110 protein-coding genes and 1 riboswitch (1 of these 111 only partly in view) are annotated in these 111856 nt (G+C 58.9%); of the genes, 61 read left to right on the forward strand and 49 right to left on the reverse strand.

All coding sequences use genetic code 11. The annotated features are described in order from the left end of the window. The 4 genes from B0E33_RS23270 to B0E33_RS23285 all read left to right on the forward strand — a co-directional run. On the forward strand, positions 1–599 hold the 3' portion of the coding sequence (locus tag B0E33_RS23270) for an EF-hand domain-containing protein (RefSeq protein WP_077292567.1). It extends 553 nt beyond the left edge of the window; only the last 599 of its 1152 coding nucleotides appear in the window; the start codon falls outside the window, past its left edge; the stop codon is at positions 597–599. 195 nt (positions 600–794) lie between these two features. Beyond that, positions 795–1793 (forward strand): hypothetical protein, encoded by a 999-nt coding sequence (locus B0E33_RS23275; RefSeq protein WP_077292568.1) that lies wholly within the window; start codon positions 795–797, stop codon positions 1791–1793. Positions 1794–2057: 264 nt separating this feature from the next. Beyond that, complete coding sequence (locus B0E33_RS23280) at positions 2058–2501, forward strand: winged helix DNA-binding protein (RefSeq protein WP_077292569.1); 444 nt, start codon at positions 2058–2060, stop codon at positions 2499–2501. 72 nt (positions 2502–2573) lie between these two features. After that, positions 2574–3041, forward strand: coding sequence for a GFA family protein (locus B0E33_RS23285; protein WP_031269258.1), 468 nt, complete (start codon positions 2574–2576; stop codon positions 3039–3041). 13 nt (positions 3042–3054) lie between these two features. On the opposite strand, the gene B0E33_RS23290 is transcribed toward B0E33_RS23285, so the two are convergent. Together B0E33_RS23290 and B0E33_RS23295 are read right to left on the reverse strand one after the other, a co-directional pair. Further along, on the reverse strand, positions 3055–3432 hold the full coding sequence (locus B0E33_RS23290; RefSeq protein WP_023000925.1) for a VOC family protein: 378 nt from the start codon (positions 3430–3432) through the stop codon (positions 3055–3057). Positions 3433–3565: 133 nt separating this feature from the next. After that, the gene (locus B0E33_RS23295) at positions 3566–4474 is read right to left on the reverse strand and encodes an ABC transporter substrate-binding protein (protein ID WP_077292570.1); all 909 of its coding nucleotides are present in this window, start codon (positions 4472–4474) and stop codon (positions 3566–3568) included. 92 nt (positions 4475–4566) lie between these two features. Between B0E33_RS23295 and B0E33_RS23300 the strand changes: the two genes are divergently transcribed. The 7 genes from B0E33_RS23300 (at position 4567) to B0E33_RS23330 (ending at position 13680) form a co-directional block, all read left to right on the forward strand. Continuing rightward, positions 4567–5556, forward strand: coding sequence for a FecCD family ABC transporter permease (locus B0E33_RS23300; RefSeq protein ID WP_077292571.1), 990 nt, complete (start codon positions 4567–4569; stop codon positions 5554–5556). Continuing rightward, complete coding sequence (locus B0E33_RS23305; RefSeq protein ID WP_208997690.1) at positions 5556–6575, forward strand: FecCD family ABC transporter permease; 1020 nt, start codon at positions 5556–5558, stop codon at positions 6573–6575. Before B0E33_RS23300 ends, B0E33_RS23305 begins: the two co-directional genes overlap by 1 nt. Next, the gene (locus B0E33_RS23310; RefSeq protein WP_077292573.1) at positions 6568–7410 is read left to right on the forward strand and encodes an ABC transporter ATP-binding protein; all 843 of its coding nucleotides are present in this window, start codon (positions 6568–6570) and stop codon (positions 7408–7410) included. Before B0E33_RS23305 ends, B0E33_RS23310 begins: the two co-directional genes overlap by 8 nt. Positions 7411–7451: 41 nt before the next feature. Next, the gene (gene xrtT, locus B0E33_RS23315) at positions 7452–8948 is read left to right on the forward strand and encodes an exosortase T (protein WP_077292574.1); all 1497 of its coding nucleotides are present in this window, start codon (positions 7452–7454) and stop codon (positions 8946–8948) included. After that, positions 8945–11263: a VIT and vWA domain-containing protein gene (locus B0E33_RS23320; RefSeq protein WP_077292575.1), complete on the forward strand. Its 2319-nt coding sequence runs from the start codon at positions 8945–8947 to the stop codon at positions 11261–11263. Before xrtT ends, B0E33_RS23320 begins: the two co-directional genes overlap by 4 nt. A gap of 66 nt (positions 11264–11329) precedes the next feature. Beyond that, positions 11330–12052, forward strand: coding sequence for a response regulator transcription factor (locus B0E33_RS23325; RefSeq protein WP_077292576.1), 723 nt, complete (start codon positions 11330–11332; stop codon positions 12050–12052). Beyond that, positions 12049–13680: a sensor histidine kinase gene (locus B0E33_RS23330; protein ID WP_077292577.1), complete on the forward strand. Its 1632-nt coding sequence runs from the start codon at positions 12049–12051 to the stop codon at positions 13678–13680. Before B0E33_RS23325 ends, B0E33_RS23330 begins: the two co-directional genes overlap by 4 nt. On the opposite strand, the gene B0E33_RS23335 is transcribed toward B0E33_RS23330, so the two are convergent. Continuing rightward, positions 13658–14554 (reverse strand): LysR family transcriptional regulator, encoded by an 897-nt coding sequence (locus B0E33_RS23335; RefSeq protein ID WP_077292578.1) that lies wholly within the window; start codon positions 14552–14554, stop codon positions 13658–13660. The two genes, B0E33_RS23330 and B0E33_RS23335, sit on opposite strands and share 23 nt — an antisense overlap. A gap of 176 nt (positions 14555–14730) precedes the next feature. Here B0E33_RS23335 and B0E33_RS23340 point away from each other — a divergent pair, with 176 nt between their 5' ends. Both B0E33_RS23340 and B0E33_RS23345 read left to right on the forward strand, forming a co-directional pair. Beyond that, positions 14731–15351, forward strand: a complete 621-nt coding sequence (locus tag B0E33_RS23340) for a glutathione S-transferase family protein (RefSeq protein WP_077292579.1) — start codon at positions 14731–14733, stop codon at positions 15349–15351. 76 nt (positions 15352–15427) lie between these two features. After that, on the forward strand, positions 15428–17080 hold the full coding sequence (locus B0E33_RS23345; RefSeq protein ID WP_077292580.1) for a pyridoxamine 5'-phosphate oxidase family protein: 1653 nt from the start codon (positions 15428–15430) through the stop codon (positions 17078–17080). Positions 17081–17108: 28 nt separating this feature from the next. On the opposite strand, the gene B0E33_RS23350 is transcribed toward B0E33_RS23345, so the two are convergent. Continuing rightward, positions 17109–17489 (reverse strand): VOC family protein, encoded by a 381-nt coding sequence (locus B0E33_RS23350; protein WP_077292581.1) that lies wholly within the window; start codon positions 17487–17489, stop codon positions 17109–17111. 705 nt (positions 17490–18194) lie between these two features. On the opposite strand from B0E33_RS23350, the gene B0E33_RS23355 reads away from it, so the two are divergent. Both B0E33_RS23355 and B0E33_RS23360 read left to right on the forward strand, forming a co-directional pair. Next, the gene (locus tag B0E33_RS23355; RefSeq protein ID WP_023000938.1) at positions 18195–19325 is read left to right on the forward strand and encodes a type III PLP-dependent enzyme; all 1131 of its coding nucleotides are present in this window, start codon (positions 18195–18197) and stop codon (positions 19323–19325) included. A 10-nt stretch (positions 19326–19335) separates the two neighbouring features. Further along, entirely contained in the window at positions 19336–19887 is a 552-nt protein-coding gene (locus tag B0E33_RS23360; protein WP_023000939.1) for a GNAT family N-acetyltransferase, read from the forward strand. 96 nt (positions 19888–19983) lie between these two features. Here B0E33_RS23360 and B0E33_RS23365 read toward each other — a convergent pair whose 3' ends face one another. After that, entirely contained in the window at positions 19984–20745 is a 762-nt protein-coding gene (locus tag B0E33_RS23365; protein WP_077292582.1) for a hypothetical protein, read from the reverse strand. A gap of 46 nt (positions 20746–20791) precedes the next feature. Here B0E33_RS23365 and B0E33_RS23370 point away from each other — a divergent pair, with 46 nt between their 5' ends. The 3 genes from B0E33_RS23370 (at position 20792) to B0E33_RS23380 (ending at position 24351) form a co-directional block, all read left to right on the forward strand. Beyond that, entirely contained in the window at positions 20792–22177 is a 1386-nt protein-coding gene (locus B0E33_RS23370) for a homospermidine synthase (RefSeq protein WP_077292583.1), read from the forward strand. Between the two features lie 175 nt (positions 22178–22352). Next, positions 22353–23468 carry a helix-turn-helix transcriptional regulator gene (locus B0E33_RS23375; RefSeq protein ID WP_156912471.1) on the forward strand — a complete coding sequence of 372 codons (1116 nt, stop codon included), beginning with the start codon at positions 22353–22355 and terminating at the stop codon, positions 23466–23468. Positions 23469–23781: 313 nt separating this feature from the next. Continuing rightward, positions 23782–24351, forward strand: a complete 570-nt coding sequence (locus B0E33_RS23380) for a cytochrome b (protein WP_023000943.1) — start codon at positions 23782–23784, stop codon at positions 24349–24351. Between the two features lie 51 nt (positions 24352–24402). On the opposite strand, the gene B0E33_RS23385 is transcribed toward B0E33_RS23380, so the two are convergent. The 4 genes from B0E33_RS23385 to B0E33_RS31010 all read right to left on the reverse strand — a co-directional run bounded on the left by B0E33_RS23385 (position 24403) and on the right by B0E33_RS31010 (position 30350). Further along, complete coding sequence (locus tag B0E33_RS23385) at positions 24403–26229, reverse strand: adenylate/guanylate cyclase domain-containing protein (protein ID WP_208997691.1); 1827 nt, start codon at positions 26227–26229, stop codon at positions 24403–24405. 116 nt (positions 26230–26345) lie between these two features. Then, entirely contained in the window at positions 26346–28160 is a 1815-nt protein-coding gene (locus B0E33_RS23390; protein ID WP_077292586.1) for an adenylate/guanylate cyclase domain-containing protein, read from the reverse strand. Positions 28161–28332: 172 nt separating this feature from the next. Beyond that, positions 28333–29871, reverse strand: coding sequence for a SulP family inorganic anion transporter (locus tag B0E33_RS23395; protein WP_077293569.1), 1539 nt, complete (start codon positions 29869–29871; stop codon positions 28333–28335). A gap of 74 nt (positions 29872–29945) precedes the next feature. After that, positions 29946–30350 carry a hypothetical protein gene (locus B0E33_RS31010; RefSeq protein ID WP_156912472.1) on the reverse strand — a complete coding sequence of 135 codons (405 nt, stop codon included), beginning with the start codon at positions 30348–30350 and terminating at the stop codon, positions 29946–29948. On the opposite strand from B0E33_RS31010, the gene B0E33_RS23400 reads away from it, so the two are divergent. The 3 genes from B0E33_RS23400 to B0E33_RS23410 all read left to right on the forward strand — a co-directional run bounded on the left by B0E33_RS23400 (position 30343) and on the right by B0E33_RS23410 (position 32732). After that, positions 30343–31011 (forward strand): substrate-binding periplasmic protein, encoded by a 669-nt coding sequence (locus B0E33_RS23400; protein WP_208997692.1) that lies wholly within the window; start codon positions 30343–30345, stop codon positions 31009–31011. The genes B0E33_RS31010 and B0E33_RS23400 overlap by 8 nt on opposite strands. A gap of 237 nt (positions 31012–31248) precedes the next feature. Then, positions 31249–31992 carry a substrate-binding periplasmic protein gene (locus B0E33_RS23405; RefSeq protein ID WP_077292588.1) on the forward strand — a complete coding sequence of 248 codons (744 nt, stop codon included), beginning with the start codon at positions 31249–31251 and terminating at the stop codon, positions 31990–31992. 47 nt (positions 31993–32039) lie between these two features. Next, positions 32040–32732, forward strand: a complete 693-nt coding sequence (locus B0E33_RS23410; RefSeq protein WP_077292589.1) for a transporter substrate-binding domain-containing protein — start codon at positions 32040–32042, stop codon at positions 32730–32732. A 23-nt stretch (positions 32733–32755) separates the two neighbouring features. Here B0E33_RS23410 and B0E33_RS23415 read toward each other — a convergent pair whose 3' ends face one another. Further along, a complete protein-coding gene (locus B0E33_RS23415) occupies positions 32756–34540 on the reverse strand; it encodes an SPFH domain-containing protein (protein ID WP_077292590.1) in 1785 nt (594 codons plus the stop codon). Positions 34541–34719: 179 nt separating this feature from the next. Here B0E33_RS23415 and B0E33_RS23420 point away from each other — a divergent pair, with 179 nt between their 5' ends. Then, positions 34720–35898, forward strand: a complete 1179-nt coding sequence (locus B0E33_RS23420; protein ID WP_077292591.1) for an aminotransferase — start codon at positions 34720–34722, stop codon at positions 35896–35898. Between the two features lie 35 nt (positions 35899–35933). After that, positions 35934–36962, forward strand: coding sequence for an asparaginase (locus B0E33_RS23425; protein WP_077292592.1), 1029 nt, complete (start codon positions 35934–35936; stop codon positions 36960–36962). 115 nt (positions 36963–37077) lie between these two features. On the opposite strand, the gene B0E33_RS23430 is transcribed toward B0E33_RS23425, so the two are convergent. Further along, positions 37078–37494, reverse strand: coding sequence for a GNAT family N-acetyltransferase (locus tag B0E33_RS23430; RefSeq protein ID WP_208997693.1), 417 nt, complete (start codon positions 37492–37494; stop codon positions 37078–37080). Positions 37495–37539: 45 nt separating this feature from the next. Between B0E33_RS23430 and B0E33_RS23435 the strand changes: the two genes are divergently transcribed. Then, on the forward strand, positions 37540–38340 hold the full coding sequence (locus B0E33_RS23435) for a dimethylarginine dimethylaminohydrolase family protein (protein WP_023000954.1): 801 nt from the start codon (positions 37540–37542) through the stop codon (positions 38338–38340). 222 nt (positions 38341–38562) lie between these two features. Here the strand turns inward: B0E33_RS23435 and B0E33_RS23440 are convergent, their stop codons facing one another. Further along, on the reverse strand, positions 38563–39933 hold the full coding sequence (locus tag B0E33_RS23440) for a TIGR03808 family TAT-translocated repetitive protein (RefSeq protein WP_077292593.1): 1371 nt from the start codon (positions 39931–39933) through the stop codon (positions 38563–38565). A 199-nt stretch (positions 39934–40132) separates the two neighbouring features. Further along, positions 40133–40606 (reverse strand): YHS domain-containing (seleno)protein, encoded by a 474-nt coding sequence (locus B0E33_RS23445; RefSeq protein ID WP_023000956.1) that lies wholly within the window; start codon positions 40604–40606, stop codon positions 40133–40135. Positions 40607–40809: 203 nt separating this feature from the next. Here B0E33_RS23445 and B0E33_RS23450 point away from each other — a divergent pair, with 203 nt between their 5' ends. Further along, positions 40810–41388, forward strand: coding sequence for a TetR/AcrR family transcriptional regulator (locus B0E33_RS23450; RefSeq protein ID WP_077292594.1), 579 nt, complete (start codon positions 40810–40812; stop codon positions 41386–41388). 159 nt (positions 41389–41547) lie between these two features. On the opposite strand, the gene B0E33_RS23455 is transcribed toward B0E33_RS23450, so the two are convergent. Next, on the reverse strand, positions 41548–42159 hold the full coding sequence (locus B0E33_RS23455) for a pyroglutamyl-peptidase I (RefSeq protein WP_023000958.1): 612 nt from the start codon (positions 42157–42159) through the stop codon (positions 41548–41550). Beyond that, on the reverse strand, positions 42156–43154 hold the full coding sequence (gene meaB / locus B0E33_RS23460; RefSeq protein ID WP_145903473.1) for a methylmalonyl Co-A mutase-associated GTPase MeaB: 999 nt from the start codon (positions 43152–43154) through the stop codon (positions 42156–42158). Before meaB ends, B0E33_RS23455 begins: the two co-directional genes overlap by 4 nt. 176 nt (positions 43155–43330) lie before the next feature. Here meaB and B0E33_RS23465 point away from each other — a divergent pair, with 176 nt between their 5' ends. Then, positions 43331–44368 (forward strand): phytanoyl-CoA dioxygenase family protein, encoded by a 1038-nt coding sequence (locus tag B0E33_RS23465; protein WP_055654961.1) that lies wholly within the window; start codon positions 43331–43333, stop codon positions 44366–44368. A 125-nt stretch (positions 44369–44493) separates the two neighbouring features. Here the strand turns inward: B0E33_RS23465 and B0E33_RS23470 are convergent, their stop codons facing one another. From B0E33_RS23470 to B0E33_RS23495, 6 genes are all read right to left on the reverse strand, one after another. Then, the gene (locus B0E33_RS23470) at positions 44494–45084 is read right to left on the reverse strand and encodes a DUF1131 family protein (RefSeq protein WP_023000961.1); all 591 of its coding nucleotides are present in this window, start codon (positions 45082–45084) and stop codon (positions 44494–44496) included. 164 nt (positions 45085–45248) lie between these two features. After that, positions 45249–45830 carry an LOG family protein gene (locus tag B0E33_RS23475; protein ID WP_023000962.1) on the reverse strand — a complete coding sequence of 194 codons (582 nt, stop codon included), beginning with the start codon at positions 45828–45830 and terminating at the stop codon, positions 45249–45251. Positions 45831–45933: 103 nt separating this feature from the next. Beyond that, positions 45934–47322 (reverse strand): dipeptidase, encoded by a 1389-nt coding sequence (locus B0E33_RS23480; RefSeq protein ID WP_077292595.1) that lies wholly within the window; start codon positions 47320–47322, stop codon positions 45934–45936. Between the two features lie 149 nt (positions 47323–47471). Then, positions 47472–49364, reverse strand: a complete 1893-nt coding sequence (locus B0E33_RS23485; protein WP_208997694.1) for a mechanosensitive ion channel family protein — start codon at positions 49362–49364, stop codon at positions 47472–47474. Between the two features lie 133 nt (positions 49365–49497). Beyond that, on the reverse strand, positions 49498–50445 hold the full coding sequence (locus tag B0E33_RS23490; RefSeq protein ID WP_062488432.1) for a cation diffusion facilitator family transporter: 948 nt from the start codon (positions 50443–50445) through the stop codon (positions 49498–49500). A gap of 8 nt (positions 50446–50453) precedes the next feature. Then, entirely contained in the window at positions 50454–52013 is a 1560-nt protein-coding gene (locus tag B0E33_RS23495; protein WP_023000966.1) for a helicase HerA-like domain-containing protein, read from the reverse strand. Between the two features lie 220 nt (positions 52014–52233). Between B0E33_RS23495 and B0E33_RS23500 the strand changes: the two genes are divergently transcribed. After that, positions 52234–52626, forward strand: a complete 393-nt coding sequence (locus tag B0E33_RS23500) for a DUF2780 domain-containing protein (protein WP_055656631.1) — start codon at positions 52234–52236, stop codon at positions 52624–52626. A 44-nt stretch (positions 52627–52670) separates the two neighbouring features. Beyond that, the gene (locus tag B0E33_RS23505) at positions 52671–53078 is read left to right on the forward strand and encodes a DUF4332 domain-containing protein (protein ID WP_023000968.1); all 408 of its coding nucleotides are present in this window, start codon (positions 52671–52673) and stop codon (positions 53076–53078) included. A 213-nt stretch (positions 53079–53291) separates the two neighbouring features. Here B0E33_RS23505 and B0E33_RS31430 read toward each other — a convergent pair whose 3' ends face one another. Further along, positions 53292–53993, reverse strand: a complete 702-nt coding sequence (locus B0E33_RS31430; protein WP_006939443.1) for a helix-turn-helix domain-containing protein — start codon at positions 53991–53993, stop codon at positions 53292–53294. A 509-nt stretch (positions 53994–54502) separates the two neighbouring features. Between B0E33_RS31430 and B0E33_RS23515 the strand changes: the two genes are divergently transcribed. After that, entirely contained in the window at positions 54503–56515 is a 2013-nt protein-coding gene (locus B0E33_RS23515) for a methylmalonyl-CoA mutase family protein (protein WP_077292597.1), read from the forward strand. Next, entirely contained in the window at positions 56512–58677 is a 2166-nt protein-coding gene (gene scpA, locus B0E33_RS23520; protein ID WP_077292598.1) for a methylmalonyl-CoA mutase, read from the forward strand. Before B0E33_RS23515 ends, scpA begins: the two co-directional genes overlap by 4 nt. A gap of 18 nt (positions 58678–58695) precedes the next feature. Here the strand turns inward: scpA and B0E33_RS23525 are convergent, their stop codons facing one another. Further along, positions 58696–58965 carry a hypothetical protein gene (locus B0E33_RS23525; protein WP_077292599.1) on the reverse strand — a complete coding sequence of 90 codons (270 nt, stop codon included), beginning with the start codon at positions 58963–58965 and terminating at the stop codon, positions 58696–58698. Positions 58966–59167: 202 nt separating this feature from the next. Between B0E33_RS23525 and B0E33_RS23530 the strand changes: the two genes are divergently transcribed. Next, entirely contained in the window at positions 59168–59554 is a 387-nt protein-coding gene (locus B0E33_RS23530) for a YkvA family protein (protein ID WP_077292600.1), read from the forward strand. Here the strand turns inward: B0E33_RS23530 and B0E33_RS23535 are convergent. Both B0E33_RS23535 and B0E33_RS23540 read right to left on the reverse strand, forming a co-directional pair. Then, positions 59551–59772: a helix-turn-helix domain-containing protein gene (locus B0E33_RS23535; RefSeq protein WP_023000973.1), complete on the reverse strand. Its 222-nt coding sequence runs from the start codon at positions 59770–59772 to the stop codon at positions 59551–59553. The genes B0E33_RS23530 and B0E33_RS23535 overlap by 4 nt on opposite strands. Before the next feature lie 346 nt (positions 59773–60118). Continuing rightward, positions 60119–60700 carry a hypothetical protein gene (locus tag B0E33_RS23540; protein WP_023000974.1) on the reverse strand — a complete coding sequence of 194 codons (582 nt, stop codon included), beginning with the start codon at positions 60698–60700 and terminating at the stop codon, positions 60119–60121. 180 nt (positions 60701–60880) lie between these two features. Here B0E33_RS23540 and B0E33_RS23545 point away from each other — a divergent pair, with 180 nt between their 5' ends. Then, a complete protein-coding gene (locus tag B0E33_RS23545; RefSeq protein WP_077292601.1) occupies positions 60881–61636 on the forward strand; it encodes an outer membrane protein in 756 nt (251 codons plus the stop codon). 107 nt (positions 61637–61743) lie between these two features. Here the strand turns inward: B0E33_RS23545 and B0E33_RS23550 are convergent, their stop codons facing one another. The 5 genes from B0E33_RS23550 to B0E33_RS23570 all read right to left on the reverse strand — a co-directional run bounded on the left by B0E33_RS23550 (position 61744) and on the right by B0E33_RS23570 (position 67181). Beyond that, the gene (locus B0E33_RS23550; RefSeq protein WP_077292602.1) at positions 61744–63099 is read right to left on the reverse strand and encodes a TRAP transporter large permease; all 1356 of its coding nucleotides are present in this window, start codon (positions 63097–63099) and stop codon (positions 61744–61746) included. Positions 63100–63102: 3 nt separating this feature from the next. Next, the gene (locus B0E33_RS23555) at positions 63103–64437 is read right to left on the reverse strand and encodes a TRAP transporter small permease subunit (RefSeq protein ID WP_023000977.1); all 1335 of its coding nucleotides are present in this window, start codon (positions 64435–64437) and stop codon (positions 63103–63105) included. Positions 64438–64533: 96 nt separating this feature from the next. Beyond that, complete coding sequence (gene dctP, locus B0E33_RS23560; RefSeq protein ID WP_023000978.1) at positions 64534–65640, reverse strand: TRAP transporter substrate-binding protein DctP; 1107 nt, start codon at positions 65638–65640, stop codon at positions 64534–64536. Between the two features lie 322 nt (positions 65641–65962). Beyond that, complete coding sequence (locus B0E33_RS23565; protein ID WP_077293573.1) at positions 65963–66625, reverse strand: haloacid dehalogenase type II; 663 nt, start codon at positions 66623–66625, stop codon at positions 65963–65965. Between the two features lie 121 nt (positions 66626–66746). Then, positions 66747–67181 carry a VOC family protein gene (locus B0E33_RS23570; RefSeq protein WP_055654941.1) on the reverse strand — a complete coding sequence of 145 codons (435 nt, stop codon included), beginning with the start codon at positions 67179–67181 and terminating at the stop codon, positions 66747–66749. 314 nt (positions 67182–67495) lie between these two features. Here B0E33_RS23570 and B0E33_RS23575 point away from each other — a divergent pair, with 314 nt between their 5' ends. Further along, positions 67496–68353 carry a branched-chain amino acid aminotransferase gene (locus tag B0E33_RS23575; RefSeq protein WP_062491547.1) on the forward strand — a complete coding sequence of 286 codons (858 nt, stop codon included), beginning with the start codon at positions 67496–67498 and terminating at the stop codon, positions 68351–68353. 10 nt (positions 68354–68363) lie between these two features. Here B0E33_RS23575 and B0E33_RS23580 read toward each other — a convergent pair whose 3' ends face one another. Then, positions 68364–69542: a YbfB/YjiJ family MFS transporter gene (locus B0E33_RS23580; protein ID WP_062488441.1), complete on the reverse strand. Its 1179-nt coding sequence runs from the start codon at positions 69540–69542 to the stop codon at positions 68364–68366. Positions 69543–70330: 788 nt separating this feature from the next. On the opposite strand from B0E33_RS23580, the gene B0E33_RS23585 reads away from it, so the two are divergent. From B0E33_RS23585 to B0E33_RS23600, 4 genes are all read left to right on the forward strand, one after another. Continuing rightward, a complete protein-coding gene (locus B0E33_RS23585; protein ID WP_023000984.1) occupies positions 70331–70933 on the forward strand; it encodes a superoxide dismutase in 603 nt (200 codons plus the stop codon). 200 nt (positions 70934–71133) lie between these two features. Beyond that, entirely contained in the window at positions 71134–71595 is a 462-nt protein-coding gene (locus B0E33_RS23590) for a c-type cytochrome (protein WP_416384424.1), read from the forward strand. Positions 71596–71738: 143 nt separating this feature from the next. Beyond that, entirely contained in the window at positions 71739–72671 is a 933-nt protein-coding gene (locus B0E33_RS23595; protein WP_077292604.1) for a cytochrome c, read from the forward strand. A 28-nt stretch (positions 72672–72699) separates the two neighbouring features. Further along, on the forward strand, positions 72700–73191 hold the full coding sequence (locus B0E33_RS23600) for a GNAT family N-acetyltransferase (RefSeq protein ID WP_077292605.1): 492 nt from the start codon (positions 72700–72702) through the stop codon (positions 73189–73191). A gap of 195 nt (positions 73192–73386) precedes the next feature. Here the strand turns inward: B0E33_RS23600 and B0E33_RS23605 are convergent, their stop codons facing one another. The 3 genes from B0E33_RS23605 to B0E33_RS23615 are packed head-to-tail and all read right to left on the reverse strand — an operon-like array spanning position 73387 to position 74312. Next, complete coding sequence (locus B0E33_RS23605) at positions 73387–73761, reverse strand: RidA family protein (RefSeq protein WP_023000988.1); 375 nt, start codon at positions 73759–73761, stop codon at positions 73387–73389. A gap of 17 nt (positions 73762–73778) precedes the next feature. Next, positions 73779–73997 carry a DUF2798 domain-containing protein gene (locus tag B0E33_RS23610; RefSeq protein WP_077293575.1) on the reverse strand — a complete coding sequence of 73 codons (219 nt, stop codon included), beginning with the start codon at positions 73995–73997 and terminating at the stop codon, positions 73779–73781. Between the two features lie 6 nt (positions 73998–74003). Then, on the reverse strand, positions 74004–74312 hold the full coding sequence (locus B0E33_RS23615; RefSeq protein WP_077292606.1) for a putative quinol monooxygenase: 309 nt from the start codon (positions 74310–74312) through the stop codon (positions 74004–74006). A gap of 99 nt (positions 74313–74411) precedes the next feature. Here B0E33_RS23615 and B0E33_RS23620 point away from each other — a divergent pair, with 99 nt between their 5' ends. Continuing rightward, a complete protein-coding gene (locus tag B0E33_RS23620; protein ID WP_077292607.1) occupies positions 74412–75338 on the forward strand; it encodes a LysR family transcriptional regulator in 927 nt (308 codons plus the stop codon). Between the two features lie 4 nt (positions 75339–75342). Here the strand turns inward: B0E33_RS23620 and B0E33_RS23625 are convergent, their stop codons facing one another. Both B0E33_RS23625 and B0E33_RS23630 read right to left on the reverse strand, forming a co-directional pair. Beyond that, on the reverse strand, positions 75343–75741 hold the full coding sequence (locus tag B0E33_RS23625; protein WP_077292608.1) for a hypothetical protein: 399 nt from the start codon (positions 75739–75741) through the stop codon (positions 75343–75345). 204 nt (positions 75742–75945) lie between these two features. After that, positions 75946–78030 carry a S9 family peptidase gene (locus B0E33_RS23630; protein WP_077292609.1) on the reverse strand — a complete coding sequence of 695 codons (2085 nt, stop codon included), beginning with the start codon at positions 78028–78030 and terminating at the stop codon, positions 75946–75948. 143 nt (positions 78031–78173) lie between these two features. Next, positions 78174–78386: riboswitch (cobalamin riboswitch) on the forward strand. Between the two features lie 107 nt (positions 78387–78493). Here B0E33_RS23630 and B0E33_RS31015 point away from each other — a divergent pair. The 6 genes from B0E33_RS31015 (at position 78494) to B0E33_RS23655 (ending at position 82748) form a co-directional block, all read left to right on the forward strand. Further along, positions 78494–78772, forward strand: coding sequence for a hypothetical protein (locus B0E33_RS31015; protein WP_156912473.1), 279 nt, complete (start codon positions 78494–78496; stop codon positions 78770–78772). Continuing rightward, complete coding sequence (locus B0E33_RS23635) at positions 78762–79166, forward strand: DUF1636 family protein (RefSeq protein WP_077293577.1); 405 nt, start codon at positions 78762–78764, stop codon at positions 79164–79166. The genes B0E33_RS31015 and B0E33_RS23635 overlap by 11 nt, the downstream gene beginning before the upstream one ends. Next, on the forward strand, positions 79163–79936 hold the full coding sequence (locus tag B0E33_RS23640; RefSeq protein ID WP_055654925.1) for an ABC transporter ATP-binding protein: 774 nt from the start codon (positions 79163–79165) through the stop codon (positions 79934–79936). The genes B0E33_RS23635 and B0E33_RS23640 overlap by 4 nt, the downstream gene beginning before the upstream one ends. A gap of 17 nt (positions 79937–79953) precedes the next feature. Continuing rightward, the gene (locus B0E33_RS23645; protein ID WP_077292610.1) at positions 79954–80889 is read left to right on the forward strand and encodes an ABC transporter substrate-binding protein; all 936 of its coding nucleotides are present in this window, start codon (positions 79954–79956) and stop codon (positions 80887–80889) included. Between the two features lie 53 nt (positions 80890–80942). Continuing rightward, positions 80943–82004 carry a FecCD family ABC transporter permease gene (locus B0E33_RS23650; protein ID WP_062488452.1) on the forward strand — a complete coding sequence of 354 codons (1062 nt, stop codon included), beginning with the start codon at positions 80943–80945 and terminating at the stop codon, positions 82002–82004. A 153-nt stretch (positions 82005–82157) separates the two neighbouring features. After that, positions 82158–82748 carry a hypothetical protein gene (locus tag B0E33_RS23655; protein WP_023000998.1) on the forward strand — a complete coding sequence of 197 codons (591 nt, stop codon included), beginning with the start codon at positions 82158–82160 and terminating at the stop codon, positions 82746–82748. Between the two features lie 35 nt (positions 82749–82783). Here B0E33_RS23655 and B0E33_RS23660 read toward each other — a convergent pair whose 3' ends face one another. After that, complete coding sequence (locus B0E33_RS23660) at positions 82784–84019, reverse strand: MFS transporter (RefSeq protein ID WP_077292611.1); 1236 nt, start codon at positions 84017–84019, stop codon at positions 82784–82786. A 151-nt stretch (positions 84020–84170) separates the two neighbouring features. Next, positions 84171–85028 (reverse strand): SDR family oxidoreductase, encoded by an 858-nt coding sequence (locus B0E33_RS23665; RefSeq protein ID WP_077292612.1) that lies wholly within the window; start codon positions 85026–85028, stop codon positions 84171–84173. A 140-nt stretch (positions 85029–85168) separates the two neighbouring features. Between B0E33_RS23665 and B0E33_RS23670 the strand changes: the two genes are divergently transcribed. Further along, positions 85169–85603, forward strand: a complete 435-nt coding sequence (locus B0E33_RS23670; RefSeq protein ID WP_077292613.1) for a winged helix-turn-helix transcriptional regulator — start codon at positions 85169–85171, stop codon at positions 85601–85603. Between the two features lie 43 nt (positions 85604–85646). Here the strand turns inward: B0E33_RS23670 and B0E33_RS23675 are convergent, their stop codons facing one another. The 3 genes from B0E33_RS23675 to B0E33_RS23685 form a co-directional block, all read right to left on the reverse strand. Next, a complete protein-coding gene (locus B0E33_RS23675) occupies positions 85647–86405 on the reverse strand; it encodes a substrate-binding periplasmic protein (protein ID WP_208984195.1) in 759 nt (252 codons plus the stop codon). Between the two features lie 156 nt (positions 86406–86561). Next, a complete protein-coding gene (gene msrB, locus B0E33_RS23680) occupies positions 86562–87011 on the reverse strand; it encodes a peptide-methionine (R)-S-oxide reductase MsrB (RefSeq protein ID WP_077292614.1) in 450 nt (149 codons plus the stop codon). Between the two features lie 166 nt (positions 87012–87177). Further along, positions 87178–88155, reverse strand: a complete 978-nt coding sequence (locus tag B0E33_RS23685; RefSeq protein ID WP_077292615.1) for a GGDEF domain-containing protein — start codon at positions 88153–88155, stop codon at positions 87178–87180. Positions 88156–88572: 417 nt separating this feature from the next. On the opposite strand from B0E33_RS23685, the gene B0E33_RS23690 reads away from it, so the two are divergent. From B0E33_RS23690 to B0E33_RS23725, 8 genes are all read left to right on the forward strand, one after another. Beyond that, positions 88573–90963: a putative monovalent cation/H+ antiporter subunit A gene (locus tag B0E33_RS23690; RefSeq protein WP_077292616.1), complete on the forward strand. Its 2391-nt coding sequence runs from the start codon at positions 88573–88575 to the stop codon at positions 90961–90963. Further along, positions 90963–91382 carry a Na(+)/H(+) antiporter subunit B gene (locus tag B0E33_RS23695; RefSeq protein ID WP_023001006.1) on the forward strand — a complete coding sequence of 140 codons (420 nt, stop codon included), beginning with the start codon at positions 90963–90965 and terminating at the stop codon, positions 91380–91382. Before B0E33_RS23690 ends, B0E33_RS23695 begins: the two co-directional genes overlap by 1 nt. Continuing rightward, positions 91382–91759 (forward strand): Na+/H+ antiporter subunit C, encoded by a 378-nt coding sequence (locus tag B0E33_RS23700; RefSeq protein WP_023001007.1) that lies wholly within the window; start codon positions 91382–91384, stop codon positions 91757–91759. The genes B0E33_RS23695 and B0E33_RS23700 overlap by 1 nt, the downstream gene beginning before the upstream one ends. 5 nt (positions 91760–91764) lie before the next feature. Beyond that, positions 91765–93354 (forward strand): Na+/H+ antiporter subunit D, encoded by a 1590-nt coding sequence (locus tag B0E33_RS23705; protein ID WP_023001008.1) that lies wholly within the window; start codon positions 91765–91767, stop codon positions 93352–93354. Then, on the forward strand, positions 93351–93827 hold the full coding sequence (locus tag B0E33_RS23710) for a Na+/H+ antiporter subunit E (protein WP_023001009.1): 477 nt from the start codon (positions 93351–93353) through the stop codon (positions 93825–93827). Before B0E33_RS23705 ends, B0E33_RS23710 begins: the two co-directional genes overlap by 4 nt. Next, positions 93824–94180: a cation:proton antiporter gene (locus B0E33_RS23715; protein ID WP_023001010.1), complete on the forward strand. Its 357-nt coding sequence runs from the start codon at positions 93824–93826 to the stop codon at positions 94178–94180. Before B0E33_RS23710 ends, B0E33_RS23715 begins: the two co-directional genes overlap by 4 nt. Next, positions 94177–94521: a monovalent cation/H(+) antiporter subunit G gene (gene mnhG / locus B0E33_RS23720; protein ID WP_023001011.1), complete on the forward strand. Its 345-nt coding sequence runs from the start codon at positions 94177–94179 to the stop codon at positions 94519–94521. The genes B0E33_RS23715 and mnhG overlap by 4 nt, the downstream gene beginning before the upstream one ends. 316 nt (positions 94522–94837) lie before the next feature. After that, a complete protein-coding gene (locus B0E33_RS23725; RefSeq protein WP_006939826.1) occupies positions 94838–95254 on the forward strand; it encodes a Ros/MucR family transcriptional regulator in 417 nt (138 codons plus the stop codon). Positions 95255–95407: 153 nt separating this feature from the next. Here B0E33_RS23725 and B0E33_RS23730 read toward each other — a convergent pair whose 3' ends face one another. Further along, a complete protein-coding gene (locus tag B0E33_RS23730; protein WP_023001012.1) occupies positions 95408–95839 on the reverse strand; it encodes a SufE family protein in 432 nt (143 codons plus the stop codon). A 258-nt stretch (positions 95840–96097) separates the two neighbouring features. After that, positions 96098–96649, reverse strand: coding sequence for a DUF5330 domain-containing protein (locus B0E33_RS23735; protein ID WP_077292617.1), 552 nt, complete (start codon positions 96647–96649; stop codon positions 96098–96100). 297 nt (positions 96650–96946) lie between these two features. On the opposite strand from B0E33_RS23735, the gene B0E33_RS23740 reads away from it, so the two are divergent. From B0E33_RS23740 to B0E33_RS23750, 3 genes are all read left to right on the forward strand, one after another. Next, entirely contained in the window at positions 96947–98647 is a 1701-nt protein-coding gene (locus B0E33_RS23740) for a sensor histidine kinase (protein ID WP_156912474.1), read from the forward strand. 71 nt (positions 98648–98718) lie between these two features. Continuing rightward, entirely contained in the window at positions 98719–99444 is a 726-nt protein-coding gene (locus B0E33_RS23745) for a peptidoglycan-binding domain-containing protein (protein ID WP_208997696.1), read from the forward strand. Positions 99445–99545: 101 nt separating this feature from the next. Further along, positions 99546–99917, forward strand: coding sequence for a DUF1491 family protein (locus tag B0E33_RS23750; RefSeq protein ID WP_031285039.1), 372 nt, complete (start codon positions 99546–99548; stop codon positions 99915–99917). A gap of 58 nt (positions 99918–99975) precedes the next feature. On the opposite strand, the gene B0E33_RS23755 is transcribed toward B0E33_RS23750, so the two are convergent. Beyond that, positions 99976–101133, reverse strand: coding sequence for a DUF2336 domain-containing protein (locus B0E33_RS23755; protein WP_077292620.1), 1158 nt, complete (start codon positions 101131–101133; stop codon positions 99976–99978). A 192-nt stretch (positions 101134–101325) separates the two neighbouring features. Here B0E33_RS23755 and B0E33_RS23760 point away from each other — a divergent pair, with 192 nt between their 5' ends. The 3 genes from B0E33_RS23760 (at position 101326) to B0E33_RS23770 (ending at position 104693) form a co-directional block, all read left to right on the forward strand. Next, positions 101326–101535: a hypothetical protein gene (locus tag B0E33_RS23760; protein ID WP_031269292.1), complete on the forward strand. Its 210-nt coding sequence runs from the start codon at positions 101326–101328 to the stop codon at positions 101533–101535. A gap of 62 nt (positions 101536–101597) precedes the next feature. Next, positions 101598–102461, forward strand: coding sequence for a hypothetical protein (locus B0E33_RS23765; protein WP_077292621.1), 864 nt, complete (start codon positions 101598–101600; stop codon positions 102459–102461). 549 nt (positions 102462–103010) lie between these two features. Beyond that, on the forward strand, positions 103011–104693 hold the full coding sequence (locus tag B0E33_RS23770) for a tetratricopeptide repeat-containing sulfotransferase family protein (RefSeq protein WP_167579592.1): 1683 nt from the start codon (positions 103011–103013) through the stop codon (positions 104691–104693). Positions 104694–104756: 63 nt separating this feature from the next. On the opposite strand, the gene B0E33_RS23775 is transcribed toward B0E33_RS23770, so the two are convergent. The 3 genes from B0E33_RS23775 to B0E33_RS23785 are packed head-to-tail and all read right to left on the reverse strand — an operon-like array spanning position 104757 to position 108207. Beyond that, positions 104757–105320 (reverse strand): DUF1254 domain-containing protein, encoded by a 564-nt coding sequence (locus B0E33_RS23775; protein WP_077292623.1) that lies wholly within the window; start codon positions 105318–105320, stop codon positions 104757–104759. Further along, complete coding sequence (locus B0E33_RS23780; RefSeq protein ID WP_023001022.1) at positions 105317–105997, reverse strand: DUF1214 domain-containing protein; 681 nt, start codon at positions 105995–105997, stop codon at positions 105317–105319. Before B0E33_RS23780 ends, B0E33_RS23775 begins: the two co-directional genes overlap by 4 nt. Beyond that, a complete protein-coding gene (locus tag B0E33_RS23785; protein WP_077292624.1) occupies positions 105994–108207 on the reverse strand; it encodes a transglycosylase domain-containing protein in 2214 nt (737 codons plus the stop codon). The genes B0E33_RS23780 and B0E33_RS23785 overlap by 4 nt, the downstream gene beginning before the upstream one ends. A 220-nt stretch (positions 108208–108427) precedes the next feature. Between B0E33_RS23785 and B0E33_RS23790 the strand changes: the two genes are divergently transcribed. After that, the gene (locus B0E33_RS23790; RefSeq protein ID WP_077292625.1) at positions 108428–108913 is read left to right on the forward strand and encodes a YcgN family cysteine cluster protein; all 486 of its coding nucleotides are present in this window, start codon (positions 108428–108430) and stop codon (positions 108911–108913) included. Positions 108914–108968: 55 nt separating this feature from the next. On the opposite strand, the gene B0E33_RS23795 is transcribed toward B0E33_RS23790, so the two are convergent. Then, positions 108969–109586, reverse strand: coding sequence for a TetR/AcrR family transcriptional regulator (locus B0E33_RS23795; RefSeq protein ID WP_023001025.1), 618 nt, complete (start codon positions 109584–109586; stop codon positions 108969–108971). Between the two features lie 117 nt (positions 109587–109703). On the opposite strand from B0E33_RS23795, the gene B0E33_RS23800 reads away from it, so the two are divergent. Then, positions 109704–110285, forward strand: coding sequence for an NAD(P)H-dependent oxidoreductase (locus B0E33_RS23800; RefSeq protein WP_077293579.1), 582 nt, complete (start codon positions 109704–109706; stop codon positions 110283–110285). 73 nt (positions 110286–110358) lie between these two features. On the opposite strand, the gene B0E33_RS23805 is transcribed toward B0E33_RS23800, so the two are convergent. Further along, the gene (locus tag B0E33_RS23805) at positions 110359–111846 is read right to left on the reverse strand and encodes an MltF family protein (protein WP_077292626.1); all 1488 of its coding nucleotides are present in this window, start codon (positions 111844–111846) and stop codon (positions 110359–110361) included. Between the last annotated feature and the right edge of the window lie 10 nt (positions 111847–111856).

Raw genomic sequence — 111856 nt, forward strand, 5'->3', positions numbered from 1 at the left:
ACGACGATGATCGTGGCCCGCGCGGCGAAAGAGCAGAGCGGGGTGAGCGTGGAGAGCGAGCAGAGCGTGGCGGCCGTGGTGAGCACGGCTGGCGCGGTGGTCCGCAAATGAGACAAGGCGGACACCACATGGGTCGTGGTGGTCACGGCGGCCCGGGAGGCATGTTCCTGGGCATGTTCGACACCGATGCGGACGGCAAGGTGAGCCGCGAGGAATTCGATGCAAGGCGCGGTGAATTGTTTGCTCTGGCCGACACCAACGGCAACGGCTCGTTCACGCTTCAGGATTTCGGTCCGCTGTGGCTTTCGATCAACGAGAACCGGGTGGTCGACATGTTCCAGCGTGCCGATGCCGACGGCAGCCTCGGGATTACCGCGGAAGAACAGAGCAAACACCAGGACCGCATGCTGGAGCGCGCCGACCGCAACAACGACGGCGTGATCACCAAGGCGGACTTCAAGGGTGGCCGGAAAGGTGGCCATGGTCCGGACAAGGGCCACGGCTGGAAGAAAGGTCACGGCCATGGTGATGGCGAAGGTCGTGGTCAGGGGCAAGGTCAGGGCCAAGGTCAGGGATGGGGTAAACACCACCGCGGCTGATCTGGCGCAGAACACCTGAAAAACTCCGGCCGATCACACCGGCCGGAGCCGTTTCCCACCCCCGGCGGCCCCACCCCGCGCACGGGAAACGGATAAGGGAGCCGTCCCTCGCGGCTCCCTTTTTTTGTCGGTTCGGTTTTAGGGTAACTTCAAGAAATTTCGGCAATAGTCGTTCCGGTTTTCAAGGGGGACAGCATGGCCAAACCGACGTTGAATGAATTCGTGACTGCCAGAATAGCAGCGGGAAATCTCAGTGAGGATGATGTCATCAACGTGCGCCGCTACGTTTACGGCGACATGGCTGTGTCCGTTGAAGAAGGCGAGGCTCTTTTTCGGCTGAACAATGCCGACATCACCTATCACGACACCTGGTACGAACTCTTTCCCGAAGCCATCCTCGATATCCTGGTGCACCAGGCAAAACCAGAGGGCTATGTTTCCGAGGACAAGGCAGCCTGGCTGGTCAACCAGATCATGGCGGATGGTCATATCTGTGGCAAAACCGAGCTGGACGCCGTGCTGCATGTGCTGGAAAAAGCCCGCGAAGCACCGGAAAGTCTCGAACAGTTTGCACTACGGGCTGTGGCAGACAGCGTGATTTCGGGGAAAGGTCCGACGCGCTCGGGCCTGGACCTCAAGCCCGGCGTCATTGCCGAGGCTGAAGTGGAGCTACTGCGCCGGGTGCTCTATGCCGGTGCCGGCAGTCGCGGCGTTGCCATTTCGAAGGCTGAAGCCGAGGTACTGTTCGATCTCAACGACGCGACAATAGAGGCGGAAAATGCTCCCGGCTGGTCGGAGCTCTTTGCCAAGGCGGTCGCCAATTACATGATGGCGATGTCCGGTTTCACGCCACCCTCCCGCAAGATTGCCCTCGAGCGTGAAAACTGGCTGGAACAGCCCGGCGGATTTGAAGGTGGGCTCGGCGGTTTTTTCAAGAAGATGTTCAGCGGTGGTGTCGGTGGCATTCGTGACGCCTATGGCGACACACCTGACCCGTTCACCGCCCGCGGAAACGAGATGCTTGCGGAGATTGCTGCCAATGAGGTGGTGACGGAAGACGAAGCCAGCTGGCTGGTGGAGCGCATTGGCCGCGACGGTATCCTGCATGAAAACGAGAAGGCCCTGCTGCGGTTCATCCGGGAAGAAAGCCCGAACATTCATCCCTCCCTCCGGCCATTGCTGGAAAAAGTTTGACCGGGTACCAGGCCAGCCAACGTTTTTTGTTCCATCCCGGCTTCTTGGCACGTCGTCAATATTGCAAGGATGCCGCGGTCCGGTTACCTGAAGGTTGTCGAAAAAGGCGTGACCGGTTGGGCCTGTCGCCCGGGTAAGCCCCGGTCCCTTCACACGTGAAGGCTTTGTTCGGTCAGGCGGCATAAACGCCGTCCGGCAAGAATCCCCGACTGTGGCGGCGGAGATGCCGCGCCCTTCGCGTTTGCGAAGTCGAGGGAGCATGTCATGACGATCCCATTTGAAACGCAGGGTTCCACGCGCCCGATCGGGTACTGGATCCGCTCTGCCGATAGATGTCTTACCAAGGCAATCGAGGCCATCCAGTCTGACCTGGGGCTTGAGCGAGCCGACTGGCAGGTGCTCAATACGCTTGCCGAAAGTGCAGCAGGAATGCCGTTTGGCCGGCTGAGAGAGATCTTTGATCCCATGCTGGAGGTAAGGGACCTGCACAAGGTTCTGATCAGTCTTGCAGACCGGCGGCTTCTTCGGTCCGAGGAAGATTTCTGGCGGCTTACGGACAAGGGCAGGGACGTCCACAGAAGCGCGATGGAACGCCAAACCGCCTTGCGGAGAAAGGCGATGCAGGGAATCTCCGAGGTTGATTACAGCCTTGTGGTGAATGTTCTGGCCAGGCTCGTCAGCAATTGCCACAGGCCAGAAGACACTTGAAAGGAGACGCGAACCTCTGCAAGTTGCCGTCGCCAATGGCCAAACGGCCAGCCGAACCAGATGGAGCCGGACATGACGCAAGAGACTTTTTCACTCAAGGGGACATGCCGTTGTGGTCACACGAGCTTCGAGGTATCCGCGCCGCCGCTGATCACCTGTGCCTGCCATTGCAGAGGGTGCCAGCAAATGAGTTCCAGCGCCTATTCCCTGACGGCGATCATGCCGGCACCCGCGTTCAAGGTGACCGAAGGTACGCCGGTCAAAGGGGGATTGCAGGGACCTGAGGCGGATCATTACTTCTGCCCAGACTGCAAAACCTGGATGTTCACGCGTATTCCCGGGTACGACGAAATCGTCAATGTCCGCTCGGTCCTGCTCGACGACCTCCACTGGACAGAACCCTTCATGGAAACAATGACTGCCAGCAAGTTGCCTTGGGCGGAAACGCCTGCCAGGCACCGTTATGAAGGCTTTCCGCCGCCGGAAGACTTCATGAAGCTGATGGGCGAATTCGCCGCCCACCAGCTGGCAACCAGATAGCAGGTCGGCCAGGTCAGATTTCCTCGGCAACGTCGATCCGGTTGCCGTCCGGATCGGCGAAGACGAAGGCTCTGAGGCCGTAGTCCTTGTTCTGGAGGCGCTTGACGATGCGCAAACCATGGCGCTCGCAGGCCCGGCAGGCGGCGTCAGCGTCGGACACCATGATGTGGGCCTGATTGAATGGCGGAGCCCGGTAGCCTTTCTGGAGTGTCAGGTGCAATTCGGCCTCGTCCTTCTTCAGGATCATGAAGCCAACCGGACTGCCGTTTTCGAACACTTTTTCCAGGCCGAAGATTTCCCGGTAGAGTGTACGGGAACGTTCAATATCGCTGACGCCCAGTGTTGCGGCGATGCGGCCGAGCCGCAGCTGCGAGGAAGTGTCGGTGGTCATTGGCTTACCCTTCTGTTTTCAATGACGGACAGCAAGGCAACCGGTCGGTGCCGGTGAGAACCCGCTTATCCGCAATCTCAGGGCGGTGCCTGTGGGGGAACGGCTTCCGTTCAAGCGGAAGCCGAACGTTTTTCTAGTCGAGGCCGTAAATGCCGGCAATGTCGTGAAGCATCAGCTTTGCGGCCAGAATGCCACCGGCGGTGTTCCAGATCGCATCGCTGACCTGATGCACCTTGCCCGCCTTGACGGCGGACAGGGACTGCCACAACGGATCGGCAAGCACTTCTTCTTCCAGAGACGTGCCTTTGCCATCGCCAGAGTCATAGGTGAAATAGAAGATCCGGTCGCCGTCCATATCCGGAATGCTCTCCTTGCCGGTGCGGATGGCAAATTCTTCCACATTCTGGTTTGCCGGCCGGTGGAAGCCGATGTCTTTCAAAAGCACACCGGAGAAACTGTCGAGCTGATAGATGCGGATCTGGCCGGGCACGAAACGGATCACGGAAACTTCCTCGTTGAGGTGGTCACCAAGTTTCTCGCGAAGGTCTGCGACTGAAGCATCGTAATCGTCGATGGCTGCATCCGCTTCCTGCTCCTTACCGAGCGCTTCGGCATAGAGGCGGAAGTTGATTTTCCAGTCACCACGAAGCTCCTTGGACATGACGGTCGGGGCGATTGCAGTCAGCTGCGGATAGATTTCCTCGTGCCGCTGCTTGTTTGCCAGGATCAGGTCGGGCTCCAGAGCCGCGATCAGTTCCAGGTTCACCGCGCTTTCCTTGCCGACAGGTTCTGCTCCGTCCATTGCATCGGAAATATGGTCCCACCAGGGATCGCCATTCCAGGAATTGGCCGCGCCCACCGGCGTCACTCCCAGTGCCAGCAGCGCTTCCGTGCCTTCATTGGTAAGGACGACAATCCGTTTCGGGGCGTCCGGAACCGTGACGGTGCCCATGCTGTCGGTGACATCGCGGGCAATCGCAGGGGCTGATGCCAGCATTGCAAACAGCGGCAGGGCGCACAGCAGGCGTGACCAGATCTTCATTAGAATGACTCCAAAAAGTTGAATATTTGCCTCCAGTATTAAACCCGTGTATGGACGGGCCGTTGATTTGTCAATCGGAGGGGAGAGGGCGCATGAGGCGGCCGGCGATTGCATTGTGTCTGGCGCTGTGCGCGGCTGTCATTTTCAGCCTGCATGCCGGATTGACCTTCTATGCGCCTCATACGGTCCTTTCCGCGCTCTTGGGGGGGGAGGGCGCAGATGCGCTGATCGTGACGACGTTGCGTCTTCCAAGAACCGCGATCGGGGTGGTTGGCGGGGCCTCCCTCGGCCTTTCCGGCCTGTTGATGCAATCGGTTACGCGCAATCCGCTGGCAGAGCCGGGACTGCTCGGGGTCAATGCAGGCGGTGCGCTGTTCGTGACCTTCGGGGTGACGGTCTTCGGCGTGGCAAGCCTTGCCGGTATCGGCATGGCAGCAGTGATGGGCGCGCTGGCGGCAACGGCCCTGGTGTTTTCGATTTCAGCGTCCACTGGCGGTGCAGGCAATCCGGCAACCACGTTGCTGGCCGGATTTACCGTCGCCGCGCTGCTGGCGTCGTTCACGCAGGCCTTGCTGCTGATCGACGAAAGCGCTCTTGAGACACTGCTGTTCTGGCTGTCGGGCAGTTTTTCCGACAGGCCGATCGGGTTGTTGCAACTCGGGTTGCCGTTGCTTGCCATCGGGGTCGCAGGCAGCCTTCTTCTGGCAACACCGCTGGATGTGCTGCGCCTCGACGATGCCAGTGCCCGGTCTGTGGGTGTCAATGTTGGCGCAGTCCGATTGACGGCGCTCGGTCTTGCAGCCCTGCTTGCGGCGGGGGCGGTGGCGATGGCGGGGCCGGTGCTGTTTCTGGGGCTGGTTGCGCCGCATCTTGCCCGGCGTCTGACTGACGGCGCCCTGCCGTCGACACGGCAGTTGATCGTGCTTTCCCTTCTGACCGGTGCCCTGATCGCAGTCCTTGCCGATATTCTTGCGCGTATTGTCGTTGCGCCCGGTGAAGCGCCGATGAGTGCCGTTCTTGCGCTTGTCGGTGTGCCGATGCTGGTACATCTGCTTCACAGGCGGAAAGGGCTGGCAGCGTGATGGCAGGCGCATTTCCACTTTTCAGGCTGCTGCCGGTCATGCTGCTCGTTTTTGCGTTGACGCTGGCAGCAACGGGTATCGGGTCCAGCTTCATGCCGCCGGAACGTGTTGTCGCGGCTCTGGCCGGGCAAGGCAGCCGCATGGATGAAGTAATCGTCTGGACCCTCCGCTTGCCCCGTGTTGCCCTTGCCATACTGGCCGGAGCGGCGCTTGCCCTTGCGGGTGCCTTGCTGCAGCGGGTCGTGCGCAATCCCATGGCGTCGCCCTCGGTTCTGGGCATTACTGACGGCGCTGCGGTTGGCGTCGTGCTGTTCTTGTGGCTGTTTTCCGATCAGGCGAACAATCTGACAGTCTCCATTCACTGGCAGCCTCTGGCTGCCATCGCCGGGGCGGCCGTCTTCGGTGCCCTGGTGATCGCATTGGCATCGCTCGATCGGGCAGGCAGCAAGCCGCTGAAGATCATCTTGTACGGTATTGCCCTGGCAGCACTCGCAAAGGCCGCGGTCACGCTGTTGATTATTCTCGGGCCTGTCTACAGGGCAAGTCAGGCACTGACCTGGCTGACCGGCTCGGTTGGTGCAGCCCACTGGCAGGACGTTCTGGCGGTCGGTCTCGGCCTTGTCGCAATCATCCCGGTGTTGTTGTGGCAACGGCTCACACTGCGGCAACTCGTACTTGATCCTCAAAGCGCTGCCGTGACCGGTCTGTCGCTGGACAAGGCCCAGTTCTGCCTGCTGGCAGTTGCCGTTTTCCTGACGGCCATCGCAACGGCCCATGTCGGTGCCATCGGTTTTGTCGGTCTGGTCGCGCCGCACGTCGCGCGGATCTTCCACGGTCAGTTCCGGTCCGGATATCTGGTTTCCGTGGCTCTGACCGGGAGCTTCCTGGTGCTGGCGGCCGACACGCTGGCCCGGATTATCGCGCCGCCGCTGGAATTGCCCGCAGGCGCGTTGACTGCGCTCGTCGGTGCGCCGCTGTTTCTCTATCTGCTTGTAAAAGGACGGCAATCCCATGCCTGACACTCTGGCCAGTCTCGATCGTGTCAGTGCCGCATATGACGGCGCCCTTGCGCTAAACGAGGTCTGTCTCGACCTGCCCGACGGCAGGATCATTGCCTTTTGCGGACCGAACGGCAGTGGCAAATCGACTGCCCTGAAAGTGATGCGCGGTCTGCACCGGCCGGATGCCGGCAATGTGGAAATCGCAGGCAGGGCGATTGGCGACTGGTCGCAGAAGGATCTTGCGCGCCAGGTCGCCATGTTGTCCCAGTCGCCCGATGCACCGTCGGACCTATCGGTTGAGGATCTGGTGCTGATGGGGCGGTTTGCGCATCGAAGCCGGTTCGGCGGACCATCGGCAGCGGACAGGGCCGCCTGCGACCGTGCGCTTGAAATCACCGAAATGGCCGAGCTGAAAACCCGGGCTCTCGCCCAGCTTTCCGGCGGGCAGCTGCAACGTGCCTGGGTTGCCATGACGCTGGCGCAGGATGCGCCCCGGATCTTTCTGGACGAGCCGACCAACCATCTGGACATTGCCCATGCGTTTGAGTTGCTGGACCTCGTCAAGCACCTGAGCCGCTCCGAGGACCGAAGCTTCGTCATTGTCCTGCATGATCTCAACATGGCCATGCGCTACGCTGATCACGTTGTGCTGTTCGAAAAGGGACGGATCGCCGCCAATGGGCCGACAACGGAAGTGCTGACGGAAGCGACCGTCTCTTCCGTATTTGGCATCGCCTGCAGGATTATGCCCCTGGACGGGTTGGAACGACCGGTCATCGTTTCCTGGGGCAAGGCCACCGGGGCGGGCGTTTCCGGCCTGTCGTCCGGCAAAATGCGCAAAATCTGCACATAGGCTGACAAAGGCCTGCAAGCGGGCTTGGCACAACAGGTGCCATGACCCGCCTGGCAACCTCTTCCCCGACCTCACTGGCCTTCCTCCTGGCCTCGCTGATCCTTGCCTACGAGCCGCTGTGTTGGCTGGTCGGCACATGGACTGACCCGTCCTACCCATCGACCGGCGCGCTCTATCTGATCGCGGTGGCAGCCCTGGTGCTCTGGTCGATGACGAGCCCGGTTCGGCAGAATTCGATCGGGCACCGGCAAATGGCAGTGCTGCTCCTGTTGGGGGCGGCGTTGATCCGGCTGGCAAGCCAGGTTCTGGCGATCAACGTGGTCGGCGGGTTGGCGCTGGCAATTGATGTCTTCGCGCTGGCGACCCTTTTGCGGACAGGGGAGAGGCAGCGTGCCGTTTCCCCCTTCTGGCTGTCCGTCCTGTTTCTGTTCACTCTGCCGGTCGAGCGCATTCTGCAACGGCTGCTCGGCTATCCGCTGCAGGAACTGTCGGCGAAGCTTTCCTGCAGCGGTCTCGGCCTCTTCTTTTCGGACCTCTCGTGCTCAGGCATCCGGATCGGCCTTGCCGGCAAGGACGTTCTGGTGGACCTGCCTTGCTCGGGCACATCCGGGCTGATGCTCGCCATGGCCTTCCTGGTCATCCTGACTGCGCTTTACCGGCCGAACCTGCTGACTGCCGTGCTCTGGATTGGCATCACGCTTGGCCTGGCTCTGATCGGCAATTCTCTGCGCATCGCTTTGCTTGCCGTCGGTATTGCCTATCCGGAAAGTGTCCTTGAGGCTGATGTCATGGCGCAGCCGCTCCACGACATTATCGGTTATCTGACGCTTCTTCTGTCGATGGCACCGGTGCTGGCGTTTTACAAGCCAGGTCCCGCTGAGTGGCGAGCTGCCCAGGCTGTCTTCAGCTTGCCGGTGATGTCGCGGCCCTTGCAGAAGATGTCTGCACTGGTGTTCCTGAGCCTTGCCTTGTTCATCGTCAGCCTGCCGCGGCACGCGCTTGATGTTTCTTCTTCGACCAGGCCGCAGCCATTGCCTTTGACACTGGCAGGTGAGGTCGGTGTCGACGACGCGCTGTTGCCGATCGAGGAGCAATATTTCCTGCAATATGGTGGCCACGCCCAGAAACGGCGCTACGGGCCGATGGCACTGACGCTGGTGCACACCTCTTCGCCGCTGCGCCATCTGCACGCCCCGGACGATTGCCTGCGCGGACTCGGCTTCGACGTGGCCTTTCTCGGCAGCCGTTTCGAACCGGTTCCGACAGCGCTCTACCGTGCCCGGTCGAAAACCGGAGGTGACTGGCGCGTTGCCGTCACCTTTACCTCCAGCACCGGCGAGACGACCCACAACATCGCCGAGGCGATCTGGCTGTGGCTGAAACGGCCCGGCACCACCTGGACCAGCATTCAGCGAATTACCCCGTGGACACTAGACGAGCCGCAACGCGCCGCCTTTGAGGCCGCCGCAGGGTCTGCGCTCGATCTCAACACCCGCACTTCCGGTATTTTCCCTGCCCAAAAGGAGAAACGCATATGACGTTCCTGTCCCCATTGGCGTCTGCCAGTTCTCTGAAAGCCACTCTGGCAGCCTCGCTGGCTATCGTCTTTGGCACCCTTTCAGCGCTGCTGGCTTCAGCCGAGCCAGACCTCGACGATCTGTCCGGCACCGTGGTTGCCACAGCCGATGGCAAGGAGATCCATCTGCCGCTTCTGAAGGCCGATTACAGGGTCGAGGTTGACGGCGATGTTGCCCATGTGGAACTGACGCAGACCTTCCTGAACCCGACCAAGTTGCCACTTAACGCGACCTACCTGTTTCCGCTGAACCAGAAGGCGGCCATTCACGCCATGCGGATGGATCTCGATGGCGAGACTATCGTGGCCCGGATGAAGAAGAAGGAAGATGCCAGGGCAACCTTCGAGAAGGCGAAACGGGAAGGCAAGGCCGCCGCCCTTCTGACGCAGCACCGGCCCAATATGTTCACCCAGGATATTGCGCATCTGATGCCCGGTCGCCCGGTGAAGGTGACACTGGAATACGCCCAGACCGTCCCCAAGATCGACGGCGCCTATGAGCTGGTGATGCCGATGGTGGTGGGGCCGCGTTACGAAGGACTGGGCGCGCAAGCCGCCCTGAAGCCTTCGCAAAACATCGCGGACAAGCGAGTGCCGGAGGACGACAGTCCCGGATACGGCGATACTGAATATGCGAGCGATGTGCCCGTCTTTGCGAAACCTGCTGCCTTCAAGCACAGTGAAACAGTCTCCGGCTGGCAGATCGACAAGCTTCCGGCCTATCCGGAGGTCATCGGGCAGAATGCTCCGAAGGAAATCGATCCGAGGCGGGTGTCGCTGGAACTTGCTCTCAAGGCACCGATGCCTGTCTCGCGGCTGTCGAGCGATACCCATGCACTGGAGGTTTCAAGCCAGGGCGAAATGCGGACAGTTCGCTTCAAGTCCGGCAGGGCCATCGACAATCGGGATTTCGTTTTGCGTTACGAGCTTGCCGCACAGAGCGATGTTGCTGCCGGTGTCTCGTCCCGGTACGAAGCCGATGGCGGGGGCTATTTTTCGCTGCTGATCGAGCCGCCGAAACTGCCGGCTGAAGACATGATTGGCCAGCGCGAGCTTGTCTTCGTGCTGGATACATCCGGGTCCATGAGCGGGCAGCCGATCGAAGCGAGCAAGACCTTCATGACGTCAGCGATCAAGTCTCTGCGCTCTGATGACTATTTCCGCATCCTCCGCTTTTCCAATAACACCTCCCAATTTGCCGGAAATGCCGTTCTGGCAACGGAGCGAAACAAGCGGCAGGCCTTGAAGTTCGTGGCTGGCCTTTCGACCGGTGGCGGGACAGAAATCAACCAGGCCGTAAACACCGCCTTCGATCAGGCGCAACCGGAAAACACCACACGCATCGTTGTCTTTCTGACCGACGGTTATATCGGCGACGAGGCGACCGTGATCTCGAGTGTCGCGAGCCGCATCGGCAAGGCGCGTATCTATGCCTTCGGCGTCGGCAACTCGGTCAATCGGTTCCTGCTGGATGCGATGGCCACGGAGGGCAGGGGCTATGCCCGCTATGTGGCTTTGGGAGAAGACGCGGGCGAAGCGGCGGAAAGCCTTGCCGCAAACCTGAAAACACCGCTCCTGACAGACATCGCCATCGATTGGAACGGTCTCAAGGTCGAGGGACAGAGCCCGGCCAGGATACCCGATCTGTTCGAAGGCGGCTCGGTGCGCGTGATGGGGCGATACGCTGCCGGCGGCAAGCATACGATTTTCATCAACGGTCTGGTCAACGGATATGCTGCCAGACTGCCGCTTGAAATCGACCTGAAGTCTTCTGTCGACGGCAGTGCGGTTTCCAGTCGGGCCCTGCCGCTGATCTGGGCGCGCGAGCAGATTTTCGACAAGGAGCGCGCCTATACAATCGGCGGCAGCACCGACACGCAACTGAAGCAGGAAATCGTCGATCTGGGCCTGACCTATTCGCTTCAGACCCGGTTCACGTCCTTTGTCGCCGTCTCGGAAAAGGTGGTGAATGGCGCACCGTTGACAGCCTCTCACCAAAACGTGCCCCTGCCGCAGGTTGCAGGCGTTTCGACCAACGCCTATCCGTCCTTGAACCTTTCCGGCAGTTCCGCGCCGGAACCGGAAGGCATCTTGGGAGTGATGCTGGTCCTCCTGGCTGTGGCTGCCCGGTTCCGGCTTCAACTGGCAAATAGCTTCCGCAAGTTGCGGGAAAGGGTTCGGGGAGGCCGGTCACGCGATGAGGAAGCTGTGTCTGACGAGCTGGATCTTGCCTTGCCCCGTACGTTGCGCCGGGATGGTTGGTGGCTGGAAACCTGATCCGTGCTTCGCTATTGGTAACGCTCCCGCAGGCAACTGCGGGGGCCATTTTTCGGGAAGAGACATTTGCCAGGTCAAACCATTCTTGTTGTCGATGACGACCCGCATATCCGAGACGTCATCTGTTTCGCGCTTCAAAAAGCGTCCTATGTGTTCGAAGTTGCCGCTGACGGGAAGGAAGCGCTCGACAAGGCGCTTTTATGCAATCCGTCCCTGATCGTTCTGGACATCGGCCTGCCGGAAATGGACGGGCTGGACGTCTGCCGGCACCTGCGCCGCACGTCGGAGGTACCCATCCTGTTTCTGTCGGCACGCGATGACGAGATCGACAGGATCGTCGGCCTGGAGCTGGGCGCCGATGACTATGTGACCAAACCCTTCAGCCCGCGCGAACTGATCGCCCGCGTCGGCGCGATCCTGAAGCGCTACGGCGCCCCCTCGGCTGCCGAAACGGTCGAAGACTTGCCTGCGCTGCGTTTCGGTGCAGTCGAACTTGACCGGTCGCAGCGCCATGTGACAGTCGATGGAACGCCTGTCACGCTCACGGCCATCGAGTTCGATATCCTGGCTACCCTGCTGGCCCGGCCGAAGATCGTCTTTACCCGCGAGCAGATCCTCCAAAATGCCTACCGGGACAATATTCACGTCTCCGATCGCACCATCGACAGCCACATCCGCAACATCCGCGCCAAGCTTGGAACCGTTGGATGCGGCGATGCCATAGAGACCGTGCACGGCGTCGGATTCCGACTTGGGCCCTGCCGCGTCGAGAATGGAAACGGCGTATGATCCTGTCGCGCACCTTCCGAGACAAATGGCGTCCGCCACTGTCGCTCGTGGTGGCGGGTGTTCTTGGCATCATGCTGCTGGTGCCTCTCGCAGGTGTCGCCTTCTTTCGCGTCTATGAAAACCAGCTCATCGAGACGACAGAAGCGGAGCTGATCGGGCAATCGGCGGCAATTGCCGCGGCAATGGCGCAGCGCCTTGAGGAGATCGGTGGCGCCGACCTGCCTTTGGGGCCGGAGGTTGCGAAGGCTACGGAGGTGCCCGGCAGTCGCAGCATCTATCTGCGGAACCCGGGCGGAAGCTGGACGCCGCAACTTCCGGAACTCGATCTGACGCGCACAAATGTCTTGCCCGGAAGAGGGGCGCCACGGCCGGCTGCCGAACCACCGCTTCTCGAATATCTGAGTGCCGGACAAGCCGTGGACCGCATCCTGCAGGAAACTCAGAAGAAGACCCTGGCCGGATTCCGGGTGCTGGATTTCAATGGTGTGATCATCGCCGGACGTGAGGATATCGGCCTGTCGCTTGCCCATGTGGAGGAGATCAAAAGAGCGCTTTCCGGACATTATGCCAGTGCGCTGCGCGAGCGCATCGTCGACAATCCGCAGCCGATCTATTCCATCAGCCGGGGAACCAGCGTTCGCGTTTTTGTCGCGATGCCGATTATCGTGAGCGATCGGGTCGCGGGCGTTGTCTATGCCTCGCGCACACCCAGCAACATCCTCAAGGAAATGTTCGTTAAGCGCGAGGCCGTCTTCTGGGTCGTGGTCTTTGTGCTGGCTGCGACTTTTGTCGTCGGTTTCATTTTCGCACGCGCCATCACCGGACCAATCAAGGCACTGACACGGCGTTCTCTGGCGATCGGTAATGGCGAGCGGGAGGCATTGGTGCCGCTTGCCATTCACGGCAACCGCGAGATCCATGCGCTTTCAGAAAGCATGCTGGACATGTCGCGCAAACTGTTCGATCGGAATGACTATATCTCCACCTTCGCCAACCACGTGACTCACGAGTTGAAGACGCCGCTGACCTCTATCCAGGGTGCCGCGGAGCTGTTGAAGGACGAAGGGGCAGAGCTGAGCGAAGCGGACAGGGAGAAGTTCCTGAGCAATATTCTGCACGATACCGAACGTGCCTCGAAGCTCTTGAACCGACTTCGAGATCTCGCCCGGGCCGACAGCGTCGAGATCGGCGGGAGTTGTCGGCTGAGCGAAGTTGCCACCGCGCTCAGGAGACGCTTCGAAGGGCTGGAAATTGACCTGTCCGGCGATGCGGATCTGCCGATGTCGGCGGAAAACGCCCGGATCGTTTTTGAAAACCTGATCGACAACTCCCGCCGCCACGCCGCGTCCAGGGTATCGATTGTTGCTGTGCCCGACGAGAAAGGCCTGACAGTTCAGGTGCAAGACGATGGCGAGGGCATTTCCGAAGGCAATCAGGACCAGGTCTTCGAACTCTTCTTCACCACCCGGCGGCAAAGCGGGGGCACCGGCATGGGGCTTGGCATCGTCCAGGCGCTCTTGAAGGCCCATGGTGCAGCGATCCGACTGCTGCCGGGTGCCGGTGGCGCAACCTTCGAGCTCTCCTTTCCGGTGAGGCCGCCTGCCGTCAGTCCGGCCAGCGGGAGCTGAACACTGCGGCCAGATGATCGAGCAGTGCACGCACACGGCGGGTCAGGTGCCTGTTGGGTGGGTAGAGTGCATAGAGGCCGAACGTGTCGGTCTTGTATTCCGGCAGCACGTGCTCAAGTCGTCCGTCTGCCAGGGCGTCCTCGATGGCATAGAGCGGCGCGATGGTGAGGCCGAGACCTCCCATTGCCATACGGGCCAGGGCTCCGGGCGAGTTGGAGCGGACGGCACCATGCAGCCGGATGACCTGCTCTTCGTCCCCGGAATGAAACCGCCAGGTGTTGAGTTCGGTCTGATTGCTGTCGACAAGGCAGACATGGGTTGAAAGGGCTCTTGGGTCCTGCGGTCTGCCGTGCCGCTTCAGATAATCCGGTGAGGCACAAAGAACCAGCGGCATGCCGGCAAGCTTTCGAGCGATCAGGGTGGAATCCCGCAAGGCTCCGATGCGGATCGCCAGATCGAGACCTTCCTCCACCAGGGCAAGCCGGTGATCGGTCAGGCGCATATCCACCTCGACATCCGGATGCTTGCGCAGGAAAGGGACGAGCGCCTCGCTCAGCCTCGTGCTGCCGAAGCCGGTCGGGGCCGTCAGTCTGATCTGGCCGGCCAAGGCGCCCTGGCGTTCACGCACAAGCGAATCCAGATCATCGATCTGCTCCAGGATCGGTCGGCAATGTTCCAGATAGGCAACGCCGACATCTGTCAGGGACACACTGCGCGTGGTCCGGTTGAAAAGCTGGGTCTTCAACTGGCCTTCCAGATGCTGGACATATTTGCTGACAAGCTTGGTCGACAGGCCCAGCCGTCGCCCCGCGCTTGTGAAGGATCCTTCCTGCGCGACGGCGATGAAGGCTCGCATGGTTTCGATCTTGTCCATCACTATTGTCCTCGGCGGATCCTGCGCTCGTCAGCTCTTTATCCCCTATTCGTACATAATCATTGAATGAATTCGAAGATTATTTCCATTCAAGTCAGGAGGCATATTGCAGGCAGCGGACCGGACCAAGACGCTTCGGCCGCAGGAAGATCCTTCAAGGCAAGAGGAAGCTGGCGATGTCCAACGCAATCAAGATCCACCGTTTTCCGCTCTCCGGTCACTGCCACCGGGTGGAACTCTTTTCCAGCCTCACCGGCATCAATTACGAGCTGGTTGAGGTCGACCTGGCCAATGGCGAGCACAAACGCGATCCGTTTCTGAAACTCAATCCTGTGGGCCTGGTTCCGGTCATCGAAGATGGTTCGACCGTGCTTTCTGACTCCAACGCGATCCTCGTCTACCTGGCACGCAAATATGCGCCGGACTGGCTGCCGACAGATCCGTATCTGGAAGCGGAAGTTCATCGCTTCCTCGCCTTTGCCGCCGGTGAACTTGCAAGCGGCCCGGGTGCGGCGCGGTTGATCACGGTCTTCGGACGGCCGCTTGATCCGGAACGCGCGAAGTCTGTCGCCAAGGTGGCTTTCGATAATCTGGAAGCCCATCTCGATGGCCGCGAGTGGCTCGTTGGCGATCGGCCGACGATCGCCGACATCGCCATCTACAGCTACACGGCGCATGCGCCGGAAGGCAACGTTTCGCTGGAGCCCTATCCGCGCATCCGCGGTCTTTTGAAGCGCATCGAGGCCTTGCCGGGCTTTGTGGCCATGCCGGCAACCAAGGCAGGCCTTGCCGCGTAACGTTTCCCCGAACTGCAGGTCCTTGCGAGCAAGGGCCTGCGTCTGGCGTTCTCGAAGGTACCGAAAGGATTTGACGATGGCTGAGATCGATGAGACTGCAAACCGGACGGTCATTCCTTCTCCGTTTCATGACGGCGAACGCCAGGTGCAGGAACGACTTGGCGACAGGGACGTGGAGCGATGGGCACGTGGTGCCATCCGCGGCTTCATGCCGGATCAGCATCGGGCCTTCTTCGAGGACCAGCCATTCATGATCGCCTCGGCACGCGATACTGCCGGTCGCCCCTGGGCGACAGTGCTGGAGGGCTGGCCCGGATTTGTACGCTCACCCGATCCCGGGTCGTTGACGATTTCAGCGCGTCCTGTCGCAGGAGACGCCCTGGAAGAGGCATTTGTCGAAGGCGCGGATGTCGGGTTTATCGGGATCGAACTCGCGACGCGGCGGCGCAACCGCGTAAACGGGACAGTCGCCTCCGCAGGGTCCGACGGGTTCCGGTTTGCTGTCGGGCAGTCGTTCGGAAATTGCCCGCAATATATCCGGGCACGGGATGTGCGCTGGAGCACGGAAGCTGCCTCGGGAGAAGCTGTTCGTGGATCGCGTCTGAGCGCGAGGCAAACGGCGTGGATCAGGTCTGCCGATACGTTCTTCATCGCAACCGGCTACCGGGGAGAGGGAGATGACGAGGCCTACGGCATGGACGTGTCTCACCGGGGTGGTGAACGCGGCTTCGTGCATGTTCTGGATGATCGCCGGCTGATCTTCCCCGACTATGCGGGCAACAGGTTCTACAACACGCTCGGCAACATTCTGGCGGATGCGCGAACAGGGCTGTTGTTCCTGGATTTTGCAAGCGGCAGCCTGTTGCAGGTGACCGGCCGGGCAACGATCGTTTGGGATGCGGAAGAAGTGGCGAAAGTGCCTGGTGCACGTCAACTCGTGTCCTTCGAGGTCGATGAGATCGTTGAACTGACGTCGGTCTTGCATTTGCGCTGGCAGAAAGAAGCATCGGCAATCCGGTCGTTGAGGCTCGCCGAGAAAATCCGGGAAAGTTCCGACGTGACGTCGTTTGTGTTCGAGGCTCGCGACGAGGGAGCTTTGCCTTCGTTCAAGGCCGGTCAGCATTTGCCGATCGAACTCAGCCTTCCTGCCGGCCATGGCAAGATCCAGCGAAGCTATTCGCTTTCCGGCGATCCGTCCGAAGGCCGCTATCGAATATCCGTGAAGCGCGAGCCGAACGGACTTGTCTCGCGTCTCCTGCATGACGTGCTTCAGGTTGGCGGATACATAGACGCTGGAAGGCCGGCTGGCGATTTTGCGCTGCCGGAGACGAAGGGCCCGGTGGTGCTGGCAAGTGCGGGCATCGGTATCACGCCGCTCCTGAGCATGCTGCATCATCTGGCTGGTGAGGACGGGAGCCGTCCCGTGTGGTTTGTCCAGAGTGTCAGGGATGGCGATCATCATCCCTTCCGGCAGGAAGTCGAAAGCCTGACGGCGGGGAGGCCGAACATTCGGCACGAGATCCGTTATAGCCGCCCACAGACTTCGGACGTTTCAGGTCAGGATTATGATGCGGTCGGCCGGATAACGGCACAAGAGTTGCTGGACTTGTCACCCAAACTGCAGACGCAATATTTCCTGTGCGGTCCGTCTGCCTTCCTGGCTGATCTGAAGTCCGGGCTGGAACAGCTCGGTGTTTCGCAGGAGCGGATCCACTTCGAAGCTTTCTGAGGGCGATCCGGGCGTATCAGTCCGGTCGTCAACCTTCCGGGGTGAAGTCGACATGGATATGGTTGCCGTCCGGGTCCCAGACATTGATGGCAACGGTCCCCGTGCCGGGCTGAACGGAGCGGCGATAACGTTCGCCGCGCTCGTTAAGTCTTGCTTCGAAAGCCTCCAGACCGGAAGCGGTAAAGGCGAAATGTTCCAGTTTCAGCTTGGCTTCGGATCCGGTCGCTTCCGGCCCCTCAACACCGACCAGATGAATGGCTGCATCGTTACCCGCGTAGAGCCAGGCACCTGGAAAGGGAAATTCGGGACGCGGTCCGGGTTCCATCCCGAGAATGTCGCCATACCAGGCGATCAGTTCGTCGAGCCGCGTGGTGCGAAGATTGACGTGGTCTAGCTTTCCGATCTTCATGCGCTGGCCTTTCCCGAGCGGTCCGTTTGGTCCGGTAAGTGGTGATTTGTTGTCTGACCCTCGAGGGCTGGCAAGTCAATGCCAGTCGGCATCCAAGAGACCGGGCAAGGCACCGCGAAACGCCTGCCGGGACTGTCACAATTTTTAGCAAATAGTTAAGGTCGGGCAAGGCTTTCGGCTCTGAAGACCACTCGTCCGGTTCAGCGTGAAAAAAACCTTCTGCAACTGAAAATTTCCTATTGCATCGGGGGGCGAACGGGCGCATATACGCCTTGCCCAAATTCGCACGTGCCCGTGGTCGTCCATGGGATGTTCAACAAGACATCTCTTAAGGGGCCGCTGCCAGACAATCCGCCAAGGGGCGGGGCAGTTGAGATCCGGACGGCTTAAAGCAACGACGTAAGAGGGCTTTTTTGGTCTCTGCCGGGGTTTCCAACCTCCGGCGTCACTGAAGAGGCACTTGTTACATCATTGCCCGACGTGCGGTTCGGTTCTCCCGATCCAATCAACGGCATTTCCCGACGCGGGAAAGCTTTGTGCTGCTTGGCAGTCGCATAGCCCAACCGTCGCTGCAGTCAACCCGGCCTCCGGTTCCATCCCGGGGGAGGCCCGGTGCGCATTGCAGCACCCTGCGACGTGAACGCAGCGCGCACGCCAAGGATTAGCGCGCCTGCGGCTGAGATTGAGAAAGAGGGGAGCCCCCCAATGAGCGACCGTATCCGCGATTTCCTCCGCCGACGTGACGAAGATGGCCCGTGCGTTGTTGTCGATCTCGACATCGTGCGCGACAACTTTGAAGCTTTTGCCAAGTCCCTGCCGGACACCTCCGTCTACTACGCAGTGAAAGCCAACCCGGCACCTGAAATCCTGTCGCTCCTGGAAAGCCTCGGCTCCTCCTTCGATTGCGCCTCCGTCGGCGAAATCGAAATGGTGCTGGCAACCGGCGCATCCGCCGACCGCATTTCCTACGGCAACACGATCAAGAAGGAGAAGGATATTGCGCGTGCCTATCAGTATGGCGTCCGCCTCTTCGCCGTCGACTGCGTCGAAGAAGTTGAAAAAATCGCCCGCGTTGCCCCTGGCTCCAAAATCTTCTGCCGCGTCCTGTGCGACGGTGTCGGCGCCGAGTGGCCGCTCTCCCGCAAATTCGGCTGCGACCCCGAAATGGCGCCCGACGTCCTCGAACACGGGCACCGGCTCGGCCTTGTCGCCCATGGCGTTTCCTTCCATGTCGGCTCCCAGCAAGCCAACCTCACGGCGTGGGATCTCGCTCTCGCCATGGCAGCAGGCGTTTTCCAGGAAATGGCGCTCCGCGGCATCGAACTGAAAATGGTCAACATGGGTGGGGGCTTCCCGACCCGTTACCTGAAGGACGTCCCGGGCGTTTCGACGTACGGCGAAGCGATCTTCCAGGCGCTGTGCAAGCACTTCGGCAACCGTCTGCCGTCCACCATCATCGAGCCGGGCCGCGGCATGGTCGGCAATGCCGGCATGATCGAAGCTGAAGTCGTTCTGATTTCCCGCAAATCCGCAAACGACGAAGTGCGCTGGGTCTATCTCGATATCGGCAAGTTCCACGGCCTGGCCGAAACCATGGACGAGGCGATCCGTTATCCGATCCGCACCCCGCGCGACGGCGACACCACCGCACCTTGCGTGCTGGCCGGCCCGACCTGCGACAGCGTCGACGTTCTTTACGAAAAGACGCCGTACGAACTGCCGGTGAGCCTGTCCATTGGCGACAAGGTGCTGATCGAGGCCTGTGGTGCCTACACCACGACCTATTCCACGGTCGGCTTCAACGGCTTCGCGCCGCTGGCGTCCTTCGTCATCTGAGGCAAGTGCCATGATTGATATTGTGGACGAGGCGCCGGATCACACCGGCGCCCGCGAGGGTCTGCTTGACCTTTGTTTCGGCGAGGACCGCTTCAGGAAAACCTCCGAGCGTCTGCGTGAAGGCCGGCTTCCGGTCTTCGCATTTTCTGCTATCGACGAATCTGGCAAGCTCGTTGGCACGGTAAGGCTCTGGTCTGTGGCGGACCGCAACGGCTCGCAAAGCCTGTTGCTCGGACCCCTTGCCGTCGATCCGGGTTGCCGGGGACTGAAGGTCGGAGATCGCCTGATGCGGCACGCCCTCAACCAGGCTGCCGTGCTTGGCCATGGATCCGTGATCCTGGTTGGCGATCAGCCGTATTATACCCGCTTCGGTTTTGCTGCGGGCCTTCTCGACAAGGTCGGGATGCCGGGACCGGTGGACTATCACCGTTTCCTCGCACTGGAGTTCACTCCAGGGCACATTGACGGCCTGGAGGGTGTGCTTTCGGCATCCGGTGTACTGGATCCGATGGCAGTGCCGGCTGCCCGGGAAGACGTCTTCTCGGTTTCGCAAGCAATTTGAAGCTTTAGACTTGGAGACGGCGGCGAAGTTTTTCGCCGCCGTCTCTTGTTTTTTAAGCACAGGCTTGTTTGTTTAAAAATAACAGGGTTGAGACGGTCATTTGTCTTTCCTTGAACGGGCTTTCATCGAGAAGACTTGAAATTCCTGCAGAAACCAGCCACACCTAACCAAGGCGCAATAAGTGCGCTTTGTTGTTTGAAGGATTTCCCAACGGGCCGGACCCTCTGGAAGCGATGTGGGCGGCATATCGGATAGGATTGGAGTTACGCATATGACCGACGACACCAACGACGGTGCGCCGAAGAAGCCGGCGGTAAAAGCTGCCGCAAAGCCAACAACACGGCGCAAGACCACATCGCGTACGCCTGCTTCCAGAGCCGCATCGGCAAAGCCTGCAAGCTCCAATTCGACACCTGCCAAATCATCGTCGGCGAAGCCAGCAGCAGCCAAGGCTGCGCCCGCCAAACCGGCTGCTGCCAAGGCTGCACCAGCCAAACCCGCTGTTGCGAAATCGGCGACTGCGAAACCGGCTGCTGCAAAATCTCCGGCCAAAACAGCCTCTGCAAAACCTGCTGCTGCGAAACCCGCAACCAAAAAGCCGACAACCTCCGCTACCAAGGCAGCTGACGCGAAAGCGCCCGCAAAGTCTGTGGCGACCACAAAACCTTCGACAAGCAGGACACCGAAACCTGCTGCTGCAAAAACGCAGACCAAGACTGCGGCCAAGCCGGCTGCCAAAAAAGCGGCTCCGGTGAAACCGGAAGCAGCGAATGCTTCTAAGGCGAAGACAGCCGCTCCTAAAGCTTCTGCACCGAAGGCAGCAGCTTCGAAGGCCGCTGAGCCGAAAGCAGGTTCCACAGCATCAGCAGGGGCAGTTCACGGAACGATCACCGGTCCTCTTGTAATGATCGGTCTCGGTTCCATCGGCAAGGGAACGCTGCCGCTGATCGAGCGTCATTTCAAATTCGACAAGAGCCGGTTTACCGTCATCGACCCGGTTGATGGTGATGCCAAGCTGGTGACCGACCGGGGATACCGGTTCGAAAAAGTCGCCCTGACGCCTGAAAACTACAAGGACATACTCACGCCTTTGCTCACGGAGGGCGAGGGGCAGGGTTTTGTCGTTAATCTGTCTGTCGACACGTCATCGCTGGACCTGATGAAATTCTGCCGCAAGCTTGGCGTGCTCTATATCGACACTGTGGTCGAACCCTGGCCGGGGTTCTACTTCGACGACACCGCAACGGCAGCCGACCGGACCAATTATGCGCTGCGTGAGGCCGTACGACGCGAAAAGAAGAAACATCCTGGCGGGACTACGGCAGTTTGCTGCTGCGGCGCCAATCCCGGCATGGTCTCCTGGTTCGTGAAGAAGGCGCTGGTGGATATCGCGACCGATACCGGCGTCAAGTTCAAGGAACCGTCCAGCCAGAAGGGCTGGGCCAAGCTGATGAAAAAGGTGGGTGTCAAGGGCATCCATATTGCCGAGCGTGACACTCAGCGAGCCAAGGAACCGAAACCATTCGGCGAGTTCTGGAACACCTGGTCGGTGGAAGGTTTCCTTTCCGAAGGTTTCCAGCCTGCGGAACTCGGCTGGGGCACGCATGAAACCTGGAAGCCTGCGAATGCCAAGAAGCACAAGAAAGGCTGCAAGGCGGCGATCTATCTGGAACAGCCGGGCGCCAACACCCGTGTGCGGACCTGGTGCCCGACGCCAGGCGCGCAATATGGCTTCCTTGTCACGCACAATGAAGCGATCTCCATCGCCGACTACTTCTCCGTGAGCGACGGCAAGAAGGTCAGCTACCGCCCGACATGCCACTATGCCTATCATCCGGCGAACGTGGCCGTGCTCTCGCTGCATGAACTGTTCGGCTCCGCAGGAAAGGTTCAGGAGACGCTGCACGTTCTCGACGAAAGTGAACTGCAGGACGGCATCGATGAACTCGGCGTTCTGCTCTACGGTCACAAGAAAAACGCCTATTGGTATGGCTCCCAGCTGTCTGTCGAGGAGGCCCGGGACCTTGCGCCGTATCAGAACGCGACCGGTCTGCAGGTGACTTCGGCCGTTCTGGCCGGCATGGTCTGGGCGTTGGAGAACCCGGAAGCCGGCATCGTCGAGACGGACGAGATGGACTACAAGCGCTGCCTCGAAATCCAGCTACCGTATCTTGGGCCGGTCAAAGGCTATTATACGGACTGGACTCCTCTGGAGGGGCGGCCGGGCTTCTACAAGGAAGATATCGACACCAAGGATCCTTGGCAGTTCCGTAACATTCTGGTGCGATAGCGAAAAAGAGCAACCTTTGGTGAATATAGCCGCCGGGTAACTCCGGCGGCTTTTTTGTTGTTTGTTGAAATTCGGAAAGTCGCTGAACGCGAAAACTTTGTGATCTACATAACATTCTTGAAATAGATCTTGGCAGAATATACGTCATAGGGTGCAACCATTCGGCGAGGGTAAGGTGAAAGTCGATCAGGCAAGACTGAACGCTGCCATCCGGGGCCTTTATGAGGCCGCGGTTACGGCGGAGCTCTGGAAGCCGGCCATGGAAGAGGTGACTGACGCCCTCCAGGCAAAGAGTTGTCACTTTTTCTCCAACAACCTGACAGATGCGGGGGACGACCTCTTCGTCACGGTTCGCATGGATCCTGATTTTCACAAGGATTACATGAGCACTTACGCAGAGCTCGATGTCAGGTATCCGCGCATCCTTGATGCACCGGTCGGAAGAGTTCTGCACGGAGATCTTCTGTGGACCGACGAAGAGCGGATGGCCAGCCCCGTCTATCACGAGAACCTGCTTCCTTTCGAACTCTACGAGGTAACTGGCGCCCAGCTCGCTATGCCCGATCGGTTGAGCTGGCTTGGGTTTTCTCTCTATGACGAGGAGCCTTGGGAAAAAGACCAGCTTGAAGCACAGCAGCTGATCCTCGGCCACACCCGGCAGGCCTTGCGGATCCATCTGACACTGGCTGAAGCAAAAGCGAATACGGAAACGCTCGGCAATCTCCTGACAGCACGCGGGCAAGGGGTAATCCTGGTGACCGCAGGGGGCAGGATCGTCTTCGCGAACGATCAGGCCGAAGCCTTGCAGCAAGAACAGGTTCTGAAAATGAGCAGTCGGGGACTTGTCTTCAGGGACAGGGCCTTGAACCAGCGTCTCGCGATTGCACTGGATGCCCTTCACTTCCGTTCGAGCGTTCCTTCCGGCGAGACCGTTACGCTCACCGATACAACGGATCATCAGATCGGCGTCCGCTTCCTGCCCGTTCCCGGAGGGATCGGTGGTGGCGGCTCGATGCTGGCTGTCCTGTGTATTCCACTCCACATGCAGCATGGGCCGGACCCATCTGAGATCAGGCAATTTGCCGGATTGTTCCGCCTGACACCTTCCGAGGAGCTTGTGGTTGGCGCAATCGCGTCCGGGCAGGATCTGTCGCAACATTGCGTTGAGCGCGGCATCTCACTCGATACCGCAAGAAAACACCTTAAGAATACAATGGCCAAGGCCAACTGCCGCTCGCAGAAAGACCTTTTGCGGCTGGTCGAGCGGTTCTGCTTCTTCCGTCTTCGCTGACCTGCGAAGCTCTTGCCATCCGGAATGCCTGACAGATTTATACTGGATCCGTTGTCGCTGATCTTGCCGGACCCGGGCCGCCTTGCGTAGTTTCCCCCGGTTCATGTCAAGACCGTTTGCGCCTGCTGTTCAGGCAGTGTCGCTGGTCACAGGAGGCCGGGAAGGGGATGAGCTAACAAGAGACGGTGACAGGGCTCGTGTCAGGTTCAAACGCTGGTGACAACGGTTGCCATCTACCCGAACCTGACGGGCAGCCGACCGTGAAAGAACCGGGCGCAAAACGAACCCGGGCTGTTGAGGCATAAAAAGGACAATGACAGTGCTGAATTCCATGGAAACGACTTCGCGAACCGATGCGCATCCCCTTGGACCGGAAAGCCGTCATGCCGGAACCACCAGGATCCTGCACTGGATGATTGCCGCTTTGGTTCTGGCGACATGGCCACTGGGTTACGTGATCAAGTTCGTGAAAAGCGATGTGTCCCTGGATTTCTACCTGCTGCACGAAAGTTTCGGCTTTCTGGTGCTCTGGCTGATGCTGGTTCGTGTCGGCAACAAGCTTGTTGCTCGAAAGCCGGCGGAAGAGGGCCCGGCTCTGGAACGACTGGCGGCCAGCGTCGTTCACGGGCTTCTCTATCTGTTCCTGATCGTCATGCCGGTCAGCGGGTTTCTGGCAACAAACGCCCACGGATTTCCGTTGAGCTGGTTCGGACTGGTTCCGGTCTGGAGCCCGATCGGCAAGTCACCAGACATTGCGGGGACACTGTCGGCCATTCATTCCTGGAGCGCATGGGCCTTGCTGGCACTGTTTGCCCTTCACATTGGCGCGGTACTGTTCCACCACGTTCTGAGGCGTGACCGGACACTCTACCGGATCCTGTGAACCGAACAGCCAGTGCTCGGTAGCGCTGGCCGCTTCCTCGTGTGGTAAGCGTCAATCGATCAGCCGCACCACCTCCAGGGGCTCAACTCTGCCTTTTACCTGATGCTGGCCGATGGACCGGTACTCAACGGTGTTGCCAAGTCGCTTGGCGATCTCGCTGGAGACGAGGATCACCACATCGGAGCTGCCGTCGATCTCCTTGCCGAGGCTCTCCAGCCGGGAAGCGGCGTTCACCGTGTCGCCGATGACCGTGTAGTTGACCCGCTCCGGTGCACCGATATCGCCGACCACGAGCGGGCCCATGTGAAGGCCGATGCGAATTCGCACAGGCGCTTCACCGCGGGCAACGCGTGCCGTGTTGTCCGCCCGGATGGCACGGGCCATGCCGATTGCCGCACGGGCCGCAGGCTCTGCTGGATTTTCCAGCCGTTCCGGAGCGCCCCAGAATGCCATGACACTGTCACCGATGTATTTGTCGATGGTGCCGCCTTCCTTTGTGATTTCGGCGCCGAGCAGGGACAGGTGATGATTGACGAAGGCAGCGGTTTCGGTTGCCGTCATGCCTTCGGAGGCCGAGGTGAAGCCGGCAATGTCGGTGAACATAACCGCGACTTCACGTTCTTCCGGCGGCGCATATGCTCGGCCTTCACGCAGGAGTTTCCTGACCAGTGTTTTGGGGACGTACCGGCTGAAAGCGGTCAGGCCGCTGACCATGGAATTGAACCCGTTGGCCAGGTCGTCCAATTCGCGCACGAAGCTGCCTGGCAGGTGCTCGGCAGAGTCCAGTTCAAGATCCGCGACGGCCCTTGCCCCAAGCGCTGCCCGGCGGATCGGCTGGCCGATGCGGTGGGCAAGAAAGCCGGCGCCGATCAGCGACAGTCCGAGAAGGGCGATGCCGATCAGTATCGCATCGCTCAATTGCTCAAGCGGCTGCTCAAGAACCTCCGCCGGAAAATGGGCGCCGATTGAAATCGGCAACCCTGTCGGGCCGAGATCCGGGCTTTGGAGGACGACAAACCGCTTGTTGCCAAGGGCGTCATAGCCGGCACGCATTTCGTGTCCCGGGCGTATCCCGTAGCCTGATGCATCGACTGTTTCGGTCGATTTGAGGGTTTGCAAAAAAGTGTCCGGGACGTTCTCGAGTTCAATCAACGGGCTTGTCGGCGACAGAAGATTGAAGACCTCCGACAACGCAGGATGAGCAATCAGACCGTAGGTCTGCGGGTTGATCATGAACACCTGAACCAGGCCGGTGGAGATGTCGCTTGTGACTTCCGACAAGCGCTCCATGGACATGGCCATCAGGACGAGGCCTTCGTAATCACTGCCGTCAGGGCCGTCGGACAGGATCGGTTGAACGTGAGCGATATAGGTGTGCTGACGCTGAGGATAAAAGGCCGGGCCAGACCAGAAGGGGGCTGTCTTTTCCCTTGAAGACGAGATCAAACCCGCAAGGGCATGCGTTTCGTCAGTCTTCGGCACGAATTGCGGTACCAGAATTCCGTCAGCACGGCCCCGGTCGACCTGGATGAAATTGCCGTTCCTGTCGGCGACGATGACAAAGGAGACATGCTCCATGGCCGATAGCGCACCGAACATGTAGTCGGCGACTTCCTGAGGACGGCGCAACAGGATGCTGCCGGTGGAAAGCGCTGCCGCGGTAAAGGAGCTTGCTTCCTCGACGGCTTCTATCTGGGCGGAAAAGGCCTGCTCCAGGGAGTGCATGCCCGAGTTGATCAGCGAGCCACCCAGGTTGCGCACGACCTTTTCGGACGTGGCTGCCTGAACGATCAGGACAAGCGCAGCGGTGATGAAGACAAAACCACCGATGACCGTCGTGAGCGTCGGCGTTATGTGAAGGCGCCTGTTAAAGGGCAAGTGCTTGGCCTGCGTACTGAATTTCGACGCAATACCCATACCCTGTTAACGTGGCGAGGCAAAGCGTGGGAGACCGGATGAAACCGTGAGGATTGCAACGGATGATCGGCTCGGTGCTAGCCACGCAGCCGAACAACCTCGACCGCTGCCGATTTCCCCTTGACCTTGTGCAGTCCGATGGCCTCCTGCTCGATGCTGCTGTCGAGGCGCTTGGCTATCTCACTGGAGACGAGGATCACAACATCGGCGTCGCCGTCGATCTCCTTGCCGAGGCTCTCCAGCCGGGAAGCGGCATTCACAGTGTCGCCGATGACCGTGTAGTTGACCCGCTCCGGTGCGCCGATGTCGCCGACGACAAGCGGTCCCATGTGAAGGCCGATGCGAATACGCACAGGCGCTTCACCGCGGGCGACGCGTGCAATGTTGTCCTCCCGGATGGCACGGGCCATGCCGATTGCCGCACGGGCGGCAGGTTCTGCCGGATTTTCCAGCCGCTCCGGTGCGCCCCAGAATGCCATGACACTGTCGCCGATGTATTTGTCGATGGTGCCGCCTTCCTTTGTGATCTCGGCCCCGAGCAGGGACAGGTGATGATTGACGAAGGCAGCGGTTTCGGTTGCCGTCATGCCTTCGGAGGCAGAGGTGAAGCCGGCGATGTCGGTGAACAGCACTGCAACCTCCCTTTCTTCCGGTGGGGCATCCGCCCGGCCTTCGCTCAGAAGTTTCCTGACAAGTGTGCCCGGAACGTAGCGATTGAAGGCTTTCAAGCCGCCTAACATGGCATTGAAGCCCTTGGACAGGTCGTCCAGTTCCCGGATGATGCTGGAAGGCAGCGGGGCTACGGTCGAAAGGTTCAGGCCCGCCACTTCTCTTGCCGCGACTGAAGCACGTTGCACCGGTCTTGCAATCCGTCTCGCCAGCAATACCGCGCCAAGCAGGGACAGCACGAGCAGTCCGCCACCAACAAGTAGCGCCATCAGCAGTTGTTTCAGCGGCTGGGAAAGGTACTCGGCAGGAAAGTGAACACCGATCCTGACCGGAAGACCCAAGAGGTTTTCGTTCTTCTGTTCAAGGATCACGAACCGTTCGGCACCGTCAGGGGCAGTGCCGGAATAGACAGCCAGTTTCTCGGAAATGTCGAAGGACTCATTCTTGACCCTCGGCATGTCCTTGAAGCCGGCCAGAAAGGCATCGGGCAAACGATCGACATTCAGAAGAGGCATTTCTTCTGTCAGGTCATCGAAGGATTTGTGAAGGTCGGGATGGGCGACGATTTCGTCTGATCCCTCCTTCATGAGAAAGACGGTTATGTCGTCTGTCGAAACGTGCCAGGTGATCTCGGACATTCTGTCGAGCGACATGCCGATCATCAGGCTGCCACGGTAGGTCTTGCCCTCATGCAGCGGGCGCACAAAGACGTAATAGGTGTGCTCGCGGTTCGGCATGTAGAACGGCTCGCTCCAGAAAGCACCAGACTGCTTTTTCGCGCGTTCCGCCAGCGGAGCCAGGATTGGGATATCCTTTGCCAGATTGACGTTGCCGCCCAGCAGCTTGCCGTCCGCATCGCCCCTGTCGACATCAACGCCTTCGCCATTTTCGTCTACCAGAACCAGAAAGGAGACCTGCTCCATCGGGGCGAGCGCGCCGTAAAGGTAAGACAGGATGAGATCGGGGTCGTCGACCGGCAGTTCCTTGCGCTCATAGGTCAGTCGGGTGAATTCGGCGGTTTCGGTGATGGCATGAAGCTGCTCGACAAACGCTGTTTCGGCTGCATCCATGCCGATATCGACCAACTCACCGCCCATTCTCCTGACGACTTCCGAAGAAGTGACAGCCTGGATGAAGAGGATCGCAGCCGCGGTCACCAGCACGAAACTGCCGATGACGGAGGCAAGGGTCGGTGTGATGAAGAGTTTCCTGCGTGCTGGCACCGTGACGTCCCGATTGTGAGTTGTGTCGTCGTAAGCCGATATCTCTTTCAAATTACGCCGCGCGTAGCAATCGGGGAACTGTACCGGAAGCTTGAAACCTGTTTCAGATACAAAAAGACCCGCACGGGGCAACCGTGCGGGTCTTGGTTTGTCGCGCTTGGAAAAGCGTGCGTCAGGTGGTCTTTTCTGCCCGGTCGAACGTGTGACCGTAGTCCACGGCAATCTCGTAATCCGGATCTTCAAGGACCGAGACTTCGACAAGATCGCCAGCCTTGGCCAGCAGCTTCTTGCAGTCCGGCGACAGGTGGCGCAGGTGCAGGCGCTTGCCAGCAGCAAGGTATTTCGAGGCGAGGGCGTCAATTGCTTCCAGGCCGGAATGATCGACCACGCGGCTGTCGATGAAGTCGACGACGACGTCCTCGGGATCGTTCAACGGATCGAAGAGATCGGCAAAGCCGGTGGTGGAGCCGAAGAACAGCGGGCCGGTCAGACGATAGACCTTCCAGCCTTCCTTGCTGGTGCCGATACGGGCACGGATCCGGCTGGCTGCATTCCAGGCGTAAGCAAGCGCGGAGATGATCACACCGACCACAACAGCGACCGCGAGATCCGAATAAACGGTGACGCAGGTGACAATGACCATCACAAGTGCGTCGATCGGCGGGATCTTGTGCATGATCTTCAGGCTGGTCCACGCGAAGGTGCCGATGACCACCATGAACATTACGCCGACCAGGGCTGCGACCGGGATCCGTTCGATCAAGGGCGAGGCGATGACGATGAAGGACAGCAGGAAAAGAGCTGCGGCAATGCCGGAAATCCGGGTGCGTGCACCGGATTTCACGTTGATCATGGACTGGCCGATCATGGCGCAGCCACCCATGCCACCGAAAAAGCCGGTCACGACGTTTGCCGTGCCCTGTGCAAGGCATTCCTTGGATGCGCCGCCCTTGGTGCCTGTCAGATCGGCCACGAGGTTCAACGTCAGCAGGGATTCAATGAGGCCGATGGCTGCCAGGATCACGGCATAAGGCAGGATGATCTGCAATGTGTCGAGCGTCAGCGGCACCATGGGAATGTGGAAATCCGGCAGGCCGCCGGCGATCGAGGCGAGATCGCCAACCGAGCGGGTGTCGAGGTTGAAGCCGAGCACGAGCGCGGAGACAACCAGAATGCCTGCAAGCGGCGCGGGGAAAGACGATGTGATCTTGGGCAGGAACCAGATAACAGCCATGGTGAGGGCGATCAGGCCGAGCATCAGATACAGCTGGGAGCCTTCCATCCATGTCAGTCCGCCAGCGCCATCTGGAACCTTGAACTGGCCAAGCTGTGCAAGGAAGATCACGATCGCAAGGCCGTTGACGAAACCAAGCATGACCGGATGGGGCACCATGCGGATGAACTTGCCCCACTTCAGCAAGCCCACCACGATCTGGATGAGGCCCATCAGCACGACGGTGGCGAAAAGGTATTCCACCCCGTGCTGGCTGACGAGCGAGACCATCACCACGGCCAGTGCGCCGGTCGCGCCGGAAATCATGCCGGGACGACCACCGATACAGGCCGTAATCAGACCGACAAAGAACGCCGCATAGAGACCTACCAGCGGATTGACGCCGGCAACAAAGGCAAAGGCCACGGCTTCGGGAACGAGCGCCAGGGCAACTGTAAGCCCGGCCAGAAGTTCGGTTTTGATGCGGGACGCATCCATTTTCAACGGTTGTTCAGGCGCAACGGCCTCCGCGCGTGCTGACACGGGCTGCTCCGGATATTTGGTGTGGTTTTTTAGGTCAGCGCCAATCCCTGCCCGGATTTCCACTTTTGACCTGGATCAAGTTGCCATCTTCTAATCGATTTTTTGCAACGCAGCAAGGCGGGCCAGGCAGGAGCAGCCATGCGTTGACCGGGGCTCTTCCTTGATAAGGGGGTGGTGGTTGCCTGTTGAGCCAGTAAAACGCGTGTAAGACAGGAGTTTTCCGTTAAGGAAGAGGAATTGGTTCTTGCTGGATACAATTTACGATGTTGCAATAATACGAGCGATAATATTTGATGAAATTGGGTAACAACTTTAATTTTCTGATTATTTGGGGTTGTTGTTGTGTCAATTTCTCGTATCTGTTGCGTTGCTTTTTCCTTTTTGCTTGCGGTGTCAGCAGGCGCCGCACGCGCGGACGAGATGATCATGGCCACAGATGACTGGCCGCCCTTCCGGATTTCGGAGGGAGATACCTTCATCGGGCTGGATCTGGACCTGATGGACGAAGTTGCCAGGCGCACAGAAGCCGAACTCCGGATTGCCAAACTGCCCTGGGGGCGGGCGCTCACCGAAATGCAAGGGGGCGGCGTCGATGTCATGACCGGGCTGGCTTTCCGTCCGGACCGGGCAGAATATATCGCCTATACCGATACGCCTTATTTCAGATGCACGACCGCCTTCTACACCATCAAGGGACAGGCCGATAAGATCCGGAGCTACGAAGACCTGGCGCCATACCAGGTCGGCTACGTGTTGCATTCGGCCTACTTCGAAAGGTTCGACAAGGACCGGTCTTTGGACAAGGTCGGCGTTGCGCAGGAGCAGATCCTGATCGACATGCTGATGAAGAGGCGTTTCGGTATCATGATCGGTACGGATTGCCAGGTGGACTACCTGATCAAACGCCAGGGGTTCGCCGACAAGATTGAAAAGGCTCCGTATAATCCGGGAAACTCGGTCGACCTGTATCTCGGTGTTTCCAAGAAATCGGGTTGGGCGGCAAAGCTCGATGAACTGAACCGTGTCATCAAGGAGCTTGTCGACGAAGGCTTCATCGACAAGATTGCAAAGGACTATTACGGCACGCACTCCTAGCGTTGCCAACTCCTTTGATCCTTGAAGTCTTTTCCTGACTGGCAGAAGGAGAGACATGCAAGCGCACGTTATTGGTTATTCTCAATAGATTGTACAACCGCATTGCAATCAGCTTGGAAAGTCTGCAAATTGTCCCGTAGGGTTATTGCTCTAGATACGGGACTGCGGAGGACGTGGCCGCAGTCAAACGGCTTGTTGTGAACGAAATTGTCGTGCAGGCAGCTTAAGGAGGGCGGAATGCATCGGCTCATGTTTTGCGCCATGCTGAGCGTTCTTCTTCTGATGTCCGGCGCCCGGGCACAGGACGTTCTCAAGCTGTCCGGTTTTGAAGCTCCAAACCTGACCCCCGTTGCCGAGAGTATTCTAAGTCAGGCCTATGGGGAGTTAGGCATCCGCATCCAAACGGTTATCACCAGCCCTCGCAGGGCACTGCTGGATGCAGCTTCCGGCAAGACCGACGGTGAACTGGTGCGGATCAGGACCATCGAAGCCGATCACAGCAGCCTGTTGCGTGTCGATGTTCCGATTATTTTGGCACGGACCTTCGCCTATGCGAACAAGCCTCAGCTTCGTGGCAAGTCCTTCAAGCAGCTCCGGCATTTGCGGGTTGGCCATGTGGCGGGCGCACGGTTCGCCGCTGAACTGGCAGATGGGTTTGCCGAGGTATGGACCGCAGATACGCCCGAACAATTGTTCGAGATGCTCCAGCGAGACCGGATCGACCTTGTCATTGCCGGGGAGAGCACGGGGCGGCGCATTATCCGCGACCGGAAACTGGTGGGTGTCTTCCCGTTGCGACCGTCTTTGCAGGAGGTCGCATTCTATCATTATCTGCATGAAAAACATGCGGATCTGGTGCCCAGGATCGAAGCAGTTCTGAAAAGAATGCTGGCTGTGCCAGTGGGTGAGGAAACCGACGGTGTCGGTGAAACGGCACCGGAGAAAGATGGACACGTTCTGCACAAGACCGGCTTGAGCTGAAGGTTTTACGCAGGCTGCACGGCCGACGAGACGCTGCGAGGAACACTATGTGCACGAAGAGGCTCATCTGTCTGCTGGCCGGGTTCCTTCTGGCTACTGCCGCTTCCGCGGGCGAGAGAATTGTGCTGTCCGGGTTTGAGGCTCCCGGTTTGACCCCCGTGGCGGTCGGTTATCTGCAGAAAGCCTATTCGAGCGTTGGGATCGAACTGGAGATTGTCGAAAACACGCCAAGCCGGGCACTGGTGGAATCCACCTCCGGCAAAACCGATGGCGAAGTGATCCGGATCGGCTCTGTGGGGGACCGTTATCCCACCCTCGTCAGGGTGGATGTGCCGCTGCTTTCTGTTGTGGCCTATGGTTACACCAACCGCGCAGACCTGAAGGACAAATCCCTGGAGGATCTTAAATCCCTGCGGGCAGGGCATGTGCGCGGGGCTGTCTTTGGCGAAATGGCTGCCAGCGGGTTTGCTGAGGTATGGTCGGCTGAAGAACCGGAGCAGCTGTTTCTCATGCTGAAACAGAAGCGGCTCGATCTGGTTTTCGTCCGCGAGTTGAGGGCGAAGGAGATGATAGAGAGGTTCGGTCTTGAGGATGCTTATTCTCTCCCGTCCAGCCGCAAGGAATATGCCTTCTACCATTACCTTCACGAGCGGCACCGGGATCTGGTGCCTCGGGTGGAGGAGGCCTTGCGCGCCGTCCTGGGTGAGAAGGACAAGGATCCCGGGGATGGCCCGAGCTAGGCGGGCCAATCCGCTGCTCCGGACTACTGCCCGCCGGCTGCACGGTTAGCTGCCGGTTGCTGGGCCTGTCCCAGGCTCGCACCGAGAAGGGCGGCCGCACCGGCAAAGCCGCTGTCTCCACCGACAACTGTATTGGGAACAAGCTTGCCGACGAGGCCGACCAGCTCCGGTTTGCGTTCCAGCGAGGTCAGCAGTTTCTCCAGCGCCTGCAGCAGGGCTACGCGGTCCTGGCCGAGAACGTCGACCTGCGCTCTCTGGCCTCGGGCAAGTTCCTCCAGATACTGGCGCTCGGCGCGGCCGAGGGCCGCGCGTTCCTGTTCGCGCTGATTGGCCACCTGCACAGCTATCTGGGCTTCCACGAGACGGGGCTGTTCGTCCGCCGTGGAACGTGCCTGTTCCGTTTCGATGCGTTTTTGCTGCGCATCCGTTTCGCGTTCGTAGGCGGTGGATAGCTGATCGGCCAATTGCACGCGCAGGCGGGAGACCAGCAGTTCCGGCGGGATGGCCGGTTCGCCCAGACGGATCTCGCGAATGTCGACGCCGGCCTTGTTGCCTTCGATCTTGATCTGCTGCTCGATGGTCTGTTCCAGGGCATCGCGGTTTTCGATGAGATCGAGAACCTTGGTCGGGCGCACGGTGTAGGTCGCGGGCTGCACCGGTGTCCCGTCGGCATTCTTGTCCTGCACGCGGATCGAGGCACCGGCGACGTTCCTCACGATCGAGCGGATGGCCGGTGTCAGGATGCGGTTTTCAATCTCCTCCAGTCCGCCGACGGAGCCGACGACCACGGGGGCATTGTCAGGGTCGACCTGGACGAGGGCGCGCAGTTCCAGGGGGATGTCCCAACCTTCCACCTTGACGTAGACCGCCCGGTCGGCGGCGTCGCTGGGGATCTGTTCCTGCACGGACCGTTCGTTCTGCTGGATATTGCCCTGTTGATCGACCGAGAGATCGATGATGCGTTTTACGTAGCCGCCCTTGTATTCCCAGGTCTGGACGCGGGTATCGACCAGCGTCACTTCATAGGCCTGCCGGTTGAGGTAATAGGCCCCTGGGAAGAGCGGGTCCTTCCAGATGCCGACGCAGCCCCTGGGTACCAGGGGAACGGTAAGCGCCTCGCGGGAAACAGAGGAGGCAGAGACTTCTTCCTCGATGCAATTGATGCCGGGCTGACTGACATTGGACTTGACCACACCCACGTGTCCGGCGGGGATAATCGTCGCGTTGGTATTCTCATCGAGGCGAATGTCGAAGAGATACCGGTTCAGACGGTATTGCCCGGGCTTCAGCACCGTTTCCTGCGGTCCGCGCAGACCGCCCTTTGTCAGGAAGCTGTCGGCCTTCAGCATGTCGCCGACATCTGCATCTGCAATTGCCGGTGCCATGAACATGCCGGAGGGCATGGCGTCGCCGTCGAGTGCGGTCAACTGGCCATAATAGCCTTCGGGAATGGTGACGACGTCCCATTCCTCGAAATCGTAGAGCACCCGGACAAGCGGAATGAAATGAAAGCCGGGCCCGAGGATCTGGGCCTGCGGGCCTTTTTCGCCGTCCAGGGCAATGATGCGGCCCTCGGGTAACTCCTCGAACGCATAGATCCTCTTCAGGTGACCAACACTGTTGGCGTCCACCAAGATGAAGGAAGAGGACAGGAGCATGAAGCCGCCGATCAGCACCAGAATGATGCCCATGAACCGGCTCGAAAAAATTTGAACCAGCCTGTGACCGCCGGCGGGAACTCCGGCTCGTCGAAGAATGATGCTGGCTCCCAGAAGGATCGCCACAATTCCAATAATAACGCCGAGCATCACGTTTCCTCCGCCAAGGTTCCGATGCGGAACCTATCTGACTGCGGGTGATGGACTGAGTCAACGACACTCATATGACATGTGGTGGTCGAACTGCGCCTGAGCCTCGTTCAGATGAAAAAGCTCGACGGCAAACGCGGGTAGGATTAGAACCGGCGAAAAGACGCTCGGGAGGAACCATGAAGCCGACCAATCCGGTCTTCACCGGCATTGCCACCACCGTGTTCGAGACCATGTCGCGCTTGGCTATGGCGCATGGGGCCGTGAACCTCGGACAGGGATTTCCAGATGTCGACGGGCCGGTGGATATCCGGCAGGCGGCGGCTGATGCGTTGTTGCAGGGGCCGAACCAATATCCGCCCATGCTGGGAATACCGGACCTTCGCCAGGCCGTTGCCGAGGCCAATCGCCGTTTCTACGGTCTCGAGGTCGATCCGCAAACCGAAGTGATGGTGACTTCCGGTGCGACCGAGGCGTTGGCGGATTGCATTTTCGCGCTGGTATCCCCGGGTGACGAGGTTGTGCTGATCGAACCGCTCTACGATTGCTACCTGCCGCTGGTGAAGCAGGCCGGCGGCATTCCCGTGCGCGTCCGGGTGACCCCGCCCAACTGGTCGCTGGATGCTGAAGCTCTCAAGGCAGCCTTCTCCGACAAGACCAAGGCAGTTCTCATCAACAACCCGATGAACCCGACGGCCAAGGTGTTTTCAGACAAAGAGCTTGAGTTGGTCGCCTCTCTCTGCCGCCAGTATGATGCCTATGCGATCTGTGACGAAGTCTACGAGCACCTCGTCTTTGACGGTCATAGGCACACACCGCTGATGGCGCTGGACGGCATGCGCGAGCGCACGGTGCGGATCGGCTCTGCGGGCAAGACCTTCTCGCTCACCGGGTGGAAGGTTGGCTATGTCACCGGGCCTGCCGCGCTCATGGACCCGATTGCCAAGGCGCACCAGTGGGTGACCTTCACGACACCGCCACATCTGCAAAAGGCTGTTGCCTATGGCCTGCGCAAGGACGACAGCTACTACGATGGCCTGTCGCAAGACCTTGCCGCAAAGCGCGACCGCATGGCGGCAGGCCTTGCCGCCCTCGGATTTTCCGTTCTGCCTTGCAATGCAACCTACTTCCTGACATGCGGGTTCGAAGGGTTGGGGCTTGGACGGACTGATGTCGAGGCGTGTGAAACCCTGGTCACGGCCGCCGGTGTTGCGGCAGTTCCCGTGTCTGCCTTTTATGGATCGGATGCGCCCGAGGGCTACATTCGCTTCTGCTTCTGCAAGCAGGATGCCGTGATCGACGAAGCGCTCGCCCGTCTTTCCGCATTTTTGACTGCGGCCCGGGCCGAATCCGCTTAGCCTGATAGTGTGAAACCTTGGAAATGAGAAACTTCATGGACAATCCGGCTCTGGTCGACGTCACCCGCGGCACCGTGATCGAAAGCCTGCATCGGGGCAGCATTGCCATCGTCGATAGCTCCGGAAAGCTGGTTTTCGGTATCGGCAATGTGGAAGCCCGGGTGTTTCCGCGCTCCGCCATCAAGGCACTTCAGGCATTGCCCCTGGTTGAATCGGGAGCGGCGGAAGCGCTCGACTATTCAGATGCCGAACTGGCACTTGCCTGTGCGTCTCACAACGGCGAGGAAGTTCACGCAAATTCGGCAAGGGTCATGCTGATGAAAGCAGGCCTTGCCGAAGACAATCTCGAGTGCGGCCCGCAATGGCCCCAGCGCATGGAAGATGCAGCCAAACTTATCCTGGCTGATGAAACGCCCTGCGGCCTGCACAACAACTGCTCAGGCAAACATGCGGGTTTCCTTGGCCTGGCCAAGGTGATGGGTGTCGAGACACGCGGCTATGTAAACGCGGAACACCCCGTGCAACGTGAAGTTCGCAACGTGATGGAGCAGATGACCGGCGACACTCTGTCCGAGGATGTCTGCGGAACAGACGGCTGCTCAATCCCGACCTACGCTTCACCATTGCGCAGCTTCGCGCGCGCCTTTGCAGCCTTTGGAACCGGTGAGGGATTGGAGCCGCTTCGCGCAGAGGCTGCGGAACGGCTGTTTGATGCCTGCATCAACGAACCTTACATGGTTGCCGGGACAGGCCGTTTCTGCACCAGGGTGATGGAAGCTTTCCGTGGCCGAGTGTTCGTCAAGACCGGAGCCGAAGGTGTCTTCTGCGCTTCCATTCCCGAGCTTGGTTTCGGTGTCGCGCTGAAATGCGACGACGGAGCAACCCGGGCGTCCGAAGTGATGATGGCAACCGTTCTGGAAGCGATGCTGGAGCTGAACGATGATGAGGCAGCTCTGCTTGACGGACTGGTGAACCCGCCGATCCTGACCCGGGTCGGTATCCAGGCCGGACACATCAAGCCGCGCGAAGAGTTCCTGACCGAGTTGAAAGCAGCGCTGCCTTAACAAGCCGGCGCACCTTCAGGCTTCAGTCCTGGCTCTCACCTGTTTCCGTCTTGTTTCAGATGCCGCTATTGCGGCTCTTGAGGCTGGGGCGTGTGACGAGCGCTTGTAAGTAGGCTCAAAGATCTTTTTTCATCAGCACCTTGTTGCCGTTTCTTTCCATTTCACTCCAGCCCAGGTGCGCGTAAAGAGCAACGTTCTCAGGCATGGCGACATGGGTTGCCAGATGTATCTCGGTGGCTCCGCTCTCACTGGCGAGGTCCTCTACGGCTTCGATCAACAGACGCCCGATGCCCATGCCCCTGATATCCGGATCGACGGCTATGTTCATGAGATGAGCACTTTGGCCGTGGAGACCCAGGATTGAGCAGCCGACGATACGGCCATCCGTTTCGGCGACGAAGACATGGTTTTGTCCGATGTCTTCCTCGAGGCCGGAAGAGACGTCTGGCAGGTCCGGCAAGGTTGATTTTACCGGTGCATAGGCCCTGTCGATGCATGTTTTCAGGCCCGGGACGTCTTGCAATTTGGCCATGCGGATGGCTGGTTGAGCGCTTGGTTCTGTCACAGGAGTTGTCTCATGGCACATCGTCCCGATTTGTCTTTCCGTTTCACCCACGCGATCACACGCACGCCCGCCGACAGCGTGGCCGACGGCATCCGTGCGGTGGACACGGGCAACCCGAGTGGCGAAAAATTCAGGGCAGAACATGAGCGTTATGTCTCGGCCTTGCAAGAAGCCGGCTTGACGGTTGACGTTCTGCCGCAGCTTGAAACCTACCCGGACAGTTGTTTTGTCGAGGATCCTGCCTTCTGCCTGCCTGAAGGCGCTATCCAGCTTCGGCCGGGCACGGCCAGCCGTGAAGGCGAAGGCGCGGAGATCCGTGCGGCACTGGAAAGCCGGTTCGGTAAGGTTGTCGACCTGCCGGGGAACGGTCATGTCGACGGCGGCGATGTCCTGATGCTCGACGACGTCATCCTGATCGGCCTGTCCGCCCGCACCGACCGGGAGGGCGCCGATGCCTTTGCCGGATTGCTGGGCGAGTGGGGCTACAAGGCCGAAGTCTGCGAAACGCCGGATGGCGTGCTGCATTTCAAGACAGCCTGTTCCACCCTTGGCGACGGCGTCATCCTGGCGACCAAGGTCATGGCAGACAGCGGCTTTTTCGGTGACCGCGAAATCGTGGTCGTTCCGGAAGGGGAAGACTACGCCGCCAACGTCATCCGTGTGAATGATGTCGTGATGGTGCCGGAAGGCTACCCGAAGACATTGGCAGCCATCGAGGCGGCCGGTTTCACGACCGTCGTCCTGCCGACGCACGAAGCCCGCAAGGTCGATGGTGGCCTGTCGTGCCTGTCACTGCGCTTTGCCCTGGACTGATTGCTCCAGAGCTTTGCAAGTCAAAAACCTGTTCGTCTCGATCCTGAGAATGCGCGGAAGTGCGTTCTCGGGATGAGTTCATTGAGACGTATCAGGCTTTCGGACACCATGGCACTTATGCCGTTCCGTTTCTGCTCGTAGGGTTTTTACCTGAGTTGTGGAGAGAGCGGTCGACGGGATGTCTCTGAGGACGAGCGCGTTTGTGCCGGGCGGTCGGGTCAGTCAGGCGGCTATCTGGTTGCCGTGAACGGTGAGATTGTCGAATTCCGAAACATTGTTCAGTTCACCGGTCGCTTTTTCGAGCCAGCGGTAACCGTTGATCGCGCCCTGATGCGAACCTTGAACAATGTTGTTGGTGATGACGGCAGCGCCCGCGCCATCGACCACGGTTACGGCGATACCGGTGCCGCAGTCCCGAACAACGTTCTGGGAGGCTGCGATGTTGCGCATATAGGGGCCCCAGCCGAGCATCAGGCCGAATTTCGGTGCGCCCTCCACCACATTGCCGGTCAGCGTCGTATCCGCTTCAACGGCGATGCCGATGCCGAATCCGGCCACTTCCGGCGGGTAGGGGCCTTCCTTCTTGATGTTGCGGATCAGATTGCCGGAACAGACCGCCATACGGCCGCCATCCATGAAGTTGGCGATGGATATGCCGATCGTGCCGCCGTCAACGATATTGTTGGCAATGACTGCTCCCTGGAAACCGAACTCGGAATAGATCGCCGTTTCTCCGGAGCGCAGGCAGGAATTACCGATGATCTGGACGTTGGAACCTGCATTGGAGCGGATTGCGGAGAAGGCGCAATCCGCCACACGGTTGTTGGAAACCATGACGCCATGAGCGCGGAAAACATTGATGCCGTTGCCGAACTGGCCGGTGCCGCCGTAGCGGGCGCCGATACGTTCCACCCGGTTGCCGGAAACGATGGTTCCGTCCTCGCCTTCGCGCCAGCGGTGCACCCAGATGCCGCCGTTGGCGCAGTCGGTCACCGTGTTGCCGGTGATGGCAAGGCCGTTGGCCTCGTTCGAACGCAGTCCCGCTTCCGCAGCACCGGAGATCCGGCAATTTTCGACCCGGCCTGAACAGCGGTCCAGCAACAGTCCCATCTTGGAAGAACCGGTGATCTCGCAATTGTCCAGCGTGACGTTCTTGACGTTGATGAAATGCAGCAGTCCCTCGGTGAAATCGCCGATTGATCGATTGGCGCCATCGAAGGTAATCCCGGTCAGGCCGACATTGGCAACATCCTCGGCACGGATCAATTGACCGCCGCCACCCTGGTAGACGAGCCGTGTTCTGCCGGGAACCCCGACAATCAATGTGCCAGAGGGAAGACGCAGATTGGCGACCGGATAGGTGCCGGCAGGCAGGAACAGCGCGCGACCACGCTCAACGGCACGATTGACGGCATTCTGGAATTGAGCGGTCTGGTCATCTGCCGCGTTGGGAAGAAGACCAAGATCCTCTGAGTCGATAGAACCGCGCAGGTCGGCAACCTTCATCTGGGCCGTGGCGACTGTCCCGTAAAGACACAATGCTGTCCCGGCAAGAAACGCGCGTCGGTTCAGTTTTGAAAGATTACGTGTCATCGATCCGGCCAATTGCTTTCCGACGTCCCGGATTGGGATGCGCCTCAAGTGTCTATGGCTGAAATCGCAAGAGCCGTGCCGGATTGGCATTTGCGAGATCACACGCTTTAACCGGCGGAAAAAAAGAGACCGGCCAGGCAGATGGCCTGGCCGGTCAGGTAACCGGTCTACAGGGGCAGAAGAGACCGGTCAGAGCCGATTAGAGGCTGCTCGGGTCGACGCTTTCCAGACCAACCCAGTTTTCGTCAGCCTTGGAAATGAAGCCCGGTACGTCCTTGTTCCAACGTTCCTGGATCGACGGTGCGAGGTTCAGGTAAAGCTTGTTGTCGACGATCTTCCACAGGTCCGGGTCACCATCGACCTTCACACCCATGGCAGCACCGAAGGCGCAGAAACCGCCGTATTGCGGAAGATATTTTTCCGGGTTCTGCTTGAAGAGATCGCGGTTCTCTTCAGAGGCGAAACGGTAGGTGGCGCCATTGTGAACTTCGGTAATGGCAATGTCGCCGTCCTGCGGTGCGCCATTGACGAAATAGGAAACCGGATCGACACCGCGCAGGGCCAGGCCGGTGATGGTGGCGTTGACATCAAAACCGGCACCGAAAGCGCTGGAGACAAGCCCGGTGACGACGACCAGGGCGGCAACTGAGCCGCGAATGAGGTTTGCAAACATCTGAAGACACTCCCAAGGGGTTGAATTGGTCCGGCAAAGACGTGTTCAAGCGATCTTGAAATAGGAACCGATTGGTTCCTAATCGGTCGCACTTGACCAACCCTGCCGGTGGTTCCTAAATAGAGTTAGGAACCGAATGGTACAAAACACAAGCGCGTGACACGCGGTTGAGTTTTTTGTGAAGTGGCTTGACGGGAGATCGCATGGCAAGACCTCGGGAATTCGACGCCGATGAGGCATTGGAAAAAGCCATGGAGCTGTTCTGGGACGTTGGCTATGACGAAGCCTCGCTGTCCGAACTGCTCGATGCCATGGCCATTACCAAGGGTTCTTTCTACAAGGCATTCCAGGACAAACAGTCGGTCTATCTGGCGGCACTCGACAGGTACAACGATCAGGTTGTCAGCAACACGGTCGCTTTTCTAGGTGACCCTTCAGAAGGGGCAGGGCGGGACCGGATACTTGCCCTGTTCGGCCGCATTGCCGACCTCGCCCAGAAAGATGGCGACAGGCTTGGCTGCTTTCTGTGCAATGCCCTGGTCGACAAGGCGGGGGGCGCAGAGGCAGAGGCAATGCTGCAGGCCATGACAAGGCGTCTGGAAAATGGTTTTTACCGCGCGCTTCGGGACGATGGGCTTGAGGGGACAGAAGCTCGCGGCACCGCACGCGGCGTACTGACAGCCTATTTCGGCTTGCGTGTTCTCGGCCGGGCGGGGTTGTCCGCCGACATGGCGGCCGATTGCATCCGCCAGGTCGAGAGACTGCTTGGCCGTGTGCATTGAGACAAGAGCAGGTGGTTTTTTGAGGCTCGGGGACTCTGAAACCGCGAAATACTGAATTTCAGATAACCCAATACCACCTCATCCCGAGAGGGCACGAAGTGCTGTCTCGAAGGATGGGATGAGGGGAAAGTTCTTCAGGAGGGTGTTCCGAGCCTCGCTCTATCGCAGGCGCCTTGCCAGTTCGCGCAGAATGCGGACCGCGGCTTCCTCGATGACAGGGTAGGCGGGTCTCGTATCGCGCGGACCTTTCGGCAAAGCCGGAACGTGAACGAAGATGCTGGCAATGCCCGAGCCGATGGAATCCCACAAGGTGGCATTGCAGAGATAGGTTCCGGCGTTGGTGGAAAGCTGTGCGGGTGCACCTGCGGCAAGCGCAGCATCGCGCAGGGCCCTGGCAGGCAGGGTTGAGCTCCGTGCGCGTTCTTGAGAGATTGCCAGTTCCGGCCTCGCCGGTGCTCTGCCCAACGCATCCGGACGCACGCGTACGGCTTTGTTGACGGCCCTTGTTTCAATATTGATCGTTCGCCGCGTCCCGTCGACGCCGAAGTGCACGATGGCGTCTGGCGAAAGGGTGGTGCGGAGCCGGTCTGTGACATCCTCACGCCCTGCCCAGGTTGTCGGCAGGACATGGAAGACGAAGTCGACACCTGACTGATGCGCCCCAATCCGTTTGACGAGCCGTCTCATGAGGCGCTCCGTCGGATTGACGGGTGCCCCCGGGAACGGCGAAAAACCGGTCACCAGAACGGTCTTGCGTCCTGAAGTGTTCATTCGCCAAGCCCCATCAAGGTCGCTAATTCGTCCACCGCGAGCGAGACAGCGGTCTTGCCGCCGCGCACTTCCTCCTCCAGGGATTTGAGACGGTCGGCGGTACGCGTGTTCGATGTCAGGGCTTCCATCATGCGCTGCTGAAGCATGTCCCACATCCAGGCGACTTGTTGTCCGCTGCGTTTTTGATGCCATTCACCGCTGGCCTGCATGCGCTCGCGAAACACCGTAATCTGCTCCCACAGGTGATCCAGCCCTTCGTTGGCGAGGCCAGACACCGTGATGACAGGCGGGGTCCATGTGGGCGACTTGGGAGCAAGGATATGCAGGGCTGCGCGATAGTCCGAGGCAGCGGTACGGGCACGGGTAGCGCCGTCGCCGTCGGCCTTGTTGACGGCGATCATGTCGGCAATCTCAAGAACGCCCTTCTTGATGCCCTGAAGTTCGTCACCGGCGCCAGGCAGCATCAGGACCAGAAAGAAGTCGACCATGTCGGCAACCGTGGTTTCCGATTGCCCGATGCCGACGGTTTCAACCAGGATCACGTCGTACCCGGCGGCCTCGCACAACAGCATGGTTTCGCGCGTCTTCGCGGCGACCCCACCAAGCGTGCCGGCGGAAGGCGAAGGGCGGATGAAGGCGTTCTGATCCACCGCGAGCTGGGCCATTCGTGTCTTGTCACCCAGGATCGACCCACCGGTACGGGTGGATGACGGATCGACCGCGAGAACGGCGACCTTGTGCCCTGCGGCTGTCAGGTTGGACCCCAGCGTGTCGATGGTCGTGGACTTGCCGACACCTGGCACGCCGGTGATGCCGACCCTGAGAGCCTTTCCTGTGAGGGGTAGCAGTTCTTGAATCAGATGCTGGGCAAGGCGGCGATGCTCGCGCTTGCGCGATTCCACGAGCGTGATGGCGCGGGCAAGCGCAGCGCGCTGTCCGGCTTTCAGACCGTCCGCCAGCTTGGCGGGGTCGAGATTTCGTGCCGTTGTCATCATGCCTCAAGGTGTTAGCTCAGGATTCGGCAAACGTCACTGCCGCCAAAGGGTGAAGACGCCTTCGCGACGCGTACTGACGGCGCAAAACAGCGCCGAAACGGATGGAAACATTGAAACCCGCAGGCAAAAACGTGTTAGATACACGCCACTTCGATGAAATTCATTTTTGGTGCTGCATGACACCCTTGTCCTATCTGAAAGCCCCGTTCTGGGTTCTGGGTCTCGCCGGAACCGACAAGTCTCCGCGCAAGAATCCGCTTCTGGGAAGCGAGAGGCTGAATACCTGGGGCCTGCACAAGAAAAGAGTGCAGCTTGCGGCCGATCTTGCAGCACACAGACGCGCGAAGCTGGCGCATCTGGTTGATCGGGACCAGCAGGCTTTCTTCGATGAGAACGGCTATTTCCTGGTCAAGAACTTCCTGCCGGAAGAAACTTTCCGCCAGCTCAAGGAAGAAGTGTTCAACCAGCCATTCGAATCGCGGGAGATGCGCCAGGGCCAAGCGGTGACGCGGATGACCTTGCTGCCGCCGGAGGTGTTGCGCAAAAACGCTGCGTTGGCTCAGGCGGTGCGTGATCCGCGTGCGATCAACATGATCCGCTATGCCGCCTCGCAGGGTGGACAGCCTCTCAATTTCATTCAGACGGTCCTGGTAGAACCGTTGAAGGTGAAGAAAAAAGATCCGCAGTCCGATGCCCATGCAGATACGTTCCACGCGACGTCCAAGGCCTGGCTGTTCCTGCAGGACGTCGGTGAGGACGACGGTCCCTTCTTCTTCGTGCCGGGCTCACACAAGCTCACGAAGGAGCGGCTGGAATGGGAGTATGAATGCTCCCTGAGCGCAGCCAAGGACCTGAGGTCCCACCATGCCAGCGGGTCTTTCCGGATCAAGGCGGATGAGCTTGCCTCCCTTGGCCTGCCGCAGCCCAAGAAGATGGCGGTGCCGGAAAACACTTTGATCGTGGCCGATACCTTTGCCTTTCACGGCCGCACGCCGTCCGACAAACCGACAGTCCGTTCGGAAATCCACTGGCACATGCGCCGAAATCCGTTCCTGCCGTGGACCGGCGGCGACCTGAAATCCATGCCGGGTTTGAAGGATCGCGGCATGCCGGTTCTGATGGATCTTGCGGATGTGGCTGAAAAGACGCTGAAGCAGCGCAACGTGTGGCGCAAGGTGGGCGAAGTCATGGTGCGCTCGCAGCCGCACGTGTGAGGGCTGAGGTGTCTTCTGATTTCTTCGTTTCAAAGATCCGATAGTCAATTGTTCCCATCCAACCTCATCCTGAGGAGGAATTTGGGGGTGATCTGTCGGAATGAACCTGGCCGGCCGTGTAACCGTCAGCTCTTCGGCGTCCAGAGGATCCGCTGGAGCTGTGCATCGAACAGGTCGTTTTCAGCCGGAAGGCGGTCAAACGGGCCGTCGTAGCCCGGGATTGCGTAGACCAGTTCCACGTTCGGATGGCCATCGGAATGGCAGATTGCCATGCCACGCCACAGGTTCTGGCCGACACGGCAATCGGCACGTGAGGAGCCGATTTCGGAAAAGGTCATGCCGATCCGTTCGCCGTTCGGGCCCTGCAGGTGGTGTGTCACACCGTGGACGGTGCGGACCTTGCCGTTCTGACCCTTGAACACCTGCAACACCTGAAAGCCGTCACTGTTGAAAGCTGCTAGCGCCCACTCGGTGGAGTTTTCGTTGGCGGTCTGAATGCCTTCGGTGGTGAAGCCGGGCAGGGCTGCCTCAATGGCTTTCTGGCCGTATTGGGTTTCACCGGTAATGCCGCCGACATGATCTTCAGCGATTTGCACCAGCGTGATGTTGGATGTCCGCACCAGGCGCCCGGATGTGCCGTCCAGATCCGCCGTCGGTGCGCAGGCCGCTCCCGTAAGTGCGAAAAGGCAGGCAAAACCGATAGCAGTTAGACGCATGATGATACTCGGGCTGATTGGGCTGCGCCGAAGTGCGCAGAAGCGATACGGGATTTACCAAGTAACGTCTTGTTTGCAAAGAGAGCGATGCCCCCTGTGGACAGTTCCCGAAGCTTGCAGGCAACTGCCGCAGGGGCATCAAGGCTTGCGTTTCAGCGTGCCTGTCAGGTCTCGTCCCGATTGATCCATTTGGGTGCGGAAGGGGGCGTATAGTTTTCGAACTGGCGGATCATATCCAGCGGCGAACTGGCGATCTGCGCCATGTCGCGCATCACCTGTTTGGTGAAACCCTGCTCTGTCTGGTGGTCGAGGAAGGCGATCAGGTGATCGTAGTAGCCTTCGGCATTGAGGAAACCGCAGGGCTTCTTGTGATAACCGAGCTGGCCCCAGGTCCAGACTTCGAAAATCTCTTCGAGCGTACCAACGCCGCCCGGAAGGGCTATGAAAGCGTCGGACAAGTCTGCCATCATCGCCTTGCGCTCATGCATCGAATCCACGAGATGCAGTTCGCTCAAACCTTCGTGACCGATTTCCTTGTCCTGAAGAGATCGCGGCAGCACCCCGATCACCTTGCCGCCGGCTTCAAGTGCCGCGTCGGCAACTGTGCCCATCAGGCCGACCTTGGCGCCGCCATAGACAAGCGTGTAGCCCTGTTCGGCGATGGCGCGTCCCGTTTCGCGCGCAATATCCGCATATGCCTCGAGAGCGCCGTAGCTGGAGCCACAAAAGACGCAAATGGATTTCATGTCTGTTCTCCGGTCGCTGAGGTGGCAGGCTCTGCCCTCAGGAATTTTGATCGTGTTCGATCCATGTCACGCGGGCCCGTCAGCCCGCGTGTCATCTTCAAGGTCAGTCTTTGGCCAACTCGTCCAGAACCCGGGCCCAGGAACGGATGCCCTTATGGAAGCTGGTCAGGTTGTATTTTTCGTTCGGCGAATGAATCTGGTCGTCTTCCAGTCCAAAGCCGATCAGCAGCGAATCCATGCCCAGCATGCGCTTGAAATCACCCACGATCGGGATCGAACCGCCCATGCCGGTCAGCGCAGCATCCTTGCCCCATTCCGCCTTGAGGGCTGTCTTGCCCTTTTCCAGCGCAGGCATCGCAAAGTCGAGCCTGAGGGCAGGGCTGCCTTCCTTGGCAATGAAATCCACCGTGCAGTCTGCCGGGATCTTCGAGCGCACGTAGGCGCGGAAAGCTTCCTGGACCTTGTCCGGGTCCTGATCGCCGACAAGGCGGAAGGTGAACTTGGCATGTGCTTCGGCCGGGATCACCGTCTTGGAACCGGCACCCTGGTAACCGCCCCACATTCCGTTCACTTCAACGGTCGGGCGGGTCCAGAGGTGTTCAAGCGGCATGCGGTCCTTTTCACCGCGCGGATATTTCAGGCCGACATCTCCGAGGAATTCCTCGACCGAGAAACCGAGCTCGTCCCACATCTTGGTGACTTCTTCCGGCATGTCGATGACGCCGTCGTAGAAGCCGGGCAGGGTCACCTTGCCGTTTTCATCGTGCAGGCCGGCAATGATCGAGGCGACGATGTGGTTCGGGTTTTGAGCCGAGCCACCATAGGAGCCGGAATGCAGGTCGCGGCTGGCTGCCTTGACGATGATCTCGTCGCCGACCATGCCGCGCAGCATGATGGAAATAGCCGGTGTTTCAGCGTCCCACATGCCGGTGTCGCACACGAGCGCGAGATCGCAGGACAGTTCGTCCTTGTTGGCTTCCAGGAACGGATGAAGCGACGGAGAACCAGACTCTTCCTCCCCCTCGAACAGGATCGTCACGTCGATCGGCAGGTCGCCGGTTTCTTCGAGATAGGCGCGGGCCGCTTCGACGAAGGTCATCAGCTGGCCCTTGTCGTCGGCGGAACCGCGGGCAACGATGATCTTGCTGCCGTCCGGCTTTGTCTCGATGGCTGGGTCGAACGGGTCGCGCTTCCACAGGTTCAGCGGATCGACCGGCTGAACGTCGTAGTGGCCGTAGAACAGGACATGCGGTCCCGGCTTGCCGGACTTGCGGTGACCGACAACCATCGGATGGCCGGTCGTGTCGCGTACCGATGCCTCAATGCCGATGTCGTTCAGTTCTCTTGCCAGCCATTCAGCAGCCTCACGGCACGGAGCCTTGAACGCGGGGTCGGTGGAAATGCTCTTGATCTTGAGGAGGTCGAACAGTCGGTCGAGGCTGTTGTCGAGATTGGCATCGATGCGCGCCAAGACCTTGTCGATGGAACTCATGACGGATCCTTGAATTTTTGAACAGATAGGAGCAGGCCCGATGGACTCGGGCAATGTGAGAAGGCCCTAACAGGCCATATCGGCGCGCGTAGCGCAATTGCTTATTCAGGAAGCAGAAGACGGCCCGCAAAGCGCCAGCCGCCGATCCATCAGGCGGCGTGGATCTCTTTCTCACCGGTGGCAGGTGCTGTGTCACCGGCCGTCTGTTCGTCCTGCAGACCCTTGTCTTGCGACAGATAGACGGTCGAGGAGGGATAGGCGATTTCAGATCCGTTGGCCTCGACGATCTCCCTTATGCCGAAGAGCAGTTCTTCCTGGATTTCCTGAAACGCTGCGACGGTGGCTGCCTGCACATAGGCATAGACGTCGACCGTGACAGCGTAATCGTCAAAACCGATCAGACGCACGCGAAGCGGATCTTCGATTACCTTTTCGTGGGCGAGGAGATAGTCGTGGATCGCTGCCAGAACGCGCTTCAGCGATGCCGGGCTCGTCTCATACCGCAGTTTGAGCTTGTGTCGGAAGTGAAACTGGTCGCGATAGCTGTAGTTGATGATCTTTCGTTTGGCGAGATCGGCATTGGCAACGGTAATGAGTGTTCGGTCGAGCGCCCTGATACGGGTTGAACGGATGCCGATGGATTCCACGGTGCCCGCCAGATCGTCGAACTGGCAGAACTCGCCGACGCGCACCATCCGGTCAGCATAGAGAATGATACCGCCGATCAGGTTTTCGATTGTCGGCTGGGCGGCAAGGGCAATTGCAAGACCGCCCACACCGAGACCGGCGATGACACCGTAGATCGGAATGCCGATCTGAGTTGCGCCATACCCAAGCACGATCAGCGCGATGGCAAGGGAGAAGACCCGGAAGCCGGTGCGCAGAAGGCTGACGTCAAGTCCGTCTCTTGCAGCCCCGGCACTGCTGGAAAACCAGACGTAGAACAGCTGCAGAAGCTGATAGACCATCCAGGCGGTCGCCGACCAGATGATGGCTGTCGTCGACGTGCCGACTGCCACCAAAGGCATGCCTGTGATGTTGATCTGATCTTCGCACACATAGCGGAAGAGACTTGCGGCAAGGATCACGACAACCGGATTGAGGATCGCGTGGACGATGCGGGTACCTTCGTTCACGGAGACCGCACGCCACCTGCGCCAGCGGACGTAATATCCGAACACGACCGCGTAGAGGACGAGAAGTCCGGCAAGCGCCAGCCACTGCCAATACGCCTGGTCTGCAAAATGATACTGAAGCAGGTCAGGCCCGGCTTCAATGACGTCATACCAGAGCGGTGCAATCAGGTTGCCGGGGGTGTAGGTGTAGTATTCAAAGAGGTCTTCCCCGCGATCCGCTGTGATTGGCAGAACCCGTACAACTGCATAGTCTTCGGGAATGCGCTCAACGGAGGACCTGGAAAACAGGTACTGCCCGCGCAGTTCCCCTTCATCCTGGCGCAGCAGGTTGATGCTGGTACCGGGAATGGTCCAATGGTCAGGCAAATCCGCCGCGTTGCCGGCCTTTCGCGAGCTGCCTGCAGGCGAGCCGGGAATGTCTTCGAAAAGCGGCGCCGGGATCCTGTCCAGGATCTCCTGAAGCTGCAGTGCAATCTCGACGCTGGCATTTTCCCGGGAAGTCACGGGAATGCCGCTGAGGTCGAAAGTCTGCGCGGCTTTTGAAAGAAGCGCACGTACCAGAACCAGTTTTTCCTCTTCGCTGTCCGACAGGAACAACCGGTTGCTGTCATCATAACTGTCCCGAACCGACATCCAGAGCGTGTTCACTTCGTTCATGATGTAGACGAAGCTTTCCAGTGTCGCACGCGGACTGGACGTGTCGGGTGGAGAAATCGGGTTGTCGCGCAGGTACTCCCGGGCGCGGGCCACCCGATTTTGATCCAGTGATCCTGCCCGCTCTTCCGTACTGGTGGGGGCTGCGCCGGGCTCCTGTGCACCGGCCATCGGCGCGCCGGTCAGGAGAACAGCAACCAGGGACAGCAGGAAAAGCAATTGCAGGGCCGAACCGAAGAGGCGCTGTTGCAAGCACTCAGCTTTGTATTGCGGTTGTGGCCGGTTTTCTCGGTAACGCATGTTGCCCCGTCTGCCGTTGTTTCAATTGCAGCCTTAACGGGAAGGGGTAACTATCCTGTTACTCAGGGGATAATGGGGGGGCTCATCACTCCTGAACCGGATTGGTGTAATCGCTTGCGGTGAGGACAATTTCCACCCTTGCAGGCCCGATGACATCTTCCAGCCGGGCGGAGAGAATGTCGCGGAACGTGTCTATGTCTTCGGCACGAACGGGTTTTTCGGGGTCGAGATAGACGGCCACCCAGTGCATGCGCCCTGCCTGAAGGACAGCTGCCCGATGCAGGCGATAGCCTGTTTCGCGGGCAAGGTCCCGGGCAGCCCGGGCGACCTTGGCATAGGTGCTGCTGGGGGCGCTGACGCCGGCAAGATCTGCCAGCGTCGTGCGGAAGGTCGAAAGCGGCTGCCAGATGATCGCCAGGATCAACACCAGAACGATGACGGCATCACCGATCGGGACAAATGGTCCGAGAACCGTATCTTCCAGATAGGGCAGTGACAGAAGGGCTGCTCCCGAGCCGACGCTGAGCGCGCCGTCGATGAGAGCGGCGCGGGCTTCGGTCTTCAGGATGGCGCTGCGCTTGCCGGTTTTCCGGTAGGCACGGTGAAAGTTGAATGCAAGGCCAAGGCAGATGCTGACGATGACGACTGCGTAGACCGCGATCGGACCAAACACCAGTTCCGGGACAATGCCTCCGGAAAAGAAGGTCCAGATTTTCGAGATGGAGACAAAGGCTGCGAAGACCAGCACGCCAATGAGGATGAGGCTCCGGAAGGTGACATAGAGCACCTCGTCGAAATCGTGTCCCCAGGGTCTGGAGCGAGTTGGTGGCAGGCCGACCCTTGCCCCGATACGAGCGGCCGCAATGGCGGAGATGAAGTTGACCGCCGAATACAGCCCATCCACCAGCATGGCGTCGGACCGGGATACCCATGCCGTCAGAAGGCCGGCAACGGCCATGAACAGGTTGGCCCATTTGCCGATGACAAGCGCCTTGCGCTCGGTCTCCAGATTTTGGGTCGCGGTTGCCGGCATCGCTTCGTCTAGTTGCCTCTTTTCAGCGAACCGAGCAGGCCCCGAACCAGCGCACGGCCGAGCGAGGAGCCGAGACTTCTGGCTGCGGACTTGAGCCCGGCTTCCAGGGCCGTGTCGCGCTGGCCACGGCGGTTGCTGCGCCGTTCCCGGCTTTCCTGACGCGGCCTGTCATCGCGTCCGAAGTCGGGCAGCTGAAAACCGGACCGCGAGCGCCGTGGCTCGCCATGTTTCCTGGCGTAGCTGTCTTCCTTTTCCTGGCGCCGCTGTTCCTGTCTCTGTGCTTCCTGCGCGCGCCCCATCAAGACTTCGTAAGCCGACGTCCGGTCGCGGGTGCGCTCATAAGTGCCAAAGACGGGGCTGGACTGGATCAAGGCCCGTCGTTCGGCCTGAGTGACGGGACCCAGCCGCGAACAGGGCGGACGGATGAGCGTGCGCTGAACAACGGACGGAATGCCTTTGCCTTCCAGGGTCGAGACCAGTGCTTCGCCGACACCGAGTTCCGTGATGACCCGTTCGGTGTTGAGATCCGGGTTGGGACGGAAAGTTTCCGCAGCTGCCCTGACAGCCTTCTGGTCGCGCGGCGTGAAGGCACGCAGGGCGTGCTGAATCCGGTTGCCGAGCTGGGAAAGCACGGTCTCCGGTACGTCCAGCGGGTTCTGAGTAACAAAATAGACGCCGACACCCTTGGAACGTATCAGCCGGACTACCTGTTCCACCTTCTCGATAAGTGCCTTGGGAGCATCGGAAAACAGAAGGTGGGCTTCGTCGAAGAAGAACACCAGCTTCGGCTTTTCCGGATCACCGACTTCGGGCAGTTCCTCAAAGAGTTCAGACAGCATCCAGAGCAGGAAGACGCCATAGAGCCGGGGGGCGGACATGAGCTTGTCCGCAGCGAGGATGTTGACGACGCCCCGGCCGTCCGGCGCGGTGCGGATGAAGTCACGGATGTCGAGGGCCGGTTCTCCGAAGAAGTGTTCTCCGCCCTGGCGCTCCAGCACCAGAAGCCTGCGCTGAATGGCCCCGACGGACGCCTTGGAAACGTTGCCGTAGATCGTGGAAAGCTCGGAGGCACGTTCTGCCACGTGGGCAAGCATTGCCCTGAGGTCTTTCAGATCCAGCAGCAGCAGGCCTTCATCGTCGGCCAGCTCGAACAGGACGTTCAGTACACCTTCCTGCGTATCGTTGAGTTCCAGCAGTCGGGCGAGGAGCAGGGGCCCGATCTCGGAAACGGTGGTGCGGATCGGATGGCCTTGCTCGCCGAGCAGGTCCCAGAACACCGCTGGGAACGCTTCGTAGGTGTATTCGTCGGCGATCCCGACATCGCTGGCACGTTTTTCAAGAAAGTCCTTGGAAACACCCGCGGTTGCAAGTCCGGACAGGTCGCCCTTGATATCGGCGCAGAACACGGGAACACCGGCCTTGGAAAAGCCTTCGGCAAGGATCTGCAGCGAAACGGTCTTGCCGGTGCCTGTTGCTCCGGCAATCAAGCCGTGGCGGTTTGCGAGCTTGAGCGTGAGGGTTTCTTCCCTGGTGCTGGCACCGATGAAAATACTGTCTTTTACCGTCACGATTACCCCCGAATCCCTGCATCTTGCCGCAGCCTAGAGCCTTTCGCTGCCAGATTGAAACATTCTGTTGCCGGGCGGCATTGGACGAGCGTGCGGCCTGCATGCGGCATAGTCGAGCAGAAAAGACATTGCCCATCGACGTGGGCACCTCGAGACTTGTATAGAGAAGCCAAACGGGCGCCGGATGACAGAGCGTCAGTCATTTGATCAGGAGATTTTCATGGACGAGCTCATCCAGCGGATCATGGCGGCAGCAGGCATCGAGGAAGATGTCGCCAAGAACGCCATCGGCATCATTCTGGGCTTCTTGAACAAGGAAGGTCCGGAAGACAAGATGCAGCTCATCTTCGACGCTTTGCCTGGAGCGAAGGATCTTGTCGATGCGCGTGCGGAAGCCGGTTCCGGCGGCGGGTTCTTGAGCGGTCTTGGTAGCATGATGGGCGGTGGCATGGGGGCCATGGCGGCGCTCAATGAATTGACAAATGCGGGCCTCGACATGGATGGCGTGCAAAGTGTTGTCAAAGAACTCGTCTCCTATGCTAAGGAAAAAGCAGGGGACGATGTTGTGAATGAAGTGGTTTCACAAATTCCGGGACTGAGCCAGATCGTCTGACTGTCCCAGGTTCGGTTGCCGGTTGATTAGGGAGTTCTGAGCGCATGTCTTATTCCATCGATGAAATCGAAGGTATCGGCCCAACCTATGCTGCAAAGCTGGGTGAAGTCGGCATCAAGACAACGGAAGCTTATCTGGAGCGTGCGAAGGACCCGAAAGGTCGCAAGGCGCTGGAAGAAGAAACCGGCATCGACGGCAAGCGGATCCTGAAATGGGCCAACATGGCGGATCTGATGCGCATCAGCGGCGTTGGTGAGGAATATTCCGAACTCCTGGAAGCTGCCGGCGTCGACACGGTGAAGGAACTGAAGCATCGCAATGCCGCCAACCTGGCGGAGAAGATGCAGGAAGTGAACGAAGCCAAGAAGCTTGTTCGCCAGGTGCCGAGTGAAAGCCAGGTTACCAAATGGGTCGATCAGGCCAAGGAACTGCCGCCGATGATGACCTACTGAGGTCGGCAAGCCGAAAAATGAAATGACAAAAAAGGCGTGCGGAAAGCACGCCTTTTCCTTTTTGCGATTGGCATTTTGACGTTGTTGCCCGGCGTGCGTGCCTGGCGTGGTCTCATCTGACCCATGTTGTTTTGCATCCGCGCCAGAACAAAAAAGGCGCACCGAAGTGCGCCTGTTGTTAGCCCCTGGAAGCTGTTGCCTGGAGAAGCAGCTTTATACGCTGATCTGGCCGTAACGAAGCGCTTCGACCACGGTGTGGGTCTTGTTGGAAGCGTTCAGCTTGACACTGGCATTCTGCAGGTGAGCGTGGACAGTCCGCTGGGAGATGTCGAGCACGTCTGCGATTTCGCCGGCTGTCTTGCCATAGGCCGTCAGTTCCAGAACCTTGCGCTCACGGGTCGACAATGCGCCCGGTCGCTGTCCGGAAATCACGCCAAGTTCGCGCAGGCGCGAGAAGGCGGCTGCTGCAAGTGCTTCCAGATTGGAAAGATCGTATTTGTTGACCTGAAGAGCAGGGCCGCTTGCAAACACGAATGCCTGGAAAGGATAGAGTTCCGTCACTGGTATCACGAGAACCTGACTTCCTTCCCCGGCTGACGCCAGAAGGTCGGAATGTTCCATGTCACCGGCGGAGATTGTCCAGACGCGAGCCCGGTTTGAACCGAGGCCAAGCATCAAGGCGCTGTCATTTGCAGAAAGCGAAGTGCTTTCAATTCCGTCATTGCGTTGATCGGGCCACCGGAACCGTTGAACGAGGTTGTCGATCGGGCGGTTCGGCATCGGCAGGCCGGTAATGAGGATATGCGTCGCCCCCATGCGTCGAAGGTTCGATTCCAAAATATCGAGAACATGATGGGCGGCATTTGCTTCCGAGATTGCTCTCAGCTTGCTCTTCAATTCCGTTTGATCAAGCATTGTGCACATCCTTTGCGGCTTGGGTGGCCGCGTCTTTGCGGGTGTCCGTACGTGAGCCGGAACATCCGCTGATGGGTGAAACCCGTTCCCGCCAAACCTATTCAGGTAAGTGTCGGATCCGGACGCCGCGCATTTCTTATGAGGGTAGAATTTCCCATGCGTCAGCACCTATACGCTACAATACAATTGATGATCGTACCAATAGGGAAAACTGGCAAATTTAGCTTATTCCGCCAAAAAATTGACAAGTTGGCGCCTAGAAGAGGCCAAATTGTCTTTCTGCGAAGTGTTTAACGTCTTCGTAAGTGTAAGTCGAAAAACGCAATTTGTAGATAAATTTTTATTTTGCGCGTCTAATTAATTCTACGAGCGAATCGCAAGTCGGAACTGGCTCCCGGTTTCACCTGATTCAACTGTCCGAGACCTTGTGAACTTCAAATCCTTACCCATTCTGCTGAGTTGCCAAGCTTCGGGCCCAGGGACTAAAACGGGGCCAGGGAGTACGTGCGATGCCGAACAGCTTTACTGGACCTGAAAGTTTTTATTCTGCCGACGCGGAGGCCTGGTGGGCTGCCGTCGACAAGGCCCTGAAGGGGAGTGCCCGGCAGAAGCTTTACGGGAAAACCGAAGATGGACTGGATATCGCGCCGCTTTATGAGCGCAGGACAGACAGTCCGGCGCGCGCCCTTCGGGCTGCCGCAGGCGACTGGTCCGTGGTCCAGCGGATCGACATTCCCGATCCTGCCGCCGCAAACGCACAAATTCTGGAAGATCTGGAGGGTGGCGCGAGCGGCCTTGACCTGGTTTTCCGCGGTGCTGCCGCATCATACGGCAATGGCATCCGGGTAGACGATCTATCCGGTGTCGACCGCCTCCTGAAAGACGTCGAACTGGATCTGATTGACCTGCGCTTTGAGGCAGGGCGGGAAAATGTCGAGATTTTCGCCTCCATTCTGGCATTGCTTGAAAAGCGCAAGATCGATCCGGCAAGCGTTCGCCTGACGGCCGGGATCGATCCCTATGGCTGGGTGGCAGTCAATGGTGTCGCACTTGCCGACATGGAAAACGCCTACAGGCATTTCCGCGATCTGGTGGTCGCAGCGCATGATTTTGGCAGCCCGGCACGGGTAATGAAGGCGGACGGGCGCATATGGCACGAAGCGGGGGCGACGCCTGCGCAGGAACTTGCGCTTGTTCTGGCTTCCGCCACAGCTCACATGCGCTTGCTGGAAGGCACGAGACTGGCGCCCGAACAATGGGCTGACAGAATTTCCTTCAGCCTGATCGCGGAAGCCGACCAGATAGGAACCATTGCCAAGGCCCGCGCGATCCGCTCGCTCTGGGCGTCGGTACTGGACGGTGCAGGACTGCCGCAAGCGGCTTTGCCGCTCCACATGTCGACTTCCTACAGAATGCTGACCCGACGGGACCCCTGGGTCAATCTGCTGCGCAACACGGTGGCAACCTTTGCAGCCGGTGTCGGTGGTGCAGACAGTGTCTGTGTCCTGCCGCATACGCTGGCTGTCGGTTTGCCCGACGGCTTTGCCCGCAGGCTGGCGCGCAATACGCAGTCTATCCTTCTGGAAGAAAGCAACCTTGCGAAGGTGACCGATCCGGCCGCCGGCTCTGGCGCCATTGAAGACCGGACGGATACAGTTTGCGAGGCTGCCTGGAGCCTCTTCCAGGATATCGAGGCGGCCGGTGGCCTGTTCGAGGCGGTGCGCACGGGCCTCGTGCATGATCGTATCGGAGCTGCCAGGGCCGGTCTTGCCAAGAACATCGCCACCAGAAAGCGTCCTATCACCGGCGTAAGCGAGTTCCCGGACCTTGCTGAAAAGCCTGTTGCGGTGCTGAAGTCGAGTAAAGAAGATCTCGCAGGCGTGAGCGCACCGCGTGAGGACCTGCCGGAACCGGGAGACGGCGAGCGCTTTGCGACCCTGCGCAAGCTTGCCCTTCAGGGAGTGCCCCTGAGCGAACTGGGCATGCGGCTTGACCTTCTGCCGCGCGACTATTCCCTTCCGAAGCTGGAAACGGCCCGGATAGCGGAGCCCTTCGAGCAGCTTCGTAGCAGGTCAGAAGCCTTCGAGCAGGCCGCGTCGACAACACCAGCGGTATTCCTGGCTTCTCTCGGCAGTCTGGCCCAGTTCTCGGCGAGAGCCACCTGGACGGCAAACGCCTTTGCGTCGGGCGGGTTGAAACCCGTCGGACCGGCTGTCTATGGTTCGCTTGAAGATCTCGTTGAGGCCTTCCGGCAAAGCGGGGCGATGCTTGCCTGTCTCGTCTCCACGGACGATGTTTACGAGGCGCAGGCGGAAGAGGCAGCTCAAGCCCTGAAAACGGCAGGGGTGGATTACCTCTACCTTGCAGGGCGCCCTGGAGACCGGGAAGATGCCTATCGCAAAGCCGGTGTGGACGCTTTTGTCTTTGCCGGATGCGATCTGCTTGCACTGTTGAAGGATGCATTTGACCGGCTGGAGACCCAACAAGGGGGCCAGCCGAAAGATCTGGAGATCCAATCATGAGCAGGATCCCGAATTTCGCTGACAAGCCGTTCCGGAAAATCGTGAAGGCTGCGGACGCCGGCTCGCAGGAGAGCTGGCAAACGCCGGAAGACATCGTTGTGCCGCCTGTCTATGGGGCGCAGGATCTTGAGGGACTGAAACATCTGGATACCTGGCCGGGCCTGCCGCCGTTTCTGCGCGGTCCTTACCCGACGATGTATGTCCAGCAGCCCTGGACAGTGCGCCAGTATGCCGGGTTCTCAACGGCCGAAGATTCAAACGCCTTTTACCGGCGTAACCTTGCCGCCGGTCAGAAGGGCCTGTCGGTGGCCTTCGACCTTGCCACGCACCGCGGGTACGACAGCGATCATCCGCGTGTTTCGGGTGATGTCGGCATGGCAGGGGTGGCGATCGATTCCATCTATGACATGCGTACGCTCTTTTCCGGCATTCCGCTGGACAAGATGAGCGTCTCCATGACCATGAACGGCGCAGTGCTGCCGGTGCTGGCGCTTTACATCGTTGCGGCGGAAGAGCAGGGCGTTGCCCAGAAGGACCTTTCAGGCACCATTCAGAACGATATTCTGAAGGAGTTCATGGTCCGCAACACCTATATCTATCCGCCCAAGCACTCCATGCGGATCATCTCGGACATCTTCAAATACACGTCCCAGAACATGCCGCGCTTCAATTCGATCTCCATTTCCGGCTACCACATGCAGGAAGCGGGGGCGACGGCGGATCTGGAGCTGGCATATACGATTGCCGACGGCATCGAATATGCCCGCGCCGGTGTCGCCGCCGGCATGGACATTGACCAGTTCGCACCGCGGCTGTCCTTCTTCTGGGCGATCGGCATGAACTTCTTCATGGAAGTTGCCAAGCTGCGTGCCGCGCGCCTGATCTGGGCGACCCTGATGGAAGAAAACTTCCAGCCGAAAAACCCGAAATCCCTGTCGCTGCGCACCCATTCGCAGACCTCCGGCTGGTCACTGACGGCACAGGACGTCTTCAACAACGTCATTAGAACCTGTGTGGAAGCCATGGCGGCAACGCAGGGGCATACGCAGTCGCTGCACACGAATGCGCTGGACGAGGCGCTGGCTCTGCCGACCGACTTCTCCGCACGTATCGCCCGCAACACGCAGCTGTTTCTGCAGCAGGAAAGCGGCACGACGCAGGTGATCGATCCCTGGGGCGGTTCCTATTACGTCGAGAAGCTGACGGCAGACCTTGCCGAGAAGGCCATGGCGCACATCCGCGAAGTGGAAGAGCTTGGCGGCATGGCGAAGGCCATCGAGAAGGGTATTCCGAAGCTGCGGATCGAGGAAGCAGCCGCCAAGACACAGGCGCGCATCGACAGCGGTGCGCAAACCGTGGTCGGCGTCAACAAGTTCAAGCCGGAAAGCGAACAGGCGATCGACGTCCTGAAGGTCGACAACGCCCAGGTGCGCGCCGCGCAGATCGACAAGCTCAAGCGCCTGCGTGAAGAGCGCAACGAGGCCGAGACCCAGGCCGCCCTGGAAGCGTTGACCCAATGTGCCGCGTCCGGTGACGGCAATCTGCTGGATCTTTCGGTCAAGGCCGCACGGGCCAAGGCAACCGTGGGTGAAATCTCCCTGGCAATGGAGAAAGTGTTTGACCGGCACAAGGCCGAGATCAAGTCGATTGCCGGTGTCTACAAACGGGAGGCCGGAGCCATGTCCGGAACCATCGAGAAAGTCCAGAAGCTGGTGGAAGCCTTTGAAGACAACGATGGCCGCCGACCGCGTATCCTGGTCGCCAAGATGGGGCAGGACGGACACGACCGCGGTCAGAAGGTGATTGCCTCGGCGTTTGCCGATCTCGGTTTCGACGTTGATATCGGGCCCTTGTTCCAGACCCCGGAAGAGGCTGCCCGCCAGGCGGTCGAAAACGATGTTCACGTGGTCGGCGTGTCATCGCTGGCGGCGGGCCATCTGACACTGGTGCCGGCTCTGAGGCGGGCGCTGGCGGAAGAAGGCCGGGAAGACATTATGATCGTCGTTGGCGGTGTTGTGCCTCCGCAGGATTATGACGAACTCTACAAGTCCGGGGCAGCGGCGATCTTCCCACCGGGAACCGTGATTGCGGAAGCGGCCATCGGTTTGATCGGCAAACTCAACGAGCAATTGGGATATGGCTCCGCTGAAGCAGCTGAATAAAGCCCGTGTCGGCAGTCGTCAGGTATCCTGGAACTTGCTCACCGGGACCGGTGGTTCCAGGTACATGCCGAAGAGGTAAGGACCCATGCGCCAACGGATTTCCGTAAAGACCCGGGTCAGTTCCTTGTCGTCATCGATCAGCACCCGGTCCGGAACCGGCAGGTCCGGGTCCTGAACGACGATGCCGATGTCGCCGTTCTCAAGGTCGTAAAGCGTGCATTCGCTCAAGTGCGTGCTGTCCAGATTGAGCAGCTTGCCTGATCGCAGCCGCGCTCTTGTTGCAGGCACCGGCCTGCCTTCAAGGGGGGAATTTGATCGCGTCATGGCTAAAGACCGCTCGCTCCGTCGGACCTGTTGAAATTACGGAGGATGTTCTAGGCAGCGTAGCTTGCGCAGGACTGGAAGGTGTTTCGGGCCCGATGACCTTCCGGCCGACACCACCCAGGGTCTGCCGTGTCGCAGGGACTGTTTCCAATTCACGTGGGCTGACATGCTGAAGGACACCATCAAGACCTGGGCAAAGCGCATCAAGCGAGATCTCCATGCCCTTTATCTGGCTGGAAGGGATCCGAGGGTTCCCTGGTATGTGAAGGCCCTGGCCATCGCAACCGCAGCCTATGCTCTGTCACCCATTGACCTGATTCCGGATTTCATTCCGGTGATCGGATATCTCGACGATCTGCTTCTCGTGCCGCTCGGCATCTACCTGGTGGTGAAGCTCATTCCACCGCAGGTGATGGAGGACTGCCGGCTGGAAGCTGACAGGAGATCGGAAAAGCTGCCTGCCAGCAAAATGGCGGCAGTCCTGGTTCTACTGATCTGGATCGGTGCGGCGTTGGTTGCACTTTTGTGGTTCTGGCGGCGTGTTTCTGTCTAATCTTCCGGAGTTTTTTCGGGCTCGTAAATCAGAATGTCACCGGGTTGGCAGTCGAGCACGTCGCAGATCTTTTCCAGGGTCTCGAAACGGACACCCTTCACTTTTCCGGACTTGAGCAGCGAAACATTCTGCTCGGTGATGCCAATGCGTTCGGCAAGCTCCTTGGACCGCATCTTCCTGCGGGCGAGCATTACGTCCAGTTCAATGATGATGGGCATGACGGGACCCCCGGCGCTGTCGCTTGCTTATTTTTCGATTTTCTTCTGCGAGCTGGACGGCCTTACGCAAGAGAGAGATGAGCAAGGCATGAGTGTCCCGAGAATCATGCCTGATATTTCACTGCCATCAGCCACGGCGTCAACAATCCTTTGTTCTTGTGAAAGCTTCCGGCGTGCAAACGCGACTGGCCGTGGATGACCGGGAGCCTTGTTGCTTGCAAACGCTGAGAGAAGGTGCGGGGGCTGAAGACATCTGCCCACCTCGGTGCCACCGTGCATGAGGCCAAGTTGCCGGAGACAGGTAACGCCATTGATGTTCAGCATTCGCAACGCTCCATGGTCCACCTCAAATGAACTGCTGGTTCTCGTCTGCAATCAGGGCAGCCTCGCGAAGGATCCAGCCGAACAGCAGCATCAAGGCACCAAGGACGAGAAAGAAGATCTCGCCACCGTCCAGACTGATGTCGACGGTGCGCTGGCCCGGGGGAAAGTCATAGGTCAGGAGGACCGAGCCGATCGGATCGCTGATTAGGTCGAAGACCGCGAACACGATAAGCCAGATGCCGAAGGAAAACACGTTTGCAAGCGTCTTAGGCGAGAAGAACTCCATCTTCTGAAACCGCTTGAAGACCTGACGGATGTTCCAGCCCACCGCCAGCAGCAGACTGAAGGCAATGGCTGCCAGTATGGATATTCCGATGCGCTGAACCTGCGGAATGTCACCCAGCATGCGTTCGGTATCGGCGACATCAAATGTTTCTTGCGCACCGATCATCAACTCGTTCGGCAGGGCGATACCGATCGTTACGACCACGCCCAGACCCAGCAGGATCAACAGGATGATGGTGACGGCCCATTTCATGAACGCGGATACACGCCGGATCCGCGTCAGCCGCTTCTCCCGTTCCGCCCATTCAAGTTCGCTCATCGGTTACTCCGCATCGTGTCATTGCGGCATCGTATCTAGTTCATCTGTCGGGAAAACACAAATTCAAAAACATTGCTATTGACAAAAAAATTATTGCAATCAATTTTCAAATTATCGTTTTACATTAATTTTTTAAATTTGTGAGGCGATGAGATTGTCATACATGAAGTGAGATCACTGATGGTAAGTTCCTTTGCCAATTATGTTTTTCGTGCGCCGCCGGCCATCGGGCGCGGTCGCTCCAGGCAACGCCCCGGTGTGATCAGGCGTGTTCTGCGGAGCCACTGGCTGTTGGAGCCGCTGGTTCTGTGCGCCGTTCTTGGTGTGCTTGTCGTTGGGGCGAGTGCTGCCGATCTGGAGACTTTTGACGCTCCTGTCTATTCGCAAGCGCCACAGTCGCTCTGGGCTGGGCCTTATCTCGGCTTTGAAGCAGGTGTTTCGCAGACCGTGACAGACGTCAAATCAGGCGGTCGATCGAAGGATTTTTCACGGGTCGACGCAGCGTTCGGTCTTTTCGGCGGTTACAACTGGGAAGTCTCCCGCTTCGTCCTGGGTGTGGAAGGCGGTGCGGCCTATCTCGGCGGCCGTGAAAAAGGCAACCATCCGACGCTGGGCACCATCGAGACAGGATCCAAGTGGACGATCAATGCCAAGGCCCGGGGCGGCGTGCCGATCAACAACGTGATGCCTTATCTCAGCCTCGGTATTGCTGCGACAGAACACAGCCTCAAGGCGAACGGGACGGAGAGAAACTCCGTTTCGATCGGTCCGGTGATCGGCGGGGGTGTCGAGGTTGCGGTAACGGATGCGTGGCATCTCAGGGCCGACTACTCGATGACCGGTATCCTGGACGAGAAGGCCGGATATGGCGGTACGAAGGTAGATCGGACGGCCGGTAACCATCGGCTCATGATCGGGCTCTCCCGTTCGTTCTGATCTGTCTCCTGACAAGCCAACCCTGTCGGGCCATTTGTCCGGCAGCATGGAACGGCTGCGCTTTTCCCACTGAGCGCAGCCGTTTCCCTTTGTCTTTGTGGGCTCTGTTATCCGTAGACCAGGTTCGGCAACCAGGTGATCAGTCCGGGGAACAGCATGCACAATGCCAGTCCAAGCACCTGAAGCGCCAGGAAGGGCAGGGCAGACTTGAAGATGTCTGTCATCGGAATGTCCGCCGGAGCGACGCCTCGCAGGTAGAAGAGTGCGTAGCCGAACGGTGGTGACAGGAAGCTCATCTGCATGTTCACCAGATAGAGAACACCGAACCACAGCACCAGATCGTCCGGGCTGTCGAGCCCGAAGGAGGCCGCTCCGAGCGCCTTGATGATCGGCACGAAGATCGGCACGCACAGGAGCAGGATACCGACCCAGTCCAGGAACATGCCCAGGACGACAAGCACGATCTGCATGATGATCAGAATGCCCCATGGGCCGAGGCCGGTGGCTTCCAGCGCGCCTTGCACGAATTGCTGACCGCCTTCCAGTACATAAAGACCAACGAAGATGGTCGCGCCGAACATGATCCAGATCACCATGGCCGAAGCCTTCAAGGTGGTCAGCGAGGCTTCGCGCAGTGTCTGCCAATCGAGATTGCGGTGGATGGCGGCCACGACGATGGCGCCGAAGGTGCCGATGCCGGCTGCTTCCACCGGAGTTGCGACGCCGGTGAAGATCACGCCCAGCACGATCACGATCAGCGCGATCGGCGCAGACATGTTCGACAGCAGCCGGACCTTTTCCTTGAACGGAATACGTTCTTCCTCCGGGATCGGCGGGCCTTTTCTGGGGTCGATCATGCAGCTGACGATCACATAAAGGATGTAGAGCCCGGACAGCAGCAGGCCGGGAATGACCGCGCCGATGAAGAGCTCACCAACGGACTGTTCGGCCACGACGGCGTAGATGATTGCCAGGATCGACGGTGGGATCAGGATGCCGAGCGTTCCGCCGGCCATGATCGAGCCCATGGCGATCTTAGGATCGTAGTTTCGCTTCAGCATAGCGGGCAGGGCGATGATGCCCATCGTGACAACAGCCGCCCCGATGACACCCACCATGGCCGCCAGTACGGTGGAGGCGATGATGGTGGCAGCCGCCAGGCCGCCCTTCACGCCGCCAAGCACCTTGTAGATGACATCGAACATGTCGTTGATGATGCCGGCCCGTTCCAGCATCGATGCCATGAATATGAACAGCGGGATTGCCGATAGCTGGTAGTTGGTCATCAGCGGAAAAATGCGCGACGGCACGATGTTGAGCGCCCGCTCGTCACCCAGGAAGAACAGGAACACACAGGCGAGCCCTCCCGTAACGAAGGCCAGCGGCAGCCCTGCCATCAAGAGGACCAGCAGCGAGCCGAACATGATGAGTGTCAGCCACTCGATTCCGATTTCAAGTCCCATCGATCAAGCCCTGCCCATCACTGCGCGGATGTCCTGCGCGAATTTGGAAATTCCCTGGAGCACCAGCAGCAACCCGCCGAGCACCATGACCCACTTCATTGGCCAGAGCGGCACTTCCCATTCGTTGAAGCTGATTTCGCCCCAGCGGATGTTCGGATCGGTCCACTGGGCAAGGTTCCAGCTTGCAACGACATCGCTGAAGCCGATTTCACCGCGTGCCCAGTCAGATACCAGCGAGTTGCCGGAGGGAACCGCGATGGCATCGAACGCGAAGATCCACGAAGTCACCAGCAGGGTGCCGGCGAAGATGAAGAAGAAGACGGATGTCAGTAGATCGACAATTGCCTTGCGGCGCGGCGACAGCGGCGCATAGAAGACATCGACCCGTACGTGGGATTCCGTCAGCATGGCGTAGGACCCGGCGATCAGGTACTGCATGCCGAACATGAGGTACATCGCCTCGTGAGCCCAGTTGGTCGGGCTGCCGAAGACGTAGCGGCTCATGACCTCGAAGTAGTAGACAAGAACGGCGATCACCGCCCAGTAGCTGACAAACTCGCCACAGTAGAGCGAGAGCCGGTCAATCCAGCCGGTCCAGCCGGAAGAGACGTGATCCGCATCGTCCTTGCGCTCGGCTTCTTCAAGCTCCTTGAGCTTCTTTTCCGCCTCGCTGAGTTCCGGGTCCGGTGGCAGGTTCTCGTTTGCTTTGGAAACCAGCCGGGGCAGGAGGAGTGCGTCGACCGCCACACCTGCAAGCAGGAGCCAGAAGGCGTACTTGGCAACATTGCCCCAGAAATCGAGGGTTTCGCGAGCTGTTACGGCAGCCGGGCGGGCGGTCTCCAGAGTTGCCTCGGCCTCCGCAACCCGGGTCTTGCCCTGTTCGACACGTTGTTCGGCGCGCTGGACATCCCGTTCCGCGCGGCGCTTGGCAAAGCTGCCTTCTTCGGCCTGCGCTTCCGCCTCGGCGAGCTTTTGGCGCAAGGCAGGAAGATCGGCCTCTGCGGTCTTCACCCTTTCGCCTTCGCGCTCGAGCGTGCGCTCCGCCTGTCGCACTGCGTTGGCCATGTCCGAGACAACCGCGCGCGCATCCTGGCTTTGCGCGTTGGCGTAGAGGATCAGCACGAAGACCGGGATATAGACCAGCCCGATCAGGCTTTTCAGGTAAAGCCGATGCAGACCCAGGATGCCGCCGGTGACAAGAATGAAATAGCCGAGCACCAGCGAGTAGCGCCGTTCAGTCGGCTTCGGCCGCTTGGCAAGGGCAGCGGCGATCAGCGGAAAGATGATCAGCCCCAGCCAATAGGCCCAATGCGGCAGGGTAAAGTCCAGATGAGGCATGCCTCTCCCTTCCCCAGGGGAAACAAGCCCCTGTTGAGTTGAACAGGACCCGCGCGGCTGGCCGCGCGGGTCCGTTTCCCGAGACGTCGTCTGGGATCAGAGGTCGAGTTCGAGGCCTTCGACCTGCTCCGGCGTGACGTAGCCGAGTGAACCGGACATCATGTAGTCGAGCTGAATCTTGAAGAGGCGCGCGCTGTCCTTGTCCCGGTTCGCATAGTTGAACCAGATCGGAACGGCGACTTCGGTCATCAGTTCGACATCGTCCTGGCTGAGCCGGGTGATTTCGGTGCCGTCGGCCTCGAACTTCGCCCAGGCTTCCTGGTCTGCCTTCTGGATGGCTGCATGGTGCATGTCGGAATAGACGTGTGTTTCCATCTCGACGAACTGCTGCATCTGCGGGCTGAGCGCATTCCAGGCATCCATGCCGACGGTGATGTCCATCAGGTCGACCGGCTGATACAGCGACATGAAGCCCGGAGGGCCCATGGAAATGTATTTGGTGACCTGGCTGAAGCCGAGGGCATAGTTGACCGCCGGACCGACATAATCGGCGACGTCGATGGTGCCTTTTTCAAGTGCCGGGAAAATCTCCGATCCCGGAAGCACCGTCGTTTCCGCGCCGATCTCTGTGAAGACTTCGGCGACCATGCCGCCCGGCAGGCGCATCTTGCGGCCGCGGAAGTCATCGATGGAGCGGATCGGCACCTTGGAGTGGATGATGTTGGGGCCGTGATGCACCGGTCCGACAAACATCATGTTCTGTGCGGCGTAGAGTTCACGGGCGATCTCAAGACCGCCAAGGGAATAGTAGAACACGTCCCATTCGTGCGGGTTGCGCATACCGAGCGGATAACTCGTCAGGAAGGTGGCCGCGGGGATGATGCCCTGCGCATAGATCGTGAACGGGTTGACCGCGTCCAGAACGCCATTCTTGACGGCGTCGAACAGCTGGAAATCGCCCACGACGTCGTTGGCGCCGAATGGCTGGAAGGCGAGCTCCCCGCCTGTCTTTTCGGCAATGGTTGCGCACCAGTCCTTGAAGATCTGCAAACCGGCACCGCCTGGCCAGGACGTCTGGATTTTCCAGGTCGTCGTCTGGCCTTGTGCCGAAGCGATATGCGGCGCAGCGAGTGTCGCTGCTCCGACCGTGCCGGCACCTGCGAGCGTCCGCAGGGCCTGCCTGCGAGTCGTAAGTTGTTTCATGGTATCCTCCCAAATAGGTCTGGGAGCAAATGAGCGCTCGCGCGGGGAGTGTTTCAACGCCCCTTCTTCTTCGCGGAGACAAACCAGCTGTTTGTGTTCTTAAGCAGTTGTTTTGTAACTGGTTCGGGATGACCTCGAGGAAGTCTGTCGCTCTTCTTTTCCTCCCAACCAAGGGAAGGATATTACACTTACAGAATCCTGCAACCTTGCCGGACGCTCAAAACATCTTTTCCTTTTTGGAAAAAATGGCCGGAACTGTTTTGAAAATAGAGAAACACAAAGCTGGCGCTGTCTCCACTTCCTGAAGGGAAGTGGTGTCAGGTCAGCCGAGTGTGGCGAGCCCTGTCAGATCCGCCAGAACCGCCTTGGGAGAAAGGTCCGGATATTCGTCAGGCATGCCCATCCGGTTCATCCACACGGTACGGAACCCGAATGCGGTAGCACCGGCAATATCCCAACGGTTTGAAGACTGGAAGGAAACCTCTTCCGGATAGATCCGGAAATGGGTCGTGACCATTTCATAGACCTGCGGATCGGTCTTGAAGGTTCGAAGGGCGTCGACGGAAAAGATTTCGTCGAAAAGTTCCTTCAATCCGGCGGCCTTGGCGGCAGCTTCGAGCATGGCCGGAGATCCGTTGGACAGGATCGCGATTTTAGCGCCGGTTGCCTTGAGGTTGGTCAGCACCTGCGGCACTTCCGGGTAACAATCAAGTTCCCAATAGGCGCTGAGAAGATCTTCGCGCAACGACTTGTCAGCGGAAGGCACCAGGGCGAATGCGGTGTCCAGGCCTTGCTGGGTCAGTTCCCAGAAGTCCAGATACTTGCCCATGAGGGCACGCACCCAGGAATATTCAAGCTGCTTTTCCCGCCAGAGAGACGACAGCCTCTGGGCATCCGGTCCGAGCTTCTCCGCATGTTTGCGGACGGCGGCATGCACATCGAACAAGGTTCCATACGCATCGAACACGTAAGCTGCATGCGCCATCTTCAAGACCTCCAAGCCCTTTCACGAAACCGCGGAAGAGAACAGCCTGCGGCCTCCTGCGTCAAGCGCAGCTATCTGCGACAAAGGTCGCAGGCAGGACTTATACAACAATTGTGCCCTGCTATTGGACTGGAGGCAGGGTGATTGCGCCATCCTCTTCCACCGGCCAGAACGGGTTATAGGCAATCTCGAGCAGGTGACCGCCGGGGACTTCCACGTAAGAGGAATACCCGCCCCAGAAGGCTTTCTGGGGTTCCTTGACCGATCGGGCACCCGCGGCGAGCGCTTTCAGGAAGCTTGTGTCCACCTCGGCTTCCGACCTGCCGTTCCAGGCGAGCGTCACCGCACCGGTGGGGCTGTCGGTGACAGAGCGTCCGATTTCCTCTTCCAGGGAGGCGCGGCCATAGAGGGCAAATACACTGCCGGGAACCTGGAAAAAGACCACTTCGGGGCCTGGGGAGGAATGAACCTGCCATCCCAGGCCGTCTTCGAAGAAGCGGCGTGCCTCGGCAACGTCTTCGACCACGAGCGTCGTCACGGAAATGCGCTGTTCCATCCTGAACTCCCAAAATTGTAGCAGGAACATATAGTGAACTTTGTGTGACGAGAGTCAATGGTCCGCGGGCGGGGGCATTGTTTCCAAGCCAGGGGTCGGTGAGGGGATCCACATCTTGTCATTGCAGAACTCGACTTGAAAAAATGATGTCGCTCAAGTGGGTGTTTTGGTGATTTTTATCCTGATATCACCGTATCTTGCGAAGAATGACAGCAACTTTCCTCAATTTCGCGGTAAGCTATTGACCTGCCGGGATGAGCGGTGTTGTTTCGGCGGACAGACTGCACAACCGCAGCGCAGAAAAGGGAAGAGACATGAGCGGATGGAGTGACACCTGGACCTGGATCGACGGGACTTGGCACGAGGGCAATCCGCCGATCATGGGCCCGCGCACACATGCTTCCTGGCTCGGTTCCAGCGTTTTTGACGGCGCCCGCTACTTTGAAGGTGTGATGCCGGACATCGATCTCCACTGCAAACGCGTCAACGACAGTGCCGTGGCGCTGGGCATGAAGCCGACCATGAAGGTTGGTGAAATGGTCGAGCTCACCAAGGAAGGCTGCGCCAAATTCGGTGGTGACCAGCAGATCTACGTCAAGCCCATGTACTGGGTCGAAAGTGACGGACCCGGGGTGATCGTGGGCGATCCGGACAGCACGCGGTTCTGCCTGTGCCTGTTCGATGCGCCGATGGCACCCAAGGATGCGGCGATGAGCATCACGCTGTCTCCATTCCGCCGTCCGACTGTTGAATGCATGCCTGTCAACGCCAAGGCCGGCTGCCTTTATCCCAACAATGCGAGAGCGATGCTGGAGGCCAAGGGGCGCGGCTTCGACAACGCGGTCGTTCGCGACATGCTGGGCAATGTCGCTGAACTGACATCGGCCAATATCTTCATGGCCAAGGAAGGCAAGGTACACACGCCGGTTCCCAACGGCACCTTCCTGAACGGCATTACCCGTCAGCGCGTCATTCAGCTGCTGCGGTCCGTTGGCTATGACGTTTTCGAGCGCACCATGGACTATGGCGAGTTCCTGGAAGCCGACGAGATCTTCTCGACCGGGAACTACAGCAAGGTAACGCCGGTCAAGCGGATCGAGGACCGCGACCTGCAGCCGGGTCCGATCGCGGCTCGCGCAAGAGAACTCTACTGGGAATTTTCCCACGCCTGAGTGGGGAGTTTCATCTGACGACCAGTGCCGCGGCTACCACAAGCGCCGCGGCGGCTGCCAGGGATGAAGCAGTAAAGGACCCGGTCAGATGGTGCATCTGGCCGGCAACCCAGGGCCCGGCCATCTGCCCGACGCCAAAGCTTGCCGTCAGTACCGCAAGCATCTGACGGATTGCTGCCGGTCCGTCCCGGCTGACTTCGCGCCGTGCCTCCATCAAGCCAAGCGCGGTGATACCCATGAAGGTTGCCCCGAGGAGCGCTGCTCCGAAGAGGAAAAGCCCAGGCGCTGTGCTCACCGCCGTCAAGGCAACCCCTGCCGCTTCCAGCACGCAAGCAAGAGCGAAGCCCTTTCGAGTGCCCATGCGGGCGGCAATCCTGTTCCAGACGTAAATTGAAGGTGCCGCGCACAGCCCAACTGTCAACCAGACGAAGGCTTCGGTTGATTGAAGCGCCGGATTGGCGCGTGCGATCGTATTGACGAAGGTCGCGGTGATGACATAGCCGAAACCGAACAGACCGTAGGCCAGAATGAGGCGGATGCGACTGGCAGAGCCAAACGGAGATGCCGGGGTTTCGTCGGGGGAGTTTTGCGCAGGTGCGGTGACCGGCTGGGGAGACGGCTCGGACGGCACCAGAAATGCAGCCACCAGAAGAAAGCAAAGCGTGGCAGCGCCACTGGCCAGCCAGAGCCCACGCCAATCTGCCCCCAGATGCGCCAGGAGGGCAACCAGAACGGCGGAAAAGGCAATGCCGCAGCCGACCCCGGCAAAGTGGAGGGCGCTCAAGCCGCCGCGACCGGCTGCCGTCAGCCGCTCCAGGATCAGGCTGGTTGAAAATACCAGCGCAAAGGCGCTTGCGACGCCGCTGGCGAAGCGGATCAACAGAAACAGAGACAGGGAAGTGGTCAGCGCCATGGCGGCACTGGTCAGGGCGCTGGCAAGAAGCCCACCGAGAAACCACAGCCGGGGATTACCGGGCAGGGACCTTGAGGCGCCGGCAAGAGCTCCGGCCAGATATCCGAGAAAATTCGCGGACGCGATCAGGCCGGCATCATCGGGCGGCAACTGCAGGCCGTCGGTCATGAAGGGCAGGATAGGGGTATAGACGAACCGGCCGATGCCCATCGCGGCAGCAAGGGCGAGCAGACCGCCGAAAGCCAATGCGGCAGGAGAGCGCGAGATGGGTGACATGGAGTTCCGGTCGTGAGGCGATAGCTGAAAACTGACATGCAGTCGTTGCTATCTTGCACGATCGCTCTGCTTTGTCATTTCCAGGAACACGTTGAAGTAGGGTTGGTGCAGGGTAGGGTTAAGGCGATCAGTTTCCGGTGCGGACACCAGGGGCGACAAGCCGAGTATTGGTGCGCATTGCCTTTCGCAGGGCATTGGTTCGCACCGACTGGACCTTGGAACCGGGAGCCCGGGTCATGCAGGCCTTATGGATACAGTCGCAATGAGCCATGCTCCACCGTAGCAACTGTTCGGGTAGTCGCAGGTCTTGTCGTTACATCATCAACTCCAGTTGTTTTAGCATTCTCCAAGAGAAACGCCGTTTCAGAGACTGGCCTGAGAGGTGATGGTGGTAGCGAGGAGAATTTTTCTTGAGAAAAGAAGTGAATATTTCTATTTAATATCATTCTAGATATACATTAGATAATGATCGAAATAAGATTATTATTATATAATTCTATATTGTTAAAGTGTTTTCGTTATAAATAACGATGCTTTTCTTTCGAAAATTACTGATCACATTTCCGTGAGCGGCGCAACTGCAGCCGTGTGGACGCGTTCCCGTCGTGGGAAGTGTCAATGGCAGATCGTACGTCCTAAAATAAAAAGAAAAAATTTCTTTATTTTGGGGATCGGCGCTTGCCGTGACGGCCCAGCAATCCTATTTTGCCGCTCGACGCGGCCGTTCCTGCATTCATTCTTGAGGCAGGCATGTCGCCGCCGGTCACCGACCTTTTAAGGAGTTTGTCATGTCTTTCGAATTGCCTGACCTGCCGTATGCATATGACGCGCTGGCCCCTTACATGTCTGCTGAAACTCTCGAGTTTCACCACGACAAGCACCACCAGGCCTATGTCACCAAAGGCAACGAGCTGCTCGCCGGCAGCGGCCTGGAAGGCAAGTCCCTGGAAGAAATCGTGAAGGAAAGCTTCGGCAAGAACGCTCCGCTGTTCAACAACGCCGGTCAGCACTACAACCACATTCACTTCTGGAAGTGGATGAAGAAAGACGGTGGCGGCAGCTCGCTTCCGGGTGCGCTGGCTTCCGCTATCGACAGTGATCTTGGTGGTTTCGACAAGTTCCGCGCCGACTTCATCGCCGCAGGTGTTGGCCAGTTCGGCTCCGGCTGGGCCTGGCTCGCAGTCAAGGACGGCAAACTGGAAATCATGAAGACCCCGAACGGTGAAAACCCGCTGGTACACGGCGCAGCGCCGATTCTTGGCTGCGATGTGTGGGAACACTCCTATTACATCGACTATCGCAATGCGCGTCCGAAGTACCTCGAAGCTTTCATCGACAGCATGGTCAACTGGGACTACGTGCTGGAAATGTACGAAGCTGCAACGAAGTAAGTCGGGATACATCCCGTTTTGCGAAACCCCGGCCTGAAAAGGTCGGGGTTTTTTGTTTGGCTGTTTCGTCAGCGTTGACGCTGTGTTCACCGAACATGGCGCACTTCACGCGACCGTGATTTTCAGACCGAGCGGTACATGGGCTGTACTCGCACTGGTGAATCATTGCCGAAGGCAATTTCCACGAGAGGGAGAGAACGATGCGAATGATCAAATCGGCTGTTGTATTGGGTCTTGCGGCCGGGATTGGCCTTGCCGGTTCCATTGCTCAGGCGTCTGACGATCCGATTGCGACCCGGCAGGCCATCATGTCGTCGGTCGGCGCGGCCGCCGGGCTCGGTGGAGGCCTGATGAAAGGGGAGATCGCCTATTCTCCTGCTGCCGGTAAGGCTGCCATCGCAACGATGAATGCAGCAGCCCTGACATTCGGAGACTATTTCCCTGCAGGTTCCGATCAGGGTGAAACCGGTGCCGCTGCCGCCATTTGGGAAAATCCGGACGGATTTTCCGCTGAGCTGGCCAAGTTTGCGGACGCGACTGCAAAAGCCTTCGAAGCATCCGGCAAGGACGGTCCTGCGGATGTCGAGGCTTTCAAGGCTGCGATGGGCCCCGTGTTCGGCTCTTGCAAATCGTGCCACGAAACTTACCGTAAGAAAAACTGACCGGCGGCACTCCGGGGTCTACCGCACACAGACTGCAACAGGCAGGCTCCAGACTGTGAGACAGATCAGCGGCTTTTCACCTTGTCCGGGTTGAAGAGCCGCTGTTTTGGCGTTTCGGTGCCAGGAAGACCCAGGGAGACCTCATGAAAAAGGCTGTCATCGTCCTCGTCGTTCTTGCCGTTGTTGCGGCAGGTGCGGGTTGGTTCCTGTCCGCGCCGACGAAGCTGAGCGAAGCCCAGCTTGCCGCCATTGCGGAAGGGGATGCGTCGCAAGGGGAACTTGTTTTCTGGGCCGGCGGCTGCACGTCCTGCCATGCGGCCAAGGATGCTGCGGGAGACGACAAGCTGAAGCTTGGCGGAGGCCTTCGCCTGGAGACGCCGTTCGGGGTGTTTGTTGCCCCGAACATTTCGTCCAGCACGGCAGACGGTATCGGAGCCTGGTCGCTTGCTGATTTCGCCAATGCCATGACGCATGGCACATCACCGGACGGGCAAAACTATTACCCGGCGTTCCCTTACACTTCCTATGCCCGCATGTCTGGCGAAGACATCGGCAATCTATTTGCCTTCATGAAAACGCTGCCGTCCGTCAACGGCAAGACGCCACCTCATGAGCTCGGTTTCCCGTTCAATATCCGTCGGGGGTTGGGGCTGTGGAAACGGCTGTTCCTGGATCCGTCACCCGTCATAGCCGCCCCTTCAAGCGGGAACGAGGTCGACGCTGCCCTTTGGGACCGCGGGCGGTATCTGGTGGAAGGGCCCGGCCATTGCGGTGAATGCCACACGGCACGAAATCTTGCAGGGGGACTGGATCTGGCGAAATGGCTCGGTGGCGCACCGGCTCCCACAGGTGAAGGCCGTATTCCGGACATTACGCCGGTAGACGGTGGTTTCGGCAGTTGGAGCGCAAGCGATATTGCCTATTATCTGGAAAGCGGCTTCACGCCTGAATACGATTCCGTCGGTGGTGAAATGGTGCATGTTCAGGAAAACATGGCCAAGCTTCCTGCCAGTGATCGTGAAGCGATCGCCGCCTACCTGAAAGCCATCCCGCCCGTTGCGCCGACAGCCAACTGACGACATCACGCGGACCTTTTGTCATTCCATGATTCAATCGCAGCAAATCTCGATCGTACCCGTTTCAACCGAAAACGACCTGGCGCCGATCCGGCACCTGTTTCGGGCCTATGTAGACTGGCTCGGCATCGACCTTTCCTACCAGGGCTTTGAAGAAGAGCTTGCAGGTCTGCCGGGGAAATACGCGCCGCCGTCCGGGGCGCTTTTCCTGGCAAAGGATGAGGAAGGCTCAGTTCTCGGTTGTGTTGGCCTGCGGGCGTTCGGAAAAGACGGTGCGTGTGAAATGAAGCGGCTTTACGTCCTGCCGGACGGACGCGGCAAGGGTGTCGGTGGTGCGCTGGTGGAGGCTGTAATCGCAGCGGCGGTTGCCGCGGGCTACCGGGAGATGCTGCTGGACACGCTGCCAAGCATGACGGGTGCCATCAAGCTCTATGAAGCCGCGGGGTTTGAGCAAGTTGGCGCCTATTACGATACGCCGATCCTGGAGACGGTTTTTTTCAAAAAGCAACTGAACGGGTAAACAACTGACGCTTTCAAACAAAACCACCTGCGAGCAGGTGGTCAAGTTTCGCTTTTTATTATTGGGTCGTTTTGCCCGTGCACAGTTATTAGAGAAATTGGAACGCGTATCTCCAGAAAGTTGTAGAGCCGGTCCATTGCTATTCAACTAAGGGATAATACGTATTTCTCAGTCCGGTTGCAAGTCGTTCATCGATCAGGTTGCAATGATCGCTTCAACTTCGACCCTCAGCTGTGGGTGAAACAGTGCGGCAACACAGACCAGCGAGCTAGCAGGAACCTCATTTTCATAGAGTTCTGCAAGGGCTGACCGGATTTCCGGCAAGTCGGTCATGTCGGTGACGAACACGGTTACTTTCACCAGATCTTTCAGTGATCTTCCGTAGTAGGCGGCGATCGTGTTCAGCTGAGCGAACACTGCCCTGATTTGCGGGCCGGCCGAATCGGCCTGAGCAGGTGTGCCGAAAGCTGTGAAACCGGATGTATAGACCGTCTGTCCATGCCGAACGGCGTGGGTATAGGGGCCGGCCGGCAGGCCCAGTTCCTCGAAATTCTGTCGGGCAAGAGGCATTATTTTTCCTTTTCTGATTACGGCAGGCGGGCTGAAAGGAACAGCGTTGCCCTTTGCACGGGCGGGCCAAGAAAGAAGGCGATGACGGCAGCAGCGGGCCATGCCAGGCGAAAGGCATTCATCCATTGCCAGAAGAGCCTGTCGCTCCAGCCGAGGTTCAGGAATGTGACCCAGCACGACATCAAGAGCGACAGACCCAGCGACATCAGGAACGTCGCGATCAATCGGTTCTTCATGGTCACCTACCTTTTGATCGCTTCGTTGGTGCCGATTTCGCCCAGTTCTTCAATGTAGCTGACCTGTGTCAGGTTCTGCGCGAGATAGGCCTTGGTGTGCGGCATTTCGAAATGGGCGGCCAGGGCGTCCTTGTCTGTCCAGCTCTCCCAAAGGGTGAACTTGTCGGGATCCTGCAGGTTCTGCCGGATTTCAAAGAAATTGCAGCCGGGTTCGTGTTGGGTTTCAGCCACAAGTCGGCGCAGTTCCGTCTCTGCCCTGGTCCGCTCCGCACCCTGTTGCAGTTCGATACCAGCGCTGATGAAGTAATTGCCCATGAGTGTCTCCGTTGCGTTTAAGGACGAAGACAGACTTATTGATTTCTCTAATCTCAATCTATATCGAATAATGAGAGTTTAAATTTTGAAAATGAAATCATGCTCGACGACATCGCCTTGTTTGTTCATATCGCGCGCAATCGAAGCCTGGCAAAGGCTGCCGCGCATCTCGGATTGCCTGCGGCAACGGTGACCCGGCGCCTGGCGAAGCTGGAGGAAACCATAGGCACGCAGTTGGTCTTCCGCTCCGCGCGGAAGTTCGATCTGACGGTGGCGGGTGAAGCGTATTTCGAGGCCTTTGCCGACCTGGTTCAAAACGCTGAGACGACATTGGACGGGTTAAGCACCGATCTGCACGGTCTTCGGGGAGCGTTGAAGGTGGCGGCGCCCACCAATATTTCCATCGGCATCCTGCAGCCCATGTGGTCGGATTTTCTCAAGACCTTTCCGGAGATCCAGCTGACGCTGACGCTTAGCAACGAGAACAAGGATTTGCTGGAACACAGGGTCGATATTGCCCTCCGAGCCGGACCCCAAACCGATGAGCGGCTTTACCAGAAGCGTCTCGGGGTGGTGGCAACGGTTCTCGTTGCGGCGCCTGCTTATCTCGAACAGGCAGGTGCCCCGGAAAGTCCGGACCAGATCGGCCGGCACAAGGTGGTGCGGGTGTCCACGCTTCCGCAATGGCAACTGACAAATCGGGAAACAGGCTGCCGCGAGACCGTGCCTGTCGATGCGCGTGTCGTTGTCGATGACATCAGTCTTGCCCGGCAGCTGGCCGGCGACGGTCACGGGCTCGCTCTGTTGCCTGTGAGCGAGATTTCCGATGACCTGATTTCAGGCCGCCTCACACCTGTGCTCGCAGACTGGCAAGGGCAGCAACGGGATATCTTTGCGGTATGGCCCACCGGGCGGCTGCTCAATGCCCGGGCGCGCTGCCTGCTTGATTACATGGAACCGTTCATGGCAGCGCTTCCCGTGTTTCAGGGGACTGTCGTCCAGCGTGATCCTGCAAGATCCGCTTGATGTCCTACGCAGTGTAGGGATTGCAGCGGATGTAGCGCGGCTGATCGATGTAGCTGGACATGACCGCAAGCCATGCGTTGCATTCGCCTTGAGTCTTGAAGCAACCGGCCTGGGAGATGATGTATTTCTGGCTGAAATTGAAGACCTTGCCACCGGCGATGCCTTTCCAGCCACTGCCGGTAAAGGTGCGGCAGTCATAAGCTGTGTTGTAGGTGCTGGGAATGTCCTGCCGGTTCTTGGTGAATGTGGGGGAGAACAGCAGCGTTTCCACCACATTGCCGCCGGTCGTGTCGTAGGACTGGCATGCGGCAAGGCTCAGCGTGGCGGCCATGACCGGAACCAGGCGCAACACCTTTTTCAGCCCATCAGCAAGGCGGTGCGGAAGTGTGCGGTAGCAGGTCATCACGGGCTCCAGTGAACAGCATCGGTACGGTCCAGGACCGTTCAATTGATTGATTTGCAACAACTCTCACATGAGCCGAAGACTTGGTCAAAATCAAGTCACGTTCGCTCGGGTGGTACCCGCAAGGGCGTGTGAAAGGAATTTAGGTTCCCGGGCGTGCGAACTGCTCCGCACGCCCGGAAAATCCTCGGGTCTGACGAGGTGTCAGGCCTTGTCGGCCACCAAAAGGGCAAAGGCTTGGGTTTCGGCGACTTCCTTCAGCCGGTCGAAACGGCCGGAAGCGCCGCCATGACCGGCTTCCATGTTGGTTTTCAACATCAGCAGCTTGTCACCTGTGCCGGTTGCCCGCAGCTTGGCAACCCATTTGGCCGGCTCCCAGTAGGTTACGCGCGGATCGGTCAATCCGCCTACCGCCAGGATGGCCGGATAGGCCTTTGCCTCAACGTTGTCATAGGGAGAGTAGGACGCGATGTAATCGTAGGCTGCCTTGTCCGTGATGGGGTTGCCCCACTCGGGCCATTCCGGCGGCGTGAGCGGCAGCGTATCGTCCAGCATAGTCGACAGAACGTCGACAAACGGAACTTCGGCAATGATGCCGCCGAATTTTTCCGGTGCCAGATTGGCAATCGCACCCATCAGCATGCCGCCGGCCGAGCCGCCCTGAGCGACGATACGGTCGTGCGATGTGAAGTTTTCCGCAACAAGATGGTCTGCCGCGGCTATGAAGTCGGTGAAGGTATTCTTCTTGTTCTCGCGCCGCCCATCCTTGTACCAATGGAAGCCCTTGTCCTTGCCGCCGCGAATATGGGCGATGGCGTAGACGAACCCCCGGTCGACCAGCGACAGGCAGTTGGAGTTGAAGCTCGCCGGAATGGTGATGCCGTAGGAACCATAGCCGTAAAGCAGCAGAGGTGCGGAGCCGTCGAGCCTGGTGTCCTTGCGGTAGAGCACAGACACCGGCACGGTCTCGCCGTCGGCTGCGGGAGCCATCAACCGGCGGGTGACATAGTCGTCCGCATCATGGCCGGAAGGCACTTCCTGTTCCTTGCGCAGAACACGCTCGCGGGTCTCGACATTGTAGTCGAAGGTCTGCGATGGCGTTGTCATCGAGGAATAGGTGAAGCGGATCGTGCTCGTGTCGAACTCGTAGCCGCCGCCAAGGCCGAGCGAATAGGCTTCCTCGTCGAAGGCGATGGAGTACTCGATGTTGTCTGCAAGCCGGCGGATCACGATGCGCGGCAAGCCGTCTTCGCGCTCCAGCCGCGTCATGAAGGACTTGTAGACGCAATGCGACAGGATCAGGCATCCTGCCTTGTGGGGCACAAGATCGGACCAGTTTTCGCGGCCGGGATTGCCTTTCGGCGCAGTGACGATCTTGAAGTCCTCGGCGCCGCCTGCGTTGGTCAGGATGTAGAGTGTGTCGCCGTGATCGTCGATGGAATACTCGATACCGGTCTCGCGCTCTGCGACAAGCACCGGTTCGGCGGTCGGGTCGGTGGCCGGGATCATCCAGACTTCGGACGTCTCGTGATCATGAATGTCGATGACGATGGTGTCGCCGGACTGGGTCTTGCCGACGCCCATGAAGAAGCCGGCATCCTTTTCCTCGTAGACGAGAACGTCGCTCGCCGGGTCGGAACCGACTTCGTGACGGAAGAGTTTCGAGGGCCGGTGGTTGGCGTCGAGGCGAACGTAGAACACATAGCGGCTGTCTTCCGAGAAGACGCCGCCGCCGCCCGTGTCCTCGATGGCGTAGTCGAAATCCTTGGCAGACTGGGCGTCGCGCAGCTTCAGTGAATAATATTCCGAGCCCTTGTCGTCATAGGCCCAGGCGATGAGCGCGTGATCCGTCGACTGGCTGACGCCGCCGATCCGGAAATATGCCGTTCCTTCTGCTTCCTTGTCGCCATGGAGAAGAACCGTTTCCGCGCCGCCGTCACGCGGGGTGCGAAAGAAAACCGGTTGCTGGCCGCCGGTTTCATACTTGAGGCCGTAAGCGAAAGGCCCGTCGGGCGCCGGAACCGAGCTGTCGTCTTCCTTGATGCGGCCGCGCATCTCCGCAAAAAGCTTCTCCTGCAGAGTCTTCGTCGGTGCCATCTGCGCTTCGTGATAGGCATTTTCCGCTTCCAGATAGCTGCGGATGTCGGCATCCAGCACGGACGGGTCCTTCATGACCTCCTGCCAGTTGTCCGCCCTCAGCCAGGCGAAGTCGTCCTGGCGGGTAATGCCGTGGGTCTCAAGGGTGAGGGGGCGCGCTGCGGCGCGCGGGGGAAGGGCGTCCTGTTTCATGGATCGGAGGTAAGATTTTTGAGCCTTGAAGGCAAGGGTCAATACTGCCTAGGCGGCTGGGTGTTTCCGCTTCCAGGCAATCCTGTCGTGCTTTCAGACAAGAGCAGCGACCCGCAAAAGTCTTTGACATTTTTCAGGCGTTCGCGCACTTAGGAAGAGATGGTTCCCGACTCCGAACTCCGGACCGGGATTAAAAGGGAACACGGTGCGACGAGCCCGAAAGGCTGCAAATCCGTGACTGCCCCCGCAACTGTGAGCGGTGAGCAAACCTGAAAGCGCCACTGGGGAGACCCCGGGAAGGATCAGGCAAGCAATGACCCGCAAGTCAGGAGACCTGCCATTTCACCTTAAACCTTAACCCGGGCGGGGTGCCCCGGAGGAGTGAGTGACATGGCCAATCGGCACCTGCCGGCAAAGTTGCACATTCGGTTCCTGACTGCCCCGCGAAATCGCGGAGGGCGATATGAACCGGAAATTTTCTGCTGAATTCTCAAGACTTGCTAACCTCCTGACCGAGGCTGATCCGCTGGCGACGCGCGCAGCACGCGCGATGGTTCCCGATGGGCTGCAAAAATCTGTTGTCAGCGAGAATATAGGTAATGTAATAACATTACATGATGATTGTTCCAAACGTACCCGATCCGGCCGTGCCCAGTGCAACGAGGAAAGCAATGCCTTTGCTTTTCCGCAGCCTCCTGTCGGTTCACTGGCAGAAGCCGTGGAGGCGCGTCATGAGCAATGATCCGCACAAGATATTTGTCTGCACGACCTGTCGTCACAATGGGCAGACTTGCCATCCCGGATATGGGCTGATCTGCAAGCTGAAAAGTGCAATGGCACAGGCAGTGCCTGTGGTTGGAGACGAATTCGAAATCAGTGGAACAGCCGACATGGAGAGCTGTTCGAGACCTTGCACGCTGGCATTCAAGGCCACCGACAAGGCGATCTACCTCTTTGGGGACATTGAGGACGATACGGACATCGACGACCTGGTCGACTACGCCAATCGGTATCGCCAGATTGAAAATGGATGCGAGGTGACCGAGGAAAACCACGGCAAGCGCTGGAGCGCATCGCAAGGCCGGCTTCCGGCAGCGATGATCGTTTCGGAAGCTGACGGGACGGCGTTCTCATGACGGGGGTCGATCTGTTTGTCCGGGAGGTCAGCTGGAAGACGGGGCAGGGCAAAACCATTCTGCATCCGCTCAGCTTCGATCTGCCTGCCGGTGAGGTTCTTGGAATTGCCGGCGCCAATGGTGCTGGCAAATCCACCCTGTTGCGGCTGCTCTATCGCTTCCTGAAACCGAAAACGGGCGAAATCCTTCTGGATGGCACGGATCTCTGGCACATCAGTGCCAGGGAGGCCGCCAAAACGATCGCCGCCGTGCTTCAGGAGCAGCCGACCGATTTTGCCTTGACCGTACGCGAGATCGTCACACTCGGTCGGCGTCCCCATGCAACCGGTATTGCCGGCGCAGGCAAGCGGGACGCCGAGATCGTTGATGACTGTCTCGGGAAAATGGATCTGCTGTCCTATGCAAAAAGAGCCTTCGGCACATTGTCAGGGGGGGAAAGGCAACGGGTGATGGTGGCCCGGGCGCTGGCGCAAGAACCAAGGCTTCTGGTGCTGGATGAGCCGACGAACCATCTGGACATCCGTCATCAGCTCGAGATCGTCGAGCTGATTGCCGATCTGGACATTACCATTGTCACGAGCCTGCACGACCTCAACCTGGCAAGCCGTGTCTGCGACAAGGTCTTGCTGTTGCATGAGGGCCGACTGGTTGCCCAGGGAATGCCGGAGACGGTGCTAACCCCCGGCAACATTGAGCAAGCCTATTCGGTACAGGTCCGACTGGAGCAACTGTCTGCCAGCCGCGAGCGCTACCTGACCTTCCATCTTTGAATTTCTGGAGACTTAATATGAAAAAAATTGCCCTGGGCCTCGTGCTCACCTTTCTGTCTGTACCGGCAATTGCGCAAACGACCGTGGAAAGCTGCAACCGCACGGTGACCTTCGACACGCCGCCCAAAGCAGCCGTTTCGAATGACGTCAACCTGACGGAGATGATGCTGGTACTTGGCCTGCGCGACCGCATGGTTGGATATACCGGCATTTCAGGCTGGAAGACGCTGGACGCGGAAATGCGTGAGGGCGTTGCCGAACTTCCGGAACTCGCGTCGAAATATCCGAGCAAGGAAGTGCTGATCGGGGCCGACGCCGATTTCTTCTTCGCCGGCTGGAACTACGGCATGAAGGTGGGCGGTGAAGTGACGCCTGAAACGCTGGAGCCGTTCGGCATCAAGGTCTACGAGCTGACCGAATCCTGCATTCATATCGGCGACAAGCCGAAGGCGTCTCTGCAGGATCTCTATAACGACCTCCTCAACCTCGGAAAGATCTTCGGTGTTGAAGACACAGCTCACGATCTTGTTGCGGCCTACAAGCTGGAGCTGGACCGGATCGCGGCAACGGTGCCTGCTGGTGAAGAGCCGCTGCGGGTCTTTGTCTACGACAGCGGCGAGGACAAGCCCTTCACCGCCGGACGATATGCCATGCCGACAGCGCTCATCGAGGCAGCCGGCGGCGTCAACGTGATGGACGATTTTGAAAAGAGCTGGGCGACCATCGACTGGGAAACCGTGGTGGAAAAAGACCCGGACATGATTGTGATCGTCAACTACGGCGAAGTGACGGCTGACCAGAAACGCGACTTCATGAAACACAATCCCGCTCTGGCCAATATTGCAGCCGTCAAGAACGACCGTTTTGTCGTGCTGGACTATGTCGAAGCAACCCCGGGGCCGCGGAACCTCAAGGCCATCGGAAAGCTCACCGAAGCGTTCTGGGGAGAGTGAGCCTTGCAGAAGATGCTTCGAACTGCCGTTGCAGGCAGAAACGATAGACCGGCATGAGCCTGCTCACGGCCAAAAGCGCTGGCCTGCGCCGGTTGCGGGGGAATGGGGTATTGCTTCTGGCCGGCGTGCTGGTGCTGGCTATTTCCATTGTAGCCGCCATCGGTGCAGGTGCGGTGCCGATCCCGGGCAGCACTGTCTTCAAGGTCCTCGTCAACGGCGTGGTGCCCGGCTATTTCGACGTGGACTGGTCCAAGGGCCGGGAGGCTATCGTCTGGGAGATCCGGTTTCCGCGGGCGCTGCTGGCCGGGTTTGTCGGCGCTGGTCTGGCCGTTGTCGGCGCCGCCCTGCAATCTGTCACGCGCAATCCCCTGGCCGATCCGCATCTGCTCGGCATTTCGTCCGGTGCAGCGGCTGGCGCCATTCTTGCGCTGTTGCATACTGGTCTTTTTCTGGGGCTGATGACCGTTCCGCTGATGGCATTCGCCGGTGCGTTGGCGGCAACTTTTCTGGTGCTCGGGGTGACGCGGTTTGCATCTGCAACCAGTGCCGACCGGCTGGTGCTGGCCGGTGTGGCCGTGTCCTTCATCATCATGGCGATCGCCAATATCCTGATTTTCCTGGGCGATCCGAGGGCAACGCATACGGTTGTCTTCTGGATGCTGGGCGGTCTCGGTCTTGCCCAATGGGCTCAGCTGCCGTTTCCGCTCGGCATTCTGCTGCTGGTGGCGCCGTATTTTCTGCTGCGGTCTGCCGATCTCAATGCGATGACCATCGGCGATGAAACAGCGTCGACGCTCGGCATTCCGGTTGCCCGGTTCCGTCTCACGGTATTTGTGCTGGGAGCTCTGATCACCGGTGTGATGGTAGCCTTTTCAGGCATCATCGGCTTTGTCGGGCTGATGGTGCCGCATATTGCCCGCTTCCTGGTAGGGGGCAATTATAGCCGGGTTCTGCCGGCATCGATGATGCTTGGCGCAATCTTTCTGATCTGGGCGGACATCATCGCACGAACGCTCCTGTCCCCCGAGGATATGCCTATCGGCATTGTCACCGGGCTGATTGGCGGCATTTTCTTCGTGCTCCTCCTGCGCTCCCGCACGGGCCAGGCACACTAGACCCTCGCACGGACCGCTTTCGGCCGTTCAACCGGGCCTGGTTGAACGGTCGCCGGTCAGAGCGAGGCTCAAGGTTCGTTGTGGCAGATCTCGACGGTTTCCATCAGGCAGCATTCGTATAGTGTTGCCCTATCGAGACCAAAACGGACCCACATGGACAAACTTCCCACCAATCTTGCGGAATTCACACACATCCGGATCATCATCGGCATGGTGATCGGGCTGGGTGTTGCGCGGCTGCTCAATGGCCTCGCGCGGTATGTTCAGCATCCCCAACGCGAAGAGATCTACAGCGTGCACCTTGGGTGGTCGTTGTTCATGCTTTTGTCCGTCGTTCACTTCTGGTGGTTCGAATTCGCACTCGGCCGCATTCAGGTCTGGACATTCGAAAGCTATCTGTTCGTCATCGCCTTTGCCGCACTCTACTTTTTTATTACGGCCGTGCTTTATCCGGACAAGATGGGCGAATACGCCAGCTACAAGGATTATTTTCACGCCAGGCAGACCTGGATCTACGGCTTGCTTGCCCTGATGTTCGTGCTCGACATCGTGGACTCGCGGCTGAAGGGGATCGATTATTTCAACGATCTTGGAACCGCGTATCTTGTGCGTCAGATCGTGATGATCGTGCTGGTGCTGGCCGCGACGAGGATCCGCAAGTCCGCTTATCACATCGGTCTCGTCAGCGTTGTCCTGCTGTCGCAGATCTGGTTGATCACCAGCAACTTCAGCGTCCTGAAGTAACTGGCGTCCTCTGGCCGTTCATCGGAACCACAGCCTCAAGCGGCTGCGCCCGTCGGCCTCATCTTGCCGCGCATGAAGATGAAGATCATCACCGCCATGTTGAGGAAGTTCCAGGCGATACCGTTCAGGAACGCGGCCTGATAGGAGCCTGTGAGGTCATAGATCCAGCCGGACAGCCAGCCCCCGAGGGCCATGCCGAGAATTGTCGCCATGATCACCAGTCCGACACGCTGTCCAGCTTCGCGGGCCGGCAGGTATTCTCGCACGATCACGGCATAGCTTGGCACGATGCCGCCCTGCGACAGACCGAAGATGAGGGACACGAGGTAGAGCGAAGCCAGGCCGTTGAAGGGAATGAACAGGAACAGCGCGGCGCATTGCAGCACGGAACCGATCAGCAGGGTCATGACACCGCCGATCTTGTCGGCAATATATCCGGATGCCAGCCGGCTGATGACACCGGCACCGGTCATCAGTGCGATCATGTCCGCTCCGGGGGCAACGCCATAACCCAGATCGACGCAATAGGCGACGATGTGAACCTGTGGCATCGACATGGCGACGCAGCATGCAAGACCAGCTACCACGAGAAGAGCCTGCAGGACGGCAGGCGGCAGACCGGTGTCCTGGCGACCGAAACGGGCCGTGGCCGCACCGGTGTTCAAGGACGTGTCCGGAGGCGGCCGGCGCAGCAAAAGGGCCAGCGGCACCATGGCGACAAGGCAGATGACGCCGATGAGGATATAGGTCTGGCGCCAGTCGGAGGTCGCAAGGCTCCACTGGATCAGCGATGGCCAGAGCACACCGGCAAGATAGTTTCCGCAGGCGGCGCAGGCGACCGCAAAACCGCGCCGTTTCAGGAACCAGTGTGAGATGTCGGCGATCAGCGGGCCGAATGTGGCCGCGGTGCCCAGACCGATCAACAGACCCTGCGCCAGAGAGAAGCTCCAGACATCCGGCGCAAAGGCGGCCAGAACGAAGCCGGCACCGAGTGATAGAGCAGAGCCTATGACGGGTATGACAATGCCGTAGCGGTCGACGACGCGGCCAAGCAGGTAGTTGCCCGCGGCAAACCCGAACATCGTCGCGGTGTAGGGCAGGGACGCTCCGGCACGATCGATCTCGAAATCCGTCTGGACGGCGGGCAGTACGATGACAACCGCCCACATGCCGGCACCACCAAGGGTGCTCAGCAAAATCGAAATCGCCAACCGGATCCAGGCGTAAGGCCCGTCCTGGACGTATGGATCGGATGCGTTGGCAAGGGACATGATCGGGTACCGGGAAAGTGCAGAACCATCTGCCTAACAGGTTCGCCGATGGGGAACCAACAAATATCCTTGAACCAACCGACCACAAATTCAAATGATTGCACGAAGGCGAAAGGGCCGCCTTCGTGCAGGAGCAGACGTTTAGCGGACGTCAGGCGTTCGCTTTCAGGCTTTCGGAGATGAAATCACTCAACGAGCGGGTCGGATGACCGATCAGGTCCTCCAGGGCCGTGGAAGTCGTGAAGAGCTCGCCTTGAGAGGCGCCTCTGTCGGAATCAGCGAGGACATTTGCAAAGCCTTCCGGCAGACCTGCCTGGACCAGGATGCCGGCATAGGTTGCTTCTGGCAGGTTGTTGAACGGTATCTCACGGCCGGACTGGCTGGAGAGCTCTGCTGCCAGGTCGGCAAGACTGAACGCAGGTGATCCGCCAAGTTCCAGTGCTCGCGTGCTCAGGTCGTTGCCGGCAACGGTGCGGGCTGCGGCTTCTGCGTAATCTTCGCGTCCAGCGGCGGAAAACTTGCCGTCACCGCTTGCGCCCGCAACGGCACCATGGGCAAGGGCGGCCGCTACAGTGCCGCCGAAATTCTCGATGTACCAGCCGTTGCGCAGCACGGCATGGGCAATGCCGCTTTCGCGCAGCATCCGTTCCGTTTCGGCATGTTCCACACCCAGCTGGAGGCTGGACTGCGGAACGTTGAGAAGGCTGGTGTAGACGATGAAACGGACGCCGGCTGCCTTGGCTGCATCGATGACGGCCTTGTGCTGCGGTGCGCGCTTGCCGACCTCCGATCCGGAGATCAGCAGAAGTCGCTCAACACCTTCCAATGCAGCCGGCAGGGTGGCGCTATCATCGTAATCAGCCTTCACCACCGAAACCTGGTCCGTGGCAAGATCGCCCGCTTTTTCCGGTGAGCGGACAAGCGCGCGAACTGGCTCGGCGGTGAGGCCGGCAAGATGTTTGAGGACAAGACGGCCCAGCTGACCATTGGCACCCGTGACTGCGATCATTGTGTTTCTCCTTGAAGGTTGATCGTTCGAAAATGCATCGGATGCTGCCCATGTAGACGGATCACTTACTTTTTGTTAGTACGTACAAAAAGGTTAGTTTTGAGATTTATCGGATCTCGGACAAAAAATTGGAAAACAGGATGAGTGATACGGCAGAAATACCCCCCAAGTGCGTGCTGAACAGCGGCGCGCCCTTGTCCGAATTGATGCAGCAGGGGGAACTGCTCAACCAGAACTGTCCATCACGCGAAATCCTGCGGCATCTCACGAGCCGTTGGGGCGTGTTGGTGCTGATTGCGCTTCTGGAAAAAGATCAGCGGTTTTCGGAACTTCGCCGCACCGTGGGCGGCGTCAGTGAAAAGATGCTGGCGCAAACGCTGCAGACTTTGGAGGCCGACGGGTTCGTCAACCGGTATTCCCACCCGGTGGTGCCACCGCATGTCGATTACAGCCTGTCCCCGATCGGCCGGGAGGCTGCAGAGAAAGTGCGAGAATTCGCTGACTGGATCGAGGTCAATATCGCCAGGATCCTGTCCGCCAAATCCGGCCATGAGGAGGCCGTGGCAGCGGAATAAGGATTTGAGGCGTTTTTCCGGTCCTTGATCGGGAGATGAACCGTCAGTGGGTATAGCGGTCGACGATCTGCCAGTATCTCGGATCGCGCCACACCCTGGAGACGGCAGCCGACAGCCGGCCTCTGATCTGCGGATCGAGATCCTTGTTCGCCGCCAGCCACTGGATGCCGTGGGTAACCGGAGCGCCGATGACGAGACTTCCCGGGTCGTATCCCTGCTGGCGGAACATGTAGCTCGCCCGAACAGACATGGTGTACCAGGCATCGATCCTGCCGGTCTTGAGCATGACGCTCATCTGTTCGGCTGATGGTATTTCCTCAACGTTGCGAACTCCGAACCGCTGGAGGATCTGGCTGCGCTGGCTGCCGAGATGCACCCCGATGACCTTGCCGCTCTCAATAGCCTTTTCAAAGGTATCCAACGGCTGGTCGAGCGTTACGAATGCGCTTTCCGTATAAAGCAGGGGGGCGATGTACTGGAATTTCTCACTGCGGTTCCTGGAATAGGCAGCAGTGAAGAGAAGTGAACCGGGCGTGTTTTCAGCCAGCAGCTGCGCGCGCCTCCAGGGGGCGAAGCGGATCTTGATATCCAGGCCGGCCTCTTCTGCAACGAGCTCCATGAGCTCGACTGCAATGCCCTTCTCCTGCTCATTGATGGAGAGAGGGGGCAGATATCCGGTGAATGCGACCAGCTCTTCTGCGGCGGCTGGTGAAGACAGGACCGGTTGGCCGGCAAGTCCCAAGCCGAGGCCGAAAACCAGTGCGCGCACGCAGGTGCAAGCAAAACTCCGTAGTACAGACAAGTCCCACCCCGATGTTCTTGAAGTTTGTGATGCTATTATTATCAGGGGTGTGTAACTGAAATCTAAAACTGGAAACTGTTCTTGAATCGGGCGTTTTAATGCATGCATTAGATCTGCCCGCCCCGAAGCTGTAGCCGAGGCGGGCAGATGAACGGTCTATTCTGACTTGGCGGGTGGCCGGCCGCCGTGAACGAAATTCATGGCATGGCCATTGAGGCAATAGCGCAAGCCTGTCGGCGGTGGCCCGTCCGGGAAGACGTGACCCAAATGCGCGTCGCAACTGCTGCAACGGATTTCGGTTCGGACCATGCCATGGGACTGGTCTTCAAGTTCCCGGATCGCATTCGGGTCGACTGCCTCGAAAAAGCTGGGCCAGCCGCAGCCGGAATCGAATTTTTTATCCGACATGAACAGCGGCGTTTCACAGCACACGCAATCGTAACGGCCGATGAGCTTGTTGTCCCAGTAGGGACCGGTGAAAGGGCGCTCGGTGCCGGATTGGCGGGTCACATAGAACTGCTCGGGTGTAAGCTGCTCCATCCATTCGGCGGTGGTCTTCCTGATGGGGGGAGATGCTTTTTCGTGGCGGGTGGTTTCGTCGCTCATTCGGCATTCCTTATTTGATGTTTTTCCCAGAGATAGGGGCGTGCACAGGTTGCTGCAAGCCGGAGCAGATAACGGTTTCGTCAATCGTCACCTGCGGAGCCAGGCCGGGTTTCATCCGTTCATGGATTGGAAGGTGCTCTTGATTGTCGCCGTGAAAGGTCCGGGGCTAGCGAGCCAGGTGGCTTAAGGATGTCTTCACCCGGTTACCGCCTTCCTGTCTCGCCTGAAAAACGCAGTTTTCGGCAGCGGCGAGGAGAAATTCCGAGCTTTCCGAGACCCCCGTCTGTTCCACGACCGCGCAAGCCGCACCGACGGAGGCCGTCATGACGCCATTGCCGGCGGTATTTTCCGGGTTGGGAATGCCAAGGTCCTGAATGGCTACGTGCAGATACGCGCTGATAGTCTCGGCGCCCATTTCGTGAGTTCTTGGAAGGAGGAGAGAAAATTCCGCCGTTGCCGTTCGTGCGGCGATATCTGCCGGACGGCGCGCGGTCTCCTTCAGGGTATCGGCTACCCTGGTCAGGCAATCCTCGGCAGCGCTCGGTCCGAACCGCTCCACCAGAGCTTCGAAACGGTCGAGAGACACCTTGATCAGACTGGTGTGGGTCTTTTCACGCAAGGCGATCGCCCATTCCCGTTTCAGGCCATCCTCGAAGGCACGGCGGTTGAGAAGTCCGGTGAGCGGATCCGTCTGGGTTGCCGCATCCAGCAGGCTTTCCAGCTCCTTGCGTTTGGAAATGCTGCGGAAATAGACCGCGAATGCGTAAGGCTTGCCGGCGGCATCTTCCAGAAGATGCGTGGTCACCTCCGCCCAGACCATCGGGCCGAAGGCGGAACGGAGCTGAAGATCTGCATGGGGAAGGGGGGCGTCGGCATCGCCGCTGCCGGAAAGGATCCGGTGCAGAAGATCTGCATCGGTGTTCGGGCTGGCCAGATAGACCAGGTCGCTCAGGTGATCGACCAGTTTGTCAGCACTCCATCCGAACATGCGCTCGGTTGCAGGAGAGATGAAAGCGGGCGTGCCGTCCAGTCCGATCAAAACAATGGCTTCATTGCCAAGTTTGACGAGCGTTTCAAAGTCGATGTTGGACGGGCGGAGCAGCTCCGTTCCCGAAGGCGTATCCCTATTGCTACCCAACACCATCTTCTGTGCCTCGCTCGAATTCCGTGGCAACGCATTCCCGAATTGAAACTGAACGGTATTCACGCTTTGAAATCAAGTGGCAAGCTGCCTTTCTTGGGTGCAGACGGAGGTGGTTTGACCCGAGTGTGAATGTTGTCGGGTGTATTGCGGGCGCGGATACCTCAAGTTTCGGCCGTGATACGTTTTCAGCACAGAATAAATCTGTGAGATCCCTACTTGTCAGTCCTGCCCCTGACAAAAGCGCTCATGTGACGCGGGTGAATTTACCGAAAATCGACAGACATACGCTTGAACACGTAAATTCAACTGCCTAAGACATGTCATAACCCATCGGGACCGTTATTATCCGGCGGATCGGGGCTGATTCGAGCAGGCCCGTTTCCGTCGTTTCTTTAAAAACCGTGACGAAAGATCAGCATGACGCCAGCCTTGATCGACGACACCACTCTCTATGCCGTCCTCGCGCCCTTTGCTGCGGCTGTGGTTGCGCCTTTTCTGACCCGCTGGTTCAAGCACAACGCAGCCTGGCTGCTTGCTATCGTGCCGGCTTTGATCTTCCTGCATTTCACAGGGTTCGTCGAACCCGTGTCAAAAGGGGAAAGCTTCGTTGCGGCAAAGGCCTGGGCGCCCAGCTATGGTGTGAACTTTTCCGTCTATGTCGATGGATTGTCGACGCTGTTCGCCTTGCTGATTTCAGGCATCGGAACCTTCATCATTCTGTATGCCGGCGGCTATCTCAAAGGCCACCCGCAGCAGGGCCGGTTCTTCTCGTTCCTGTTGATGTTCATGGGGTCGATGCTCGGCCTCGTGCTCGGCAACAACCTGATTTCCCTGTTTATCTTCTGGGAACTGACGTCGATCACGTCCTTCCTGCTGATCGGCTTCGATCACCTGCGCGCCGCGTCCCGCCGGGCCGCGCTGCAGGCGCTCGTGGTCACGGGCGGCGGCGGCCTGGCCCTGCTGGCCGGTTTCATCCTGATCATCTCCGCCACGGGTGAAATCGAGATGTCGGTGCTGCTGGCCTCGCCGGACATCATCAAGGATACCACGCTCTACGTGCCGATCTTCTTCCTGGTTCTGGGCGGCGCCTTCACCAAGTCGGCGCAGTTTCCGTTCCATTTCTGGCTTCCCAACGCCATGGAAGCGCCGACACCTGTTTCCGCCTATCTGCATTCGGCAACCATGGTGAAGGCCGGCGTCTATCTTTTGATGCGCATGCATCCGCTGCTGGGGGGGACAGAACTCTGGACAACGGTCCTGCCGCTGTTCGGTGGCATAACACTGCTGGTGGGCACGATCCTGGCGGTGCGCCAGACCGACCTGAAGCTGATGCTTGCCTACACGACCGTGGCATCGCTCGGGCTCCTTGTCATGTTGACCGGGACCAGCCAGGAAAAGGCGCTCGAAGGCGCTGTCCTTTATCTTCTCGCGCACTCCCTGTTCAAGGGCGCGCTCTTCATGGTCGCCGGCACGATCGATCACGAAGCCGGTACGCGTGACATCACGAAGCTGGGCGGCTTGCGTTCGGCCATGCCGATCACGTTTACAGCTGCCTGTCTTGCGGCGCTGTCCATGGCCGGCCTGCCGCCTTTCATCGGCTTCATTGCCAAGGAAGTACTTTACTACGGCACCTGGGGCTGGCTGGAACTCGGTCTGCCCATCACCATCACTGCTGTTGTCGGCAATGCCTTGATGCTGGTGATTGCAGCCGCGGTCGCCATCAAGCCCTTCCTTGGTCCGAAAGTGGAAACGCCGAAACATGCGCACGAGGGACCAGTTCTGCTGTTTGCCGGTCCGGTGTTCCTGTCTGTGACCGGCCTAGGGCTGGCCCTGATTGCGCATACGACTGGTGAACTGTTCATCGGGCCGACCCTGTCTTCACTTCTCGGCAAGACGACGCAAATCGAACTGCATCTGTTGCCGACGTCGATCAACGCGCCGCTGCTGTTGTCGCTGGTCACCATCGGTCTCGGGATTGCTCTGTTTACCCAGATCGACCGCCTGCGCGGGCTGATCGGCTCCGTCCTGTCAGCGATCGGTTGGGGACCAGACAAGGGGTTCGACCAGTTCGTGGCCGGTATTGTCGGATTGTCCTGGCGGATCACGCGCCTGCTGCAGTCGGGCAAAATGCAGACCTACATGATGCTGACCTTCATCTTCACGGGCGCTGCGGTGCTGTTGCCGGGCTTCCTGACCGACAGCCTGCCGGCAATGCCGAAGATGCCGGACTATCGCTTCTATGAATGGGGCATCCTGCTGATCGCCTTCTTCGGGTTGATCGCCGTACTTGTCGCCAACACCCGCCTGACTGCCATCGTGTCTCTCGGCATCCAGGGCTTTGCGGTTGCCTTGATCTTCATGATGTTCGGCGCGCCGGATCTCTCCTTCACCCAGTTCATGGTGGAGACGCTGTCGGTCGTCATCCTTGCTCTGGTCATGACAAGACTGAACCTGTCGCCCAGTGACCACCGGCATGGTCTTGCCGCGATTGTCACCGGGATTGTCGCGATCGGTGTCGGTCTCGGCCTGACGCTGACGCTGCTTGCGATCACGCAGCAGCCTTTCGACAGCCGCTTGTCCGACTTCTTCGCCCAGTTCAGCCGCTCCATTGCCCATGGCCGGAATATCGTCAACGTGATCATCGTCGACTTCCGCGGCTTTGATACGCTGGGCGAAATCGCCGTGGTGGTTCTGGCCGGGCTTTGTGTTCTGGCGCTCATCCGGGTGCGGACGAAGCCCGAAAAACCGATCGAGAAACCGAAGACGGTCGCACCGCCCACACCGGCCCAGACTGGGGAGGCTCACTGATGCGTACGATCATCTTCCGCACCATTGCGCCCTATCTGTCCGCGCTGATGGTGCTGTTTTCGATCTTCGTGCTGCTGCGCGGCCATAACGAGCCGGGTGGTGGGTTTATCGGCGGCCTGATTGCCGCATCGGCGTTGGCGATTTTTGGTATCGCCTGCGGTGTTGCTTCCGTTCGCCGCGCCATCGTGTTCCACCCGATGGGGGTATCCGGTTTCGGACTGTTCCTGGCGGCTGTGGCAGGCATCCCGTCGATATTCAAGGCGCAGGCCTTCATGACCAGCCAGTGGCTGGAGGTACATGTTTTCGGCGTGGAGATCGCCTTGTCGACGCCGTTGTTCTTCGACATTGGCGTTTACCTGGTGGTGGTGGGTGCCATCGGCTCCATTGCATTGGCGCTTGAAGAAAGGGAGGCCGACTGATGGAAACCGGCGTTGTCATCCTGATTGGCCTGTTCTTCACCGTGGCCGTCTACCTGATGCTGTCCAAGCAGCTTGTGCGCATTCTTCTGGGTATCGCCATTCTGGGCAATGCCGTGAACATGCTCATCTTTACCAACGGGCGCCTGACGCGCGAGGTTCCGCCGCTCATTCCGGAACATCTCTATGCTCCGGAAACCGCGACGGCCAATCCGTTGCCGCAGGCACTGGTGCTGACGGCTATCGTCATTTCCTTCTCGTTCTTTGCGTTTCTGCTGGTGCTGGCCTTCCGGGCCTACCAGGAACTTGGCACCGATGAAGTCAACGAAATGCGCATCGCCGAACCCGAACACGACCAAACTCCGCCGCAAGGGTACTAAGCTACATGGCCGGTTCTTCCGTTTCCGTCGATCTTTCCCAGGCCATGGTCACTACGCCCGTTGCGGCGGGTGACTGGCTGGTGGTCGCGCCTTCGCTGATCACAATCCTGGGCGGTGCGCTGTGCCTGATGCTGCGCAAGAACACCGATCTGCAGCCGAAAGTCGGCATCGGTTTCCTGGCACTGCTGGTGCTGGCTAACCTTGCCCTGCTGATCCGGGTGCTCGATCATGGTGTCATCACCATGGTGATGGGCAGCTGGCTGCCGCCGTTCGGCATTGCCTTCACAGTGGATACGCTTGGTGTCACGCTGTCACTGATCGGCTCAATCGTGGCCTTCTGTGCGGGTGTTTTCGGCGCAGCCACCGTTGACAGCACAGGACGCAGATATGGTTTTTATCCATTCCTGCTTCTGCTGATGACGGGTGTTTGCGGCGCGTTCCTGACCGGGGATGTGTTCAACCTCTATGTCTGGTTCGAAGTTCTGCTGATTTCGTCCTACGGGCTTCTGGTCCTCGGCAACGACAGGATCCAGCTTGACGGCGCGGTCAAATACGGTGTCCTGAACCTGATCGGCACGAACCTTTTCCTGATCGCGACAGGTCTGCTTTACGGAATTTTCGGCACGCTCAACATGGCGGACCTCGCCATGAAGGTTGCCGCCCTGGAAAATCCGGCTTCCGGCACGCTGGCAACGGTTGCCGCGCTCTATTTCCTCGCCTTTGCCATGAAAGCGGCCGCGTTCCCGGTCAATTTCTGGTTGCCTGCGTCCTACCACACGCCCAACGTGGTGGTGTCGGCGGTATTTGCAGGCCTTCTGACCAAGGTTGGCGTTTATGCGCTGATCCGCATCTTTGTTCTGATCCTGCCGGCCTCCCGCGGCTATATGGCCGATGTGATCGCGCTGGTTGCCATCGCCACCCTGCTGACAGGGGCGATCGGAGCTCTGGCGCAGAGTGAAGTACGGCGGCTGCTCGGCTATGTGGTCATTGCCGGTATCGGGTCGATGCTCGCCGGTGTTGCGGTTGGTTCGACGCTGGCAGTCTCGGGTGCCATTTTCTACGCGGTCCATTCGATCATCGTCATGACGGCGCTTTATATGGCAGCGGGCATCATGAACATGATGGGCGGTTCCTACGACCTGAGGCAGCTGGGTGGGCTCTATCAAAAGAGTGCGGTGTTCGCAGCCGTGTTCCTGGTACTTGGTTTTGCCGTTTCGGGTCTGCCACCATTCTCCGGTTTCTGGCCCAAGGTCATTCTTGTGGATGCGGCCTTCGCAGACGGCCGGACCTGGCTGGGTGCTGCCATTCTTGTCAGCGGGTTCCTGACAACCATGGCGATGGGCCGGGTCTGGATCTTCGCCTTCTGGCGTGGTGGACCTGAAGGCACTACTGACGGGCAGGCAGTTGCCGTGACGGGCGAGGGCGGCGCGCAACTTTCTGGAGCCGCAGTCTGGTTGCCACTCGGCATTCTGACTGCGCTTGTTGTCTATTTCGGCCTGCAGCCGGAATGGATGCTGGAGCTTTCAACGCGAGGGGCAAGCGGCATTGTTGAACCGCTCGGCTACCTGCGTTCAGTCTTTGGGGGCCAGGGATGACCAGTCTCTTTCTCATCAACATTCTTCTGATGCTGGCTTGGGGAGCTGTCACGGGCAGCTTCTCTGAAGTCAATCTGGCCTTCGGTTTCGTGCTCAGTTTCGGCGCGCTTTACCTGATCCGGGAACAGGTCGGTACTGCCGCCTATTTCCAGCGGGTCTCCAAGGGCTTCGGTCTGGCTGTGCTCTTCGTCTATGAACTGGTGCTGTCGGCCTGGCGGGTTGCGATCATCGTGCTCAAGCCGAAGATCAAGTTGCAGCCGGGCATCATCGCGTTTCCGCTGACAGTGGACAGGGATTTTGAAATCACGATGCTGGCCAATCTGATCACCCTGACGCCGGGCACATTGTCCGTTGATGTCTCCGACGACCGGAAGACGCTTTATGTGCACTGTATCGACGTGCCTGACCCGCAAGCCACAATCGACGACATCAAGAACGGTTTTGAACGCAAGATCCTGGAGGTGTTCAGATGACACCGTTTGAGACCTTTTCTTCCGGTTTCCTGGAAATCAGCGTCAAGATCGCGCTGGCTCTGTTGACGATTTCCTTCATCATCATCGTCGTGCGGACGGTCAAGGGACCGAGCCTTCCGGACCGTGTTGTCGCCCTGGACATGCTGGTCGCGGTGGGGATCGGCTTTATCGCGGCCATCGGCGTTTCCACCGGCTTTTATCTTTACATCGACATTGCGATTACGCTCGGCCTCGTCGGCTTCCTGGCAACCGTCGCTTTCGCACGCTTCGTCCTGAACCGCGGCCTTGCCGGCGACAAGACGATCATGGACGAAGTCGAAGAGAGCATTAAGCGCAGGGAGGCGGGACAATGAATGCTGCCGTTGAAATCATCACCGGTATCATGCTGGTCGTCGGTGCTTCCTTCGCACTGGTCGCATCGATCGGTATCATCCGTCTGAAAGATGTTTACATGCGAATGCATGCGGCCTCCAAGGCGGGTACTCTGGGGTCGGGCGTGATGTTGCTTGCGCTGGCAGTTCATGCTGGCGATCTGGCCGTTGTCACACGGGCAATCGCCGGAGTCGTATTCTTCCTGCTCACCGCCCCAATTTCGGCTCATTTGTTGGCAAAAGCTGCATACGCAGCCGGCTACCGTCCCTGTGCCGATACCAAGGAAGATGCCCTTGCAAAAACTGTCCGGCCGAAAAGCTGAGGCATGGTGTGCGGCAATGGTCCTGAAAGACAGATTTCCTGACAATACTATCGGTTCATTGTCGAAATAGGTGCGTTAGGTATAGCCAATATTTGTACAATTTGATTTTTATTGCTTCTGATCGATTTTTATTTGAATTACGGGGTTGTCGTTCAACGAAAGCGGCGATATAAGGCTGTGACGATTGCCTGCAAAGTAGAATCGTTTTTGATTTCTGGGCCCGCAAGTAACTGAATTTCTAGTTCCGCTTTCGGCAGACATTTTTTGCAGGTAAACCACAAAGCTAATTTTGAAATCAGTAGAGAACGGGTGAAATATGACTGACAGTCCGGTGGATGCGAATCTGATTGATCTTACGGCAGACATCGTCTCAGCCTATGTGAGCAACAACACCGTTGCGTCAACAGATCTGCCAGGCCTGATCAACGAAGTTTACGGCGCGCTGCAGAGAACTGCCAGCACTTCCACCGAGCCGGAGCCGGAGCCGCTGAAGCCTGCCGTGCCGGTGAAGAAGTCGGTCATGCCCGACTACATCATCTGCCTGGAAGACGGCAAGAAGTTCAAGTCGCTGAAGCGCCACCTGCGCACGCACTACAACATGACCCCGGAAGAATACCGCGAGAAGTGGGACCTGGGTGCCGATTACCCGATGGTTGCACCGAACTATGCGGCTGCCCGTTCGGAACTGGCCAAGAAGATGGGCCTCGGCCAGCAGCGCAAGCGCTCCAAGTAAATCCTTCGGCCTAAGTCGAGTACAAAAGAGCTGCCCATGGGCAGCTCTTTTTTTGTTTTGTGATGGAGATCTTCAGCTGATTGCGGATGGCGCTCGGTGTGAGCGCAACTGAAGCACTTGCCGAAAGAGCAGAGTGATCAAATTGAAGGGTTCTCAGGCTGCTGCCAGAGCTCCTTGCGCGTCGCTGCGGATGCGTCCGACCATCGATTTGAGACCGTTGGAGCGCTGCGGCGTCAGGTGCTCCTGCAGACCCAGTTTGGCAAAAATACCTTCGACGTCCGTGTCAAGAATGTCCTGCGCGGTCTTGCCACTGAATAAAGAGGTGACGATGGCCACGAGCCCTTGCACGATAAGCGCATCGCTGTCGCCCCGGAAACTGAGCACAGGTGTGCCGTCGCCCGTCTTGTCGATGGAGGTGATCAGCCAGACCTGCGACACACAACCGCGCACCTTGTTGGCATCGGTCTTTTCGGCGTCGGCAAGATCAGGCATCTCCTTGCCAAGGTCGATGAGGTATTTGTAGCGATCTTCCCAGTCGTCGAGAAAATCAAACGTCTCAAGGATTTCGCTCAAGGTTGTGGTCATGGCACCGGTCTTTGAAGGTCTTGTCCGCCTTCATATAACTCGTGAGCGGCAAAGTGCAAATGCCGACAGGTGCGAGAGAGGGGGGAGAATAAAGATACGCCGCAGATGAAATGGGCAGCTTTCCATCTGCGGCGCAGCGGAACAATCCGCTGAAGTGAAGCCGTCTTTGCGTTGCTGCCGTGCAGCAGCGCTCCAGCGGGGGCGCAATCGGCCGTTTTCAGATCCAGGAGGTCGTAGGATCTTGAACGACCAGTGTGCTCAGGTCTTTTGGCCTGAGCGTGGTTTGGGCCGTGGCACCGGCCCAAGCACTGCCTCTTTGGAAGAGACGTTATCAAAGACCGGCTGCCAGGATGGTGTGCCGGCGAAAACCTGAGGTTCCTGGCCTGAAGGCTGGGCGGACGTCGTGCCAGCAGTCTGTACGGGCGTCGAGCCGGTTACCAGCTGTTCGCTTCCCGATTTCTCGGCAATCTGCGTGTCGAGAAACTCATAGACAATCCGAGCGCCGTCGCGTGCGCGGCTGCCGATTGCCGTCAGTGCGTCGCCTCCCGTTTCGCAGGCCTGCGGATTACGTCCGCAAAAGCCGCCGATGTCCGACATCGTTGCCTGTGCCGCCAGGAAGGCCGACACCGGATCGATGTTTTCCGTCGAAGTGTCTTCCTGATCTGACCCGAGGGGAATCAGGACGAGCACCAAGGTGAGCCAAAAGGCCGTCCTCAAGAGAAAGAACATATCGCTACCCATAGTCTGTTCTGTCTTGCGTGCCTTTGTGCCGTTGGCACGCTTGTTATGAGGGCACATTACCAGCGACATGAGAATCCCCGGTTGAGCGGGAAAAGTCAATTTTCATAAAATAAATCAGGTATTTAAATCGTATTTTCTGAAATATTGATTCAAATTTTAGCTAATTCCGGTCAAGATATTGAGGCCAATGGGTTTTTCGGAAAAAAACGCAATTTGGATTCATCCTTTATCGTTCCTTAAGTGCTGCAACAGACAATGGCCGTACAAAAGGTGCGAGCGGATGTTTCCGCGATTGTTGTGTGGTAGAGTAGATTGCGTAACCTTCTGAAAAACATGCAAAATATCTGGGGGCATTGGGTGGCTCGCGTGGATGGAATGATTCATCCCGAAGCTGCTTCCGATCCTTTTCTTGCACCGTTGCATCGTTCGTTTCTGCTCAGCTGTTTCGTCAGCGGCGCTGCGGCTCTGGTGGTACTGCCACTGCATCTGGCGCTGGCCGGACCGCCTCAGGCAGCCACTCTTCTCGCGCTCGCCTGGATGCTGAGCCAATGGCCTCTGGCACTTTATCTGTCCCAGTCAGGGGCGCTGTCCAAGGCTGCCGGTCTTTCTGCTTCCCTGTTCGCGGTGTTTGTTGCCGGCGTCTGCGCGGTTACCGGCGGTGCGCTGTCCTTTGCACTGGCTTGGTTGCTGGTGCCGCCGATGGAGGCTGCGCTCGCAGCAAGCCGGCGGACGGCACTCGCCGTGACGGGGCTTTGCGGTGCCCTGGTCCTTGCCCTGATGTTTGTTCCGCTGCCTGTCCTTCCGGCTTCCGGATTTCCAGGGCTGGCGACGCCGTTTGCGACGCTGGCGGCTCTGCTTTATGTCGGTTTGCTGTCGCTACGCATCGCGCTTGACCGGTCTCTTGCGCAAAAAGTTGTGAGGGCAACGGAGGAAAGACGCCTCCAGATCAGTCAGAGTGTCTCCGACATCTATTGTGAACTCGGGCCTGACGGTGGCCTCAAGGTCATTGGTGGCCCGGTGAAGGATGTGCTCGGGCACCTGCCGGTCGAAAGCGGGGAGGACTGGCTGTTTCCGCGCCTTCACGTTGCAGACCGGCCGCTTTATCTGACCTGTCTTTCCGAAGCCCGTTTGAGTGGCGCCACAAGAACCTTCGAGGCACGTTTGAGGGTTGGCGCAAATCGTCCGGGAGAAGCAGGGCAGGCCGACTACCGGCGTCTGGCAGTGCAACTGCGTGCCGGCCGGCAGAACAGCCCGTCTTCTGCAAACGGTGCGGCACTTCTGCTGACGCTTCGTCCTCTTGAACCCATCGAGCCGTCGGCAGGCAAGGCCGCGGGATCCGCCACAGACGGAAGCGCACGCGCGGACCGTATTTCGCGGGACATGCTTGAAACGGCGGGCGTTGAAGCTTCGCAGGCGCTGTCGGACATTCTGGCGCAATCCGAACGTCTCGAGCGCCTGGGGCGTGATACCTCCGATCCTGTGCTCAAGTTGGCGGTACAGTCCCTGCGGCAAACCGGCGAACGGGGTCTGGCCTCGCTCACTGCGGCTCTGGATCTGGTTCCGGCCGACAGATCTCCCGGCGAACCGGAGATTACCGGTGTTGATGTCGAAGCCTGTCTCGTTCAATGCATGGACATGGTCGCAAGGGTGGCCGTGCGTCGCGGTGTTGCTCTGGAAATGGAACCCGGCCAGGACAGTCCGCTGGTTGCTGCCGACAGAAAATTGCTGCGGCAGGCGCTGTGTTTCCTGCTGGTGGATATGGTGGAAACTTCCGAGGCTGGCGCCGTGGTGAGCGTTGGTGTCGATCTCGGTACAGGCTACACTGACTATGTGTTTTCGGTGAAGAACCGCCAGTCCAGCCTTTGCTGGAGCGCCGAGGCTGCGGCAACCGTACTGGGCGTTTCCAGGGCCCTTTTGGAGCGCATGGGCGGCAGCCTGACTGTTCAGACCATTCTGGGGCAGGGGGAAAGCGTGACTGTGACCCTGCCGCTTCGGACGCAAGCGCAGCAGAGCGCCGGCCGGACCGGCGAGGTGCTCCGTGTCGAGCAATTGGCAAGATCGGCATAGGCGCAATGGCAAGAGCAAAGAAAACGACAAAGCAGACCAAGGCGCAGCAAGCAAAGTCGTCGGAATCCCTGATGGCGAAGGCCGGTCATATGGCGCTCGACAATCCTGTCGCAGCGGGTGGTACTGTGGTGATGGGGCTGACGGCATGCCTGATCGTGGCCAATGCGGTCGGCTTGCAGCCTGGCCGGCATCCGGCGCCGCTGTTCACGACACGAGATCGACCGGATACCATGCAGCTGCCGGAACCGGATGGCAGAAGTCCCGGGCTTCAGGTGCAGGAGATCTCCACCCTTGTGCTCGACCTGCAGATCTCCCTGCGCAAGATCGGCCTGTACGAAGGGCCTCTGGACGGACTGAACGGCCCGGCGACCGAGCGTGCCATCCGTGGTTTTGAACGTCACGCCGGACAGATCGAGACCGGAGAGGCAACGGAAGCGCTGCTTGCTCTGGTGTTGATGCAGGGAGAAAGCCCCGTAACGTCCGTGAATGGTCCCGTGCCTCGTCCGAAGCCCGGGTTCTCGGGTACGACAAGACAAGACGGGGCTGAAGTCCTTGATGCAGGTGCCGACGACGGTGCCGATGCCGGTGTAGAGTCCGATCCGAAGTTGATGAAGATCCAACAGGCATTGTCCGAACTCGGCTACGGTCCGCTGAAGGCGGACGGCGTGATGGGAGCCAATACCACCGCTGCCATCCGGCGGTTCGAATTTGACAGGGGCCTGCCGTTGACGGGCGAACCCGGCACCAAGGTCATCGAGCGCCTGGAAATGGTCAGTGGCCGGTCGCTGTCCGGCTAGATTGCCGGACGGCGAGTTGCCGCGTAAGCGCAACTGTCGTAGAGCAGGGCCTTCCTTCTCCATCTTCGGGAGTGCCGGCGGGTTCGGCAGAGGCGGTCAGCATGCGGGTTACATCTGAGTTTTTCGTCAGTGCACTGGTCCGACGCGTATTCGGCGAGGGCGGCTTTGCAGCTGTTTCCAGGAAAGGGGCTCCCGAAGCCGGTGCGGTCTTTATCTGTGTGGACCGTCTTGACGGTAGCTTCGACTTCTATGGCCCGGCGCCGCAAGCCATGTTCAGCAGTCTGCCGCAGGGGCGCTTGTTCGAAAGTGTCTTCGAACGGGCGGACAGGGAAACGATAGACGCGCGGCTGGCAAGCGAAGCGCGAATGGATCCGGACTATTGGCTGGTGGACATCGAAGCACGCGACGGCAGGATTGACCTGCCATTGGTGCAGGATGAGCCGAAGCCCGACACAAACCTCTTCCGCTTTTAGTGCAGATTTAAATATGGGCGTTCAGCCCTCCCGCAACACAGTGCTTGAGCGGGTGTTCTCAGGAACGGTTCGACTTGCGAGTGGTTTCGGCTTGAACGAAACCAAACTTCTGTCCGTCCGTTGTCGCCGCATCGCGGCGCGAACCATCCTGATATTGCGAGTCAAGCTGTGCAGATACGGGCTGAGTGACCTGGTCATGCAGGATCCACTGGCCGACCAGCACCTCGGCAGCGCCCTGGCTAAGCGTGCGATGGAGGCGCAGCAGGCCGCGCAGTCTTTCCAGTGACAGGTTTTCACCCAGCATGCGGATCATCACGGTCGTGACTTCGGACGCCGACATACCAAGCGCTTTCAACGCAACGGTCAGACCTTCGGCCTGATCGTCATGCATCAGCAGATCGCAAGTGGTCTGTGGCAGTCCGAGCCCCTGGCCCAGGAGATCCGCAAAACGGGACCGCTGCTGGAAAAGGGCTTCGCTCACCAGTGCGTCCCGCAATTTGAGGCGCGCGGTGTCCGTGCGTCTGTCGGTTGCGGAACCAGGGGTTTGTGCCTGTTTGACCAGGCTGGTCATCTCCGCCGCGGCGATCGCTTTCGATTTGAGCGGAGCTGGTAAATGCAGGAATTGTCCCATAAGTCCATCCGGGTTTAATGCGTCCTGACCTGCCAATTCTAAACCAAGAGTGGCAACGATGTCACTACGACAACTGAGTTTTGCCTGATGAGCTTGTGTCAGGGTGACGTCTTCCCGGTCGAGAAGGATACGGATTACAGGGGCTCCGGCGTGTTCGCACAATGTCGTGATCACCGATTCGCGCAAGGATGGCCGGTTGGCGACCGCTTTGCGGAGGGAATCCGGACCAGCCTCCGCAACCTTCAAAAGGAGATCCACAGAAAGCCTCGGACTGTAACGAAGGGCCGGATAGGCCGTCAGTTCGTCTTCGTCGGATGCGAGCTGCGTCAGGAGGTCGTCGGGAATTTCCGGATGCGCAGCCAGCAGATTTGCGATCCGGCGCCTGTCCGGCAGTGAGGTTTTAGGCAGGAAGTTTGACGCCAATTCCAGAAAAATACGTTTTTCTTCAACATCATGCCGAGTGCGTCCGGCAAACAGCTCACTTGCGGCCAGAAGGACACCACGATCATCGCCCTTTGTGGACGCGGATTTGTCCGGAGAAGCGGAATTCGGCAACGACTGACTGAAATGTTGGGTTTGGCGCATGACACCCGTCTACAAAATACGAAAGACCGGACCACCGGAGGAACTTGCTTCGTTCAAATTGCAGGAAAAGCGTTAGCATGCTGTTAACCCTGACAGCTTCTTAATGAAGAGCAGGAAGTAATGCGTCGCCCGTTTGACCGTTCCCCGCCGGTAATACGCCGTCAGGGGAGATCGGAACCGAAGGAGGAGACGATGGGCACCTTGTTGGACTTTACATCAGCTCAACGCCCCGCAGCACGTGTGGGCTATCGTTCCAATCAGCGCCGTATGGCAAGCCGAGAGACCTTTGGAGAAGTTATCCTCTTCCCAGGTGTCCGGTACGAGCGCCATGACCTTGATCTTGCCGCACGAATCGCGACCATCGGAAAAGCGGCCGGACCTGCTGGCTCCGACAAGGACTGACGGTCCAAGCCTCTCCAGCCGCGCAGGAGAAGTTTCTTTTTAGCGGCCTGGAGAAGCGCCCGATGGGCAAAGGCAAAGCGGAACAATCCGCAACCGCATCCCTCGCGGAGAGCGGTCGCAAATCAGGGCAGGGCGCCATTGCCGTCGCTGCCGTGCTGATTGCCGTCAGCCTTGCTGCCTGTACGCGCCCGACAGGGGATTTTGATCGTGCCAGGCCATCCGTCATTCATGACAGGGTGATGCCGGCGGCGGGCGACGAAGCAGCGCGCCTGCGCGGTGATCCGGTTTCCAAGTTCAACTACACGAACGACGAAAAGCTGATGCGCAACCGCGGCTGGACGCTGATCCGTCCGCCATGGACCAAGGACTGGATCGGCGGGACCATGGTTGAGCTGTCGCGAACACGCGTTCTTCCGGAAGTTGAAGGGCGTGTACCGCCTGATCTCTATCTGATCTATCTGCGCTCAGACAAATTCCAGTCTTCCGATGCCCGCTACGACAAGATTGCCGCTGACGCATCCGGCGATGCGGAGCTGGTGATGCCTTTCTGCGAAGTGGCCTTGCGTGTGAAGGCCGCGGATGACGAGCGGCTGCGAGTTCTGCAGAACAAGCCGGTGAAGTCCGAGGAAACCTATGAAGGCGCGAAGGCGCGCGTCTGGGAAAACCGGGTGATGATCAAATGGGTCGGTCAGGCACTGCGGTATCGGATCATCGCCTACAAGAAGGCGCTCGACGGACTGGAGATCGAAACGCCGACCCGCGATCGCGTCTGGAAGGTCAATAACGCCATTCGGGAACTGGAAGGCCAGGTTCGCATTGCCGAAGCCGGTTGCGATCCGGACAAGCGTTATGGGGACGACAAGCCTGTTCGCAGGTCCCGGATCTATACCGGGTGGGGAACTGAACGCGCTCCGGTCGTGAAATAGCCCGCTTCCGAATTTCAGGCCTGAATTCTGACATCTTAATGAGTGCTATATTCTGCCCACGTCAGATCTACTGATGCGCGAAGACGTTTTCGGCTGTAGAGGCGGTACTGCTTTTCCACAGGCTGGAGGCGCGGTCGTTCAAGGTCTGAAAAAACATCTTTGAGACGACTTCTGCACGGGTTCTTTTACAAGATGCCGATGAGAATTTATTTCGTAAGCTAAGCGTATTCAAAATTTTTAAACGATACCGCTCAGCGTTATTTTTTTACGAAACCACAACAGCCAAAATCTCGTTTTACTTGATCTGCTTCACTTTTTGTCAAATTGACTTGCCTTTAGGGCATGCGCGCATAAGTTTTGTTTATTGCAATGCAAAAAAATGTGAACACTGAAAAAAGAGACGTGATCACAAGCTCTTAGCCTAATTTTGGTCGTTTTTCCGGCAAAAGGATGTCTTTGAAGGGGTTTTGTGGCTTGCCGTTCTTCAGGCGTCGAACTAAACCGTTTAGTTTACAGGGGAGTCACTCCCGGGAACCTGAAGGTGGTCGAATGAGTCCGAACATCACGCTTCTCGTCAAAGAAGCGCTCTCCCATCAACATGCCGGACGCATTGGAATCGCGCTCAGCATGTTTGAGGAGATACTGAAGCTCGACCCCAAGAACCCACAGGCAAATTTTTCGCTGGGCATTGCTGCTTACCAGAACGGTGACGTGGGGCTTGCTATCGAGATGCTGCGGAAGGCTGAGCGCAAGGCCGGCAAGCACCCGCAGGTGCATCAGTTGCTCGGTCTGGCCCTCATGAACGCTGGCGATCTGGCCGGCGCGCTGAAATCGCTGAAGAAAGCCGTGGCCCTTGCGCCTAAAGCCGCTGATTTCCACGCCCATCTTGGTGACTTGTACACGCTCAAGCGTCAGCCGGTGCTGGCACGACAGAGCTTTCAGCGTGCATTGGCGATCGATCCGGAAAATGGTTATGCTCTTGTCGGCATGGGCCAGCTCGATATCACTGTCGGCCAGATCGACGAGGCTGTCGCCTGGTTCGAAAAAGCCATCGCATTGGGCAAGGAACTGCCCTCGGCCCTTCACTGCCTGACGATGGCACGCACCTACAGGGAAGAACCGGCTGAACTTGCCAAGATCGATGACCTGTTGAAACAGGCAAGCGCATTGCCTGCGCCGGAACACGCTCACCTGCATTGGGCGGCCGGCAAGATCCACTACGACCTGGGAGACACCGCGCGTGCTGCGCAGCACTACCGCTCCGCCCGCCGGTTGCGCTACCAGTCGTTCGATCAGCAAGCCCATGAAGAGCGCATCGCCTTCATGAAGGAAGTTTTCAACGAGGCATTTTTCGCCGAACGGACGGAATTTGAGGATCCCTCGGAGCGGCCGGTTTTCATTTTCGGCATGCCGCGTTCAGGCACGACCCTGGCCGAGCAGATCGTGAGCCGGCATTCGCGCATCGCCAGCGGTGCGGAAATTCCGTATTTCCGCTTGCTGCAGCAGGACCTGGGTTTGCGGGGGGCGCCAAGTGCTGCCCTGGAAAACCGGTTGAAGAGCCTCGGGCCGCGTGAGTTCAAGCAGTTTGCACGGCAGTACCTTGCGGAACTGAGCGCAATCGATCGGCGGGCAGACCGTGTCACCGACAAGATGCCGCATAATTTCGAAGTGCTCTGGCTTATGAGCCTTCTGTTTCCGAAAGCGGCTTTCATCCATTGCGTTCGCTGTCCTGCGGACACATGCGTTTCGCTTCTGTCGCATTCGCTTTCGCCCGCGCATAACTACGCCATGACGCAGAAGTCACTGGGCAGCTATTTCGTCGCCTACGACGGTCTGATGAAACATTGGGAAAAGGTCCTGCCGGTTCGCATCCACACGCTTTCCTACGAAGACCTGGTTCATAACCAGGAAAAGGAAAGCAAGGCGCTACTGGCGTGCACAGGCATGGACTGGGAAGAGCAATGCCTGGAGTTCTATAACGGCGACAGTCCCGTGACGACGTTCTCCAATCTCCAGGTGCGGAAGCCGATGTTCAGATCATCGATCGGTCGGTGGAAGCGTCACAAGGATCTTCTGGGAGACCTGTTCGAGTCGCTCGGTCCGCTGTCACCGCTCAATGAGGCTGCACCGGTCGGCAATAGTTCCAGCTACGGTCAGCAACAGACGCTTGCAACCGGTATGCCCGACAACGATATTTCTCACCTGCGGAACGCGGTTTCTCCGATATCGTGACCAGTTGCGGCGTCGGGGCGTGACAGCGTCCCGGCCTGACCGTTTTTCATGATTGCAAGTAGCTTAGCGAATGGAGCCGCAGCTTGCGGCCCTGAGAGCGCGGTCGATGTTGTCCGCCCGGGTCGGGTGGGGCACATAGGCTCGCAACAACGCAAAACCGCTTAGCGGCTCTTCCGTTTCAATGACGATGAGGTCTTCCAGGTTTTCCGGCGGGTTCTCCCGCAGGATCGACAGCTGTTCCGTGGTCAGCACCAGCATTGACAGGCGCTCGGCACCCGCGGTGCGGTTGTTGAGACTGTAGACGGCCTCTCCAGCCGCGTTGAACAGTCCTATGGACCAGAAGGGCACCGGAATGCTGGCATCGAAGAGAACCGGCCCGTCGGCGAGCTGAAACCGGCAGGCAGCGTGTTTCATGGCTGGATCGAGATCAGGCAGGGCCTCCTCGCCGGGGTGGACATCCGGCAGCAGATTGAATTGCCGGTCCGGCCCGTGGTTGCCGATGTTGTCATAGGCACTGTGCAGAACGTTCTGGGGGATGCTCAGCACCACCAGGATGTGAATGATGGCAGCAAGACACAGCGTGGCCAGCAGGCCAACCGACAGGGAAAAACGTGAAGAAAGGGTCATGGGCAGCCCAACCTGTCGATGGTGGGCATGCTGACGCCATCTAGGGCTGCACCGGTCGTGACCGGAGCGTCATAGACCCTGAGCACGAAGCGCAGACCGTCGGCGGCCCTTGCATCGCTCGCCAGGGGCAACCAGTTGCCGGAGTGGGGGCGGGTGGCGGCGACGATCTCGAATGTGCCGTCCGCGTTTCGCAGCAAGGCGTCACTTGCAAGGTTCACCCGGCCAGACATCGTCTTGACCAGGTGGCCGTGGCCATCGACCGCGGTCATGGTCCAGAGCCGTGCAGACGGGGTCTGGCCTGCGATACGGTACTCACACGTCGGATCAAGCTGGTGGCCGTTGCTGTCTTCGCGCGCGACCAGAGCAAGCCCTTCGCCCGATGCCAGGGGAATGACGGCGCCTCTTGTGTAGATCGCCACGGAATAAGGATCGGCTTCGGAGGTGCCGGCTTTCGGATAGGCGTGCCACGGGCCGATGGTGACCGCATTTAGCGGTTGTTCCCGCTCGATGATCAGATAGGCGGAGCTGATGCCGAGCAAGGAGGCCAGAACGACGACAAGCGTCACCGTGGCGAGCGTGCGAAAAGGATTGCCCCGATGCGAGCGGATGGCACGGGGAAGCCTTTCGTCATACCAGTCTGCCTCGCCATGTGCGGGCCGGAATCCTGTATCGCTCATTGCACCGCCGCGACATCGGTGTTGGCAGGCCCTTGAGCGGGGGCGGCATCGGCGCTCTTTTGTTCAAGCAGTAGGCGCAGATCCTGACCGATCTGCAAGAGGAGATCCTGGGTGCGCCGTTTCAGGACCCGTGGCTGGGCAGTGTCGCTGGTGTCTGTAGCCAGCCTTGCCGGTGCGGTTCGGGCCAGACGGGGCAAGCTTTCCGGATCGACACCGGGCATCCGGGCAAGCTCGATGCCATTGTGGGCAAAGGCGTTGTATTTCTGCCAGGCCATGGCAGGAAGGCTGCCGCCGGTGACACGTCGCGTGGAGGTAAAATCGTCGTTGCCGAACCAGACGGCCGTGGCAAAGTTGCCGGTGTAGCCGACAAACCAGGCATCGCGGTAAGCGTTGGTGGTTCCGGTCTTTCCGGCTGCGACCACACCGTCGATCTGCGCCCGGCGGGCCGTGCCGGCCTCAACCACATTGACCAGGATCTCGTTCATTTCCTGAACTTTCTCCTCCGGTAGGACACGAACTGCAGGCGGCTCGTCGCGTTCACGCCGGTAGAGCACCTTGCCGGCGCTGTTCTTGATCTCCAGAACCGCATAGGCCGCTGCCTTGGTTCCGCCATTGGCGAAAACGGAATAGGCCGATGCCATGTCGATGACGGAGACTTCAGATGAGCCGATAGGCAGCGACACGGAGTTTTCCAGTTCGTGGGTCAGGCCCATGCGATACGCCGTATCGATGATTTTTTGCCGGCCGAAATCCAGGGAAAGGATCACCGGAATGGTGTTGATGGACTTGGTGAGCGCGGTTTTCAGCGTGACGGCGCCCCGGTAGCTTCTGGAATAGTTCTTGGGCGACCAGTTACCGATCCAGACCGGCCGGTCGGAGACCACGCTGTCCGAGGTATAGCCGTTCATGAAAGCCGTCATGTAGACGAAAGGCTTGAACGAGGATCCTGGCTGGCGCAGCGCGTTGACGGCGCGATTGAACTGGCTTTCGCCATAGGAACTGCCACCGACCATGGCAACGACGGCTCCGTCCGGGATCATCGAAACCATCGCCGCTTCGCGAGCGTCGCGCAAATTTCCGTTTTCCCGAAGCACGGTTTCCACTGCCAGATCCGCCTGGCGCTGCAGCGCCGGGTCCAGTGTGGTGCGCACGGTCACAATGCGGTCGCGGGCGAGTGCCGGATACCGGCGTGCAAGCTTCTTGACCTCTTCAAGTGCCCAGTCGAGGAAGTATTCCGGCAACTGTTCCTGAGACCTGTCGACAGCCAGGGCCGGATTACGGCGTGCGCCGATCACCTGGCCTTCGGTCAGGAAACTGGCCTGTACCATGTTGGACAGGACTTCGTTGGCACGCGCGCGGGCTGCAGGCAGGTTGATGTGTGGGGCGTATTTGGTCGGTGCCTTGTAGAGACCTGCCAGCATGGCACTTTCGGCAAGCGTCAGCTCACGCACATTCTTGTTGAAATAGAATTCGGAAGCAGCCGTTACCCCGAAGACGCCGCCGCCCATGTAGGCGCGGTCGAGATAGAGCTTCAGGATTTCCTGCTTGGAAAGGTTCGCTTCCAGCCACAGCGCCAGATAGGCTTCCTTGATCTTGCGGCTGAGACTGCGCTCGTTGGTCAGGAAGAGGTTTTTGGCCAGCTGTTGGGTGAGCGTCGAACCGCCCTGGACAACACCCCCTGCGCGTGCGTTCTCGACCATGGCCCGGAAGGTGCCGAAAAAATCAATCCCGAAGTGGCTGAAGAAACGGCGATCTTCGGTGGCGAGCGTTGCCTTTATCAGGGAGTCTGGAATTTCCTCAAGCGGTACGCTGTCGTTGAGAACGATGCCGCGCCGGCCGATTTCCTTGCCGAAGCGATCCAGGAAGGTCACCGCGAAATCGTCCGTGGTCTTCCAGTCGGCATAGCGCGTTGCCTCGAAGGCTGGCTGGGCGAAGGCTAGCACCACGATGAAACCGGCAAGACCGTAAGTCAGACCGTCAGACGAAAGCTCGGCAAGAACGCGCCAGATTCCCTTGGCCCGGAACCGCCGCAAGAAGGCGTCATAGCCTTCGAATATCCGGCGGATAGCTGTTCCGCTCTTCCACAGGGCCGTGTCGATAAGGGCATCGATCGCCAGGAAAAAGCGGCGAATACGATTGCGCTTTTTCGGCGGCTTCTGCGCCGGCGGATTGCCGGTTTCGACATCATCTGATTGCGGTTTGTCCGTCACGCGAACAAGGTCTCCGGATCAAAAAGGATCGGCCCAAGCTAGCCGTTTTTCGAGGTCGTGCAAACTGGTTGCCAACGTGCCCCTTTCATTGGAACAGTTTACCTAAAGTTCTTGCAATTTCATTGAGGAAAAACAGCCCGTTTTTTCGCCCGGGTTGCCCGACAGCCTGTAGCATGATAGGCGCCGATTGTTCTGGCCCAAGAAAGGCGCACAAGACTTCATGATTGTGGACGATACCTCACGCGAGCTTCCGTTCTGGAAAACCCGCACACTGGAAGACATGACGCAGTCCCAGTGGGAATCGCTTTGCGACGGCTGCGCACGCTGCTGTCTCAACAAGCTTGAGGACTGGGACACCGGCGAAATCGTCTGGACGGATGTTGCCTGCACGTTGCTTGATGGCACCAGCTGCCGCTGCAAGGATTACGACAACAGGGCAACCATCGTGCCGGACTGCATTCAGCTCACACCGGGTGAGGTGAGGACACTGACCTGGCTGCCGCCAACCTGTGCGTATCGGCTGGTGCGGGAAGGCAAGGATCTCTACTGGTGGCATCCTTTGGTGTCGGGAGATCCTGAAACAGTCCATCAGGCGGGCATTTCCGTTCGCGGGCGGACGATCCCCGAAGACGGCATGGCTCTGGAAGACTATGAGAACCACGTCGTGTTCTGGCCGGGGGAAAAGCCGGAAGACCGGAAGGGTTGAGCTAACCCTGCCGATCAGGATGCAGTCACACTATTCGAGCCAGCTTTGATCACTCTCATTGTCTGATCAGGAAAGCCTCGACATGGCGGCGGAGCCGGTGTTCCAGTTCCGCCCGGTCAGTCAGTTGATGGCTTTTGACCAGGATGGCTCCATGGATCATGAAGGCAATCAGGCCATCGACCATTTCCTTTGGTGACCGATCCTGCCTCAGGTCCGGCTTCAGGCTGGCCCCCTGTTGCCAGAACGTCAGGAAATGCTCCAGTTCCGCATCGAGGGCGTCCAGAGTTTCGACAAATTCAGCAGCGCAATTGGGTTTGGTCACACCGATATTGTCCAGGAACAGCCGCAGGATTGTCGGGCTGTCGGTGATGACGTCGATCAGCGCCATCATGCGCCGGGTCAGCAGTCCGACAGGGTCGGACAATTGGTCGGGTTCTGCTGCTTCGTCGGACGTCGCCGCACGCAGGGCATTCAGCCGGTCCAGCAGCACGTAGGACAAAAGGCCGTCCATATCGCCGAAATGCGAGAACACGGTCCCCTTTGCGACGCCTGCCTCCTGAGCAACCGCTTCCGCGGTAACCAGGTCCAATCCGTGTTTTTGACTGAGATCGCGTGCGGCAGCCAGGACCCGTGCCCTTGTGGCAATGCTCCGCTGTTGTGGTTTGCGTGTCATGATTTTCCGTTAAAATGACCGTGGTCAAAAAATATCTTGACGGATGTGATGCGGAATGTCAAAAAATGACCACGGTCAATTTTGGCGTTTGACGCCTGCAAGCTCACAAGGTTGGACATGACAAGAGTACTGGTATTGGAAGGACACCCGGCCAAGGACACGTTTTGCGGCGCCCTCGCGGCGGAATATGCAAATCATGCGCAAAAGGGTGGAAACGAAGTGCGGGTCAGGCATCTGGCCGACCTGGACTTCGACGCGGATTTCGGAGTGTCATCCTTCAAGGATGCGAAGCCTCTGGAGCCTGACCTCGAAGCACTGTGGCAGGATATCCTGTGGTGTGAACATTTCGTGCTCACGCACCCATTGTGGTGGGGTGGTCTGCCGGGCAGGTTGAAGGGGTTGTTCGACCGGATCCTGCTGCCGGGCATGTCCTTTCAATACGTGAAAGGCAAGCCTCTGCCTGAGAAACTGCTCAAGGGCCGCACCGCGCAGGTTCTGGTGACTTCCGACACACCGGGTTGGTACTTCACCTGGATTTACGGTGCCGGTGCCAAAAAGCAGACCGAGAAGCAGATCCTCGATTTCTGCGGTCTCAAGCCCAAAGGCTACCATATGTTCTCGCCGATCCGCGGATCGAGCGACGAGGCAAAGCGGAAGATGCTGGCGCGGGCCGCTGGCCTTGGTCGCAAGGTTGCCTGAAGCGTTTTGCATCGGTCATGGTGGACGTTCAAACGGCCTTCGTTGAACGTCCTCATGTTGCTCGCGAGAGATCCTAGTTTCCGGCTGCCGCCTTCTCGGCGGCTTCCGTTTGCCGACGCTGCTGTTCGTTGAAGAAAACGACGTAATACTGGTAGATGTTGCCGACGTAATCGACAGGTTCCCGGCCGATTTCGGAAGCCACGATCCACTCGACGTTGTCAAACCACTTGTCCGGGTCAAAACCCTGTTGCTTGGCCTTTTCGCGTAGTTTGGCAAACCGGCTGGGGCCGGCGTTGTAGGCCGCAAGCGCAAAGAATGTCTGGTTGGCATCCCGTGTCTGAAGACCGGCAAAATACTGGTTGGCAAGGTACCGAAGATATTTGACGCCTGCCTGAACGTTCTTGTCCGGATCTGCATCAATTCCGCTGATGTTGATCGGGTCGCCTTTGGCCGTAGCCGGCTTGATCTGCATCAGTCCAACGGCGCCAGCGCGGCTGTGGGCTTTCTGGTCGAAACGCGATTCCTGAAAGCTTTGCGCGGCGATCAACAGCCAGTCGATTTCATACTCGTCGCCGTATTTCTGAAAAATGGTTTGGAGACTGGCGAGGTCGTTCTTGTAGTCCGCGCTGCGCATGTCCCGGAGGTAGTCGGCCTCTTTCAGATATCGCTTGAGGATGATGTTGCCGAGCAGGGTGCCTTTTGTCACGGTGGCGGCGAAGGCATCGACTTCCTTCAGAAGGTCCGGCGCATTGTTGCGAACGGCTATGGCAATCTCTCCGTCCGTGCGCACGGCTGCCGAGGGATGCATCTTCAGGCCGTCCAGAACTTCCAGCCAGAGTTCGGCCTTGTGCTGGTCCACGATCACCATGGAAATGGCGCCGGCTGCTACCATTTCCAGAAGATCCTCGTCTTCCATGTGCTCGTCAGCGGTCACAATGTCGACCGGCTTGGCGCCCTTTTGGCCGAGCCTGTCGTTAAGTGCCTTGAGGCTCTGATAATAGGAAGACGAAGCACGGACGTGAACGGTCTGACCTGACAGGGCTTCAGGTGAGGGAAGGTCGGCGACCCCTGCGGTGGTGACCGGTACTTCGTGCACATCCTTCAGCAAAGGGGACGAAAAGGCGACCAGATCTTCCCGTTCGCGGGTAATGGTCAGATTGCCGATCGCGATGTCGCCTTTGCCCGCGGCAAGATCTGAAAACAAGTGATCTCTTGGGGTCGGAACAAGTACGAGCTTTGCATCCTTCGCCTTCTTCTCGTGGATCTTGTCCAGGTATTTGTCGAGCTCGGTCATGAGATCAACCGAGCTGCCGCGCTGAACGCCCTTGTCGATGAAGTAGCCGGTCTTTGAAAACGGGATCAGGACCCGAATGTAGCCACGCTTGAGCAAGGCGTCGAAGTCGCCGTCGAACGGTTCAAGCAGTTTGTTCTCAAGCGTTTCGGCAAGGCCCGTGCCCATCGCGCTTGCCAAGGTTGACTGGCTTGCAAGGCCCGCTACCACAAGAGCCATTGAAAACATCAGGTTCAGGAGATGTGGCAGGAAGTGCCGGATCGGTATCATGAAGCCCCCA

This window comes from Roseibium algicola, from assembly GCF_001999245.1.
GTDB classification, from domain to species: Bacteria; Pseudomonadota; Alphaproteobacteria; order Rhizobiales; family Stappiaceae; genus Roseibium; species Roseibium algicola.

Bases quoted from the DNA above. Each gene is read 5' to 3' on its own strand.
- B0E33_RS23705 (WP_023001008.1), top strand. From the start codon at position 91,765: ATGGCCGGTTCTTCCGTTTCCGTCGATCTTTCCCAGGCCATGGTCACT.
- B0E33_RS23545 (WP_077292601.1), top strand. From the start codon at position 60,881: ATGGTAAGTTCCTTTGCCAATTATGTTTTTCGTGCGCCGCCGGCCATC.
- B0E33_RS23350 (WP_077292581.1), bottom strand. From the start codon at position 17,489: ATGAAGATCGGAAAGCTAGACCACGTCAATCTTCGCACCACGCGGCTC.
- B0E33_RS23420 (WP_077292591.1), top strand. From the start codon at position 34,720: ATGAAGCCGACCAATCCGGTCTTCACCGGCATTGCCACCACCGTGTTC.
- B0E33_RS23540 (WP_023000974.1), bottom strand. From the start codon at position 60,700: ATGAGCGAACTTGAATGGGCGGAACGGGAGAAGCGGCTGACGCGGATC.
- scpA (WP_077292598.1), top strand. From the start codon at position 56,512: ATGAGCAGGATCCCGAATTTCGCTGACAAGCCGTTCCGGAAAATCGTG.
- B0E33_RS23735 (WP_077292617.1), bottom strand. From the start codon at position 96,649: ATGTCGCTGGTAATGTGCCCTCATAACAAGCGTGCCAACGGCACAAAG.
- B0E33_RS23515 (WP_077292597.1), top strand. From the start codon at position 54,503: ATGCCGAACAGCTTTACTGGACCTGAAAGTTTTTATTCTGCCGACGCG.
- mnhG (WP_023001011.1), top strand. From the start codon at position 94,177: ATGAATGCTGCCGTTGAAATCATCACCGGTATCATGCTGGTCGTCGGT.
- B0E33_RS23280 (WP_077292569.1), top strand. From the start codon at position 2,058: ATGACGATCCCATTTGAAACGCAGGGTTCCACGCGCCCGATCGGGTAC.
- xrtT (WP_077292574.1), top strand. From the start codon at position 7,452: ATGACCCGCCTGGCAACCTCTTCCCCGACCTCACTGGCCTTCCTCCTG.
- msrB (WP_077292614.1), bottom strand. From the start codon at position 87,011: ATGAGCGACGAAACCACCCGCCACGAAAAAGCATCTCCCCCCATCAGG.
- B0E33_RS31430 (WP_006939443.1), bottom strand. From the start codon at position 53,993: ATGCTTGATCAAACGGAATTGAAGAGCAAGCTGAGAGCAATCTCGGAA.
- B0E33_RS23640 (WP_055654925.1), top strand. From the start codon at position 79,163: ATGACGGGGGTCGATCTGTTTGTCCGGGAGGTCAGCTGGAAGACGGGG.
- B0E33_RS23595 (WP_077292604.1), top strand. From the start codon at position 71,739: ATGAAAAAGGCTGTCATCGTCCTCGTCGTTCTTGCCGTTGTTGCGGCA.
- B0E33_RS23695 (WP_023001006.1), top strand. From the start codon at position 90,963: ATGCGTACGATCATCTTCCGCACCATTGCGCCCTATCTGTCCGCGCTG.
- B0E33_RS23465 (WP_055654961.1), top strand. From the start codon at position 43,331: ATGACACCCTTGTCCTATCTGAAAGCCCCGTTCTGGGTTCTGGGTCTC.
- B0E33_RS23440 (WP_077292593.1), bottom strand. From the start codon at position 39,933: ATGACACGTAATCTTTCAAAACTGAACCGACGCGCGTTTCTTGCCGGG.
- B0E33_RS23455 (WP_023000958.1), bottom strand. From the start codon at position 42,159: ATGAACACTTCAGGACGCAAGACCGTTCTGGTGACCGGTTTTTCGCCG.
- B0E33_RS23330 (WP_077292577.1), top strand. From the start codon at position 12,049: ATGATCCTGTCGCGCACCTTCCGAGACAAATGGCGTCCGCCACTGTCG.
- B0E33_RS23750 (WP_031285039.1), top strand. From the start codon at position 99,546: ATGCGGGTTACATCTGAGTTTTTCGTCAGTGCACTGGTCCGACGCGTA.
- B0E33_RS23760 (WP_031269292.1), top strand. From the start codon at position 101,326: ATGGGCACCTTGTTGGACTTTACATCAGCTCAACGCCCCGCAGCACGT.
- B0E33_RS23335 (WP_077292578.1), bottom strand. From the start codon at position 14,554: ATGGACAAGATCGAAACCATGCGAGCCTTCATCGCCGTCGCGCAGGAA.
- B0E33_RS23700 (WP_023001007.1), top strand. From the start codon at position 91,382: ATGGAAACCGGCGTTGTCATCCTGATTGGCCTGTTCTTCACCGTGGCC.
- B0E33_RS23800 (WP_077293579.1), top strand. From the start codon at position 109,704: ATGACAAGAGTACTGGTATTGGAAGGACACCCGGCCAAGGACACGTTT.
- B0E33_RS23765 (WP_077292621.1), top strand. From the start codon at position 101,598: ATGGGCAAAGGCAAAGCGGAACAATCCGCAACCGCATCCCTCGCGGAG.
- B0E33_RS23285 (WP_031269258.1), top strand. From the start codon at position 2,574: ATGACGCAAGAGACTTTTTCACTCAAGGGGACATGCCGTTGTGGTCAC.
- B0E33_RS23780 (WP_023001022.1), bottom strand. From the start codon at position 105,997: ATGAGCGATACAGGATTCCGGCCCGCACATGGCGAGGCAGACTGGTAT.
- B0E33_RS23360 (WP_023000939.1), top strand. From the start codon at position 19,336: ATGATTGATATTGTGGACGAGGCGCCGGATCACACCGGCGCCCGCGAG.
- B0E33_RS23535 (WP_023000973.1), bottom strand. From the start codon at position 59,772: ATGCCCATCATCATTGAACTGGACGTAATGCTCGCCCGCAGGAAGATG.
- B0E33_RS23550 (WP_077292602.1), bottom strand. From the start codon at position 63,099: ATGGGACTTGAAATCGGAATCGAGTGGCTGACACTCATCATGTTCGGC.
- B0E33_RS23630 (WP_077292609.1), bottom strand. From the start codon at position 78,030: ATGAAACAGGACGCCCTTCCCCCGCGCGCCGCAGCGCGCCCCCTCACC.
- B0E33_RS23745 (WP_208997696.1), top strand. From the start codon at position 98,719: ATGGCGAAGGCCGGTCATATGGCGCTCGACAATCCTGTCGCAGCGGGT.
- B0E33_RS23580 (WP_062488441.1), bottom strand. From the start codon at position 69,542: ATGTCACCCATCTCGCGCTCTCCTGCCGCATTGGCTTTCGGCGGTCTG.
- B0E33_RS23310 (WP_077292573.1), top strand. From the start codon at position 6,568: ATGCCTGACACTCTGGCCAGTCTCGATCGTGTCAGTGCCGCATATGAC.
- B0E33_RS23435 (WP_023000954.1), top strand. From the start codon at position 37,540: ATGGCACATCGTCCCGATTTGTCTTTCCGTTTCACCCACGCGATCACA.
- B0E33_RS23450 (WP_077292594.1), top strand. From the start codon at position 40,810: ATGGCAAGACCTCGGGAATTCGACGCCGATGAGGCATTGGAAAAAGCC.
- B0E33_RS23430 (WP_208997693.1), bottom strand. From the start codon at position 37,494: ATGGCCAAATTGCAAGACGTCCCGGGCCTGAAAACATGCATCGACAGG.
- B0E33_RS23625 (WP_077292608.1), bottom strand. From the start codon at position 75,741: ATGACCTGCTACCGCACACTTCCGCACCGCCTTGCTGATGGGCTGAAA.
- B0E33_RS31015 (WP_156912473.1), top strand. From the start codon at position 78,494: ATGAACCGGAAATTTTCTGCTGAATTCTCAAGACTTGCTAACCTCCTG.
- B0E33_RS23575 (WP_062491547.1), top strand. From the start codon at position 67,496: ATGAGCGGATGGAGTGACACCTGGACCTGGATCGACGGGACTTGGCAC.
- B0E33_RS23755 (WP_077292620.1), bottom strand. From the start codon at position 101,133: ATGCGCCAAACCCAACATTTCAGTCAGTCGTTGCCGAATTCCGCTTCT.
- B0E33_RS23660 (WP_077292611.1), bottom strand. From the start codon at position 84,019: ATGTCCCTTGCCAACGCATCCGATCCATACGTCCAGGACGGGCCTTAC.
- B0E33_RS23445 (WP_023000956.1), bottom strand. From the start codon at position 40,606: ATGTTTGCAAACCTCATTCGCGGCTCAGTTGCCGCCCTGGTCGTCGTC.
- B0E33_RS23290 (WP_023000925.1), bottom strand. From the start codon at position 3,432: ATGACCACCGACACTTCCTCGCAGCTGCGGCTCGGCCGCATCGCCGCA.
- B0E33_RS23320 (WP_077292575.1), top strand. From the start codon at position 8,945: ATGACGTTCCTGTCCCCATTGGCGTCTGCCAGTTCTCTGAAAGCCACT.
- B0E33_RS23400 (WP_208997692.1), top strand. From the start codon at position 30,343: ATGGCCACAGATGACTGGCCGCCCTTCCGGATTTCGGAGGGAGATACC.
- B0E33_RS23795 (WP_023001025.1), bottom strand. From the start codon at position 109,586: ATGACACGCAAACCACAACAGCGGAGCATTGCCACAAGGGCACGGGTC.
- B0E33_RS23555 (WP_023000977.1), bottom strand. From the start codon at position 64,437: ATGCCTCATCTGGACTTTACCCTGCCGCATTGGGCCTATTGGCTGGGG.
- B0E33_RS23620 (WP_077292607.1), top strand. From the start codon at position 74,412: ATGCTCGACGACATCGCCTTGTTTGTTCATATCGCGCGCAATCGAAGC.
- B0E33_RS23610 (WP_077293575.1), bottom strand. From the start codon at position 73,997: ATGAAGAACCGATTGATCGCGACGTTCCTGATGTCGCTGGGTCTGTCG.
- B0E33_RS23380 (WP_023000943.1), top strand. From the start codon at position 23,782: ATGACAGTGCTGAATTCCATGGAAACGACTTCGCGAACCGATGCGCAT.
- B0E33_RS23570 (WP_055654941.1), bottom strand. From the start codon at position 67,181: ATGGAACAGCGCATTTCCGTGACGACGCTCGTGGTCGAAGACGTTGCC.
- B0E33_RS23670 (WP_077292613.1), top strand. From the start codon at position 85,169: ATGAGTGATACGGCAGAAATACCCCCCAAGTGCGTGCTGAACAGCGGC.
- B0E33_RS23790 (WP_077292625.1), top strand. From the start codon at position 108,428: ATGATTGTGGACGATACCTCACGCGAGCTTCCGTTCTGGAAAACCCGC.
- B0E33_RS23715 (WP_023001010.1), top strand. From the start codon at position 93,824: ATGACACCGTTTGAGACCTTTTCTTCCGGTTTCCTGGAAATCAGCGTC.
- B0E33_RS23395 (WP_077293569.1), bottom strand. From the start codon at position 29,871: ATGGATGCGTCCCGCATCAAAACCGAACTTCTGGCCGGGCTTACAGTT.
- B0E33_RS23615 (WP_077292606.1), bottom strand. From the start codon at position 74,312: ATGGGCAATTACTTCATCAGCGCTGGTATCGAACTGCAACAGGGTGCG.
- B0E33_RS23600 (WP_077292605.1), top strand. From the start codon at position 72,700: ATGATTCAATCGCAGCAAATCTCGATCGTACCCGTTTCAACCGAAAAC.
- B0E33_RS23490 (WP_062488432.1), bottom strand. From the start codon at position 50,445: ATGCCGGCAACCGCGACCCAAAATCTGGAGACCGAGCGCAAGGCGCTT.
- B0E33_RS23300 (WP_077292571.1), top strand. From the start codon at position 4,567: ATGAGGCGGCCGGCGATTGCATTGTGTCTGGCGCTGTGCGCGGCTGTC.
- B0E33_RS23650 (WP_062488452.1), top strand. From the start codon at position 80,943: ATGAGCCTGCTCACGGCCAAAAGCGCTGGCCTGCGCCGGTTGCGGGGG.
- B0E33_RS23295 (WP_077292570.1), bottom strand. From the start codon at position 4,474: ATGAAGATCTGGTCACGCCTGCTGTGCGCCCTGCCGCTGTTTGCAATG.
- B0E33_RS23565 (WP_077293573.1), bottom strand. From the start codon at position 66,625: ATGGCGCATGCAGCTTACGTGTTCGATGCGTATGGAACCTTGTTCGAT.
- B0E33_RS23725 (WP_006939826.1), top strand. From the start codon at position 94,838: ATGACTGACAGTCCGGTGGATGCGAATCTGATTGATCTTACGGCAGAC.
- B0E33_RS23410 (WP_077292589.1), top strand. From the start codon at position 32,040: ATGTGCACGAAGAGGCTCATCTGTCTGCTGGCCGGGTTCCTTCTGGCT.
- B0E33_RS23470 (WP_023000961.1), bottom strand. From the start codon at position 45,084: ATGCGTCTAACTGCTATCGGTTTTGCCTGCCTTTTCGCACTTACGGGA.
- B0E33_RS23730 (WP_023001012.1), bottom strand. From the start codon at position 95,839: ATGACCACAACCTTGAGCGAAATCCTTGAGACGTTTGATTTTCTCGAC.
- B0E33_RS23605 (WP_023000988.1), bottom strand. From the start codon at position 73,761: ATGCCTCTTGCCCGACAGAATTTCGAGGAACTGGGCCTGCCGGCCGGC.
- B0E33_RS23635 (WP_077293577.1), top strand. From the start codon at position 78,762: ATGAGCAATGATCCGCACAAGATATTTGTCTGCACGACCTGTCGTCAC.
- B0E33_RS23475 (WP_023000962.1), bottom strand. From the start codon at position 45,830: ATGAAATCCATTTGCGTCTTTTGTGGCTCCAGCTACGGCGCTCTCGAG.
- B0E33_RS23480 (WP_077292595.1), bottom strand. From the start codon at position 47,322: ATGAGTTCCATCGACAAGGTCTTGGCGCGCATCGATGCCAATCTCGAC.
- B0E33_RS23415 (WP_077292590.1), bottom strand. From the start codon at position 34,540: ATGCTCGGCGTTATTATTGGAATTGTGGCGATCCTTCTGGGAGCCAGC.
- B0E33_RS23345 (WP_077292580.1), top strand. From the start codon at position 15,428: ATGGCTGAGATCGATGAGACTGCAAACCGGACGGTCATTCCTTCTCCG.
- B0E33_RS23590 (WP_416384424.1), top strand. From the start codon at position 71,134: ATGCGAATGATCAAATCGGCTGTTGTATTGGGTCTTGCGGCCGGGATT.
- B0E33_RS23425 (WP_077292592.1), top strand. From the start codon at position 35,934: ATGGACAATCCGGCTCTGGTCGACGTCACCCGCGGCACCGTGATCGAA.
- B0E33_RS23805 (WP_077292626.1), bottom strand. From the start codon at position 111,846: ATGATACCGATCCGGCACTTCCTGCCACATCTCCTGAACCTGATGTTT.
- B0E33_RS23645 (WP_077292610.1), top strand. From the start codon at position 79,954: ATGAAAAAAATTGCCCTGGGCCTCGTGCTCACCTTTCTGTCTGTACCG.
- B0E33_RS23770 (WP_167579592.1), top strand. From the start codon at position 103,011: ATGAGTCCGAACATCACGCTTCTCGTCAAAGAAGCGCTCTCCCATCAA.
- B0E33_RS23690 (WP_077292616.1), top strand. From the start codon at position 88,573: ATGACGCCAGCCTTGATCGACGACACCACTCTCTATGCCGTCCTCGCG.
- meaB (WP_145903473.1), bottom strand. From the start codon at position 43,154: ATGATGACAACGGCACGAAATCTCGACCCCGCCAAGCTGGCGGACGGT.
- B0E33_RS23340 (WP_077292579.1), top strand. From the start codon at position 14,731: ATGTCCAACGCAATCAAGATCCACCGTTTTCCGCTCTCCGGTCACTGC.
- B0E33_RS23500 (WP_055656631.1), top strand. From the start codon at position 52,234: ATGGACGAGCTCATCCAGCGGATCATGGCGGCAGCAGGCATCGAGGAA.
- B0E33_RS23405 (WP_077292588.1), top strand. From the start codon at position 31,249: ATGCATCGGCTCATGTTTTGCGCCATGCTGAGCGTTCTTCTTCTGATG.
- B0E33_RS23530 (WP_077292600.1), top strand. From the start codon at position 59,168: ATGCTGAAGGACACCATCAAGACCTGGGCAAAGCGCATCAAGCGAGAT.
- B0E33_RS23710 (WP_023001009.1), top strand. From the start codon at position 93,351: ATGACCAGTCTCTTTCTCATCAACATTCTTCTGATGCTGGCTTGGGGA.
- B0E33_RS23370 (WP_077292583.1), top strand. From the start codon at position 20,792: ATGATCGGTCTCGGTTCCATCGGCAAGGGAACGCTGCCGCTGATCGAG.
- B0E33_RS23275 (WP_077292568.1), top strand. From the start codon at position 795: ATGGCCAAACCGACGTTGAATGAATTCGTGACTGCCAGAATAGCAGCG.
- B0E33_RS23655 (WP_023000998.1), top strand. From the start codon at position 82,158: ATGGACAAACTTCCCACCAATCTTGCGGAATTCACACACATCCGGATC.
- B0E33_RS23505 (WP_023000968.1), top strand. From the start codon at position 52,671: ATGTCTTATTCCATCGATGAAATCGAAGGTATCGGCCCAACCTATGCT.
- dctP (WP_023000978.1), bottom strand. From the start codon at position 65,640: ATGAAACAACTTACGACTCGCAGGCAGGCCCTGCGGACGCTCGCAGGT.
- B0E33_RS23775 (WP_077292623.1), bottom strand. From the start codon at position 105,320: ATGACCCTTTCTTCACGTTTTTCCCTGTCGGTTGGCCTGCTGGCCACG.
- B0E33_RS23305 (WP_208997690.1), top strand. From the start codon at position 5,556: ATGGCAGGCGCATTTCCACTTTTCAGGCTGCTGCCGGTCATGCTGCTC.
- B0E33_RS23355 (WP_023000938.1), top strand. From the start codon at position 18,195: ATGAGCGACCGTATCCGCGATTTCCTCCGCCGACGTGACGAAGATGGC.
- B0E33_RS23585 (WP_023000984.1), top strand. From the start codon at position 70,331: ATGTCTTTCGAATTGCCTGACCTGCCGTATGCATATGACGCGCTGGCC.
- B0E33_RS23685 (WP_077292615.1), bottom strand. From the start codon at position 88,155: ATGGTGTTGGGTAGCAATAGGGATACGCCTTCGGGAACGGAGCTGCTC.
- B0E33_RS23665 (WP_077292612.1), bottom strand. From the start codon at position 85,028: ATGATCGCAGTCACGGGTGCCAATGGTCAGCTGGGCCGTCTTGTCCTC.